This is a genomic window from Pseudomonas sp. KSR10, from assembly GCF_022355455.1.
GTDB lineage: Bacteria > Pseudomonadota > Gammaproteobacteria > Pseudomonadales > Pseudomonadaceae > Stutzerimonas > Stutzerimonas stutzeri_E.
This window is the reverse complement of the sequence record NZ_JAKOEN010000007.1, coordinates 1-111,778: the sequence shown is the minus strand read 5'-3', so window position 1 is coordinate 111,778 and position 111,778 is coordinate 1. Positions and strand designations below refer to the sequence as shown.

The following is a 111,778-nucleotide window of genomic DNA, read 5'->3' as shown; positions in this document are numbered from 1 at the left end:
TAGAAGTTGCGCGCATTGACGGTGATCTTGGTGTCGTCGACGAAGCCTTCGGCGCTGGCGGCCAGCGGGGCGAGGGCGGCAATGGATGCCGCGAGCAACGTCGGGACCAGGATGCGGTCTGCTCGGGTGTTGTGGTTCAGGTGCTTCATTGTTGTTATCCCTTTTTCAAGGTTGAGGGCCCCCCGCCGCAGTCGCGGATGCTTCAAAGCGAGGGGGAGTGATACGCCGCCGCTGGCGGCAATCCGGTTAGTCGGGTGGCGTCATGACAGCCACCGCACAAGGCAGAGTGTGATGGAGGGGAACAGCACCAGGACCACCACACGCAGGACATCGGAGATCAGGAAGGGCACCACGCCGCGGAAGGCATCGCGCAGGCTCACGTCGCGGGCCATGCTGCTGATGACGTAGACATTCATTCCCACCGGCGGCGTTATCATGCCGATCTCCACCACCATCAGCGCCAGTACGCCGAACCAGATGGCCTTCTCGGTCTGGTCCAGTCCATAGAAATCGAGGCCCATGATCAGCGGGAAGAAAATCGGAATGGTTAACAGGATCATCGACATGGTGTCCATCACGCAGCCGAGGATCAGGTACAGAATGAGGATCCCGGCGAGCACCACGAACGGCCCGACGCCGCTGTTGGTGATGGCCTCGGCTAGCGCTACCGGGAGCTGCGAAATAGCGAGAAAGGAATTCATGATGTCGGCGCCGAGCAGGATCATGAAGATCATTGCGGTGGTTACCGCTGTGCCGTAGAGCACTTCCTTGAAGCCCGCCCAGCGCATCCCGCCGAGCACGACGGCGAAGATACCGGTGCCGACGGTGCCGATCGCTGCGGCCTCGGTGGGGGTGAACCAGCCGCCATAGATGCCACCCAGTACCAGCACAAAGATCAAGAATACCGGCCATACGCCTTTCTGCGCGGCCAGGCGTTGGCGCCAGTTCATGCGGGGCTGTGCCGGACCGGCGTCTGGATTCATCCTCACGTAAATGGCGATCGCGACCATATAGCCGATCGCCGCCAGCACACCCGGAATGAACGCCGCCATGAACAGCGACGAGATGTTTTCCTGGGCGAGGATGGCGTAGATCACCAAGACGACCGACGGCGGGATGAGGATTCCCAGGGTGCCGCCGGCGGCCAGGCAGCCCACCGACAGCGAGCCGGAGTAGTTGTACTTCTTGAGTTCGGGCAGGGCGACCTGGCCCATGGTCGCGGCGGTGGCAATGGAGGAACCACAGACTGCGCCGAAGGCCGCGCAGGAGCCGACTGCCGACATCGCCAAGCCGCCGCGCCAGTGGCCGATCATCGCCGCAGCGGCGCGAAACAGCCCTGTCGCCAAGCCGCCGCGTGAGGCGAACTGGCCCATCAACAGGAAGAGAGGAATGACCGAAAGGTCATAAACGGTGAATCGCGCATAGGCGACCGTTTTCAGGTAGCTCAGCAATGGTGGCCAGCCGCTGATGGCAACGTAGCCGCCGACACCGGTCAGCAGCATGGCGATGGCAATCGGGATGCGTGCCACCAACAACACCAGAAGGATAGCGAGAAACAGTCCACCGATTTCAACACTGCTCATATGGACTGGCCCTTACCGCGAAAATCCTGCCACGCGGTGTACAGCGCCACCAGCGCCAGCAGGGCGAAACCAGGGGCGAAGGCGGTCATCGACCACCAGATCGGCAAGCCCATGATGATCGATTCCTCGCCGGTGCCGTAGGCATCGACGGTACCGACTACCGAGCGCCAGGCCAGCACCGCCGCGGTCAGCGCCATCAACAAGCCGCCCAGGGCGTCGAGACCGTTGCGCACCTGTGCCGAAGCATGCAGGGTGAAGACGTCGACAATGACATTGCCGCGTCGTAGCTGGCACAGCGGCAAAAAGAAGACGATAGCGATGCCGCAGCTCATCTGCACAAGCTCGACGTCGCCGAGCAGCGGCTCGTCGAAAAGCGCGCGCATGGCGATGCTGTAGGTCGCCATCAATGTCATCGCTACTAGCAACAGGCCGCCTACGATGGCTAGCAAGCGCGACAGCACGTCGAGCAGGCGGCCAAGGGGATCCGCAGGCGCCGGGGCAACCTGGGCAATGGGTTCGCTCATGTAACTCTCCAGGGCAGCACCGTCGGTACTGCCTGTATCGATCAGTGGGATAGCTGGGCGTTGTATTGCTCGATCAGTTGGCGAGCTTCTTCCAGCAGCGCTTTGCCGTTCTCGTAGCCTTTGCTTTCAACTTCATTGATCCAGTCTTCACTGACCTTGCTGGTAACCTGAACCCACTTGGCCTGCTCCTCCGGGGGCAGTACGTAGATTTCGTTATTGCGCGACTGAGCCAGCTTGTGGCCCGTTTCCACCACCTGGTTGTCCCAGATGCGTCCAGCTTCGCGGGAGAGTTCGCGACCGCTGTTGGCATCGATAATCTGCTTCAGATCAGCGGGCAGATTGTTGTAGGTGTCCTGGTTCATCCCGACGATCAGCGCGGTGTGCATCAGCGCCGGGGTGCCAACAGCGGTTTCGGTGTGGTACCTGACCAGTTCGTGCAGTTTGAGCGCAGGGACTACGTCCCATGGCAGCACCGCACCGTCCACAACGCCTTTGGACAGGGCTTCGGGAACCTGCGGGACGGGCATCGCCACAGGCGTAGCGCCGAGCAGCCCGATGGTCTTGGCGGCGGTGCGGTTGGCTGCGCGCAGCTTCTGGCCGCGGAAATCCTTCAAAGTATGAATAGGCTTTTTAGTCGTATGCACGAGGGCACCATCAGTCAGATGCGTGGCCAACAGGTGCATGTCGGCAAATTCGTCCTGTCCATGTCTTTGAATGAAGTCCCACATGGCCTGGCTACTGGCTTCCGAGGAACTGCTCATGAAGGGCAGTTCGAACGCCGCGGTGAGCGGAAAGCGGCCGCTGCTGTAGCCATGCAAGGTCCAGACGATGTCGGCTACGCCATCGCGAACCTGATCGACCAGCTGCGGTGGTGTGCCGCCGAGCTGCATAGAAGGATAGAACTGGAACTGAATACGTCCGTTGGACTGCTGGGTGATGCGTTCCGCCCAAGGTTTGAGAAATTGCGCCTGGGTCACCGAATGTGCGGGCAGGAAGTGGGCCAGTTTCAGGGTGACTACTGGTTCATCGGCATGGGCCGCGCCGTTCAGCATGAGGGACCCGAGCGCAAACATGGACAGCAGCGTTTTGGGGAGCTTGAGCATCACGTCATCCTTTTTTATTCATTGTTATGTTCGAACGGCGTGTCTGGAAGGGAGCAAGGCTCGCCTTGGCGGACAGCGGCTCGTATCGCCGATGAATCGTGCAAGCTCCGGTCTGCGCAATCAATCGGGCATGCTGCTTACTGTGCGATTATCGAACGGCATCCTTGCCGTTCGGCTTAACGGCCAGCTTCTAATAGAAGGCGTCAGCCTTGTGCGAGCGATGGGACGCTGTGTTTGCCGGCCCATTGCCGGGCTGCATAACTGTGGCTACTACTATCAGCGCATGGAAATTCCGTGGAGCGGCTAGGCTCATTGGGGCAGATCGACATCGATGAGAGTGACTGCAACGTCTGCCAGTTAACTGCCCGCGAGGGGCCGCCCACTCCTAGCGATGGGTTTGTTGTCCTTCGGATCAAAAGGAGGATCTGTCATCGACACTGGAAGACAGATCGATCGGAGCCTCGAGGTATATAGGTGTGGACGGGATGCGGATGGATTCTCTGAGGAAAGCCGCGGCGCAGGCACTTGCATCTGGCGATCCACTTGGCGCTCTCAAAAGGGTCGCGTTGTGCGACGATCCGGCAGCGCTTGCGCTTCGGGGTATCGCAATGGCACAACTCGGGGATTTCGTGCGAGCGAAGGCCCTATTGCGTGACGCCGCCTTCGGCTTCGAAGAGGCGGTGCCCCGCGCCCGGTGCGTTGTCGCCGAAGCCGAGATCGCGCTTGCTTCACGCGATCTGGGCTGGCCGTCGCAAAGGCTCGACGACGCGAGAGCGACACTCGAAGCGCATGGAGATTGGCCGAACGCCGCGCACGCGCGTTTGATCGAGCTTCGGCGGTTGGTTCTGATCGGCCGCATGGACGACGCTGAATGCGCTCTGGCCGCACTGGATTCGGCAGTACTTGGACCCGCATCCAAGGCGATCCATGAGCTGGTCGTTGCAGCCATAGCGCTCCGGCGTCTTCAGGTCGATAGCGCGCGCAGGGCGCTGGCACGAGCCGAGGATGCGGCGAGCCGAGCATGCATTCCCGCTCTGAGTGCGGAGCTGCAACGTGCCTCCGCTGCATTGAGCAAGCCGGTCGCACGGCTGACTACGCAGCGCGACGACCGACTGGTGCAGCTGGACGAAGTGCAACAGGTACTGACGTCGGGCATGGTCGTTGTGGACGCATGCCGTCATATCGTGTGTAAAGGCAATGCGAGCATTTCTTTGATCAAACGCCCTGTGCTGTTCGAGCTGATCCGCGTGCTGGGAGAAGCCTGGCCGGCAGACGTATCGCGACGCACCTTGATTGAACGAGCATTCCGGGCCCGGGCCGTCGATGAGTCGCACAGGGCTCGGTTGCGTGTGGAGATCGGGCGTCTTCGAGCATTGCTGTTGGGGCTGGTTGGCGTGACTGCAACGAAGCGGGGATTCGTGCTCGCGCCGCTTGCGACGGACGAGGTCGCTGTGCTGACACGCCCCGCCGAAGAGAAACACACGGCCGTGCTCGCCTGCTTGGCTGACGGTGAGTCCTGGTCGAGTTCCGCGCTTGCCCTTGCGCTCGGAACCAGCCAGCGCAGCGTGCAACGAGCATTGGACTCGTTGGCGACGGTCGGTAGCGTGCAATCATTCGGTAGCGGTAGGTCGCGGCGCTGGATGACGTCGCACACGCCTGGTTTCGCGCCGATCTTGTTACTCCCCGTTTCCGTGATGATGTGACTAGGATCTTCCCACCTGTTAAGGAGGAATGGACACATGAACCGATCAGCAGCACACATCGCACGAGAATACGGACCCTTCGATGGCATCGAGAGCGTGCATGGCGTCAGCTATGATGGCCAACACGTCTGGTTTGCAAGCGGAGACAAACTGCATGCGCTCGATCCATCAACCGGCGAAACCCTGCGTTCGATCGATGTCTGCTCGGATGCCGGAACGGCATTCGACGGCCAGTACCTGTACCAGATATCGGGCGACCTCATTCATAAAGTCGATCCCACGGACGGCACAGTGCTTGCCACCATTACGGCACCTGGAGATGCATCGGGTCTGACATGGGCAGAAGGGACGCTCTGGGTTGGCCAGTATCGCGGGCGAAAGATCTATCAACTCGATCCTCAAACAGGCGCCATTCTTCGAACCATCGAGTCCAACCGTTTCGTCACAGGCGTCACCTGGGCCGACGGGGAACTCTGGCATGGAGTTTGGGAGGAAGGCCAGAGCGAGCTGAGGCGCATCGACCCGGCCACAGGCGACGTGCTGGACGCCGTCGAAATGCCTGAGGGTGTCGGCGTATCCGGGCTCGAATACGATGGCACGGGCCGCTTCTTCTGCGGCGGTGGCCCAAGCGGCAAATTAAGAGCCGTTGACCGCCCCATCTGACGTCTCGCTGGTTGCAATGGCCTATGCGTTGGCCCATGCCTTGCCTGGATGAGCGTTATCGACAAAGGGCAGGTTACAGCCGGAAAGCCAGACGGCCTTCCGGCGTCCTGCCACTGCTGCAGGACACTCGTAATCGAGTTGGTTTCGGCGCGCTCCTGATGGCGTTCTCGGTGGAGGCGAATAGGGCATCGGGTGCTGGTTCAGGATGTCCTCGTGTGCCCGTGTGTTTCAGCTTGCGCCTACCGCAAGGCCGAGCTGATGTCATACGGAAGGCGGTTGCGGCTGATTACGCGCTTCGCTGTTCCGACTGAAGGTTCAGCACCAATCGCGGCTTCACCGTTCGAAATTTGCAGAGGCTCATCGAGAGCCTCACTGCGAGGTGAAGCATGCAAGTCGAATCCATGATGTTTACTGAAGTACAGGCGGCGAACGATCCTGACGCGCAGGCGCCCCTGCCCGGGGATCCGGACGGCGCTAGCATCAATGATGCCCCGATGTCCGACCCCGAGGAGCCGGAGCTCACCGATGAAGACATCGACATGTTTGAAGATGACCCAACTATCCCGACCGAATAGGCAGTTGATGTCGTTCACTCAATGCTGATGGCACAAGCTCACTGGCTCGGGCATCACACGGGATGTGGACGGAAATAAAAAACCGCAGCCGCCCAAGGGGCTGGCTGCGGTTCTTTTTCTCAGGCCGCGCTGGACCTGATGCCTTTCACGTCATTAGCGGTTGAACGCCGCACCGGTACCGACCACGGTGGCCGACGGCAACAGCTGGCTGATGAAGCGGTTCCAGCGAGTGATTCCGGCCGGCCCTACGAACACCACATCCTGCGGCTGGAGCGGGAAGCTTTTGGCCAGGGCGAAGGCGGTGGGGGAGGCCGCGTTCAGTTGGAATACCTTGGCTTTCTCGGTGGCGATGTTCTCTGCGCCACGGATGACATAGACCGCTTCGCCGTCAGCCGTATCCTGTCGAATGCCGCCTGCAGTACCGATGGCATCCATCAGATTGAAGCTCGAGGCCTTGAAGCTGAGCGCCTGTGGCTGGGTGACTTCACCGAGCACATAGATCTTCTTCTGGTCGTTGTAGGGCAGGTGGAGCTGGTCACCGTCTTTCAGGTAGACCTGGTTCAGCCAGGAATCTGGACGGTTGAGGTCGTCGAGGTTAAGCATGTACTCGCGACCGTCACGCTTGAGGATCAGGCTGGACAGGTCAGCGGTCTCGGTGTCTACACCGGCCTGGCCGATGGCCTGGACCAGCGTAATCGGGGCGGTGGTGACTGGTACTTCGCCAGCCGTATTGAACGCGCCGGACAGGACTACGCGCTGGCTACCGTAACGCAGCAATGCAACGTCCACCTGTGGGCTGTCAATGTAATTGGCGAGGCGGCGTGCGATGTCGGTTCGCAGTTCTTCAATAGTACGGCCCGCAGCGTTGACGGTGCCGATGTAGGGGTAGAACAGGGTGCCATCAGGGCGAACCAGGCGCCCGTTGGCATCGAGTTGCTGCTGCGGACCGGACGGTGCTGTCAGCTCCGGATGATCCCATACGGTTATATAGAGAAGATCGTTGGCGCCGATACGGTACGCCTCCGGTTTGTAGTCGATCAGTTCCTGCTTGCTGGAGGTGCCCCTGTCCGAGGACAGCTCGCCCTTGAGCATATCGGGAGTGATGCGAATCAGCTGTACAGTACCGTCTTCTGATACCGCACCGTCCTTGAATTCATCCGGATCAAGGTGTTGGCCAGGCGAAAACACGCATCCCTGGAGCACCAGCACGGAAGAGAAAGCGAGAGCAAATAATGGTTTCATGGTTCTTCATCCTTGACGGAATAGTTGTTTTACGAAGTGAAACAGCAGATTCACTTGGAACTGAAGGAACGAGCGAAATTGATTCGTCTATCAACAATCGGTTTTTCGAAAGTGCAAAAACGATTCAATATCTGCTTCTCCTGATGCCGCTACCGCAAAGCGCTGGAAGTCGTACGTCATGACTCGATGTGAGACCTGTTTCGGAAGAGTTACTGACAGGCTTCAGTCAACCTGCTTAGCGCTTTCACGAGACTGCAACAGGCGCTTGCCGCTCACCGTAGCCATAGACCGCTCCGTTTCTCGGGGGTTCAAGACAATGCGCACAAATCAGGCATTGATGTAGCAAGCATTTGTGGTGCTAAGCGATGAGAGCGTCTAGAACGGCAATTCGTTTCTTTTCACCCTGGGGCGCGGTTGCGGCACGCATGCAAATAAGCGGAGAAGTAAGGCTTATGAATAACCGTACGCCATTCGATGCTCGTATCAGTCGAGCTTAAAAAGGATCGAAGATACCCGCTCTGTTATAACCAATCGCAATGCCCTTAGGCCCTCGGCAACGCCGCTGTTATTGAAAAAAGTATTAATTCTCCAATGGCTGTTCGATCATCCAGCGCAAGGTATCCTTCAGTTCTATCTGGGGAAGGTCGCCGATAAGCGAGTCCAGCTTGGTTCTGCAGCCGAACAGATTTTTTACATCAGCGCTGCGCACGAAGGTTGGATTAACCCTGACCTCCATTCGGTGGTCGGATATGGCGGCCGCCTGCTCAAGAACATATTCGAGCGTATACGCAGAACCCGAGCAGATATTGACCGTTTCGCCGATTGCGGCGGGGGTTTCCAACAGTCGTCGATAGGCCTGTACAACCTGACGGACATCGCAGAAGTCGCGGGCGATATCCAGATTCCCCAGTTCGATAACATCGGCGCGACGACGTGTGTGCGCGACGATTTTCGGGATGAGGAATTGCTCAGCCTGACCAACCCCCGTGTAATTGAACGGCCTGCTGATAATCAACGGCAACCGCCCAACGTATAGTCGCGCCAGGTACTCCATTGCTGCTTTGCTCACAGCGTAATCGTTGGCCGGAGCAAAAGGTGAAGATTCGTCCAGTACGCCTTCGGTAGCGTTTCCATAGACATTCGCACTGCTGGCCAGGAGCACGCCTTCCAGGCCGGTAGCTGTTGTGCGTAGCGCTTCGAGCAGGTGACGAGTGCCGAGCAGGTTGGCGTTGTAGATCGCGTCCGCGTCGGTATGTGCGACAAAAGACACGGCGGCCAGATGGACAACATAGGTGGGCCGTACTTCCGTCAACAGTGCTCGCAGCGTCTCGGTGTCGTTCAGCGAACAGCAATGAATGGCTGAGACCGCCATCGGCAGTTCACCCATGGGTTGGCGATAGCTGAGGCCATGAACCTCGTAGCCGTAGGCTGCGAATTCTTCTGCCATATAGCGGCCGGTAAAACCGGTGACGCCGGTAATCAGCACTTTACGCATGTTCTTCCCGATAGCATGAAATTCCAATTTCAGCGGAGCGATCTATCCCTGGTATAGGCATGGGATGTTGCGTCCCGGTTACGGTCGGCTGGCTGATTACAAAGCGCCGTTGGAACGGCGCCTTTCATCTTTCTGATCAGTTCAAGCCAGCGCCGACCGTGAATCGCTGGCATAAACAAGCTGGCCATCGTTCAGGGGAAGTGAGCTCAGAGAACAGGTCCGGTGTCCTTCGCGGTTCTCTGGCGGAGTGTGCCGGTGCCCAACTAAAGCATCCAGTACAGCTCCGCTCAGTGGGCGATCAACCTTCCTAGAACGAAAAACCCTGCTGGTTGCGGCGCAGGTCGGCGTCCACCATCATGCGGCACAGCTGTTCCAGCGAAGTTTTGGGTTCCCAGCCCAGCACGTCTTTGGCCTTTTGCGGGTCGCCGATCAACAGATCGACTTCTGCTGGGCGATAGAACTTTGGATTGACCCGCATAACGACCTTGCCAGTCGCCGTGTCGATAGCCTGCTCCTGCTCACCGCTGCCTTCCCATCGCAGTTCGGTATCGACTGCCTTGAATGCCAGGGTCACGAAATCACGCACGGTTTCGGTACGGTTCGTCGCCAGTACGAAAACGTCAGGCTCGTCGGCCTGCAGCATGCGCCACATTCCTTCGACGTATTCTTTGGCGAAACCCCAATCACGCTTCGCGTCGATGTTGCCCAGTTCGAGCACATCCAGCTGACCCAGTTTGATCTTTGCCACTGAATCGGTGATTTTCCGGGTTACGAACTCGCGGCCGCGCAGAGGCGATTCGTGGTTGAACAGGATCCCGCTGCAACCAAAGATGTCGTATGACTCTCGGTAGTTGATGGTCATCCAATGCGCGTAGAGCTTGGCGACGCCATAGGGACTGCGAGGGTAGAAGGGGGTGGTTTCCACTTGCGGAATGGCTTGAACCTTACCGAACATTTCCGAGGTGGAGGCCTGGTAATAGCGAATCTTCGGATTGACGATACGAATGGCTTCCAACAGGTTCACAGCGCCTGCGCCTGTGATGTCCAGGGTGGTCAGCGGTTGTTCGAATGAAACCCCGACGAAACTTTGTGCCGCGAGGTTGTACACCTCGGTTGCACCGCTGTTCTCAAGTAAGCGGATGCTGGAGGACAGGTCGGTAAGGTCATACTCAACGAGATGCAGATTGGGGTGTTTGTCGATACCCAGCTCTTCGATTCGCCAGAAATTTACCGAGCTGGTACGCCGAAAAGTGCCATATACGGTGTAGCCTTTTTCCAGCAGAAGCTCCGCCAGATAAGCGCCGTCTTGCCCTGTGATGCCCGTGATGATTGCTTTCATGTTCTTCCCTGTTTGAGGTTAGATTTTAGAATTGCTCTTGCTTCGCTATTGTCTGGAAAGCAGCAGCGAAGCAGTATTCGCGAGTTTGTTTCGTTAGTTGCCGACCAACATAACGAAACGACGGTGGCATGCCCTTTGGCAGCCCTTCGATATCCGATCAAGACTCCTGCTTTGCGGGGCTGGCTTTTTGCCTCGAGCTTTTTTCCCGTAGAAAGGCGGGCACGATATACAACGCATCAATCCAATAACGTTTGGCCAGCCTGCGGGGTTCCATGCACATGCGATGAAGCCACTCGAGCTTGTATTCGCGCATCCACTTCGGCGCACGCTTGATGGTGCCCGTCGCAAAAGAGATGGACGCACCAATACAAAAGCCCATGCCAGAACGCTCATGAGACTGAGTCGCCGCGGCCAGAACTTCTCCGCGCGGCGTCCCTACGGCATACAGAACCAGTTCCGACGGGTTTTCCCGAACGAATTGCAAGCAACGCTGCACTTCTTCGGGGTTCTTGATGAAGCCCATCGGCGGGTTGTAGTGATACAGATCGATGCCGGGGTAGAGCGCTCTGAGCTTGTCGGCTTCCGACTGCAACGAACCAATCAGAACCACGCGCAAGCGATCCTCGTCGGCCCATTTGAGAATATCCAGGGTCAGGTCGCTGCCCGGAATGGCCTCGTCCAGATGCACACCCAGGCGTCCCAACAACGATAGAAGAATACGGCTGTCACAGAGCCTCCAGCGGGCTTTGGCGTACGCATCTCGGAGCTCTTCGTCATGCTCCAGTTGAACGAGGTGATCCACGTTCGGCGTTACTACAAATGAATAGGGTTGCTTAACACCCTCTCGGATGTAGCTCAATAACGTTTTCTTATTGCCGGAATAGAAGTCTATTCCGAACGCATTAGTATCACTTGACACTCATTGCTACTCCCTTGAAAGCGCCCTTGATACCCGACCAGGCGAGGGTGGGATTTCTGAATTCCTTTATCGTTGTAACGGCTGAAAGCAAGAATGCGGAAGTAAGTGCGAAGAGCGGTCCATAGAATCGCTTATTGAAGCGAGTGGCCGCTCGGTTGCGATAGTAATGATAGAAAGCCGAGCGATTTCCCAGGCTGAGAGAGCCATAGTGGAACAGGCGGCTTTCTGGAATGACCTTGATCGAGATACCGAAGCGCCTGGCGCGGTATTGCCAATCCACTTCTTCGAAGTACATGAAGTAGCTTTCGTCCATCAGGCCGATCTCCTTCGTCAGCGCCGCTGAAAACGCGAGACTGCAACCCATTATGTAATCGGGGTCATGCTGGAGGTTCTGCTGCTGCAGTGCTTCGAGGCTCTGGTTTTTTCCAAGCAGGCGTGCCTTGCCCAGGATGGGGTACAGCTTTCCGCCGCCGTAACATTCCAAACGCCCGGTGTCGGCGCTCAGCACGAGTGAACCGACGAACTGGCGGTCGTCCCGCTGCAACGCTTCGAGTAACGGCGAGAAAGCATCGCTGTCGACATACGTATCGTTGTTGACAACCCAGAAGTAGGTGGGCTGGAGATTTTCCATCGCCCAGCGCAAGCCATAATTGTTGCCGCCGGCATAACCGTTATTTTCCGGATTGCAGAGCAACGTTACCTTTGCATATGCCTTTTCATCCAGCCATTGCTGGAAGGCAAGGGCTGACCCATCCTGGGAGTCGTTGTCGACGATGACGATATGATCGATTGTCGAGCAATGAGTGAGCAGGCTTTCTGCGCAGCTGATAGTTTCAGTAGCAGCTTTGTAGTTGAGAATAAGTGCGACGTTCATGTACTCGTTCCTTGCTGCGAAGATGGCGTGCGCGTAAAGCATGTACAACGAAAAGCATGACAACGATCGGTTGTGCGTATTCGAACAGGCCGCTGAGTGGCCATATCACGAAGAGCGCCAGCATGACCGCGTAATTGAAGCCCATGTCCGGGTTTATGTTGCGGGCGATGCGCTGATAAATGAACAGCGACATTGGCACCACCAGGAAGGTCAGAAACCCGAAGCGGAACATGGTTCCGATGATCCCGACGTCCGACAGGAAAAAATGTTCACCGAAATAAGGAATGAAGCCGTCCTGCCACATCAGCGAAAGTGAACCGCTGGGAAGCCAGTTGACCAGATCCAGATGATTGAATATGGCGGCGATCGTGTAACGACGCACGCCATCGTCTACATCGCCTTCAAGACTGTTTTGATAGAACTCGATGTTCAGCCCCAAGGTTTGGAGAAGTTCTGGATAGAAATAGAAGGGCGATAAGATAATACAGAGTGAAGCGGCCCATATGATGGCCTTGGCCCTAAGAGAAAAAAGCGTAAAAGCAAGGCAAAGTACAATAAGCTGGCGAGTTTGCGTTGCGAAAACCAGCGTCATGAGAAGTATCGCGGCCATGATGAGATAGAGGTTACGCGCCCGCTTGTCGCCATTGATCGGAGACTTCCCTCTCGCCCAGGTCTGAATGCAATAGAAGTAGGTAAAGCAAATTAGAAAGGGGCCTATGGAGGAGCGATCTGGACGGTCCCATGCTGTTTGCTCTGTGCGCAGATCAGGCAACAGGCCGAACTTGAAGCACCATGAAAGAAATACTGCCAGCAGCGCCGCGCCCAAGAGCGAATGCTCGAACTGGCGGGTCGTCAGTTTTTTCGCGAGCAATAAAAGAGGTGCGAAACCAAAAGCGAACAAAATTCTTCGTTCTTCGATAAGCCCGTAAGCAATGGGTTGGCCGAACGTATAGAACGAGAATATCGCCGGCAGCAGAGTAAATACCAAAACGCTATATAAGGCGTAGTACATCAGAACGCGCAATTCTCGGGACGCATCCTCTGCAGCTGCGAGCACGAGAAGCAACGATGCACCAAGGCAAACCGCCAGATAGGCTTCGTTGAGAAATTTGAATCCGATCGGGTTGTGCGTGCTATCGCCGAATACAGAGAAATGTAGAACGAGCGCCAACACCGTCAAAGGTAAATAAAAGAATCTTGAGCTGATGTTTGTCATCACCTGGGTCCTTAGGTGCTTTTCCATTGTCCAGACCAACTACGCCGCAACAAACTCAAGCCATTGAACGTTGTCGTACCGATGCTTCGATGCGTCGTCCTGGTATCGCTGTTACCGGCCTGCCTTTCATCGCGCAGCAACCGTCGGTAACCAGACTCCTTCGATAGGCGGGTCATTCGAGTTTCGCTCGCATTAATCCGCTGATGCTCGGTCGAAACGTTGGACAACCGGTTAGTGGTTGGGTTGCGTGTGATTGCCAGTTTTGCCAAAAATTTCTGACTGCCGTCACACCGCCGAGGTGCTACGCGTTTCTCCACGGCGGATACGCGGATAGGGTAGCTGGGCATCGATCAAGGCCGCGGCGTCGGTCCGTATTCCGTACAGCTATTGGCGATGTTCTTTTGCAGCACCTCCATTTGCGGCCGGTCGTTACCGTCGATGGGCTCAACGGCCAGGACGTACTTGCCCCAACCCGGGCCGCCGGCCCAATAGGCACTGGGAATGCAGTGTTCGTTGAGATAGCCGAGCAATTTATCCATGGCGACCAGCATCGACTCGGAATGGCCAGGTACGCCGTACTCACCCAAGAAACCTCTAAGGTTGTGTTCCTGCAGCCACTCGACGAAAGGTCGGACTCGCTCCACCCCCAACATGGGGCTGACGGTTTCGTCCGCTGCATAGCGTCCGGAAAAGTCTTTGTCGAAGTACAGGTGACCTTCGTAAATGAGCTTGTCTGCGGGGTCTTCGATCAGAAAGTCTTCGTTCACCTTGCGCCAGTGGAAAGTGCTGGCCCAGCGGTCGCCCTCCACGAAGATCAGGGTGTTCATGTCCACCTGACGGATCGCATCGACCGCCGCCTGTGCCGCAGCTGGCCACAATCCCTTGGTGGAGTGGGGCTCGTTCATGATGTCGTAGCCCAGGAGGGCGGGGTGATCCTTGAACTCTTCGGCGAGTTTTCTCCAGACGCTGGCGTAGGCTTCGTATGGCACTTCGGGAGAGCCGATCAGGTTGCCCTTGTATCGGCCATAGTTGTGCATATCCAGAATGACTTTCTGGCCATGCTTGGCCGCGTAATCCAAAGTGCGCCTAATCAGGCGGATCTGATCGAAGTTCACGCCTTTGTATAGGTCATGTTGCACGCGCTCCCAGATGAACGGAAAGCGGATCAAACGGATATTTTTGTCCGCGTAATACTTGAAGTATTTTTCCTCCGGGTAGAAATAGTTAGTGCCGACCTTACCGGGCGTTATATGAGGTGCGAAATTGGCACCGGACATATTGATGCCGATCAGGTCGATACCGGCGCTATTCTCGCTGGATTGAGCCTGCGCAAGCGATACACAGCTGACCAGTGCCAAGCCTGCAGCCAGCCGTATCGCGCCAAGCACGGGCGAAAGAAAGCAACGTGTCATATTTACCTTGATCTCCAATTGAACTATCTGCAACTGGGCTGGCATTGACTGCGCAACCTGCGCGCACCGTTCGCTAACGAATGCGAGCGAACGGGAACGAGTAGTCGATGCGGAGCAACGAGTGGCAAAAGCTGTTGTTCGTGAGGCCGGCATGCGGTACATGCCGGGTACACTCACTTGCTCTGATAGTCGTACTGGTAGTAGCCGTACTCGCTGTAATTCGACGCCTTGCGAATCACGGCATTGAAGATCACACCTTTGACCAGAAGCCCGTTCTGCTCGAGACGGCGCTTGGCGACCTCGATCTCCTTGACGCCGTTCAGGCCGTAGCGGGTAACCATCAGCGTGGTGCCAGCCTGGCTGCCGACCAGGGCGGCATCGGTGACTGCGAGGATCGGCGGCGTGTCGAAGATCACCATGTCGTACATCGTGCTGATTTCTTTGACGAAGCGAGAGAAGTTCTCGTGCATCAGCAGCTCTGACGGATTGGGTGGCAACTGGCCGTGAGCAATCACGTGCAAGTTGTTGAGCTGGGTCTTCTGGATGGCGTCGAACAGCGTGATGCGCCCGGACAGGATGTCCGAAAGCCCTTTCTCACCCTGGCAACGCATGACTTTGTGCAGATACCCCTTGCGCATGTCGGCGTCGACCAGCAGCACTTTTTTGCCGGATTGCGCGATTACCGCCGCCAGGTTGCTGGTGACGAACGACTTACCGACGGCTGGACTGGGGCCGGTGATCATCAGGATATTGTTCTTGGCCTCGATCATGGCGAAGTGCAAGCTGGTGCGCAGGCTACGCATGGCTTCGGTCGCCAGATCCGCCGGATCGTTGATGGTCAGCAGATAAGAAGCACTGCTTTTGTCCCGCTTGAAGTTGGCCAAACGTTTTTCCAGCGCGCCCTGCTTCTCGCTGAACGGGATTGCGGCGTACACCGGAATGCCGACTCGCTCGATCTCTTCTGGATTCTCCACGCCGCGCTTGAGCGCCTCGCGAACATAAACGAAGGCGACTGCGAGAAGGCCTCCGAGGAGGATGGCTGCAATGACGATCAGTGGCTTGTTCGGCTTGACGGGCTGATCGATGTCGGCTGCCGCGTGGTCAATGATGTGCACGTTGCCCACGGTACCGGCACGGATAATGTCCAGCTCCTGAGTCTTGTTCAGCAGCATCGAATAGGTTTCGGACGACACTTCCACATCACGGGTCAGGCGTAGCAGTTCCTGCTGGGTCGAGGGGAGGGTGCCGATCTGTTTCTCCAGCTCGGCCTTCTGCATCTGTAGCTGATTGATCTGATTCATCAGCGCCTGGAAGTTCGGATGCTGACGGGTAAAGCGGCGTTCCATCTCGGTACGCTTGAGGTTCTGCTCGGAAATCTGCTTTTCCAGATCGACGATGCGATCCAGTACCGATTGGGTTTCGGCCGAGATGTCTACCGAACGGTTGCCGGTCTGGTACTTGTTCAGCGCTGTTTGGGCGGCATCGAGCTTCTTGCGAACTTCCGGTACCTGTTCGCTGAGGAATTCCAAGCTCTGGGTCGCTTCGGCGGCGTTGCGTGCGACGTTCTGGTCCACATAGCGCTGCGCCACTTCCTCCAACACCTGAATGGCCTTGTCCGGATCGGTGCCTTCCAGGGTCACATTGACGATGCCGGACTGCTTGCCGAGCTCGCCAGCGGAGAGGCGATTCTGGTAGTCCTCGGTGGTGGCGTAGGTGCGGTTCTTTATCACCGTGAAGGTGGTACCTGGCCGCGCGTTGAGCTCGGCGACGGTAATTCCGTAATCCGGCGTTTCGACCGGTTCGCCAACCACACCCTGAGCGACCACTTCGTCGTCGGGGTCGCGCAGAATGAAGCCATTATTCTCAGCGGCTTCCAGTGTCAACTCTTCGCCATGCATCTTGTCCGGCACGATCAGCTGAGTGACACGCAGCGATTCACCGCCCCAGGCGTAGGACTCGAAACCGTCCGGGTACCAACCCAGCTCGCCTTCTTCAGTCGGCTCGAAGCGGCGATACACGAACCCGCCGATCAGGGGGAAGTAATGCGGCTCGATGTTGATGTCGAGGTTGAGCGCCTCCACCGCGCCGCCCACAACGGAGCGCGACTTGAGCAGTGCGATTTCGGTCTGTGCCGGGGAGACTGCCGGTGCGTTGCCCACCACATCGGTGAGGCTGGGCAAGCCATTCTTCGGCTCGATCTGAATCATCGCGCTGGCCAGATACACCGGCGTGGCGAGCAATGCGTAGGCGACACCTAGTGCCGCGAAGAAGCCTGTGATGGTGAGGATCAAGGCCCGATTATTGATGAGCGTGTCAAAGAGGTGGGCCAGGTCAATGTCCTTGTCCTCTTTGGTTTCGTAGATGGGGCGGGGCATGGTGGTCATTGAAGTTCCTTCTTCTTATTTCAGGTAAGGAAGCCAGCTCTCGACGGACTGCGTCAGAAGGCTGTGGACATGTTCGAATGCGGGCTTGGATTGACGAAAGGGATCGGGGATTTCCATGTTGTCTAGCCATTTACCCATCAGAAAGGTCTTGCCATGTACTTCGGGGGCTATCTGGCGGATGTGCTGGACGTGACTGTGCTCCATGGTGAGGATCAGGTCGGCCTGGTGCAGCATCTCGCTATCGACCTGCCGAGCACGGTGGGACCTGTGTTCCAGGCCGTGGTCGGCAAGCACCTCATGTGCGGTCTTGTCCATTGGATTGCCTACTAGTGCACCTATGCCTGCCGAGCTAATTGTCAGGCCTTTACCCTGGAGCCTGTGCGCCAGCAACGCTTCGGCCGCCGGGCTTCTGCAGATGTTGCCGACACAGACGATCAATATGTTCTGGAACATCTCGCTTAGCCTCTCAGCCCCGAATTCCTGGACGGATGGGCATGCGTGTAGCAGAACGCAAATCTGATATTTGCTCGCTTCATTAGTTCAATCTTCCTGCTGCGCTCGCGCATGAAGTGGCGTATCGCCTTGATGGGGCCGGTCAATGCGTGCTGCAGTCAGTAGACGTCCCTATTGAATAGCAAGGCGGGAATGGTCCGGGCGAGGATGTAGATGTCGAACCAGACCGACCAGCGCTCGATGTAGTCCAGATCGAACTCGACGCGCTTTTCGATCTTTTCGAGGGTGTCGGTTTCGCCACGATAGCCATTGATCTGTGCCCAGCCGGTGATGCCGGGCTTGACGCGATGGCGCGCGGAGTATTCCGAGACGGCGTCTTCGAACAGCACGCCCGCGGCTTTGGTCGCGGTTGCATGAGGGCGCGGGCCAACCATGGACATGCTGCCGAGGAAGACGTTGAGCAGCTGGGGCAGCTCGTCAAGGCTGGTTTTGCGAATGAAGCGACCTACACGGGTGATGCGGTCGTCGTCACGGGTGGTCTGGCGCTCGGCATTGGCATCCGACTTGGCGTGGTACATCGAGCGGAACTTGAACACCTCGATCAGCCGGTTGTTGTAGCCGTAGCGTTTCTGCTTGAACAGTACCGGGCCGGGCGAGTCCAGTTTGATCGCCAGGGCCAGCAACAGCATTACGGGCGCGGCGGCCAGCAGAGCCAGGCTGGAGAGGATGATGTCCTCGATGCGCTTGAACATTGGCGACCAGCCGCGCAGCGGCAGATCGGAAGCGATCAGCGTCGGCAGCCCGCCGACTTCGGTGATGCGCTTGTTGGCGTGACGGAAGGCGACCATGTCCGGGACCAGCAGCACGTTGACCGGCAGCTTGCGCAGTTCATTGATCACTTGGCCGATGCGGCTGTCGGCGAACCAGGGCAGGGCGACTAGAACCTGGGTGACTTTTTCTTCGCGGATCATTTGTTCCAGATCGCGCGTATTGCCCAGCAGTGGGAGGTCGGCCAGCGTTTTGGGCAGGCGCTCCAGGCGGTCATCAATAAAACCGAGTACGCCGGTGCGGATGTCGCGGTGATGGGCTAGATACTCGGCAACGCGCAGGCCGTTATCGGTGCCGCCGAGGATCACCGCATTTTGCAGGTATACACCTTTGGCCATCAGGCGACGGAACAGTGCAAGCATCATCAATCGCTCGGCGCCGAACAGGACGCCGCTGGCAATGAACCAGAAAGTCAGGTGCTTGGCTTCCAGGTAGCTGAACATGCCCAGCCCCTGGTGCATGAAGATCAACAGGCTGAACGCAGCAGCCCAGGCCACCAACATGGTGCGGAAGCGCAGCAGTGTGCTGAACACTTCTTCGCTATAGATACCGACCGACTGGAAAATGACTACGCTGATGACGCCGAAAAACATCAGAAAGGTACTGAAAGTACCACCACCCGCCGGCAGTTCGAGCGGCAGAAAAAGCAACAGCAGGACGCCCGGCAAAACAGCGGTCAGTCCGTGAATCAAGCGAACGCTGGCAAGGAAATAATCAACAAAACTGGGGTGGGCGTACTCAAGGGTTCCAACGGACTGTAAGCGCATACAAGGCTCCTTCCTACGGCTATTGCTAGCTCAATACTCGTTTTGATCGCCGCGATCCGCGGTTCTGATGGCAGGCCGCTATCGCAACCTTCACCTGGACACCTGCTCCGACCGCCTTCCAGGAAATGAGTTCACCGTCAGGGTGCAAAGTGCTTAGTCAGTCGTGAGGATTAAATTCGCTGCTAAAGGGCTGATATTTAAAGGTTATGAGCAAGGGCTGGTTCCGCACCGAGCGTTTTCGGGGGCGGTCTCCTGACCGATGGTCAACGCGATGTGTCGCTGGGCTTAAGTCGCGGTTGGTCCCGGACTCACAACTTTCTGGTGCCGCAGCAGGTCCTATTTGCCGATTACCGAATGGAAGTTATTGGAAATGAATGAACCCAAGGCGTTACTTGTTCTTCACGGGAAACAGGCGCTCAACGACGAGCTGCGTGCCGCAGTCAACGAATGGCGTCAATTGGGAAACGAACTGGCCGTACGGGTGACCTGGGAAGCCGGTGATACCGCACGCCTGGTGCAGGAAGCGCTCGCCGCGGGATACCGAACACTGATCGCTGGAGGTGGAGACGGGACCGCGCGGGAAATGACCCAGGCTTTGCTCGAAAGTGGTTCGGATGCCAGCCTGGCGATAGTGCCGTTGGGTACTGCCAATGATTTCGCCCAAGCCGCCGAGATTCCGCTGACGCCCTTCGAGGCGCTGACCTTGCTCAATCGCGAGCCGGTGAGGGTCGATGTCGGAGAAATGAACGGTGAAACCTTCCTCAACATGGCCACCGGTGGCTTCGGTTCCAAGGTCACTGCTACGACTTCCGAAGAGCTGAAGCGGGTGCTGGGGGGCAGCGCATATCTGTTGACCGGCTTGTCGCGCTTCAGTGAACTGCGCGCTGCCTGGGGGCGCTTTGTTGGACCTGACTTCGCCTGGGAAGGCGACTTTCTAGCACTGGGTATCGGCAACGGTCGTCAGTCTGGGGGTGGGCAACAGCTGTGTCCGCAGGCTTCGATCGATGATGGCCTGTTCGATATCTGCATCGTCCCGGCGCCTGCCGATACGGTAGGCACCTTGGGTACGCTGTTGAGCGGTGGGCTGCTGGGAATCGATACCGTTTCAGTAACCGCGCGCGTGCCATGGATCGAGGTTGAAGCGCCGGATGAGATCGACATCAACCTTGATGGTGAACCCTTTGCAGCGAAGCGTATGCGCTTCTCGGTGAAGCGTAGGGCGTTGCGACTGCATCTTCCCGACGGCAGCCCGTTACTGCGGGATGAGCCACTGCCTCGAGCTGATGGCGAGCCCGCCTGACCGCGGCGTACCCACTACCGGCTGATCAATCAGGTGGCTCGCTGCGGGCCGATAAAATACTTGTTCCGATAATAAAGCGCGAAGCTTTGCGGCCGATAGCTTGTTACATCCCTTATTCGCAAGGAGCCCGCATAATGGCCGGCATTCTAGAGTCAGTCGATCAACGCACCCGGTTGGTGGGGCAAAATCGTCTGGAAATCCTCATGTTCCGGCTCTCGGGTCGCCAGCAATTCGCGATCAACGTGTTCAAGGTCCAGGAGGTGGTGCAACTGCCGAAGATGACGCTGATGCCACACCGGCACGGCTCGGTCTGCGGCGTCGTCAATCTGCGTGGCCAGACGCTCCCGGTGATCGATCTATCGCGTGCCATCGGGCTGCGCCCACTGGTGCCGGATGAGCGCAGCACCATCATCGTGACCGAGTACAACCGCTCGATTCAGGCGTTTCTAGTCGGTGGCGTGGACCGCATCCTCAACCTCAACTGGGAGGAAGTGTTGCCGCCACCGACCACGGCGGGACGCCAGCATTACCTCACGGCGATCACCAAGGTCGACGATAAGCTCGTCGAGGTCATCGACGTGGAGAAGGTGCTGGCCGAAATCGTCCCGTACAACACCAGCATCGCGCCCGAACGTCTAACCGATCCGTTGCTCGAGCGCGCCAGGGGGCGTGAAGTGCTTTGTGTCGATGACTCAACCGTCGCACTGGCGCAGCTGCGCGAGACCCTCAGCCAGCTCGGCATCACCGTACATGCCGCCAGCGACGGCATGAAAGGGCTGAACCGGCTCAAGGCGTGGGCCGATGCGGGAGAAGTGCTCACCGATCGCCTGCTGATGGTGTTCACCGATGCTGAAATGCCGGAGATGGACGGCTACCGGCTCACTACTGAAATCCGTAACGATCCGCGTCTGCGTGATCTGTATGTGGTGCTGCATACGTCCCTTTCCGGAAATTTCAACCTGGCGATGGTGCAGAAAGTCGGCTGTGACAACTTCCTTTCCAAGTTCCAGCCGGAGAAACTGGTGGATGTCGTCCGAGAACGCCTGTTGCTGGACGAAACTCGCTGACCCGTCCATCTGATCGAGGCACCCGCATGCACCTTTCCTCGTTGTACCGTTTTCCGCTCAAGTCCGGTTCCGCTGAGTTGCTTGAGGAGGGGCGATGCGACGAACTCGGTCTGAGCGGCGACCGCCGCTGGATGGTGGTGGATGCGGCGACTGGAAAATTCCTGACACAGCGAATACTGCCGCAGATGGCATTGCTGACCGCGCGCTGGCAGGGCGAAACGGCGCTACTGATGTGCGCCCCCGGCATGGAGACGCTGCGGGTACCAGTGCCTGGCCCGGACAGCATGATGCGCGGCGTGCTGATCTGGCGCGAGACCCTGCGGGTACCTGATGCCGGTGATGCCGCGGCGGCCTGGCTGACGCGCTTGCTCGAACGCCCGTGCCGGCTGGTGCATCTGCCAAACGCGCTGGGCATCCAGATCGACCAGTACTATGCCCGACCTGGCGAGCTGACCGGATTCAGCGATGGCTTTCCCTTTCTACTGATCGGCCAGCGATCACTTGACGATCTTTCTGCACGGGTGGGACAACTGCTCGACGTGCGACGGTTTCGGCCGAATTTGCTGATCGCCGACTCGGCCCCCTACGCCGAGGACGGCTGGCGGCGCATTCGTATTGGCGATATGGAGTTTCGCGTAGTCAAGCCGTGTTCGCGCTGCATCATCCCGACCATCGATCCGGTCAACGGTGAGAAGAGCCCGACCCGTGAGCCACTGGCTACGCTGATGAACTACCGAAAGGGGGATGGCGGGGTGTTTTTCGGACAGAACCTCATCGCCGAGGGCACTGGCGTGCTGAAGGTGGGCATGCCTGTGCAAGTGCTCGAATAGGTTCGGATAGCAAAACCGCAGCGCCGCAGAATGGGGTGCGTCCCCATCGTGCGGCCGGCATTTTTAAGGCCTGCCATCGCCATCACTGCCCTTCGAAATAGCGCTCGTGCCACTCGACCAGGGGCTGTGGTGCGTTGAGCTTCTGTCCGTAGATCACCGAGTAGGTCAGCACGTTCTGCACGTACTGGCGGGTTTCATCGAACGGGATATTTTCGACCCAGACGTCGAACGGCAAATGTTCGGCGTTCTTCAACCATTGACGAACCCGCCCGGGACCAGCGTTGTAAGCGGCTGAGGCGAGCACCCGGTTGCCTTTGAATTGACCGTAGATCTGACTGAGATAGGCGGCGCCCAGCTGGATGTTGACATCGGGATTGAGCACCTGTTGCGGTGATGAAAGCGGGATGCCGAAGCGTCTGGCGGTTTCCTTCGCGGTGGCCGGCATCAACTGCATCAGTCCCGTGGCTCCGACGTGCGAACGGGCGTCGGCCATGAAGGCGCTTTCCTGGCGTGTGATGGCGAACACCCAGCTTGGATGAATCTCCCGCGCTTTAGCTGCCTTCACCAAGCTGTTGCGATGGGCCATGGGGAAGCGAATGTCCAGATCGTCCCAGTACTTCGCCTGGCTGATGGTGCGAATGGCCGGGAAGTACCATTCCATCTCGTAGGCTAGCCGTGCTTGCGCGACCAGCTCTTCACGGCTGAACAGCCGACTGACGTGGTACCACTCCCGGCGCCCATCGACGATCTGCCCACGCGCATGGAATTCCATAGCACGGCGGATACCCGCGGTGTTACGGACCTTTTGAATCAACTTTGGATCCAGCGCAAGTGGCTGATGGTTGAGCTTGTAAGGCGCTTGGATGCGGTCGGCCGAGAGGAATCCATAGAAGTCGCGCTCGCTGGCGACCGGCCGGTAGAGCTGAATGGTTTGTTCGTCATTGGGCTTGGCCAGCTCCCGACTGCGTGCTTTCCAATAACGCCAACGGTTGCTGTTGGCGAGCTCCTCGGGGAACCGTTGGGTCAGCGCGTAGGCGTCGTCCCAGCGTCCCAGGCGCAAAAACGGGCGCGCCCGCCATTCGCTGACGGTATCGTCACGCAGCTCGGGATCGTACTCGGCCATAACCTTCAGTGCGCGTGCATCGAAGCGCTTGGCCAGGGTGAGACCAATCTGGCGAGCGATCGCGACCTTTTCGTCCGTTGAGAACGACAGGCGCCTGGCGTATGTCTCAAGCAGCCGGAGGGCCTTTTCCGGATCCTTGCGTGCAAGCCGGCGCAGGCCGATCGAGACGATATCGCCCATCGTCTGCGTTGGCGTCATGAAGCGGCCCGTCTGATCAAGCATCTGCGGCTTCTGCGCGACATCGATCAGCAGCTCGCCCTGCGCTTTCAGCGTCGGCAGGCTTTTGGTGAGGAAACTGGCGAGGCCGTAGTTACCGTTCTCGACCGCCAGTTTGGTGCGCTTCCAACGTAACTCTTCGGTGAGTTGTCCGGCGGCTTCCCAGCGGTCGAATAGCGCATCGCATGCGTTGTGCTGTGATTTACCAACCAGCCAGAGCCGCTCGGCGGTCTCGTAACCTTGTTTCGTCTGTCCACTGGCGAGCTGGTATTGGCCGAACAGGCAGTCCAGTTCGGTGAAGTTCATCTTCGGATCGTAGTGCGCGACGAAGGGCCGCCAGTCGCCGCGCGCGGCGAGCAATCGCAGCCAACGCAGTTTCATCCAGCTGGCCTGGGGCAAGTCGCCATGCTCAGCCAGAAACTTCTCGACTTCGTCATTGCTGGCGGACTTCAGCCGTGCCGTCAGCTCGTCATAAGCCAGGTAAGGTTCCAGCGGGTAGTCCCGCAGCGCGCTGGCGTAGCGCCGATACGGGCCGCTGTCGCCCTTGGCCAAGGCTCGCTTGGCTTCGTCGTAATACTGCCGTTGCTGCTGAAGGCTGGCGGCTTGAGCGGTTTCGAGGGTGACGGCAGTGAACAACAGACAAAAACAGATACTGGAGAGTCGACCGCGCATGAGACTTCCGAAGACGGGGGCATGAGGGATTGCTGCGCTAGCTTAGCTTGGCCGCGCTGGCAGTTAAACGAGGATTAAGCTGTTGAAACCAACAAACTAGTACGTTCCGACGAACGTACGATAAGCCAGACGTGGCGCGCCTGGGACGCTGGCGGAATCATGATGGCAGGTTGTGGATGAAGCCCTCGGACGCATGCCCGCAAACGCGGTGACGTCCGTCTGACAGGCGCATTCTGCTAGACTGCGCGCCCTGTTTTCCGGAGGTAGTCATGACCCTGCTCAAGTTGACCAATGTGTCCCTCGCCTATGGCACCAATCCATTGCTCGATGGAGTGTCCTGGCAGATTGCGCGGGGTGAGCGGGTGTGCATCATCGGCCGCAACGGCACCGGAAAGTCCAGCATGTTGAGTCTGGTCAAGGGCAGCCAGTTGCCCGATGACGGCGAAATCTGGCGCGCGCCGGGGCTGAAGATCGGCGAGCTGCCGCAGGAGCTTCCGCTCGCTGACGAGCGCACCGTGTTCGACGTGGTAGCCGAAGGCTTGTCCGGCGTCGGTCAGTTGCTTGCCGACTACCATCACCTCAGCCAGAACATCCAGAACGAAGCCGACTTGGACAAGCTGATGCATGTCCAGCAAGAACTCGAAGCCAAGGACGGTTGGCGTCTGCAGCAGCTGGTCGATAGCACCTTGAGTCGTTTGCAGCTGCCAGCCGACAAAACCCTCGCCGAGCTTTCCGGCGGCTGGAGGCGGCGCGTTCTGCTGGCTCAGGCGCTGGTATCGGAACCCGATCTGCTGCTGCTGGACGAGCCGACCAACCACCTGGATATCGGCGCGATTGCCTGGCTGGAAGAAGCGCTGACCGGTTTTAACGGTGCGGTGCTGTTCATCACACATGACCGTGCGTTCCTGCAGAACCTGGCGACTCGCATCCTCGAGCTCGATCGAGGCCACATGATCGACTGGAACGGCGATTACGCCAGCTTCCTGGTGCACAAGGAACAACAGTTGGCGGCTGAAGAAACGGCCAATGCGCTGTTCGACAAGAAGCTTGCGCAGGAAGAGGTGTGGATTCGCCAAGGCATCAAGGCCCGCCGTACTCGTAACGAAGGCCGTGTTCGTGCACTCAAGGCATTGCGAGCCGAGCGCAGCGAACGCCGTGAGCATCAAGGCAAGGCCAACATCCAGGTCGACGCAGCGGAGAAATCCGGCAAGCAGGTCATCGTCGTCGAGCATGCAAGCTTCGCTCATCCAGGCGGCGAGCCGTTGATTCGCGATTTCTCGATGGTGCTGCAGCGTGGCGATCGGATTGGTTTGCTCGGGGCCAACGGAACCGGCAAGACCACACTGCTCAAGCTGCTGTTGGGCGATCTGCAACCCACCAGTGGCACGGTTGAGGCGGGGACCAAACTGGAAGTGGCGTATTTCGACCAATTGCGTCACCAGCTGGAACTGGAAAAGACTGTCATCGACAATGTCGCCGAGGGGCGCGACTTCATCACTATCGACGGCCAGAATCGCCATGTTCTCAGCTACCTCGGTGACTTCCTGTTCAGCCCGCAGCGGGCCCGCACGCCAGTAAAGGCACTGTCTGGCGGAGAACGGGCACGCCTCTTGCTCGCTAAACTGTTCAGTAAGCCGGCCAACTTGCTCGTACTGGACGAGCCGACCAACGATCTCGACGTGGAAACCCTCGAGCTTCTCGAGGAGGTTCTACTCGGGTTCCAGGGCACGGTATTGATGGTCAGCCATGACCGGGCGTTTCTCGATAACGTGGTCACCAGTACGTTGGTTTTCGAGGGTGACGGGGTCGTTCGCGAATACGTCGGCGGCTACCAGGACTGGCTGCGGCAAGGCGGCTCGGTAAAACTGCTCGGCGTAGCGGAGACGAAGGAAGCCAAGGAAGCGAAAGTCGAAACACCACAGAGCAAGCCCGCGACACCCAACGCCGAACCTGCCCCGGCGAAGAAGAAACTCAGCTACAAGGTCCAGCGCGAACTGGAGGCGCTACCGGGAAAAATAGACGCAGTCGAAAAAAACATCGCCGCGTTGCAAGCCGAAATTGCGCAGCCGACGTTCTATCAGCAGACTGCGGAGCATACTGGCGAAACGATATCGCGTCTTGAGGCGCTGCAGGCAGAACTCGACGAATTGCTGGAGCGCTGGGCCGAGCTGGAAGACTGAAGCGCACGCGTGGTGGAAATCCCCCCGTTCTGTCCAGCACATCTCTCGATGCCATAGATCAGCCCTTGATGTTCCGCATGGCGTGACCCGGACACCAAGACTAAACGACACCTGTCAGCATTCCAGACGGAGCTTAGATGGCAATTGATTACCGCATCGTCCTGGACGACGAGCATGAGTTCAGCTACCGGATCGAGCTGGACCGCGTCTACGATCACGAGGCTGCCAGTCAGGCACCCAAATGGACGCGCCTGGATCATCAGCAGTGCAACAATTGCCCACTGAGTCGGGACAGCTTCAGCCATTGCCCCGCCGCTGTGGACCTGCACCGGGTCATCGAGGACTTCCAGGGCCTGCCTGCGGTGAAGAAAGCGCAAGTGCGAGTGCGTACGCCGGAACGGGAATACAACAAGCTGGTAGGGCTGGAGGAGGGGTTGCGTGCGCTGCTCGGCGTTATCATGGCCACCAGCGCCTGCCCGGTGCTGGGCAGGCTCAAGCCGATGGCGCATCAGCATCTGCCGTTCGCCAGCAATCAGGAGTTCGTGCTGCGCGCGGTCTCGCTGTATCTGGCCCGGCAGTACTTCAATTTACGTGAAGGACGCCATGCCGACTGGGAGTTGCGTGGCCTGGTGCGATCTTTCCAGCAACTGCAGTTGGTCAATCAGGCGTTCTGGCAGCGAATCCACGACACCTGTCACGGCGACTCCAATCTAAAGGCTTTCCTGACGTTTTTCTCCATGGCAACCAGCCTGACCTATTCACTGGAGACCCAGTTGAAGAAAATCAGACCGCTGGTGATGAGCGCCGGAGAGGGGCCGGAGATGGCCTGAGCCGCCAGGGCTCAGGCGCAGAATCGGTGAAGTTACTCGGCCTTGGTCAGCCGAACAGCAAGCACGTCGCAGGGGGCTCCGTGAAGAATGTCATTGGCGGTAGAGCCGAGCAGCAGCGCCAGACCATGACGGCCGTGACTGCCGACAACGACAAGATCGCAACCTTGTTCCTTGGCCAGCCTGTGTATCTCCTGACGGGGCTGTCCGTAGGCTAGATGACGCTGCTCGACAGTCAGGCTGGGGTAACGCTCAGCGAACCCGGTCAAGCGCTCACGGGCCTGGTCGAACTGCTGCTGCTGCAGCATCGATAGATCCATCGGCACGTCACCGCCGAAGGCCATGGCCATTGGTTCGATGACGTGGACCAAGGCTAGTTTTGCGCCGCTGGCGATGGCCAATGCCTCGGCGCGTGCTACGACCGGGTGGCATTCGTCGTTCAGGTCGGTAGCGACCAGAATATGCTGGTAGGTCATGATGGCTCTCCTGATGTGTCCGTGTGACAAGTATGGCTTCTCGGCACGCTACTGGCGCTTTCCGGCCCTTTTTTGTTTTCAGCGTTTATACGGCGTTACATGGATGATGACCAGCTTGTCATTGCATTGCGAACTGGCAGCCGGCAGGCTCGCCACTGTTATCATGCGCGGCATTACACGCCGGTGAGCACACTGCCTTACACACGAGATCGTCATGTTCCTATTCGCCAATGATTACCTACTCGCCTGGACAGCTTATGGAGTGGCTGCACTGGGAGCTCTGCTGGTGTGGTTCCGTGTCACGCGACCCCTGTGGCGCTGGCTGCGCGAGCCGCTGCGGCTGATCGCAGCCGTACTGCTACTGACACCCACCATCGTCGATCCCACTCGGGAACTGTTCGCGCCGGCTGTGGCGATCACCGCGCTGGATCTACTGTTCAAGGTCGGCAACAACGCCTGGCGTGCAGTTGCGGATTTGGCACTCTACGGGCTGATCGCATTCGCGCTATACGCAGTATTGGTGGCGCTGCGCTGGCCGATCGAGCGCCGGCTCGGGCGGCGGCGCACAGCATCTGCAGCAGAGGAGGACGCTCGTACCTTGCGGGAGCGGCTCGAGGATGACGAGCAGGTGGACTACCGCCCCTCCAATCGTTACCAGTCACGGACCGAGCCCAGGTTATGAGCGAGTCGACCGGCTAATACCGGGCACTCGGAACACAAGAGATAGCGGGAGATCATGCATGTGTGAACTGCTCGGCATGAGCGCCAACGTACCGACCGACATTCATTTCAGCTTCACGGGGCTGATGCAGCGCGGGGGGCGCACCGGGCCACACAAAGATGGTTGGGGCATCGCTTTCTACGAAGGCCGTGGTCTGCGTCTGTTTCAGGATCCAGTGGCCAGCTGCGAGTCCGAAGTGGCGAAGATGGTTCAGCATTACCTGATCAAGAGCGAAGTGGTGATCGGTCATATCCGTCACGCCAACGTCGGCAGGGTCGCGCTGGTCAATACCCATCCCTTCGTGCGAGAACTGTGGGGGCAGCATTGGTGCTTCGCCCATAACGGTCAGCTCGCTGATTTCAGTCCTGCGCGTGGTTTCTACCAGCCAGTCGGCGATACCGATAGCGAGGCGGCGTTCTGCGATCTGCTTAGCCGGGTGCGCAGCGTGTTCCCCGACCGCGTGGCTGCCGAGGACCTGCTCCCTGCACTGCTCGACGCCTGCGCGGGCTACCGTGCCAAAGGCGTATTCAATTGCTTGCTGAGCAACGGTGAATGGTTGTTCAGTTTCTGCAGCACCAAGCTCGTGCAAATTACTCGGCGCGCTCCCTTTGGCCCGGCACAACTGAAAGATGCCGACCTGACGGTCGATTTCACCGTCGAAACAACGCCGAATGATGTCGTTACCGTATTGGCAACCGAGCCATTGACTGATAACGAGCAGTGGCAAGTTCACCAGCCGGGCGAATGGACGCTCTGGCGTTTGGGCGAGTGCGTTGCGCGCGGGCAGGTGCAGTGATGCTACGAAGCTATTTGCGACTGACGGTGTTCGCCCTTGGCTTGCTGATTGGCGTCCAGGTGCCGGGCTTTATTCAAGCATATGAACGTCACGTCGAGGCGCGCCGGATCGAAGCGCAGCAGGGGCTGCTGGGCTTTCAGGAAACGGCCGGACGGTTCTTCGAGGGCAATTTGAATGCGCTGGTGGAGCACTATCGTGCCAGCGATGATCCAGTTATCCAGAGTGATGCACGCAGTGTCGCGGCGCTCGTGGAACGCGCACGCCTGCTCGATCGTGAGTGGCGAATCATGCAGGGTCCCTGGTATGCACAAGCCTGGCATGTGTTCTTCGGGGCCGACCAGGCCATTCGCCATCAGGTCTGGAGCAGTTACCGCTTTCAGGTCCTGCTGGCGCCCGAGGCGATCGCTTGGGGGGTCGGCTGTGCATTGCTGTTGGCCTGGATTGCCGAGAGCATTTTTCTGCTGATCCGCCGATTGCTGTTTCCGCAGCGTCGACCACGTAATGTGCGTCGCGTCGCTCGCTCGGGTCGTCCAGGTGATAATGCATAGCGAGCCCAGGCGGGTTCGCTATGGCACCGTGACGGTGATCGGTTGGCTGCTATTTCGCCAGAAATTTCATCCCTTCTTCCAGACCGCTCAATGTCAGCGGGTACATCCGATCCTCCACCAGCTCGCGGATGATCCCTGTGGATGAGGTGTAGCCCCAGGTGTCCTTGGGGTAGGGATTGATCCAGATGAGTTTCTTGTACTTGGCCATGAAGCGCTGCATCCAGACGTAGCCCGCTTCCTCATTCCAGTGTTCGACACTGCCACCGGGTTGGGTCACTTCATAAGGCGCCATGGCGGCATCGCCGACAAATACCACTTTGTAATCAGGGCCGTATTTGTGCAGCAGGTCGAGTGTCGAGGTGCGCTCGGAGGTGCGGCGAAAGTTGTTCTTCCAGACCGACTCGTAGATGAAGTTGTGGAAGTAGAAATACTCCAGGTGTTTGAACTCGGTTTTGCAGGCGGAGAACAGCTCTTCGCAGACCTTCACGTGAGCGTCCATCGAGCCGCCGATGTCGAACAGGATCAGCAGCTTCACCGCATTACGTCGTTCCGGGCGCATCTGGATGTTGAGTAGCCCGCCGTCTCGAGCGGTGTGGTCGATGGTGCCATCGAGGTCCAGCTCGTCCTGCGCACCTTGACGGGCGAATTTGCGCAAGCGGCGCAGGGCGACTTTGATGTTGCGAGTGCCCAGTTCGACCTGATCGTCGAGATTCTTGTATTCGCGCTGGTCCCAGACCTTCACCGCCTTGCCTTGACGCTTGCCAGCATCACCGATGCGAATGCCTTCGGGGTTGTAGCCACCGGAACCGAACGGGCTGGTGCCGCCGGTGCCGATCCATTTGTTACCCCCGGCGTGCCGTTCCTTTTGCTCTTCCAGGCGCTTCTTGAATTCCTCGATCAGCTTGTCCAGCCCACCGAGGGACTCGATCTTGGCGCGGTCTTCATCGCTCAGGGAGCGTTCGAATTCCTTGCGTAGCCATTCTTCTGGAATCAACGCCTCAATGTGTTGATCGAGGTTTTCCAAGCCCTTGAAGTAGGTGCCGAAGGCGCGGTCGAACTTGTCGAAGTGGCGCTCATCCTTGACCAGAATGGCCCGTGACAGGAAATAGAATTCGTCCATATCGGCGAAAATCACGTTGTGTTTCAACGCGTTGATCAGGTCGAGCAGCTCGCGTACCGACACCGGCACCTTGGCGGCGCGCATTTCATTGAACAGGCCAAGCAACATGGCAGAACCTCGGGCGTACCGTCATCACGGCACCTTGCGTTTGGTGGTCAGAGGTCTTCGTCGTGTTCCGCGAGCCCGTCGCTGATCTCGTACCAGTCCGCCTTGGAACCGACGAAAATGTGCTCCTGGGGCGGGACGGGCAGCGAAGAGTCGAGCGTGCCGGCAGCGACGCCGACCTCATGCTCTCGGTTATCGACGAATTGCAGATTGGATCCGCAGCGAATGCAGAACGTCCGCGTCACATGTTCGGAGGAGTGGAAGACGCCCAGCTGATCCTTGCCGGAGAGGAAGTGAAACGCTTCCAGCGGCACGCTCGCGTAGGTCGCGAATGCAGCCCCGTGCGCCTTGCGGCACATCTTGCAATGGCAATGGGTGAGCTGGTTGATCGGTGCGTCGATGCGATACCGCACGACACCGCAGAGGCAACTACCGGTATGCGTTTGCATGGTTCTTCCTCCAGTGTGTGGGGCGGTCGGCTCCGCTTGGAGCCGCCGCCGTTCAGCGGCTGGCGCGACGACTCATGAATGCCAGACGCTCAAGTAATTGCACGTCTTGTTCGTTTTTTACCAGGGCTCCAGCCAGGGGCGGAATCGCTCGGGTCGGATCACGTTCGCGCAGCACGGCTTCACCAATGTTGTCGGCCATCAGCAACTTGAGCCAGTCGACCAGTTCGCTGGTGGATGGCTTCTTCTTCAACCCGGGTACCTTGCGAACATCGAAGAACACGTCGAGGGCTTCGGCCACCAAGTCCTTCTTGATGTTCGGATAATGCACGTCGACGATCTTCTGCAGCGTTTCCCGGTCAGGGAAGGCGATGTAGTGAAAGAAGCATCGGCGCAGGAAGGCATCCGGCAGCTCCTTTTCGTTATTTGACGTAATGATGATGATCGGGCGCTGCTTGGCCTTGATGGTTTCATTGGTCTCGTAGACGTAGAACTCCATCTTGTCGAGTTCCTGCAGCAGGTCGTTGGGGAACTCAATGTCCGCCTTGTCGATTTCATCGATCAACAGAATAACGCGCTGTTCGGACTCGAACGCCTCCCACAATTTGCCCTTCTTGATGTAGTTGCGTACATCGTGCACCCGGTCTGAGTCTAGCTGCGAGTCACGCAGGCGGCTCACCGCGTCATATTCGTACAGGCCCTGATGGGCCTTGGTAGTGGACTTGATGTGCCAGGTGATGAATTTCGCACCGAATGACTCTGCCAGTTGCTCGGCGAGCATGGTTTTGCCGGTGCCCGGCTCGCCTTTCACCAGCAACGGGCGCTCCAGTATGATGGCTGCGTTGACCGCCAGTTTGAGGTCGTCGGTGGCGATATAGGATTGGGTGCCTTCGAACTTCATCAGGATTTCCTTGATCGGGCCTGGCACGCAGGCGCTTCGTGTTTGAGTCAGAGATCGACTATAAGGGATGGGCCCTTTAGTGTGAACGCGAGAGAATCATTCAGTCACTGAATGGGCGCAGGCCGCTCAACCGTGCTCCGCTATTTGTCGTCTTCACTCAGTGAACGCTCGAAACGGGCCGAAAATGCTTCGACGAAAGCGTTCTGCAAGATGGCGATGAAGGCCTGAAACGGGCTGACCTCGGTGTTCTTGGTGCTGCCGGATAGCTCAACACGCGTAGCGAACTGATCTTTGCTCTGGTTCTGCAGGACTTCTTCGCCGCCACCGACCACGGCTTCCCAGATCCCACGGAAGAAGCCCTTGTCTTCGTTCTCGACGTCCTGCTCGAAGTTGAACACTTCGACTTGGTGCAGCAAGGGCTTGATGTAGCCAGACAGTTGACTGTCGTTGGCCTCTACTTCCATGATCAAGTCACCGGTGCCGCCGGCGAAATCGAATTTGCCGTAGGCATTGCTGAAGTCGTTCAGCTTGGTCAGCTCCACCCCGGTCAAGCGCAGGTTCACTTCAAAATCTTCCCAGTTGGTGTAGGGGTCGAAGCTCGCGGTGGCTTCCATAGGGGCATGGTTCAGAAACTTGGCGTTGCCTTCGAACGTCGCCACGCGGCCTTGCCCATCCGCCGTGTTGGTCAGGTTGTAGAGACTGGCGTTAATCGCGTTGGCGTAGATATGCACTGGCGGATCGGATTCGAAGTTGCGGAACGATAGCTGACCGTCGATGACACGCAGCTCGTTCAAGGTAAACGGCACCAGCTCCTCAAGCCTTTCGCGCCAGTCGACCCCTTCGCCGGTCTGCGAGTCGCCGGCGTCCTTGCCGTCGACGAAATTCAGTTCTGGCTGTTCCAGCCGGACCTCACCTACCAGGGCGCGGTGCTTCCAGAGTGCTCGCCAGCTCACCCCGATATCGATTGTCGGAGCGGTGAACAGAGGGGCTTGAACCTGCTCGTTCTTCTTCTCTATCAGCACCCCGTCAATCTGATATGCACCACGCCACCAGGCCAGATCGACGTCGTCGACATGGCCGCGATACTCGCCCATGTCCGCCAGCTTGTCGTTCAGGTAGTTGCGCACCAAGTGGGGCAGGGCAAGGTGGATGATCAGCAGTAGCAATGCCAATGACAGAAGTATCCACAGCGGGAGTCGGTAACGTCTTTTCATGGAGTGGTCTGGCCGAAGGTGTGGTCATCGAACTGCCTTTACTTGAAGGTGGACCGTTGCTCGTATCGGTGAGTTCGGCTGGACGAGTCATGAGACTGGGCTTAGGCTGATCAGTCTGATTTTCCACTCGCAGGGACACTGTCATGAGCCGCATCTTCGCTGACAATGCGCAGGCCATCGGGAATACCCCGTTGGTGATGATCAATCGGTTGGGCCCGAAGGGCGTCAGCATCATGGCCAAAATCGAGGGCCGCAATCCGGCCCATTCGGTAAAGTGCCGGATCGGCGCGGCGATGATCTGGGATGCCGAGAAAAGCGGACTGCTCAAACCAGGCATGACGATCATCGAGCCGACTTCCGGCAATACCGGCATCGGTCTGGCGTTCGTCGCCGCGGCACGTGGCTACAAGTTGGTATTGACCATGCCGGCTTCGATGAGCCTGGAGCGGCGCAAAGTACTCAAGGCGCTTGGCGCGGAGCTGGTGCTCACCGATCCGGCGAAAGGCATGAAGGGCGCCATCGAGAAGGCGACGGAAATCGCCGCATCGGACCGTGACCAGTATTACTTGCCGCAGCAGTTCGAGAACCCATCCAACCCGGGGATCCATGAGAAAACCACCGGGCCGGAAATCTGGAACGACACCGAAGGCAACATCGACGTACTGGTTTCGGGGGTTGGGACTGGCGGCACCATCACCGGGGTTTCGCGTTACATCAAGGGCACCAAGGGCAAGAAGATTCTCAGTGTGGCGGTCGAGCCCGCCAGCTCTCCGGTAATCAGCCAGACGCTCGCGGGAGATGAGGTCAAACCGAGCCCGCATAAGATCCAGGGCATCGGTGCCGGCTTCGTGCCGAAGAATCTCGATCTGTCCATTGTCGATCAAGTCGAGCTGGTCAGTGATGAAGAATCCAAGGCCATGGCGCTGCGCTTGATGCGCGAAGAAGGCATCCTCTGTGGCATCTCTTGCGGCGCCGCCATGGCTGCGGCGGTGCGCATGGCCCAGCGGCCTGAAATGCAGGGCAAGAACATTGTGGTGATTCTTCCCGATTCCGGCGAGCGCTACCTGTCCACCATGTTGTTTGCCGACCTGTTCGGTGAGCTGGAACTGCAGCAGTAACACCCGTTGCGCCGATCTGGCTTGGCAGAACCGGCGCAGCACCGCTATAGTCTGAAACCTGCTTCTCCAATGCTTCGAGATCGGTATGAACCGCACATGCTTCTGCAACGTCGCTGACCACGAACGCCCATACGCGGGTGGTTTCGCAGCTCTTGCACGCATGCCGATCACATCTCCCCGCCATCCTGCGAGCCCACCACCGGGCTTGTTCCTGGCTCCGCCACCGCCACCCGCGCTGGCTTGAGTCACGCCGGTTCGCCGGCACTTCCGTCACTGCATTTGCCATTCGTTGGCGCAGTTTCGTATGCCTGATCAAAGGTGGCAGGATGATTTCTTTCTCACGCAACAACCTGGTCGCGTATGCGACTACGGGCCTTTTCGTGCTGCTCTGGAGCAGTGGGGCAATCGTGTCGAAATGGGGATTGGCGTACGCGTCGCCGTTCGCCTTCCTGTTGGTTCGTTTCGTTATCGCGCTGGTGGCGTTGGTGGGGGTGGTGAGGCTGGCCTCGCTATCGCTGCCTGACGGATGGAAGGCGCGTCGGTATGCCTTGACCACCGGTCTGGTGCTGCTGGGCAGTTATCAGATCTTCTATCTGCTGGCACTGGATCTGCAGATGACGCCGGGGGTCATGGCGACTCTGCTAGGCGTGCAGCCGATCCTGACGGCCGTGTTGCTGGAGCGCAAACGGCTAAGACCGCTGCGGCTGTTCGGATTGCTGCTTGGTCTGAGTGGACTGGTGCTGGTGGTGTATCAGAGCCTTGGCGTGGGAGGGCTGTCCGTGGCGGGCGTGGCCTGTGCTTTGCTGGCACTGTCGAGCATCACGCTGGGCTCGATGATGCAGAAACGAGCCAAAGGTGATCCGCTACGTGCCATGCCCTTGCAGTATCTCGCCGGGCTTTTGCTTTGTTCGCTGTTCGTGCCATTCCAGCCCATGAACATAACCTTCGAACCGGGCTTCTGGCTGTCGGTGTCATGGATGGCGTTGGTAATCTCGGTGGCCGCGACCTTATTGTTGTATCGACTGATCGCCAAGGGAGATCTGGTCAACGTGACCAGCCTGTTCTATCTGGTGCCGGCGGTGACGGCGGTAATGGACTACCTGGTGTTCGGCAACCGGTTGGCGATGCTCAGTCTGGTCGGCATGTTGCTGATCGTGCTTGGTCTCGTTCTGGTATTTCGGCCAGCGCCGGACCGTCGTTAACTTCGTTGGAGGCAGGTGTCGCCGCGGTCGTGGCCGGCGCCTGCTTGAGTACGAGCCAGAGCGCCACGGCAATCAGCGCACCGCCATAGGCATAGGCCCAGTCCAGCGGTTCATCAAGAAACAGGGCGCCCCAGAGCACACCGAAGGGTGGAATGATGAAGGTGACCGTCAGGGTACGAACCGGGCCGATGTCTGCAAGCAGGCGAAAATACAGAATATAGGCGAAGGCGGTACAGACGATGCCGAGCCCGGCAAGGCTGAGCCAGACGGTGCTGTCACCCCAGGAAACCGGGGGCGCTGTCAGCAGTGACAGGACGAACAGTGGCAGCAGACAGAGTGCCGCTCCCGCTTGGCTGCCGAAGGCAACCAATTCGCTACTCAACCCGCCGTGCTGGTTGATCCAGCGACGAGTCAGGAAACCACCGAATCCATAACAGGCGGTCGCGCCCAGGCATGCGAGCGCGCCGATCAACAGCTGTGCGTCGAATGCCACGGGGCCGGTACGTGTCAGCAGCGCCACGCCGCTCAGGCCGAATAGCACTCCGACCAGTTTCGCTGCCGTCAGCGCTTCGGCGAAAAATAGAGCACCAATGATTACGCCCATCATTGGTGTGGTTGCGTTGAAAATCGCGGAATAGCCGGTTGGCAGAAATTGCGCTGCCAGGGCATAGAGCGCGAACGGGACGCCGGAATTGATCATTCCGAGAATCAGACACAGTTTCAGCTTGCCGCGAAAATCCCAGCGGATCCGCATCATCATCAGAATCGCCAACAGGCCTAGGCAGGCAAATAGTACCCGGAAGAACGCAGTGGGAAATGTCCCGAGTTCCGGCGCGATGATTCGCATGAACAGGAAGCTGGCGCCCCAGATGGCAGCGAGACCGAGCAGGCGCAGTAGGTCTGAAGGACGCATGGGAAACTCCGACGACGGGACACCGAAGTGTTGGCGAGGTCTGCCTGTCTGGCAACCCGAATCACGCTTTCAAACCGGCTTGCGACCCGCTGCGGTCCTTTCATTGCGATCGGTGGCTGGATAAGCTCGGGCTTCCATCGCTGGAGACGATCGCCATGCTGTCAAAATCGCCGGACGCTGAAATCGCGCGGCAGATCCTGCTGGGCTTCGATAACTACCGTGAACATTTCCGGCTGATCACTGAAGGTGCTCGGTCCCGGTTCGAACAAGCACAGTGGCAAGATGCTCAGCATGCCTCGGCGGCACGCATCAACTTGTACGAACAGAAGGTCGGCGAAACGGCAGCGGACCTGCGAGCGTTATTCGAGCCAGAGGTACTGCTGGATGTACAGCAGTGGCCGCAGATCAAGAGCGCCTATATCGATCAGATCAATCCCCGCTTTGACGATGAATTGTCCGAGACTTGGTACAACTCGATCTTCTGTACGTTGTTCAGCCATGACTGCATCAGCGACGGCACCATGTTCATCCATACCACTCGGCCCTCCAATCGTGCCCACGAGCGAAAGGCCCAGACGCGTCGGTATCAGCCCGGCGGTGACCTTTACGGCATGCTCGCGCAGATCCTTAGGGACTTTGCCTTCTCCGTACCCTACGCGGATCTGAACGGTGACCTGCGGCGGCTCGAGGCGCAGCTGCAGGTGTCCTTGCCAGACTGGGTATGCAAGGACCCTGAGCTGTCGGTTGAGCTTTTCTGTTCGGTGCTCTACCGCAACAAGGGCGCCTATCTGGTTGGACGGCTCTTCACACGCGACGAACAATGGCCGCTGGCGATACCGCTACTTCACCACGAAGGCGCGGGAATCGTCGCCGATGCGTTGATCACCGACGAAGCGGAAGTCTCGATCATCTTTTCGTTCACGCGCTCGTATTTCATGGTCGAGGTGCCGATACCCGCGGAGTTCATCGGATTTCTCAAGCGCATCATGCCGGGCAAGCACATCGCCGAGCTGTACACCTCCATTGGGTTCTACAAGCACGGCAAGTCGGAGTTCTATCGCGCGTTGATCAATCACCTGGCAACCACTGATGACTGCTTCATCATGGCGCCGGGTGTGCGCGGTATGGTCATGAGCGTGTTTACGCTGCCGGGCTTCAACACGGTCTTCAAGATCATCAAGGACCGCTTCTCTCCGACCAAGAACGTCAACCGGGCGACCGTCATCGAGAAGTACCGGCTGGTTAAAAGTGTCGACCGGGTAGGGCGCATGGCCGATACGCAGGAATTCGCCGATTTCCGCTTCCCTAAGTCCAAGTTCGATCCCGACTGCCTGGCAGAACTGCTTGAGGTTGCGCCGTCAACGGTCGAGGTACAGGGCGATACGGTGCTGGTGCGCCACTGCTGGACCGAGCGGCGGATGACGCCATTGAACATCTACGTGGAGAGCGCCAGCGAACAGCAGGTACAGGAAGCGCTGGAGGACTACGGACTGGCGATCAAGCAACTCGCCGCCGCCAATATCTTTCCCGGCGACATGCTATTGAAGAACTTCGGTGTGACCCGTCATGGCCGGGTAGTGTTCTATGACTACGACGAGATCTGCTTCCTCACCGAGGTGAACTTCCGCTACATCCCCGAGGCTCGTTATCCGGAAGACGAAATGTCGTCCGAACCCTGGTATTCGGTCGGTCCGAACGATGTGTTTCCAGAGGAGTTCCCGCGCTTTCTGTTTGCCGATATCAAGCAGCGTCGCCTCTTTGCCAAGCTCCACGGCGAGCTGTACGACGCCAACTATTGGAAGGGCCTGCAGCAAGCGATAAGCGATGGCAAAGTGATCGATGTCTTTCCGTACAGGCGCAGGCTGGAGGCTGCCCAGTGAGTGGTATGTGGCGAACGCTCGCGGTCAAGGCGGGTCGCAATTTATAGAGCCAAACCACATAGGCTCGGAGGCTGACAATCAGCAACATTTGTTGCAGGCAACGGCGCTTTTCTTGGGTTATGCTGATTACGAAGCCCATGGCTCCACCAAGACCCGTTACCAAGCAGGAGGGTTCATCATGAAAGCATGGCTCAGTAGTGTGTGCTGGAATCTGGCAGTGGCGCTTGGCTTCATCGAACCGCCACGGCTGCAACCGATACCGGTCCGCGCGCAACGAGGCGAGTCAGCAGCCAAGAGGCGCTGACCCGTACAACCGGGGGTTGAATTTCAGCGCCCGGGCATCACCGGACCACCCCGTTCTATGGCTCGTTGATAAGCGGGGCGGTCACGTATCCTTTGCAAGAACGCACTCAGCCTCGGGCGACTGGCATCCAGGCCCGCTCTCGCTTGGGCGGCTTCTAACGGGAAGCTCATCTGAATGTCGGCAGCGCTGAATTCGTCCCCGGCGAACCATTGGCTTTTCTCTAGTTCCTTCTCCATGTAATCCAGATGGAGCTTTAGCTGTGGGCCGATAAATGCCTTGTTCGCGCCTTTGGCGATTGCCCGCGCCACCGGCCGAATGAAAAAGGGCATTGGCCCGTTGCCAATGCGATCGAATACCAGTTTGAGCAGCAACGGCGGCATCGCTGAACCTTCGGCGTAGTGCATCCAATAGCGAAAGCGAAGGTATTCGGATGAGCCTATGGGCGGGGTCAGTCGGCCGTCGCCGTAGCGGTCGACAAGATACTCAATGATGGCGGCGGATTCGGCCAGAGTCAGGTCGCCATCGGTAATGACGGGCGACTTGCCGAGCGGATGCACCTTCTTCAGTTCAGGTGGAGCAAGCATTGTCTGCGGGTCTCGAGCGTAGCGCTTGATCTCATAAGGGAGTTGCAGTTCTTCCAGCAGCCAGAGCACGCGTTGCGAGCGGGAATTGTCCAGGTGGTGCAGGGTGAGCATCGGTGCAGCCTCTTTACAATCGGTGACCGCGACTAGCTTAGTCCACCGTTACGTTTCTGCCGGTTGTGGCAGACTTCGCCTCCATTCAGGAGAAGCCATGTCCCGTCCACAATGCACGCGTTGCCAGCGCCCGTTGAGTCATTGCCTCTGTGCTTTGATCCCCTCTGTTGCCAGCACCACTGCTGTGCTGATCCTTCAGCACCCTAGCGAAACGAGACACGCCCTGAACACGGCGCGCTTGGCAGCGCTGGGTCTGACCAATGCCGAGCTCCGAACGGGCGAAGTATTCGAGGATCTCCCAGACGATGGCCTCGAAAGCTACCTGTTGTTTCCCGGCGAGCAGGCCGTGTCGCTTGTGGATTTGGCACAGAAGGGTGGGCCGCTGCGATTGATCGTGCCGGACGGCACCTGGCGCAAGGCCCGCAAGCTGCTGCACCTCAATCCGCGTCTTGCCGACCTGCCGCGTGTTGCACTACCAGAGGGCCTGATGTCCCGCTATCGACTGCGCAAGGCCCCGATGCCCGGTGCGTTGTCTACCCTCGAAGCGATTGTGGCTGTGTTGAATACGCTTGAGGACACCGATAGGTTCGATGTGTTGCTGGGACCGTTCGAAACGATGATCGAGCGGCAGATCGCGGCGATGGGCACAGAGGTGTTCCAGCGCAATCACGCAAGCCGCCAGCACCGGTGAGCACGCATCCGTGGCTTAGCGCGGCGGACGGGTTTTCAGGCGGAGGATGTACAGCGTCACCAGTGTCGCGCTGGTCAGCATTCCGATTCGTGCCCAGAACATCGGCACTAACCAGCAGGACACGCTGATGCTCAGCCACATCGTTACGATCGAATAGATTTTTGCCTTCAGCGGGATGCCTTTGCCTTCCAGATAATCCCGGAACCAGGGACCCAGCCTCGGGTGCATCACCAGCCAGTTGTAGAAGCGCTGTGAACTGCGGACGAAGCAGGCGGCGGCAAGAAGAAGAAAGGGCGTAGTCGGCAGGACCGGCAGAAAGATGCCGATGACGCCGAGCGCAACGCTCAACCAGCCGATACCCAGTAGCGTATAACGCACTACCGGGTTGCGATACGTCGGGATATCGCGGTGCGCCAAGAGGTTACCCGGGTTTAATGTTTGCGCGGTTTAAGAAGCGCCGGTTTCTCTTCGGGGGCATGGCAGATCAGGTACAGCGCGGTGAGGATTTCAGGGATCTGCGCGACCATTTCCCCGACCAGATCCTGATCCTCGGCGATGTCGCTGAACTCGGGTTGCTCATCGAACAGCCCGGAGCCGACCATGATCGGCAGGAGCAGCTCGCTGACTTCCTCCTCGGAATCTTCGAACCACACCGACTCGCGCATGAACACGCCTTCCATGAAGCCGATGCACCAACCGCGCAGATCGGATTCGTCCGGTTCGTCGCCCATGTCGAGCTCGCAAGGCAGTTCCATATCTTCGTCACTGGCCAGCTGCCGGGCGATATGCGCCTTAAGCTGAGTCAGTGTCGCCTCGATGGCTTCGCGCTCGGTGTCGTCGGCGTACTTCGGCGGCTCGGCGAACAGCGCATCGATCCACTCGCGTTCGGGCACCTGCTCCGAGCAAATGCACAGCGCGGTCAGGTAGCCGTGCGCGGCGATGTAATCCAGTGCTTCTTCATGCAGGTCATCTGCATCCAGAAACACTTGCAAGCGGGCGAGTTGCTCGGCGAATGACATCGAAGACTACCTTGGGATGAGAACAGCGGTGATTCTAGACGAGCTGCGGGTCTCCCGCTACCGGGCGCTATCAGGCGGTAGTGGCTGGGCCAGCTTTCGCGCGCCGTCGTCCTTCGACAGATAGAAAAATACCGATGGAGTTCCGCTGCAATAGAACTCACCGTCCGGCTATCGCGTCATCGTGGTGTTCAGCCTGAACCCCGCGCCCGTGTCGCGTATACTCGCGCGTCTTGTTTCGGAGACCGGCATGCTCGATCAGGCACAGCGCATTCTAAAAGATGTTTTCGGCTACGACGCCTTTCGTGGCAACCAGGGTGCGATCATCGAGCGCGTGGCCGGCGGCGATGACGCACTGGTGTTGATGCCGACCGGTGGCGGCAAATCGCTTTGTTATCAGGTGCCGGCATTGCTCCGTGACGGCCTGGCAGTAGTGGTATCGCCGCTGATTGCGCTGATGGACGATCAGGTGGCCACGCTCGAGGAGCTGGGTGTTGCTGCGGCAGCGCTCAATTCGACCCTGACGGCTGAGCAACAGCGAGACATCGCCGATCGCCTGCGCCGCAACGAAATCAAAATGCTCTATCTCGCACCCGAGCGGTTGGTTCAACCGCGCATGCTGGCGTTCTTGCAACGTTTGGAAATCGGTCTGTTTGCCATCGACGAGGCCCATTGCGTCTCGCAGTGGGGCCATGATTTCCGTCCCGAGTATCTTCAGTTGGGGCAGCTTGCAGAGTTTTTCCCCAGCGTCCCGCGAATCGCGTTGACTGCCACGGCGGACAAGCGCACCCGAGAGGAAATCGTCCAGCGATTGCATCTGGAGAATGCCGAGCGTTTTCTTTCCAGCTTCGATCGTCCGAACATCTTTTATCGCATCGTGCCCAAGGAACAGCCTCGCAAGCAGTTGATGGCCTTCCTGGCGGAGCGTCGCGGCGATGCTGGCATCATCTACTGCATGTCGCGCAAGAAGGTCGATGACATTGCCGCCTTCCTCACCGAGCAGGGTTTTCCTGCGCTGCCTTACCACGCCGGGTTACCGAACGATCTGCGGGCTTTCCATCAGAAGCGCTTCCTCAACGAGGAAGGCCTGATCATGGTGGCAACCATCGCCTTCGGAATGGGGATCGACAAGCCCAACGTGCGTTTCGTCGCTCATCTTGATCTGCCCAAATCGCTGGAGGCGTATTACCAGGAAACCGGCCGTGCGGGTCGCGATGGCCTGCCTGCTGATGCCTGGATGGCGTATGGCCTGCAGGATGTGATTTTCCTCAAGCAGATGCTCAACAATTCAGAGGGCGATGATCGGCACAAGCGCATCGAGCAGCACAAGCTCGACGCCATGCTCTCGCTGTGCGAGGAAACCCGCTGCCGTCGCCAGGTTCTGCTGGCTTATTTCGACGAGCAGATGCCCGAACCTTGCGGTCATTGCGACAACTGTGTCGATGGCGTACAGACCTGGGATGCCACCGAACCGGCGCGGCAAGCGCTGTCGGCGATCTACCGCAGCGGACAACGCTACGGCGTCGGGCATCTGGTCGATATCCTGCTCGGCCGCGACAACGAGAAGATTCGTAGCTTCGGCCATCAACAACTGTCGGTGTTCGGCGTTGGCAAGGCGCTATCGGAAGGGGAGTGGCGTTCGCTGTTCCGTCAGTTGGTCGCGCGGGGGCTGGCGGATGTCGACCTGGAAGGTTTTGGTGGGTTGCGACTCAGCGACAGCTGCCGTCCGTTATTGCGTGGCGAAGTCACCCTCGAACTGCGCCGCGAGCTGGCTGCCAAGGCGCCGAAGACCTCCGTCAGCGCGGCGAGTCAATTGGTTCGCAGCGAGGAACGCGAGACCTGGGAGGCGTTGCGCACGCTGCGCCGCAAGCTCGCCGAAGAACATGGCGTACCGCCTTACGTAATTTTCCCGGATGCGACCTTGCTGGAAATGCTCCGCAGCCAGCCGAGCTCGCTTAGCGACATGGCGCGCATCAGTGGCGTGGGTGCGCGCAAGCTTGAGCGCTATGGCCAAGCGTTTCTGGAAGTCCTGCAGGGTACGGCGAAGGCGGTCAGGTCCCCTGCGGATGTGCGTCATGAGCTCATCACCCTGTCGCGTGCCGGTATGACGCCAGCGCAGATAGCCCGACAGCTCGATTGCAGCGAGAAGAACGTGTACGCCATGCTCGCCGAAGCGATCGGCCAGCAACAGCTCAGCTTGGAGCAGGCGCTGGATCTACCCGAGGAATTGCTGGGCGAGATCCAGGAGGCGTTCCTCGATGGCGAAGGCGAGCTTCCTCCCGTTGCGTCAATTGCCGAGCACTTCGTCGGACGTGTTCCAGAAGCGGTACTGTTTTGCGTTCGGGCGTCATTGCAGGCCGAATTCGAACTCTGATCGCCATACCTGGCATATAGTCCGGCGTGGCTAGCCGGCGCCTCGCTTGTTGCCTATTGCGCTCGGGCTGAGGCTTGTCCTGCAACTCACGGTTACGTTCCAGAGTAGAGGGCCGCTTGCCAGCATTTTAGAGCTGTGGTTAGCTCACTAATAATTAGTTTTGCAGGAACGCCGCTCCATGTACCCAGACCAACACCGCTTCGCCATGCAATTGGCGCAACTTTCGCGTGGCTGGCGCGCCGAGCTGGATCGCCGGCTGGCCGATCTAGGCTTGTCGCAGGCCCGGTGGCTGGTTCTCCTGCATCTGGCCCGGTTCGATCACGATCCAACCCAGCGCGAGCTCGCGCAAAGCGTGGCGGTCGAAGGTCCGACGCTGGCCAGATTGCTGGACAGCCTTGAAGCTCAGGGGTTGGTGCATCGCCAGCCGGCGCCCGGGGATCGCCGTGCCAAGCTCATTACTCTTGGCGTGCCGGCGCGCCCGTTGATTCAGAAGATCGAAGCGATCTCCACCCAGGTTCGGCAGGAGCTCTTCGAAGGCATCGACGAGGAAGACCTGCGCAACTGCCAACAGGTGCATGAGCGCATTCTGGCCAACCTGGTCAAGGCCAAACGTTAAAGGCCGGCGTGGGCTAATCACTACCGAGATCGCCGCCCTTGTCGTCGTCGATTGGCGCGTCGTTCTTCCTCATCCGACTGTTCGCAAACCAGGCGGCGACCGCCGTTCATCCTTTGCTCCTAGGCTGGTTTGCATGGTAGTGGCACAATGCCATAGCGCGTTCGCCGACGAAATGCATCCATCTTTTTCTGTATCTGTCGATAACCGCGTCACAGTTCAGTAATCGAACAGTGGGTCGGCGTCCATGCACGCCGCTGGTCGGCTGTGGAGGTTGTTATGGCACTAAGTCGTCGAGTCTTGTTAATGGTAGCCTCGGGCTCGCTGATCTATTCCGGCCTGGTGTCTGCCTTGGGCATGGGCGATATCACACTCCACTCCGCGTTGAATCAGCCGCTGAGCGCTGAAATCGAGTTGCTGGATGTGGCCGATCTGTCGGCCGATGACATCCGTGTTGCCCTGGCTTCTAGTAATGACTTCGCCCGTGTCGGTGTCGAGCGCCTGGCATTCCTGCAGGATCTGAGCTTCACCCCCGTGATTGACGGTACCCGCAGCCGGATCCGCGTGGCTTCCAACAAGTCGGTTAATGAGCCTTACCTGAACTTCCTGGTCGAGATCACCCGGGCGAAGAGCCGGATGTTGCGCGAGTACACGGTTCTGCTTGATCCGCTGCCGACCACGCCGGCTCCCGATAACGAGGTGGTCAGCGTCCCGCAAGCGGTGGCTTCGCCAGTGCGCGCCGAACCAGCTAACTTTTCAGAGCTCGCCGAATTGCCGCAAGCGTCGCTGGGCAAACGCCATCGGGTTGCGAGTGGCGAAAGTCTCTGGATGATTGCAAACGCTTATGTCGCTGACGGCGCGCAGGGTTCCCAGTCGCAGTTCATGCGCGATATCCAGGCACTTAATCCGAATGCCTTTCCCGATGGCGATCCGGGGCGCCTAAAAGCCGGTGCGAACCTGCTGTTGCCAGATTCGGCGGAGAGAGCTGCCACTACGCTTGCCGAACCTGTCAGTGCACAGCCGATGGCTGAATCCATCGCCCAGAATCATCCGATAGCCAGTTCTGAGCCTGCCGATGCCTCGGCACTGGACGATCAAATCACGGCTCTGCGCCGTCAGCTGTTCGAAGAGCTGGCGGCCAGTCGAGAGGAGAACCAGCAGCTCAGGCAGACGTTGGCCGACTTGCAGATGGAGCTCGAGGCTGTCACCGGGCAATTAGTCGAGCAGCAGCGACCACAGGCGACCGCTTCGCCTCAGCTTGAACAATCGATTGCGCCAGTGGATACGCCTGAGCAACCTGTCGCTGAGCCGTCAGCTGCACAAATGGCCATTGCCGAGCCGGCATTCGGGTGGCAGGACTGGACATTGGCTGGCGGAGGCGTGCTGGTAGCGCTGCTGCTGGGTGGGCTGTGGTTCGTGCGCCGCCACAAACGAAACGTCGAATTCCCGGTAGCGGTTCCCGTATCGGTTGTACCGCCGACACCTACGGCGCCTGTCGCGCCGACGGTGGCGCTGGAGATGCCTCGCCAGCCCGCGCACGCCTCCGTCAGCGAAACGGACGTGCTCGAGGCGGCGGAGATCTACCTGTCCTACGGTCGCCGCGACGAGGCGCTCGAAGTGCTGCAGCGCGGTATCGAGCGAGCACCCGAGCAGCTCGATATTCGCTTGCGCCACCTCGGGCTTCTCGTGGAGTCTGGTGATATCGACCGTTGCCGCGCCGCTGCCAATGCTTACCTGCAAGCGGGAGGTAGCCAGGCGCAGCTGGACCCGCTGCTGACCGTGTGTCCCGCCTTGGCTGCGACGTTTGCATCCGCTAATCATGAGTCATCGCTGGATCCAGACGTCACGTTCGTACTGAACGAGTTTTCTCCGTCGCCGTTGGTAGGCCTGGCGCCCATGGTCGCCGAGCCACGCCTGGCTGAGAGTCGCGAGCAGATTGCCTCTGAAGATTCACAGCCCTGGCTGGATGGCATTGACGAAAGTGCATTGACGCTCGGCGACCTGCCCAGTCTGTTCGATAATTCCTGTAGCTTCGCGTCGATTTCGGCGACCGAAGAACTGCGCCAGCTGGAGGCAAACCCGGAGCATCTGGTTCGCCTCAATCAGGCTGCCGCCTACATCAAACAGGGCGACATGGAGAGCGCCTGCGTCATTCTGGAAAGCCTCGCGATCGAAGGCGACGAGAAGCAGCGGCAGCAAGTCAACGAGTTGCTTGCACAGATCGCCTGATCGAGGTTCCGGTATGAGCGCTGGGCGAGGCCATCAAAAGCTGCGCCCAAGATTCATGTACAGCGCGCGCTCGGATTCATCGTTCAGGCCGTAGCTGAAGTTCAGCGGTCCCAGGGGCGTTTCGTAGCCGATAAAGATGCTGCCGGCGTTGATATAGCCACTATCGAACGCGTTGTCGTTGTTCCAGGCGCGACCGCGTTCAAGCGATGCCCCCAAGTACAGCGGGAAATCCAGTGGCAAGAACGAGCGCGGCGTCATCCTGCGGAAATAGATCATGCGGGCCAGGCTGATGTTCTGACCGGAGAGGGCATCCTGGCGAAAGCCCGACAGCTGCCGTGCGCCACCGAGCAAGAAGCTCGATGTGACGATCTCGGCGTCGTCCAGGGTGCGTCCATAGCGGCCACCGAAGACCAGCGTATGCAGGCCGAAACTGACGGCCTTATCCAGGCGAAACTCCCATTGGCGATAGCGCTGATCCGAGCCGAGACTTGGATCGTACTGGCGCAGGGTCAGCCCGATATCTTCGCCCTCGCGCGGAAAATCGACGTTGTCCACCGTGTCGAACGAATACTGCAGCTGGTAATAACCTTCCTCGAAGTTGAAATCCGGTAGCTGCTGGTCGCCGACGCGAATGTCTGCCTCGCCCCAAGCCTGACCTACACCGAAGCGGATTTCGCCATTGTTGGCAATCTGTCGCCCCAGGTTCAGCCCATAGCCGTATCGCTGCAGGCGGTATTCGGCAATGGGGTCGTTATCGATGATCGCCTCGATGTTCTGTGTCTCGGCGAACAGGTTGGGTGCAACGAACCAGCGCGAACCGGCATCCAACGGCTGATAAAACTCGCTGAACAGCTCCTGGCGATCGCCCAGCTGCAGGCGTGTCAGCCACTCGGCGCCCAACTCGTTGATGCCGTTCTTGCGATAGCTGGCGCCGATGTTGAATGCGCTGTCGCCGCGAAAATCATCCGAGAGGTTGATGCCCAGGCGCAGGTAGTCGGTGCCGGAGCGCTTTTCACGGGTGGTGATGACCAGCGTATTGCCCGAATTGCCATGCACCACGCGGTATTCGACCTGTTCGAAATAGTCCAGTCCGTACAGCGTGCCCATGTCATTCTGCAGATCCTGGAGATCCAGGGGCTTGCCCACTTGCTGGCGGATGTGCCGGCGGATGACCGCGTTGCCCACTTTCGAATCGTTCTCGATGCGCACCGCGGTGATCAGTGGTGTACGAGGCTCGGCTGAGCGGGCGAGGCTCAGCGCAGGGTTGCCACCGGTTTCGCTGCGCATGGCGGTCAGACGGGCGTCCAGCGCGGTGGCCGCACGATACCCTGCGTCGATAAGCGCTTCCGTGCGGCCGAAATCGGTCGAACCGACCCCCGCCAGCATCGGTTGTACCAGCAGGTCTTCCTGACGCAAGGTCGCCAGCTGAGCCTCGGAGTTACGTCGGGTCATCATGGTGATCGATTGATTGAGTACATCGACGACCGTAAGCAGCTGCTCGCGGGGCTGCAGTGGCGTGCCGATGTCCACCACGATCAGCCGATCCACGCCCATGTCGCGGGCGACATCCATGGGAATGTTGTCGACCATGCCGCCGTCGACGAGCAGACGGCCTTCGATTTCGACCGGGGCGAACACCGCAGGGATCGACATGCTGGCGCGAATGGCTTGGGGCAGATGGCCACTACGGAAGATGACTTTCTTGTCGTTGGCGATATCGGTTGCCACAGCGCGAAAGGGTATTGGTAAGCGATCGAAATCACGGGTGTCGCTGGTGTGCACGAGCAGGCGTTCGAGCAGTAGGGCAAGGTTCTGCCCTTGGATGACACCCAAAGGCAACCCTAGGCTGCCATCGTCGCGGAAGCTGAGTTTGCGCTTGACCAGGAAATCGCGGTCGTCCTGTTTGCGTCGAAAAGGTACATCCTGCCGCGGCGGATCATCCGACAGTACCTCTTGCCAGTCGAGATCGAGTGCCAGCGTTTCCAACTCCTCGACGCTATAGCCTGCGGCGTAGAGCCCACCGATCACCGCACCCATGCTGGTACCGGCAATCGCATCGATTCGCACGCCGTGTTCCTCCAATGCCTTCAGGACGCCGATATGTGCCAGTCCTCTTGCAGCACCTCCGGACAGCACCAAACCAGTGCGGGGCTGGGAATCGGCGAATCCTGTCAGCGGCATCAGGAGGATCAGCAGAACGAGTAGGCGGGACATGGCAACACCGGCGGGAGGATTGCGAAATGGCGGCTATTATAGGCGTCCGTCAGCCCACGAGCGTCCCTGTCATGGCCGATAGCAAACCGGAAATCGTCATTACCTACTGCACCCAGTGTCAGTGGCTGCTGCGTGCGGCCTGGCTGGCTCAGGAACTGTTGTCCACTTTCGTCGAGGACTTGGGCAAGGTCTCGTTGGTGCCGGCCAGTGGCGGTACATTCCATATTGCCTGTGACGGCGTGCAGATATGGGAGCGCAAGCGCGACGGCGGCTTCCCGGAAGCCAAGGAGCTGAAACAGCGCGTGCGCGACCAGATCGATCCGCAACGGGATCTCGGGCATAACGACAGATAGATCAGACAGTAGGGGTGTTCCGACCGGCAGCTGGCGGTGCTGTGCTTTCACGGGCAAGAATCTGGTAGTCGACGATCGAAACTTCCCGCGGCTTCGGCATGCCCGCACGCTGCGCGGCCGCGCTGGCCAGCAGCATTTCTCCGGCGCGCCAGCCGATTCGGTACGGGTCGACGGACACGGTGGTGATCGTCGGCGTGCAATGGCGTGATACCTCGAAGTCGCCAAAACCGGCGATGGCGATATCGTCCGGTACGCTCAGGCCTTGACGATGGCAATGCATGATCGCGCCAAAGGCCGAGAGATCGCTGACGCACATCACCGCGTCCGTGTCGGGCCATTGCTCCAGCAGGCGGCTTATGGCTTCGCCGCCGTGGCTCATGGTGATCGGCGACTGGCCATGGTCGACCACCCGGGAATCGAGATTCAGCTCACTGAGCGCCCGCAGATAGCCTTCACGACGCTGCAGGCCGCGATGATCCAGGGCTGACGCTCCGCCGATGAAGCCGATGCGTTGATAGCCGCAACCGTGCAGGTAGCGAACCAGAGCCGATGCGGCTTCAGCATTGGAAAAGCCCACGGACTGTTCTATCGGCTCGTCAGGCACGTCCCAGGTTTCCACCACTGGCACTTTTGACTGCAACAGCAGTTTGCGCGTGACGTCCAGGTGGGCACTGCCGGTCAGCATCACGCCCAGCGGCCGGTGCCGCAGCAATGTCCGCACCAGTAACGCTTCCTGCTCGGGGTGATAATCGGTGTCGCCCAGCAGCAGACGCAGGCCCTGCCCCTGAATGCAATCATTCAGGCCGCGCACCGTGTCGGCGAAGTTCGAACTGTTCAGCGAGGGCACCAGCGCGACGATGAATTCGGAGCGCCCGCTCGAGAGGGTGCCGGCCGAAGCGTCGGGCAAGTAGCCAAGGCGCTCGATGGCTTCCTGAACGCGCTTTCGCGTCTTCTCGCTGACGCTCCGCCCAGCCAGCACTCGCGAAACCGTCATCTTGGAGACGCCGGCGAGCCTGGCGACATCCGCCATGCGCGGGGGCGATACGTCTGGCGCGAGGATGTTGTCCGTCATCGGTACGGGTTCCGGCAGTCACTGGTGGCATCGGAGTATACCTGCGGCCCGTTGTCGGCCTGGTCGTTCACCGCGCTTTACAAGGCGAATGTTATCGGTAACATTTTGCGCTGTGACGAGCGAGTTGCTGCTCCTTGGATGTGTTGTGGATGATTTATTCGATATCCGCTTCTGTGTTCGGCGGCTGGCGTCCCCCTAACTGATCGGCCGAGGAGCGTCCTGGCCGGCAAAAACAAGAAGGGCTCCCATGACCCAAGCTGACAAACGACCGCTGCGCAGCCAGCAGTGGTTCGACGACCCCAGCCACTCCGACATGACCGCCATCTACGTCGAGCGCTACATGAACTACGGGCTCACCCGGGGCGAGCTGCAGTCCGGCCGCCCGATCATCGGCATTGCTCAGACTGGCAGCGACCTGGCACCCTGCAACCGGCACCATCTGGAGCTGGCCCAGCGAGTCAAGGCGGGCATACGCGATGCGGGTGGCATACCCATGGAGTTTCCCGTGCATCCGCTGGCCGAGCAGACCCGCCGCCCGACGGCAGGCCTGGATCGCAACCTCGCCTATCTGGGCCTGGTGGAGATTCTTCACGGCTATCCGCTCGACGGTGTCGTGCTCACCACCGGCTGCGACAAGACCACCCCGGCGTGCCTGATGGCGGCCGCCACCACCGACCTGCCGGCAATCGTCCTGTCCGGCGGGCCCATGCTCGACGGCCACCACAAAGGCGAGCTGATTGGTTCGGGGACCGTGCTGTGGCATGCGCGCAAACTGTTGTCCTCCGGCGAGATCGATTACGAAGGGTTCATGGAAATGACCACGGCGGCGTCGCCCTCCATCGGTCATTGCAACACCATGGGCACCGCACTCTCGATGAATGCACTGGCCGAGGCGCTGGGCATGTCGTTGCCGGGTTGCGCGAGCATTCCCGCGGCTTATCGCGAGCGCGGCCAGATGGCTTACCTCACCGGCAAGCGGATCGTTGACCTGGTGTTCGAGGACGTTCGCCCGTCGCAGATTCTGACCCGGGAGGCGTTCGAGAACGCCATCGCCGTGGCCTCGGCCCTTGGCGCGTCGAGCAATTGCCCGCCGCACTTGATTGCCATCGCTCGCCACGCCGGCGTTGAGCTGTCGCTCGAGGACTGGCAGCGTGTCGGTGAAGAGGTGCCGCTGCTGGTCAACTGCATGCCGGCTGGCAAGTATCTGGGTGAAGGGTTTCACCGTGCCGGTGGCGTGCCGGCGGTGATGCACGAACTGCTCAAGGCGGGGCGCTTGCACCCCGGCTGCGCGACTGTGTCCGGCAAAAGCATTGGCGAGATCGTCGCCGCGACCCAGGCCCACGACAGCGATGTGATTCGCCCCTACGCGGAGCCGCTCAAGCACCGCGCCGGCTTCATCGTGCTTAGCGGCAATTTCTTCGACAGCGCCATCATGAAGATGTCGGTGGTGGGCGAAGCCTTCCGCAGAACCTATCTGGCCACCCCAGGTGACGAAAACCGTTTCGAGGCGAGGGCGATTGTGTTCGACGGGCCGGAGGACTATCACGCACGGATCAACGACCCAGCACTGGAAATCGACGAGCACTGCATTCTGGTCATCCGTGGCTGCGGCACCGTCGGTTATCCGGGCAGCGCCGAGGTGGTCAACATGGCGCCGCCGTCCGATCTGATCCGCCGCGGCATCGATTCGCTGCCGTGCCTGGGCGATGGTCGCCAGAGCGGTACCTCGGCCAGCCCCTCGATTCTCAACATGTCCCCAGAGGCCGCGGTGGGCGGTGGGCTGGCGCTGCTTCGCACCGGCGACCGGCTACGGGTGGATCTCAACAACCGTAGCGTCGATTTACTGGTCGACGAAGTAGAGCTGGAGCGACGGCGCCAGGATGCCATCCCGCCGATTCCAGAATCGCAAACTCCCTGGCAGGAGCTGTATCGGCAACTGGTCGGCCAGCTCTCGACAGGTGGTTGTTTGGAGCCTGCCACACTCTATTTGCGCGTGATCGCCAACCGCGGGGAGCCGCGCCACTCGCATTGATCGAATACCGAGTCCGACTGCAGGCCAGCCGGGCAGGGCGTGCTAGTCGGCCGCGGTCCGCGCGCGCGGCAGAACGATGCGGCCGGCGTTCATCAGGTCCATGGGATCGAACAGGGCCTTCAGGCCGTTGAGCAGCTGCACGTCCTCCGGTGCCATTCGAGACAGATAGGCCTGTTGCTTGATCCGCCCGATACCGTGCTCGGCACTGATGCTGCCATTGAAGCGATCCAGGACGGCGAATATCACGTCCTCGATGTGCAGCAGCAGGGCGCTGACCGCTTCGTTGTCCAGACCGAGGGGCGGCAGGATGTTGAAGTGCAGGTTACCGTCGCCGATGTGCCCGTAGACCAGGGTCGTCGCTTGCGGCGAGATCTCGGCGACCGCCTGACTCGCTTGCTCGACGAACGCCGCGATGGACGAGATGGGCACCGAGACGTCCGTTCGCAGGTGCTCGCCGCGCAAACGCTGGCCTTCGACCATGCCCTCACGGATCAGCCATAGCCTGCGCGCCTGTTCACCACTGCTGGCAAGCGCGCCATCGTGCACCAAACCGTCGCTCATGGCTCGTTCGAGGAAACCGTCGAACAAGCCTCGTAAGTCCAGCGGCCCGGAGACGCTCAGCTCCAGCAGCACATAGAAGGGGTGGGGCTCGGACAGCGGATCGGACAACAGTGGAATCGCTTCGAACGCCAGCTCCATGCCGATCCGAGGGACCAGCTCGAAGGCCGACAGCAGCTCGCAGCACTCTCGTCGCGCACGGGTGTACAGCAGCACCGCATCGGCCGCCGACGCGACGGCCAGCCAGGCCGTGAGCGTGCGCTGTGGGCGCGGCGAGAGCTTGAGTACGGCTCCGGTGACAATGCCTAGCGTGCCTTCGCTGCCGATGAACAACTGCTGCAGGTTGTAGCCGCGGTTGTCCTTGCGCAGAGCGTTCATGCTTTCCCAGACTCGGCCGTCAGGCAGCACCACCTCCAGCCCCAGTACCAGCTCACGCATCATGCCGTAGCGCAGCACATTCACCCCGCCGGCGTTGGTGGCGATGTTGCCGCCGATCTGGCAACTGCCTTGAGCACCCAGTGCCAGCGGAAAGTAACAATCCGCCGCCTCGGCCGCCTGCTTGACCTGTTCGAGCACGCAACCCGCATCGACGGTCATGGTGAAACCGATGGGGTCGAGCTGGCGGACGCGGTTCAGTCGTTCGAGGCTGATTACCAGCTCCGGTCGAGTGCGGTCGGGCAAGGCGCCGCCGACCAGGCCGGTATGCCCACCTTGCGGCGACATGGGAATGCCGTGCTGTGCGCAGAACCGGACGACGGCAGCCACCTGCGCTGTATCGGCCGGCCGGACCACTCCCAGCGGTGTGCCCAGGTGGCTGCCACTCCAATCGCTGACGTAGCGTTGAAAATCCTGCGCGTCACGCATTACACCGGCTTCGCCGAGGATCGAAACCAGCCCTTCGAGCATCTGCTGACGGGAAATCTTCATGCGTAATTCCTTCGTTGGGAGCAAGCCCCGCGCTAGCGATACCAGAGCACCAGCCCGGGAAAGGCGAGGAACAGCACCAGCAGCGCCAGCAGCGTGAAGTAGAACGGTAGCAACCGGTGCACCAGCTGCTCCATGCCGACCTTGCCGACCCCGCAGCCCACGTAGAGCACCGTGCCGACGGGTGGCGTGATCAGGCCGATGCCAAGGACGAAGGACATCAGCACGCCGAAGTACACCGGGTCGACGCCGAGCTTCACCACGATGGGCGTCATCAGCGGCGCGAGAATCACCATTGCCGGCGTCAAGTCCATGAAGAAGCCGACCAGCAGCAAGAACAGCGTGAGGATGCCGAGGATGACGAACTTGCTTTGCGAGAGCGCGCCGAGGGCCTCGACCAGCTGCTGCGGAATCATGTTGGCGGTCAGCAGCCAGGCCAGCACGTTGGCGAATGCCAGCAGCAACATGACGATCCCGGTGAGTTTGCCGGTGGCGATACACAGCTGGAAGAAGCGTTTCACCGTCAGGCTGCGGTAGACGAACATCGAGATGACGAGCGCATAGACCAGCGCGAAGGCAGCGCTCTCGGTAGGGGTGAAGACTCCGGTGAGAATGCCGCCGACGATGATCACCGGCAGCAGCATCGCCAACAGCGCACCGCGCAGCGCCTTGCCTAGCTCGCCGACGCTGAAGGGCTGCGCCTTGCCGATCTTTTTTGACTGGAAGTAGGTGGTGATGGCCAGACCCAGGGTGATCAGGACTCCGGGCACGATCCCGGCGAGAAACAGCTGCGAGATCGAGGTGTTGGTCACCACGCCATAGAGAATCATCGGGATCGACGGCGGGATGATGATGCCGACGACCGAGGAGGCCACGATGATCGCCGCGGCCAAAGGTGCCGGGTAGTGATGACGCTTCATGGGTTCGATCATCATGCTGCCGACCGCCGAAGCATCGGCGACCGCCGAGCCGCTGATGCCGCCGAAGAACATCGAGGTAAGCACGGCAATCTGTCCCAGGCCGCCGGAGACGAAGCCGACCATGGCGCTGGCCAGGCGCACCAGGCGCTTGGCGATGCCACCTTCGCTCATCACCTCGCCAACCAGGATGAACAGAGGGATTGCCAGCAAGGGAAATGAATCCAGGCCGTTGATCGCCTCGGACACGATGGGCGTCATCGCGTAGTCGGCGTAAAAGAAGATGAACAGGCTTATCGCCGCCAGGGCGAACGAGATCGGCACGCCCACCACGATGGCCACCAGCAGGCCGATCAGAATGCTCCAGAGGATCATGTCGAGCTCCGGCTGAATATCGAGAACAGGGCGATGGTGTTGGCGATCAACGTCAGCACCGCCATGACCGGCATGGCGCTGTAAATGAAGGTCTTGGAGATTTGCAGCAGGGGCGTGACGCTGACGAAGCCGGACAGGATGTCCTTGAAGCCGATCAGGATGCAGATGCAGACCGCATAGATGACGGCCACGGTGATCAGGCTGAACGCCTTCTGCAGCGGGGCGGCAACAAGGTTTTTGAAGTAGGTCACCGAGACGTGCTCGTCGTTCAGGCTGGCGAGCCCGGCGCCGAGCAGGACCACCCAGATGAACATGATTCGGGAAAACTCCTCGGCCCAGACGAAGGAGTAATTGAGGACGAAACGACCAAAGACATTGGCGGCGACACAGAACACCACGCCCAATACCAGCAGGCCGATGGTGATTTCCAGCGCTGAACGCAGAACGCCCAGCATGGCCTGGAGAGCAGATGAGTGACGGGTCATGGGAACCATACCTGAAGGCTTACGGGAGGCGGGCAGGCACTGGATGCCTGCCCGTGACGGGGCGAGGCGTCAATTCTTGCTCAGGATCGCATCCACCAGGTCTTCACCGATCTGTGACTTCCACTTCTCGTAGACGGGCTCGAGGTGCTCCTGGAAGACGGCTACCTGCTCGGGGGTAAGCTCGGTGACGTTCATGTTCGAGGCTTTCATTTCCGCCTTCAGCTGGTCATTCATGGTGCGGCTGACATGGCGTTCATAGATGCCCATCTCCTTGCTCGCATCCACCAGCAGTGCCTGGTATTCAGCCGGCAGGCGATTCCAGAATCGCTCGGAAACCAAGGTCATGAACGGCGTGTAGACGTGGTTGGTTTCGGTTGCGTAGGGCTGCACTTCGTTGAAACGCGACGATGAGATGGTGATCCAGGGATTTTCCTGGCCATCGACCACACCCTGTTCCAGTGCGGTGAACAGCTCGGCGAAGGACATCGGCGTCGGGTTCGCACCGAGGGTGCGCCAGATGTCGATATGAATCGGATTCTGCATGGTGCGGACTTTCAACCCGGCCAGGTCGTCAGGCGTCTGCACGGCCGTTTTGCTGTTGGTCAGCTGACGGTAGCCGTTCTCGGCCCAGCCGATGGCGACGAATCCTTGCCCGGACGCATCCTTGAGCATTCTCTGGCCGATCTCACCATCGAGCACGCGGTCGGCGTCTGCCGGGGTGGGAAACAGAAACGGGAGATCGAACACCGCGAGTTGCGGCAGCATGCCAACGAGTGGAGAGGTCGACGGTGCCGTCATTTCCAGTGTGCCGGCCTGTAGCGAACTGACCGCCTGTAGGTCATCGCCCAGCTGCGCGCTGTGGAACAGCTTGACGTTGACGCGCCCTTCGCTGCGTTGCTCGACGATCTTCTTGAAGTACTCCAGCCCCCGGTATTGAGCGCCGGACTGGGTAGTACCGATGCTGAACTTGATGTTGAAGGTGCCTTTGTCCGGGACGGTATCGCCCTTCACCTCGGGAAGCGGTGGAAATTCCGGCGCGGCGGCCGCCTGCAAACACGCAAGGCCAATGCCCAGCGCGCCGAGTATGGAAATCACCTGTTTTCTTGTCTTTGTTTTCATCGTGGCATTCCGTTTTGGGGTGAAGGTCTGCGGGACGGGTGGTTCAGGGTCGCCTGCTTTGAAGGCATCTGCGATGGGTAACCTCCTGGCTCATCGGTCGCTTGGGCTCGCATCCAGCTGCCAGGCTGCACCCGTGGGGAACAGATGCTCGGCGAGCGACGCGGCATGCATGGTGATGCTGCTACCCGCTGCGGTCGGCACCCGGTAGCGACCGCGTTCCACACGCACCGGATCGACGAAGTGTTCGTGCAGGTGGTCGACGTACTCGAGCACGCGCCCCTCGAGCGAGCCGGACACTGCGATGTAATCGAACATCGATAGATGCTGGATGTATTCGCACAGGCCCACGCCGCCGCCGTGCGGGCAGACCGGCACGCCAAAACGGGCCGCCAGCAGGAGGACCAGGATGGCTTCGTTGAATCCACCCAGACGGGCGACATCCACCTGGCAGTAATCGATCGCACCCGCTTGCAGCAGCTGCTTGAACATCACGCGGTTCTGGCAATGCTCACCCGTGGCGACGCCGATGCCATCGAGGCGCCGACGGATTTCGGCGTGGCCGAGGATGTCGTCGGGGCTGGTCGGCTCCTCGATCCACATCGGGTTGAACTGCGCCAGCTGGCGCATGTTGTGGATCGCCTCGTCGACGTCCCAGACCTGGTTGGCATCCATCATCAAGGTGCCGGCTTCGCCGATTTCTTCACGCAGGATGCATGCACGCCGAATGTCTTCCTGCAGGTCGCCGCCGACCTTCTGTTTGAAATGCGTCCAGCCCTCGGCCAGCCCTTCACGGGCCAGCCGGCGAATCTTCTCTTCGGAGTAACCGAGCCAGCCGGCCGAGGTGGTGTAGGCGGGGTAGCCGCGCTCGATCAACGCCTGTTCGCGTGACGCCTTGCCACTGGCTTGGCGCTGCAGCATGGCGAGTGCTTCTTCCGGCGTCAGCACATCGCTGACGAAGCGGAAATCGAGACAGCGCACCAGCTCGTCGGGCGACATATCGGCCAGCAACTTCCATAACGGCTTGCCTTCGATCTTGGCCCAGAGATCCCAGACCGCATTGACGATGGCAGCGGTGGCGAGATGGATCACACCCTTCTCGGGCCCCAACCAACGCAACTGGCTGTCGCCGGAGATGATCTGGCGCCAGAACCGGCCCATGTTCTCGGTGATCGAGGCGAGGCTGCGCCCCTCGACCATACCTGACAGCGACCGGGCTGCGGCAACACAGATGTCGTTGCCCCGGCCGATGGTGAAGGTCAGACCTTGGCCGGTGAGGCCGCTGGGCGCATCGGTGTACAGGGTGACGTAGGTCGCGGAATAGTCGGGTGCGGCATTCATGGCGTCCGAGCCGTCCAGGGAGCGGGACGTCGGGAACCGGACATCCTGAACTTCGACCCGAGTGATCGTCGGCATTGCGGGTTTCCTTCCGGTGCGTCTTGTTCTTGTTGTTGCTGTCGCGACTGATGAGACGCGGCGCACGATGGTGCTCAGCGGCGGGATGTCCCCTCGCCAGCACTGAGGAAGGTATAGACGGCTTCGACCGCGGGACTAATGAGGCTTCTTCATTGAACGATAACGGGGAGTTATTCGACGTCTGAGATCTGGTTTGGTCGTCAACCACAGCCGCGTCGTTATGGCACGACGCGTAACACTCAAAGCTCGCTGCGCCCTCGCAACAGAATCTCCATCAATTCCTGCGCATTGCTCGAGGGCGTCTGATGCTTGCGGGTGAGGATGCCGTACCGCAGCGATTGGGTGGCCAGGCTGGTGGACAGTTCGCACAGCAAGCCCTGCTCGACTTGCTGCCGAGCGATGGCTTCGGGCAGTAGTGCCAATGTTTCGCTGTTGCGCAGCAGGTAGAGGGTGGTCTGCACCGAGGTGGTTTCCACGACGTTACTCGGCGGCGCGACGTCGAGCTGGCTCAGCAGTTGCTCGAGCATCTGTCGCATCGGCGTGTCGAAGGGGTAGAGCACCCAAGGCCAGCGCGTTAGTTCGGCTGGATGAATGTCGCGCTGTGCGCTCAATGGATGATCGCGTTTGCAGACCAACCAGAACGGCTCTTCGGCCAGCGGCTGGAAGTCGAAGCGCTGCTGCTGGCGGGTGTTGGTAAAACGGGCTACCACCAGATCGAGCTGCTTGTTTTCGAGCATGTCCAGCAGGTGATCGCTGGTCTGCTCAACCAGCTCGATCATCAACAGCGGTCGCCGTCGCTTGAGTTCGACCAGCGCCACCGGGATGGTGGCGGCGGTGGCGGCGATGATCGCGCCGATCTTGATGTTGCCGTGGCCGCCCTTGCGCAAGGTATCGAGCTGATGGGCGAAGCGCTGGGTGTCGTTGAGGGTACTCTCAGCATGCTGAATGACCACCTGCCCGAGCTCGCTGGGTACCAGCTTGCGTGACAGACGTACGAACAGCGCGAAGCCGAACAGCTCTTCGATATCGCGCAGCATCTTGCTGACGGCCGGCTGGCTGAGGCCCATCTGCTCAGCTGTGGTGTGCATGTTCGCGGTACGCGCCAGGGTGGATATCAGCACTAGATGGCGGTATTTGAGCCAGTTTTTCAACGCGGGCAAATTGCCCTGTTCAACGCTCATGATCGGTCTGTTCGACGGCGGAGTGATAACGAAGTCATATCGAACCCTGAAAATTTGTCATTAGAAGCCAGGCGGTTTGGCTGCCTAAAGTGATGATCGCCGCGCCCGCAGTCCGGGTAGCACCCTCTGGATAGTACTGCAGGCTGCAACGCCATGGGCTCGTTGCCCTGCTAAAGGCGCGGCGTTCCTTATCTTCGCCAAGGTAACCGACCTATGCCGCGCCGGATTCAGCTCACTCTCGAAAACACCCTTCCCGTCGATGGCCTGCAGGGCACCCTGGTCGGACGCGTCTGGTTGCCCGGCGACGTGGCCGGCCCGACCCCTGTGCTGTTGCGCGAGGGCGGCGTCTATGACCTGTCCCGCGTGTCAGCCACCCTGAGCGGTCTGTTCGAGGAGCCCGAACTGTTGCAGCGTTTACAACAACTGGACGCGCCGCGGATCGCCAGCATCGAGGCGCTACTGGCCAACAGCGGTGAAGATCGCGACCCGGCCCGGCCTTACCTGTTGGCGCCGGCGGATTTGCAAGTGATCAAGGCCGCTGGTGTGACATTCGCCGCCAGCATGATCGAACGTGTGATCGAAGAACAGGCGGCGGGCGATCCGGCCAAGGCCGAAGCGGTGCGCGGCCAGGTTCACCAGGTTCTGGGGACGGACCTGTCGCGCATCCAGCCGGGCTCCGAGGCGGCGATGGGCCTCAAAAGCTTGCTGATCGAGCAGGGCCTGTGGTCGCAATATCTGGAGGTCGGTATCGGTCCGGATGCGGAAATATTCACCAAAGCGCCGTTGCTAGCGACGGTTGGCACCGGGGCTGAAATAGGCGTTCATCCGGGCTCGGCATGGAACAACCCCGAGCCAGAGGTTGTGCTGGCGGTCAACAGCCGTGGTGCGGCGGTGGGTGCAACCCTGGGCAATGACGTCAACTTGCGCGACTTCGAGGGTCGCAGTGCGTTGTTGCTGAGCAAGGCGAAAGACAACAACGCTTCCTGTGCCATCGGGCCCTTCATTCGATTGTTTGACGACAGCTTCGCCATCGACGATGTGCGCCGCAGCGTGGTGGAGCTGCGGGTCGAGGGGGAGGACGGCTACGTACTCAACGGCAGCAGTTCGATGGACCAGATCAGTCGGGACCCGCTGGATCTGGTGGAGCAGGCAATCAACCGCAACCACCAGTATCCCGATGGTTTCCTGCTCTTTCTCGGCACCTTGTTCGCGCCCACCGAGGACCGCGATACGGCGGGTTCGGGCTTCACCCACAAGCTGGGCGACAAGGTCAGCATACGCAGCGATCAACTGGGGGCGCTGCACAACCGGGTCAACCACAGCGATGCGGTGGCGCCTTGGGAGTTCGGGGTGTTGGCGCTGCTGAAGAACCTCGGGGCACGCGGCCTGCTTTAGCCCACGCAAGGCTCGGCCGCTGCCGAGCCGCTTTCGTCCTGCAGCTCTTCGAGCAATAGCCGCGCCGCTGGCGACAGGCTGCTCCCGTGCCGGGCGATGACACCATAGGGTTCGCTGCGCGAGTGCAGTGTCAGCGGCAGCTGACGGATCATGGCGAAGCGTTCGCCGAAACGGGCCACCGACAGCGGCATGACGGCGACCAGCTCCGGATCCTCCTGCAGCAGGCTGAGGGTGGTGAAGGTGGAGGCGGTTTCGACCGGGTACCGCGGGAACTCAAGGCTGGCTTCGCTGAATTCGCGCTCGAGCAACTGGCGCATCGGCATGTTCGCCGGGTAGATGACCCAGCGATAGCCGCTCAGATCGGCCAGGGTCAGCGGCGCCGCGGCGTCGGCGAGCGGATGGTCAGGATGGGCGACCACGGCCAGCTGCTCCTCATGCAGGGTCAGGCAGTCATAAGCGTCCGGACGCCGGCTGACACTGCTCCGGCAGATCGCCAAGTCCAGCCGGCCTTCGTCGAGCAGGCCGAGCAGGCGCGCACTGGTGTCCTCGACGATCTCCACTGACAGCTCCGGCTGCTTGCGCCGCAACCGGCCCAGCACGCGCATCAACAGCGGCACGGCGCCCATTATCACGCCTATCGAGAGACGCCCACCATGTCCTTGCAGAATGCCGACCATTTCTTCGCGCAGGTGCGCCAGGTCGCTGTGGATCAGCCGTGCATAGCGGATCACGCAACGACCCAGATCGTTGGGTTGCAGCCCTTGGCTGCTACGGGTGAACAGTTCGGCGGCGAAGGTCGTTTCAATCTCGTGCAGCGCCTTCGTGGCGCCGGGCTGGCTGATCGAGACCTGTTCGGCGGCACGGTGCAGCGAGCCCTGTTCATCCAGTGCGATGAGAAGGCGCAGCTGCTTGAGGCGCAAGCGAGAAACGATGGAGGGCAGGGCGGCGATCATGGGGATGACTGGAAGTTATCACTCAATCAGAAGCTTTCATTAGGCACCACCTACGGTGCTTTTTAAAGTGGCCGCAGCAGATGCCTGCGATTGCAGGCCCTTCAATAAGAAGAGGAAGCCTCATGCGGTTGATTCAATTCGAGAACGAACAGGGCCAGCGTCAGGTAGGCGTGGTGATTGGCGAACGCATCGACATGTTGCGCGGCGTGAGCAGTACCCGCGAGCTGGCACTGGCGGCGATTCGCAACGGTAACAGCCTGGCGGCTCAGATCGACGTGCAGGGCTGCGATGCCGGACCGTCGTATAGGCAACTGCTGGATGCCGGGCGAGTGCTGCCGCCGCTGGACCATGAAGACCCTGCGCATTGCCTGGTCAGCGGTACCGGCCTGACTCACTTGGGTAGCGCTTCGACCCGAGACAAGATGCACCAGCAGGTCGAGCAGACCGCGGAAAAACTGACCGATACCATGCAGATGTTCCGTTGGGGCATGCAGGGCGGAAAGCCGCAGCCGGGAACCGTCGGCGCGCAGCCCGAGTGGTTCTACAAGGGCGATGGCAGCATCCTGGTGCGTCCCGGTGCAGATTTTCCTGCGCCCGATTTCGCCGAGGACTTCGGCGAAGAGCCTGAGCTGACTGGCCTTTATGTCATTGGCGACGACGGCCAGCCATACCGGCTCGGTTTCGCGCTGGGCAATGAATTCTCCGATCATGTGACCGAACGCAAGAACTACCTGTATCTGGCTCACTCCAAACTCAGGTTCTGTTCCTTCGGACCGGAGCTGCGGATCGGTGAGCTGCCCGCGAACCTGGCTGGTATCAGTCGCATCCGCCGCAACGGCGAGGTGCTCTGGGAGAAGGAGTTTCTCTCCGGCGAGGACAACATGTGCCACAGCCTAGAGAATCTCGAATACCATCACTTCAAGTACGCTCAGTTCCTGCGACCCGGTGATGTACATGTGCATTTCTTCGGAACGGCTACCCTGTCGTTCGCGGATGGGATCAAGGCGCAGCCGGGTGACCAGTTCGAGGTCAGCCTCGATGCCTTCGGTGAGCCGCTGCGCAACGGTATTTCCATCCGCAAGCCCGGCATCGGCGCGGGCGGGGTGAAGGCGCTCTGATCGAATCTGCGCAGTTGTAATCGTCATACCAGGCGAGTCACCGACCCAGCTTTGGAGGTCGGCGGCATTCGCCCACGGGCCGTCGGCCATGCTCCGCACGCCATGCGGAGCCCCCTGAACCAACAGGTAGAGGAGATATTCCATGTCCGCCATTCTCGGCCACAATTACATCGCCGGTGCGCGTAGCGCCGCTGGCACCCATAAGCTGCAGAGCCATGACGCCACCAGCGGCGCGGCGCTGCCGTTCGAATTCATTCAGGCGACGGAAGACGAAGTGAACGCGGCGGCAGAGGCCGCTGCCGTCGCCTACCCAACCTACCGTGCCCTTCCAGCCGAACGGCGCGCCGAATTTCTCGATGCCATCGCAGATGAGCTCGACGCGCTGGGCGACGACTTCGTCGCGCTGGTCTGTCAGGAAACCGCACTACCGGCCGGGCGCATCCAGGGTGAGCGCGGACGTACCAGCGGTCAGATGCGGCTGTTCGCCAAAGTGCTGCGCCGCGGCGATTTCTACGGCGCGCGTATCGATCGCGCCTTGCCGGAGCGCAAGCCGCTGCCGCGGCCCGATCTGCGCCAATGCCGGATGGGCCTGGGCCCGGTCGCGGTGTTCGGTGCCAGTAACTTTCCGCTGGCATTCTCCACTGCCGGCGGCGATACCGCCTCGGCGCTGGCCGCCGGCTGCCCAGTGGTGTTCAAAGCGCACAGCGGGCATATGGCAACGGCCGAGCAGGTCGCCGATGCGATCCTGCGTGCCGCTGAGAAAACCGGCATGCCCAAGGGCGTGTTCAACATGATCTACGGCGGCGGTGTCGGCGAGTGGCTGGTCAAGCATCCGGCGATCCAGGCGGTCGGCTTCACCGGCTCGCTACGCGGTGGACGTGCGCTATGCGATATGGCGGCGGCGCGCCCGCAGCCCATTCCGGTCTTCGCCGAGATGTCCAGCATCAATCCGGTATTGGTACTGCCCGAAGCACTTAAAGCGCGCGGTGACGCCATCGCCAATGAGCTGACGGCTTCTGTGGTGCTGGGCTGTGGCCAGTTCTGCACCAATCCGGGCATGGTCATCGGTATTCGTTCGCCAGAGTTTTCAGACTTCCTCGAGCGACTCACAGGTTTCATGTCCGAGCAGCCGGCGCAAACCATGCTCAACGCCGGAACACTGACGAGCTATGCCAAAGGCCTGGAGCATCTGCAGGCGCATCCGGGTATCACCCATCTGGCCGGCGCCGCGCAGGACGGCAATCAGGCGCGACCACAGCTGTTCAAGGCCGATGCGCAATTGCTCATCGACGGTGACGAGTTATTGCAGGAGGAGGTCTTCGGGCCCACCACGATCGTTGTCGAGGTCGCCGACAAAGCGGAATTGCTGCGCGCGCTGCATGGCTTGCGTGGGCAGCTCACTGCTACCTTGATTGCCGATGAGGCGGACCTCAGCGCTTTCACCGATCTCACTCCGGTGCTGGAGCAGAAGGCCGGACGCTTGCTGCTCAATGGCTATCCGACCGGCGTCGAGGTGTGTGACTCCATGGTGCATGGCGGGCCGTATCCGGCAACTTCCGATTCCCGAGGCACCTCGGTGGGCACCTTGGCGATCGACCGTTTCCTACGGCCGGTGTGCTATCAGAACTTCCCCGAGGCACTGCTGCCGGAGGCGCTGAAAAACGCCAACCCGCTGGGCATCAACCGCCTCGTCGATGGTGAAATGACCCGGAGCGCGATCTAGCTCAATCCGACGGCTGATGTGATGCATCAGCCGAACGTCATCTGGGTGCCATTCAATGGCACCCTTTACCGATGGCGATCGCGCGTTGGCAGATGGACTGTCATTGCTCGTGGTTGCTGTGGCAGTGCCATCTCGGTCGGCGTTATGCCAGCGCGGTCTGCTGGGCGACGTCGCGTAGCAGTTCCAGCACGTTGCGTGCGGCTGGGGAAAGCAGCCGCTGGTCCTTGGTGATGATGCCAAACTCCATCAAGCCCTGATTCAGGTCGGTGTCGATGCTGGCGTCGACGTCGATTTCAGCGAGCATCCCATAACGTGCGTAGTGCGCCAGTACATCGCGCGGCAGCACTGTCAGCATGTCGTTCTTCTCGACCAGCGTGGTGACCATCAGCAGGTTTTCAGCGTTGACCACCTTGGTCGGCGGCCGCATGCCAACACGCTGGAACAAACCATCGAATTCCTGACGCAACACGCTGCCCGCCGGCGGCAGCACCCAGTCGGCGGCGTTCAGTTCGGCGCGCGACATCGGCCGCTGGATGAGTCCCGCGCGCGCACAGATTCGCAGGGGTTCCTTGGCCAGTGGTTCGAAGCGCAGGTCGTGCTGCTGGCTACCGGCAAAGAAGCGCGCCACCAGAAAATCCAGCTCGCCGTCGTCAAGGATCGCCATCAGATCGCGGCTCGAGCCGGTCCGGATGCTCAGTTCCAGGTTCGGGAAACGCTGCTTGGCACGACCGACCACTTCTGGCAACAGCTCAGCGCAGGGTGTGAGGATGGTGCCGATCCGAACGTGGCCTTGCTGCCCTTGGCGCAACGCGTCGACTTCGCTGTAGACGTTGTCCAGTGTGTTCTGCAAGCGCCTGGCGTGGCGAATCATGGTCTCGCCGTAAAGCGTCGGGACTACCCCGCGCGCATGTCGCTCGAACAGGGCGACGCCAAGCCCGTCTTCCAACTCCTTCAGCAGCTTCGAAATGGCCGGTTGGGAAATCCCCAGGCCTTCGGCGGCGCGATTGAGGTTCGAGGTGTCGCCTAGCGCTACCAACAAAGGGATGTGACGGTTCTTCAAGCGAGCTCGTACGAACCAGTTGCTGTTGATCGGTTTCATGTCGGATATATCCGTTTGCGTATAGGTGCGGCGAGATTTTGTATTTGTTGATGATGGCTGCGCTCTTTAGTCTTTTCAACAGCGGGACAGGCCACGCCAAGAAGCGCTGTCACCGTGGCCGAAGATGCCGAATAACAATAAGTGGAGAGGCAACTATGCAACCGACTATTCCCCGTGCCGGCCTTGTCCTTGCGGCGAGCCTGATCCTTGCTTCCGGCAGTGTCGCCGCTGCTCAGGAATGGAAATTTCAGATTAACGTCAATGCCGGTGACGACGAGTACCGCATCGCCCAGCAATGGGCCAAGAGCGTCGGCGAGAAAACCAACGGCGAGATCACCGTCGAGGTCCTGCCGACCGGCACCATCGTGGGTAACAACGAGACGCTGGACGCGGTCGGTGCCGGCATCATCCAGGGGCACATCACCGACCCCGGATACTTCTCAGGCAAGAACCCGGCTTTCGCGGTGTACGGCAATATGGTCGGCGCCTGGAGCGGTCCGACGCCGTTTCTCGATTACATGCGCAACGCTGGCGGCGAGGCGGGCTACAACCGCCTGGTCGAGCCATACAACGTTCACCTCATTCGTGCTGGCGCCGTGGGGGCCGAATCCCTGATCAGCAAGCGCAAGATCGAAACGCTCGGCGATCTGAAGGGCCTGAAGGTGCGTGCGCCGGAAGGCATGGTCTCGAACATCTTCAAATTGGTCGGCGCGGCGCCGGTGAATCTGCCCACCTCCGAGGTATACACCGGGCTGGAAAAGGGCGTGATCGACGCAGCCGACTACACGGTGTTCTCCACCAATTACCAGCAGGGCTATCACAAGTACGCGCCATTCGCCGTCTATCCCGGCTTTCACTCGATGCCGATGAAGGACATCTCGGTCAACAAGGCGCTGTGGGATGAGCTAACGCCCGAGCAACAGAAGACTCTCGAAGACTCTGTCGATGCGTTCACCGAACAGCTGGTCAGCGATCTGCAGAAAAAGGACGAGGAACAAGTTGCGCTGGCCAAGCAGAAGGGCGACGTGACCCTGACCTCGCTTTCCGACGATCAGTTGAAGAGCTTCCGCCAATCCGCCCGGGAAGAGTGGGCGCGCTGGCGTGAGCGTAGCCCCCAGGCCAAGGAGGCGGTGGATTCGATCCAGGCCTACTTGCAGGACAAAGGCATGCTCTAAGCCGCACCTTGCGGTTCCTCTCTTCGATGACCAACGGCTCCCTGGCTTCGGCCGGGTAGTCCGAGGAGTTTCGCTGTGAAAAATGCTCAACCTTCATCTGACGATCATCTCGACGCCTGCGCCCCCGAACCGGGCCGCGGATTGCTCGATCGCGGCGTTCGTCGCGCCGGCCAAGCCATCGCCTGGCTGGTGTTCATCGCCATGCTGGTCAGTGTGTTCGAGGTCATCATGCGCTACGGCTTCAACTCGCCGACCGAGTGGGCGCACGAGACCACGACCTTTCTGGTCGCTGCGATCTTCGCGCTGGGTGGGCCCTATGCGTTGGCGACCAACCGGCATATCCAGATTCGCATCCTGCTCGACCGGCTTTCGCCGCGTAAGCGGAGCTGGCTGGAATTGCTGAATCTGCTTTTGGGCATCCTGTTCTGTTTGGCGATCGGTTATGCCGCCTGGGTGCTGGCCTATAACGCGACTCACGCGCCCGATGGCAGCTGGCGCCTGGAAACCTCCGGGTCGTCCTGGAACCAGCCGCTGCCGGCCTTCACCAAGATCGTCATTCTCGCCTCGATTGCCCTGATGTGTGTGCAGCAGGTGGTGCGGATCGCGACTCACCGTCGTGCACGTCATGATTCGGATGCCGCGCAATGACCATCGAGATCGCAACCTACCTGATGATCTTCGCGATCTTCGCTTTGCTGGTGTTGGGCCTGCCGCTGGCCTTCGTCACCGGCCTGGTGGCCGCCGGTTTCACCCTCGGCTGGTTTGGACCTGTGGCGGTGCCGTTGGTGGCGAGCCGGATGTTCGGCTTTATCACCGAATACTCGTTGGTGGCCGTACCGATGTTCGTCTTCATGGCGGGCTTGCTGGACCGATCGGGTCTGGCGCGGGATCTGTTCAATTCCATGCGCTTTTTCGCCGGTCGGCTGCCGGGCGGGGTCGCGGTACAGACCATCGTCGTGGCGTTCTTTCTCGCTGCGATTTCGGGAATCATCGGTGGCGAAATCGTCCTGCTCGGCGTGCTGGCCCTGCCGCAGATGCTTCGCCTGGGCTACGACAAGCGCATCGCCATCGGCGTGGTCTGCGCGGGTGGCTCGCTGGGCACCATGGTGCCGCCGTCGATCGTGCTGATCATCTACGGGCTGATCGCCAGCGTCTCCATTGCCGACCTGTTCAAGGCGGCGATTATGCCCGCGGCGCTGTTGATGGGCAGCTACATGCTCTACGTGGTGGTGATGTGCATGCGGTATCCGCATATGGGTGGTGCGCATCTGGAGAAGGACATCAATCAGCCACGACTTACGTTGGCCGAAGCCTTCAAGGGCATGTTCTTTCCGATCGCCATCGCCGGGTTGGTGCTCGGCAGCATCTACGGCGGTATCGCCTCGGTCACCGAGGCCGCGGCCATGGGCGCGCTGGGTGTGTTGCTGGCCGTGCTGGTGCGCGGCGAATTCAGCGTCAAGCTGCTTCAGGAAAGCCTGACCCAGACGCTGGAAACCTGCGGAATGATTGTCTGGATCGGTATCGGTGCGGCCTGTCTGGTCGGGGTCTACAACCTGATGGGCGGCAACCGCTTCGTCTCATCCGCGATTACCGGGCTGGAGGTGGCGCCCTTCGTCATCGTGCTGGTGATGATGCTGATCTTCCTGCTGCTGGGCATGTTTCTCGACTGGATCGGCATCGCCATGCTTTGCCTGCCGATCTTCGTGCCCATAGTCGTCGAGCTCGGCTACGACCCGGTGTGGTTCGGCATTTTGTTCGCGGTGAGCATGCAGGTGTCCTACATCTCGCCACCCTTCGGCCCTGCTGCCTTCTATCTCAAAAGCGTGGCGCCGCCGGATATCACGCTGACCGACATCTTCCGTTCGATGGTGCCCTTCATCGTCATTCAGATCGCGGTACTCGGCCTGCTGCTGTATTTCCCGGCCATCTCGACCTGGCTGCTGTAATCAACCCGAACGTTCAATCTGGCGGGCCCGGCGGGTCAGCCGCTGAAACAGGTGCATCGCAAATGACCGACAAACGCCCCCTACGCTCCGCTCAATGGTTCGGCACCACCGACAAGAACGGTTTCATGTACCGCAGCTGGATGAAGAATCAGGGCATTCCGGATCACGAATTCCAGGGCAAGCCGATCATCGGCATCTGCAACACATGGTCCGAACTGACCCCTTGCAACGCGCATTTCCGCAAGATCGCCGAGCACGTGAAAAAGGGCGTGTTGGAAGCAGGCGGGTTTCCGGTGGAGTTTCCGGTGTTCTCCAACGGCGAATCGAACCTCAGGCCGACCGCCATGCTCACCCGTAACCTGGCCAGCATGGATGTGGAAGAGTCGATTCGTGGCAACCCCATCGATGCGGTGGTGCTGCTCACCGGCTGCGACAAGACCACCCCGGCGTTGCTCATGGGGGCAGCAAGTTGCGACGTTCCCGCCATCGTCGTTACCGGCGGTCCGATGCTCAACGGCAAGCATAACGGCCGCGACATCGGCGCCGGGACCATCGTTTGGCAGATGCACGAGGCGTACAAGGGCGGCCTGATCAGTCTCGACGAATTTCTTTCGGCCGAGGCTGGCATGTCGCGCTCGGCCGGCACCTGCAACACCATGGGCACGGCCTCGACCATGGCCTGCATGGCCGAAGCGCTGGGTACTTCGTTGCCGCACAACGCGGCGATTCCCGCAGTGGATTCGCGCCGCTACGTGCTGGCGCATCTGTCCGGCATGCGCATCGTCGAGATGGTTCAGGAAGACCTGCGGCTGTCCAAGGTGCTGACCAAGCAGGCGTTCGAGAATGCCATCCGCGTCAATGCCGCCATTGGCGGTTCGACCAATGCGGTGATCCATCTCAAGGCGATCGCCGGGCGGATAGGCGTCGAGCTCGATCTGGATGACTGGACGCGCATCGGCCGGGGCATGCCCACCATCGTCGACTTGCAGCCGTCGGGGCGCTTCCTGATGGAGGAGTTCTACTACGCCGGTGGCCTGCCCGCTGTGATCCGTCGGTTGGGTGAAAACCAGTTGTTACCCAACCCGGATGCCTTGACCGTCAATGGCAAGTCGCTGTGGGACAACTGCGCCCAAGCACCGATCTACGGGCAGGACGAGGTTATCCGTGCGTTGGACAATCCGCTGCGCGAGGACGGCGGCATCTGCGTGCTGCGCGGTAATCTGGCACCCAGCGGGGCGGTGTTGAAACCCTCTGCGGCGACACCTGAGCTGATGAAGCACCGAGGGCGTGCGGTGGTCTTCGAGGACTTCGACGACTACAAGGCGCGCATCGCCGATCCGGAGCTGGACGTCGATGAAACCTGCGTGTTGGTGATGAAGAACTGCGGACCCAAGGGTTATCCCGGCATGGCCGAGGTCGGCAACATGGGGTTGCCGCCAAAGGTACTGGCGAAGGGGATTACCGACATGGTGCGAATCTCCGATGCGCGGATGAGCGGGACTGCCTACGGCACCGTGGTGTTGCACGTCGCCCCCGAAGCCGCCGCTGGTGGACCGCTGGCAGTGGTGCGTAACGGCGACTTCATCGAACTGGATTGCCTGGCGGGCCGCCTGCATCTGGACATTCCCGATGCAGAGTTGAAAGAGCGATTGGCTGCCTGGCAAGCGCCGCAGGGCTTGTTGTGGGACGGCGGCTATCGGCGCCTGTTCGTCGATCATGTACTACAGGCGGATGAAGGCTGCGACTTCGACTTCCTCGTGGGCTGTCGAGGGGCGGACGTACCGCGTCATTCCCACTGACGGCAGTGCTGTCCGCTGCATGCCCGGCGTAGCTAACGCTGCGCCTTCGGCATCTCTGTCAGCGATGCTGCGGCACTGGTCCCAGCCGGAGCCTTGAGACGGCTGGTGATCACCGTGGCGAGAATGATCAAGGTACCGCCGATCAGCATGCGCAGGGTGGGTTGTTCGTTGAACAGCCACCACGCGAAAGCAATCCCGTAGACCGGTTCGAGGGCGAAAACCACCGCCGTGGTCCGCGCCTTCAGCACCTTGAGGCTCGCCACGAACAGGCTGTGCGCCAGTCCCGTACAGAACACGCCGAGTAATCCCAGCCATAGCCAGTCCAGCACTGGTACCGCGGGAAGTGAGGTCCAGGTGACAGGCAGCAGACACAGCAGGATGGTGCCGTTTTGCCAAAGTGCGGCCTGTACCGGGTCGACGCCGCGGGTGACGGCACGGTTGAGCAGCGAGAGCAGGGCGAACGTCAGCCCCGAGAGGATGCCGTAGAGCAGCCCTACAGTGCTTTCACTGGCGAGATCGAAGTGTGGCGTCACCAGCAGCAGGCCTGCGCATACCAGTCCCACCATGGCGAACTCGACCGGACGGGTACGCTCGCGAAACAGCAGTCCTTCAAGCAGCACCGTGAAGGCCGGGAAGCTGGCGAAGCCCAGCGTGGCGATGCCGACCCCTCCGATCTTTACGGCCATGAAGAAGGTGAGCCAGTGCCCGCCCAACAGCACGCCGCCGAGCAACAGGCCAACACGCTGCCGCCCGCTTGGACGGTTGCCGCCGACACGCAAGAACTGCGCTGCCAGCAACAAGGCGATGACGGCAAACAGTGCGCGGCCAAAGGTGATGAGCAGGGGCGGACTTTCGGCCAGCTTGCCGAATACCCCCGAGAGGCCAAACATCAGCGCGCCGAAGTGGATCGCCAATAAGGCGTTGCGGTGGGTCACGGTAGATCCGCCTGCTTGGATCGGCCTTGAAAAGGGGAAGCAGAGGTGTCGAATAAGTTCATCATGGAGCCTCGCGATATGCGTTGGAGCATCGCCCGCAGCGTTGAGCCACCAGGGTAGGTCGTGCGGTGCGGCTCGTCTGTCGCGTCAGTCTCGTGATTTGTCGTGCGTCTCGCGGCGGATGGCGCGAGGCGTAGTGCCGTATTGGCGGTTGAGAGCGGCCGTGAAGGCGCTTTGCGACGCATAGCCGACGCGTGCGGCGATCTCGCCGACTGCCAATTGGGTACTGCTCAGTAGCTCTCGGCCTTGTTGCAGGCGGCGCAATCGGATGAACTCTTGTGGCGTCAGGCCCGTTTCGCTGACGAAACGTACATGGAAGCGTTGTACGGAGAGGCCGGCCAGTCGGGCGAGATCCCTGACTTCAAGCGGATGCGCCAGATGCCGGTCGACGTGGGCATGGAGCGCGGCCAGCGGAAGCGACTGCGGTCGGCTGATTTGCTCGCAGCCTGCCCCCAGGCTGGCCAGCAGCAAGGCTGCGCCTTGTGCGCCAATGATTGAATCGTTGATCGGGCTGGCGGCAAGCCAGCTGACGAGCTGGCTTTGGGATGGCGTCAGCTGTAGTGCTGCGGACTGCTCCAGCAAGCGCTGAGTGGAGCTGGCGTGATGACCAAGGTGCTGTTGTAACCAGCCGCCATCGGGTATGTCCACGACCAGGCAGAGGCTGCCATCGGTGCTACCGCATGCGTGGCGCGCATCACTGGGTACTACAGCAAGGCGTTGTTGTTGAATGCGGCTACCGTGCCCATCAATCTCGAAATCCAGCTGTCCCCGCAGGCCGAACACCAATTGCGTATGTTGATGGCTGTGAATGACCTGGTCCTGGTTGTAATGACGCAGGGACAGGATGGGCGACATGTTTACCTCGACTGCAAGCGGATGGCGTGGCCGGCTGCGGCGGAATTCGACGCGTGCCGTTGGCACTACATGATGACTTTGTCGCGCAGTTTGTCAGCCGCCTGGTTGAGCGCCTGGATGACACGTTCCTTGTCGAAGTTCTGGACACCGTTGGTATCCAGGTACATGGAGAAGCCCGGTAGTTCGTGTTCGACGAAACTATTGGTTGCGCCGAGATCGCGCCGAAAATCCACGACCTGATAGATCTGAACCGGTCGGCTGAACCCCTTGACCGTGATCTGGCCATTGTCGCGGCACATGATGACGTCTTTGACCAGGGAGTAGGTCTCGTGGGAAATGAGAATTTCCCCGGCTTCGGCGGAGCTTTCCAGACGGCTGGCCAGGTTAACTTCGCGGCCGATGATGGTGTAGTCCATGCGGGTGTCGGCACCGAAGTTGCCGACCGTGCAGTAGCCGGTGTTGATCCCCATGCGGATTTCCATCGGCTTCGTAATGCCTTGCGCCCGCCATTGCTGGCGCAGCACCTTCATGTGTTTGCGCATGGCGATGGCCATCGATACCGCCGCCACCGCATCCTTTTTTGCGCCTTGGCTGGTGGGGTCGCCGAAAAACACCATCACGCAGTCACCAACGAACTTGTCGATGGTTCCGCCGTACTTGAGGGTGATCTTCGACATCTCGTTGAGGTAGTTGTTGAGCAGATCGGTCAGGGCTTCTGCTTCCAGCTCTTCGGCGAGCTCGGTGAAGCCCTTGATATCCGAAAAGAACACCGTAAGTTTCTTGCGCTGGGTTTCCAGCCGTACGCTGCGCTTGCCGGAAAAGATCGACTCCCACACCTGCGGGGATAGGTATTTGGCCAGATTACGAGCCAACCGTGCGGCTTTTGCCTGCTCGGCTTCCACTTCGCGGCGCGCCTGTGCCAGTCGCTCGCCCTGCTGGTGCACGTAGTAGGCCGTGATACAGACATACAGGGTGGTGAACAAAATGCTGACCGCCGACACCAGAGTAGGGGTTGCGCCGTCGAAGCGCAAAGGCACCAGCAGGCTGGTCAGCCCGGCACCGATGATCACCATCAGTATGGTCATCAACAAGTGGCGCAGGCTGCCAATAACCAGTGCGCTGAAACCGAGGGTCAGCAGAAACATCATGCTCGGTACGAGGATGCAGCCGAGCAGCACGATTCCCGCGCCGGCATTCAAGGCGTCGAGGCACAGCAGGGTCTGCGAAGTTTGCTCCGGGTATTCGCGCTTGAAGCGATAACTCAGGTGATAGGCGAAATGCGGATAGAGAAGGGTATAGGGGACCATCCACAGCAAGTCGAGGGCGAATTGCTGGGTATAGACACCGGCGGCGAGCGTGGCGGCGCAGGTCAGGTAGGCGAACACCCGGGCGTAGTACTCGCGCAAGGGGCGAGTCGCGAGGCCGTTACGCCGTTCACCGGTCACGGTTGGCATGATGGATAACTATCCCTGAAAGGTTCCAGCGCTCTAGGATGCGCCGTTGGAGGCAACAGCGCATCGAACGACGCTGACCGGCGATCATAACCAAGTCATCGTCATTGCGCCAAATCGCCCGTCCAATCCGTGACGGGCCGCGAGTATCGAGCGGGCCGTGCCTGGCTCAGCCTCAGAAGCGAATCTTTCCAGTGAGCATATCCTTGAGCATGACCCAGTCGCCCAAAAAGCTGTACAGCGGATACTGGAAGGTCGCAGGCCGGTTCTTCTCGAAAACGAAATGGCCGACCCAAGCAAATCCGTATCCAGCCACCGGCATCGCCAGTAGCCACAGCCATTGCTGGCTGATGAGCGCATAGGCAAGGATGGCCAGCACCAGCAGGCTGCCCACGTAGTGCAGGCGGCGGCAGATGCGATTGCTATGCTCAGCCAGGTAGAACGGATAAAAATCAGCAAAGCGGGTAAAGCGTTCGGCGGTTTGCGTGCTCATGCGGCACCTCCTGTTATTGTCGTCATCGCAGTCTAGATTCGCTGACGCTTGCTCGCCATAGGGTTTCGGCTCGCGTATTGCGGACCGGCATCAGAAACCCCGACAGCGCCCCGATGGCATAGGGCTGGCGTGGCGAAGCCAGCGCTGACGGCAGTTGCGCCGGAACTTGTGCTGCGGCGCGACGGCCTTAGTTCCAGAGTCCATACAGCGGCATGTTCTCGCCGCTCTGTCCAACCCTTCCAGAGGATGCTCAGCATTGGCCAGTAGCCTGCTTGCCCTGATCGACGATATCGCGACGGTTCTCGATGACGTTTCCGTCATGACCAAGGTCGCCGCGAAGAAAACCGCGGGTGTACTCGGCGATGATCTTGCCCTCAACGCCCAGCAGGTAACAGGCGTCAAGGCGGATCGGGAATTGCCCGTCGTCTGGGCGGTGGCCAAGGGATCATTTCGAAACAAGTTGATTCTGGTACCGGCCGCCCTGTTGATCAGTGCGTTCATTCCGTGGGCGATTACGCCGTTGCTGATGCTCGGCGGTGCGTTTCTGTGTTTCGAGGGCTTCGAGAAGCTGGCGCACCGTTTTCTGCATCGAGACGACAACCACCATGCACAGCAATTGCAGGCTCTGGCGGACCCGCAGGTCGATATGGTCGCCTTTGAGCGGGACAAGATCAGCGGCGCGGTACGCACCGACTTCATCCTCTCGGCCGAAATCATTGCCATCACGCTGGGTACCGTGGCGGCCGCGAGCTTCACCGAACAAGTGGCGGTGCTGGCGGGCATCGCGGTCATCATGACCGTCGGCGTGTACGGGCTGGTCGCCGGTATCGTCAAGCTGGACGATGCCGGTCTGGCCTTGAGTAAAAGCGCCAGTGGCGCGGCGCAGGCGATCGGGCGGGGCATACTGACGGTGGCGCCCTGGTTGATGAAATCGTTGTCGGTGATCGGTACGGCGGCCATGTTCATGGTCGGCGGTGGCATCCTCACCCATGGCATCCAGGCGATTCACCATTTCATCGAGGACAGCGCCCAGAACACCGTGGCGTTGCCCTATGTCGGCTCGGTGTTGGCTGGGTTGCTGCCGACGGTGCTCGATGCGGCATTCGGCATCCTCGTCGGGGGGCTGGTTTTCGCAGCGCTTACGCTGGGCCGTCGGCTGTTCAAGGGCAAGACCGACGCGGTCTGAGTGCTCACGTTTGAGTGGCGCGCGATTCAGCCGTATCGGCCTGTTCATTGGCTTGGATATTCAGGGGAGAGAAGGGGATGGATGCATTCATGCAGGCGGCAATCGACGAGGCAAGGAAGGGGCTGGCCGAAGGCGGCATTCCGATCGGCTCGGTGATCGTCCACCGAGGACAGATCATCGGGCGTGGACATAACCGACGTGTTCAGCAGGGCAGCGCTGTACTGCACGGCGAGATGGACGCCTTTGAGAATGCCGGACGGCAACCGGCCTCTGTTTATACCGAATCGGTGCTCTATACGACGCTGTCGCCTTGCTCGATGTGTAGCGGGGCGATCCTGCTATATGGGATTCCCAAAGTCGTGGTTGGCGAGAATCAGACGTTCATGGGCGAAGAGCTGTTGCTACGTGGCCGCGGTGTCGAGGTCGAAGTGTTGCAGGACCCAGGCTGCGTCGAGATGATGCGCAGCTTTATCGCCAATAGCCCTGAACTGTGGAACGAGGATATCGGCGAAACCTAATTGGATCAGTGACGCCAGAACGAGGGTGTCAGCATGACCAGTACGGTAATGATTTCCAGACGGCCGAGCAGCATGCCGACTGAGAGTAGCCACTTTGCAGCGTCTGGCAGAGTCGAGAAGTTGCCGGCTGGACCGATGATCGGCCCCAGGCCGGGACCAACGTTGCAGACCGCTGAAGCCGCGCCTGTGAGTGCGGTGATCGGGTCCAAGCCAAGTAGCGCCAGACACAGGGCCAGCACGCCGATGGTCATGGTGATAAAGAATGAGAATGTCAGAATCGAACGGACGATTTCTTCGTCGAGGTTGTGACCGTTGTACTGCTGGCGTATCACTGCTCGCGGGTGAACCAGTTGCTTGAGGTTCGAACGCAACAGGGCATAGGCGACCTGGAAGCGGAACATCTTCAATCCGCCTGAGGTGGAGCCGGAACATCCGCCAAGGAACGTGAGGTAGAAGAATGCCATGACGGCGAATCCACCCCATTGGGTGTAATCGGTAACGGCGAAGCCGGTGGTGGTGATCACCGATACCACGCTGAACGTTACGATTCGCAGCGAGTCGAGCAAGTTGTCATCATGGTTGAGCCAGTACCAACCGCTGAATAGAAGGCTGGTGAGCGCAAGCATCAGGAGAAATCCCCTGACCTGCTGATCGCGGAATAAAGCGCCGCGATTTCCTCGTGCGGTAGCGACGTACAGCGTAAACGGCAGACTGCCCAGCACCATGAAGAAGATCGCAACCCAATGCGATGCAGGGCTGAATTTGCCGAGGGACGCGTCGGACGTCGAATATCCCCCTGTCGACACGGTCGACATCGCGTGGTTGATGGCATCGAAGCCGCTCATCCCGGCTAGCCAGAATGCAACGAAGGCGGCCAGCGTAAACGCCACATAGATTGCGATCAGGTATTTGCCGGCCATGTGAGAGCGGGGCATGACCTTTTCCGACCAGTCTGATGACTCGGTCTGGAATAAGCGCATGCCACCGACTCGCAGAAACGGCAGGATCCCCACCGCCATACCAATAAAGCCGATGCCTCCAAGCCAGTGCAGCAACGAGCGCCACATCAACAGACCCGGCGATGCACTATCCAACCCTGAAAGTACAGTTGCGCCAGTGGTGGTAACACCTGACATGGTTTCGAAAAAGGCATCGGTATAGCTGATGTGCTGAATGAGCATCAGTGGCAGGGCGGCGAAGCAGCAAACGATCACCCAGCTAATGGTCGTCAGGAAATACATGTCGCGAGGACGCAGGTGGGTGTTCGCCGGGCGGCCTGGCGCTACCAGAGCGAAACCGCAGCTGAAGGTGATGAGGCTCGCCCAGATGAACGCTTGGAGATCATCGGTACGATCGAAAGCGAACAGCGTGATCATTGGAATGACCATGCTGACTGCAAGGGTGATCAGGAAAATGCCGAGGATGAAACCGATAATGCGCAGCGTCGGCAAGGCCATTTTTGATTGATGCTCGGCTCGAAAAATGAGGCCGCCATTCTACGCCTGTCGCAGCGGCAGTAAACCGGCTATCGGCCCGCTGGAAAATCTTTTGTGGAGCACCCCGGGAGGCTCTTCCCAAGTCCGTTGCGATGATTAGAATAGCCGCCCGGGCGCCGGCCCTTTCCCGGTTTCTGGGTGTTCACCTTCCATGTCGATCGACAATCCCTGCCTCACGTGCGGCGCCTGCTGCGCGTATTTTCGTGTGTCCTTCTTCTGGGGCGAGTGCGCCTCATCCGGTGGTACCGTACCCGACAACGTGACCGTGCAGGTCAGCCCATTTCATGTTGCGATGCTCGGGACCGAATCCAAGCCAGCGCGGTGCGTCGGCCTGATGGGCGATGTGGGGTGTGGCGTGCGTTGCACGATGTATGAGCAGCGCTCGAGTACCTGCCGCGAGTTCGAAGCGTCCTGGGCCGATGGCCAGCACAATGCCCATTGCGACGCGGCCCGGGCCGCCCATGGCCTGCCACCATTGACTCCGCCTTTGGAGCCACATCTGTCGCCTGATCGGGTCGCCTGACCATCGCCTGTCAAGCTGTTAGCCGCTAGGTTGCCAAACAGGCCGTTGTCGAAATGGTGCCGCGCGGTCGCGATGAAACGCCAACACCCCCTAGAATGTCCGATTCGTTTTGGAGGTGTTGGATGGATGCTCTTGACCTGTTGTTCAACCGCGTTTCAGTTACGCGACTCGCTGATCCGGCGCCGACGGCCGCTCAACTGGATGTCTTGTTCCGCGCGGCACTGCGCGCACCGGATCACGGTCAGCTTCGGCCGTGGCGCTTTCTAACCGTTCAGGATGGCGCGCGCGAACGGCTGGGCGAGGTGTTCGTCGAGGCGCTTCGTTTGCGTCAGCCGGATGCGCCAGAGGACGCCCTGACCAAGGCGCGCAAGATGCCGCTGCGCGCACCGCTGCTAGTCGTTGTCATCGCCCAGGTGTTGCCGCACCCAAAAATCCCCCGATCCGAGCAGGTGCTCGCGGTTGCTTGTGCGGCGCATGGTGTGTTGCTGGCGGCGCATGCCCAGGGATTAGGCGCGGTCTGGCGCACCGGTGAGTTCGCCTATGACCGGCATGTGGCACAGCGATTAGGCCTGGCGGAGAACGAACAGGTACTCGGCTTCATTTATCTAGGCACGCCGGAAGGCAATCTGCGGACGCCGCCGGAGTTGGATCCCCAGTCTTTCGTCAGCCGGTGGAACGGCGCGCAGTAGAGCTCAGGTCGGGGATGGAAGGACCGGGCAGTTTTAGCGGCAGCCTCAGGCTGGCGACGAAACCGCCCTCGGGATGATTGCCCAGCAACAGCTCTCCGCCATGCCGTTCGGCGGCGCGGCGGGCGATCGCCAGTCCCAGCCCATGACCGGCAGTGGTCTGCCCCGGCGCGCGGAAGAACGGTTCGCTCAGTCGCGCGAGGTGGGCTTCATCGACACCTGGACCGCGATCACGAATGCTCAGGAGCAGCCAGTCGTTGTCGGCAGTGGCGTACAGCTCGATCGGCGCGCCTTCTGGATTGAAGCGCAGCGCGTTGCGCAGCAGATTGTCCAGCGCTCGCTCCAGCATGTCCGGCCAACCGTGAAATTCAACCGTGGCATCCATCCGGGTTTCGATGCGCTGGGCAGGCGACACGATGCGTGCATTTTCTTCCAGTTGCTGGAACATGGCCGGCAAATCGACCGGGATCGTCGCGCCGGGCTCGGCATCCAGTCTCGCCAGCGCGAGGATCTCACTGATGAGTGCCTCCAGGCGGTCACATTCCTTCGCCAGTCGCGGCCAGATGGCTTCACGCTCCGTCGGGGTCGCTCGTTCGGCGAGCGCCAGGGCAATGCGCAGCCGCGCAAGTGGCGAGCGCAGCTCATGGGAAACGTCACGCAACAGCTGTCGCTGGCTGCCGATCAGGCTCTGCAGGCGCGCGCCCATGCGATTGAAGTCCTTGGCCAACACGCCGAGCTCGTCGCGTCTGGTAGCCAGACGGGCAAGCGAATTCTGCTGATAGGTAGTCTGCCCGAGGTCATGTACGGCGCCGCGAAGGCGGTCGAGGGGGCGCGTGATGGACAGGGTGAGTAGCAGACTGAAGCCGGTCAGCACGACCAGCGTGATGGCGATCGCGCTCAATGGCCAGAACAGGCTGCCACGGTGCCAGGCCTGCAATTCGGAATTGGGAATACGGTAGATGAACAGGTAGGTTTCGCCGCTGAGCGGGCTGGTGTAGTCGGTGGTCAGGCGCCGCCAAGGCAGGCGTCCCGAGAGGTTTTCCTGTCTTGCTTCGAATGCGGCGGCGCGTGCCGGAAAGGTTCCGCGGATGATCGGTTGGCCGTTTTCGGCCAGTACCTGAACGTCGATATGGAAGCGTTGTCGGTGTTGTTCGAGCAAAAACTGCGCAGGCAAGGGGCCCTGGCGCTCGTAGACTCTCGTCCAGATTTCGGCCAGATCCTTGACGCCAGGATGCCGATTGATGATCCAGGAGTCCTGGTTTAGCGCGCGGCCCAGCAGCATGGCGAGGCCGGCCACCAGCGCGATGGCCAGCCAGAATGTTGCAAGGATACGCCAGAACAAAGATCGCAACGGTCATCTCTCTACGACAATGCCCAGTTCGCGCCTCCTCGGTGAGGCGCGACCGGCGGGTTGGTTTCGGACGCACAAGCCTGGAATTAGCTCTTCTGATCGCGCTCGGCTTTCCATTGCTGGAACTCGGCGCGCTCTGCTCGCTTGGCTTCCATCTTCTCGTGCATTTCGTCGAACTGCTTCTGTTGCTCGGGCTTGAGCAGGTTGCGCATCTGTTTGTGGGTGTTTTCTTTGCTCGACTTAAGTTCGTCCAGCATGGCCTTTCGCTCGGCTTCGGGCAGTTTGTCCAGGTAGCGCTGGGTGATTTCGCGACGTTGCTTCATCTGGGCCCCCATCAGGTCGCGCATTTTCGCTTTCTGTTCCTGAGTGAGGTTCAGCTGTTCGAACGGGGCATGTTTGCCGCCATGATGGCGATGGCCCTCGTCGGGCATCGCCATGGCAAGGGTGGGCAGGGCGGAAGCGAAAAGCACGGCTATAACAGTCTTGCGCATCATGAGGTCTCTCCTGTGTATGGGAACCGATCGCCAGAACGCCTGCGCGCTTTGCGCTTCGATCGGATGAGCTCAGTCTAGGGAGCGCAAGGTCAACGGCGGTCAGTACAGGGTAAAGGCTCGGTAAAGCCGATCAGGAGGCGTAAAGGTAACCGCGACTGCGAAGGGCGACGATCCTCGGACGACCATCGGGATGAGGGCCAAGCTTGCGCCGCAGGTTGCTGACGTGCATGTCGAGGCTCCGATCATACAGGGTCAGTTTGCGACCGAGGGCGAGCTGCGCCAGTGCCTGCTTGTCCAAAGGCTCGCCCGGCTGGCTGAGCAGCGCTTCCAGAATGCGGCCTTCAGAAAGCGTCAGGGTGACCTCGTGATCGCCGACGCTAGCGACGCCGCGCGCCGGGCTATAGCAAAGATCGCCCAGCTCCAGTTGAGTTGGCGTGCTTGCCGGCTGGCTGCGCCGCAGCACGGCACGTAGCCGGGCGGTGAGCTCGCGGGGATCGCAGGGTTTGGCCAGATAATCGTCTGCGCCCAGTTCCAGGCCGAGGATGCGATCCAGCGGTTCGCCGCGCCCTGAAAGCATCAATACCGGCAGGTCCGGATGTTCACTGCGCAATTGTTTGAGTAGTTCGAGGCCGCTCCCGTCGGGCAGCATCACATCGAGCACCACCGCAGCCGGCTGGTGTTCGGCCAGTGCCGCGCGGGCGCTTTGACCGTCGTGGCAGGCGTGAGCGACAAAACCCTCTTGGGCGAGCCAGCTCACCAGCAGTTCGCAGAGTTCCTCATCATCGTCTATCAGTAACAGTTCGCTCATGCCTTTGCTCGTATCCGCTTCAGTTCAACCATTGCCGGCGCCGACGTCCCCGCGTGGTGAGAACGCCCAGCAGGAAACCCAGCACGCCGACGCCGCCGCCCACAGCAAACCACTGCTGCTGATCGTTCAGCAGTTGTGGTTGCGGTTGCGCCTTCGGTTGGACTTGCTGCAACTGCATGCGCAGCCGGTGGTTCTCTTGGCGCAGATGCGCCAGCTGCGCCCGCTCGGCATCGGTAATGGCCATGCTGAGGCTGTCGTTGGGCGCTTCGGGCTGTAGTTCATTGTCGGACAGGCGTTCTTCGAGCTCCACCTGTGGTCGTTCGGCAGACGGATCGATTGGACCTTCCTCGGCGTTCACGAGCGGCATGGCAACACTCAGGAAAAACAGCAGGGTTAGCGAACCTTGGCGCATCGGAACTCCTTTTTCCTTAAACGGCCGTAGAAACCCCACGACCAGAGCAATATCTGACGGCGTCAGCCGATCGACTCAGGGAAAGACTTGCTTGAAAGGTTTGACGACCACTTCTCCGTAGACGCCGGCAGCCTTGTACGGATCAGCCGCCGCCCATGCTTCCGCGGCTTGCAGGGATTCGAACTCGGCGACCACCAGGCTTCCGGTGAACCCGGCAGCGCCTGGGTCGTTGCTATCGATGGCTGGATGCGGCCCGGCGAGAATCATGCGGCCTTCGCTTTTCAGCTGCTCGAGACGCGCCAGGTGGGCCGGGCGGGCCGCCAGACGATTCTCTAGCGAGTTCGCTACGTCGGTGGCGATGATGGCGTAGAGCATGTTTACTCCTATGATTCTTCAGGTTCGGGTTGCATGTGGCGGGCCAGGTATACGGCCTGACCTGCCATGAAAAGCAGTGTCAGCCCCAGGCTGCCGAAGATCTTGAAGTCGACCCAGATAGAGGGGTAGACGAAGGCGACGAACAGATTGGCGAAGCCGCAGATGAGGAAGAACAGGATCCAGGCGACATTAAGTTTTGTCCATTGTGCCGGCTGCAACTGTACCGCATGGCCCATTACGCGTTGGATAAGCGGCTTTTCGCCGATGAAATGGCTGCCGGTGAACGCTAGCGCGAACAACCAGTTCAGCACCGGCGCCTTCCACTTGAGAATGGCCTCGCTGTGCAAGGCCAGGGTCAGTCCACCAAACAGCAGGCATGCGGCAAGCGTCAGCCATTGGCTCTTGGTCAGCCGGCGCTGATGAATGAACAGCGCGGCATACACGACGACCGAGCTGATGATGAGCGCCGCGGTCGCGTTGAAAATGCCGCCGACGGTGACGTTCAGATCCGCCAGTTCGAAAGTTCTGGGCTCGAGTTTGTACACCACGAAGAACAGCAGCAGCGGAATGAAGTCGACGATTTGTTTCACGAAGAGAGCCAGAAGCGGTATGTGGGCGGCATAATAGCAAACCGCGCTTTCGGCGGAACGCTGCCTGCGGACCATTTCCTGGACGCGGCGCAAGCTTTGGCGAAGTGGATGACGGCACGAGCGCTGGCGGCGACGGTCAGTAACAGTATGCCGCCAAGTCCCTGGAGAATAGGTCCCGAATGATTGTTGATCTGCATTGCCACAGCACCGCGTCCGATGGCGTGCTCTCGCCCGACGCACTGGTTGAGCGGGCATATGCACGTGGTGTCGAATTGCTCGCGCTGACCGATCACGACACGTTGGAAGGTCTCGATGCCGCCCGTGCCATGGCAGAATCGTTGGGGATCCGGCTGGTCAACGGTATCGAGCTATCGTGCGTCTGGGGCGGCGCGACTATTCATATCCTCGGCTATGCGTTCCGCCGGGACGCCGCGGTGCTGCAGAAGGCCATCGCGGAGTTGCACGACGGCCGCTGGCGTCGGGCGGAACTGATTGCCCAGCGCTTGGAAGTGAAAGGCATGCCGGGCGCGCTGGAAGGCGCACGAGCCGTGCAACAGGAGCTGGGTGACAGCGGCAACGCCCCGGCACGCCCGCACTTTGCCGAATTTCTGGTGCGCGCCGGCCATGTTCGCGACCGCGCCGAAGCATTTCGTAAATGGCTCGGCTCGGGCAAGCTCGGTGATGTCAAACAGCACTGGCCGAGTCTCGAACAAACCGTAACTACGCTGCGCGAAGCGGGGGCTTGGATCAGTCTGGCGCATCCTTGGCAATACGACTTCACCCGTAGCAAGCGGCGGCGTCTGGTGGTCGAGTTCGCCCAGGCCGGTGGCCACGCGCTGGAAGTCGTCAACGGCATGCAGCCGCTGGAGCAGGTCGGCGGTCTGTCGATTCTCGCGCGTGAGTTCGGCCTGATGGCCAGTATCGGCAGCGATTTTCATGCGCCTGGCGACTGGTCGGAGTTGGGAATGTATCGAACCTTGCCGGATGATCTGCCGCCGCTGTGGAGACATTTCGACCATGAACCATGCGAGTCTGCTGCCCGCTGAACAGGGAGTTCCCGTGAGCCAGTTTTTTCAAGTACACCCGGAAAACCCGCAGGCCAGGCTGATCAAGCAGGCGGTGGAAATCATTCGCAACGGCGGAGTGGTGGTTTATCCCACTGACTCGTCGTATGCCATTGGCTGCTCGATGGGCAACAAGGCGGGTATCGAACGTATTCGCCGCTTGCGCCAACTGGATGACAAACACAACTTCACGCTGGTCTGCCGTGATCTGTCCCAGCTCGGCCTGTTTGCCAAGGTCGACACTGCGGCCTTTCGTCTGCTCAAGACGCACTTGCCGGGGCCGTACACCATCATCCTCAGCGCCACCCGAGAAGTGCCACGGATGCTCTTGCACCCCAAGCGCCGCACCATTGGCCTGCGGGTCCCGGCGCAGCCGATCGCCCAGGCGCTGCTTGCCGAGCTCGGTGAGCCATTGATGAGTGTCAGTCTGATACTGCCCGGCGAGACTGAGCCGATGAGCGATCCCTATGAAATGCGCGATGCGCTGGAGCATCAGGTGGACCTGATCATCGACGGAGGTTACGGTGGCGTCGAGGCCTCCACGGTCATCAGCCTGGTGGACGGCGATCCGGAAGTTGTGCGGGTGGGGTGTGGTGATCCCGCGCCTTTCGCTGCCTGACCCGATCCGCTTTTTCGAAAACTACGAAGGAAACCCTTTTGAGCTCCATGGATTCGCAGCGACGTGTGGTCTCTGGAATGCGGCCCAACGGCCGCCTTCACCTTGGTCATTACCACGGCGTATTGAAGAACTGGGTCAGGATGCAGCATGAATATCAGTGCTTTTTCTGCATCGTCGACTGGCACGCTCTGACCACCGATCACGCTGCCGGTAGCGATATCGCCCGGCATGTACAGGACATGGCGATCGATTGGTTGGCGGCAGGGGTTAGCCCGAGCTCCGCAACCCTGTTCATTCAATCCCAGGTTCCTGAGCATGCCGAGCTGCATCTGTTACTGTCGATGATCTGTCCCTTGGCCTGGCTGGAGCGCGTGCCGTCCTATAAAGAGCTACAGCTCGATTCGCAGCATAAGGATCTCGGCACGTACGGCTTCCTCGGTTATCCGCTGCTACAAGCCGCCGATATTCTGGCCTACCGAGCCGGGGTCGTGCCGGTGGGTGCCGACCAGTTGCCGCATATCGAGTTCGCGCGTGACGTGGCGCGACGCTTTAATCATCTCTATGGCTGCGAGGAAGACTTCGAGGCGAAGGCTGAGGCCGCCATACGCAAACTCGGCAAGAAGAGCTCCAAGCTCTATACCAGCCTGCGCAAGAGCTATCAGGAACAGGGCGATCTCGAGGCGTTGAACACCGCCCGCGCCCTTCTCAAGGATCAGCAGACCATCACCATCGGGGATCAGGAGCGTCTGTTCGGGTATCTGGAAGGAAGCGGCAGATTGTTGCTGCCCGAGCCGCAGGCTCTGCTGAGCGATTCGTCCAAGCTGTCGGGACTCGACGGCGGCAAAATGGCCAAGTCGGCCAGCAATTCCATTTTCCTGCGCGACACGCCTGACGAAATCGAAGAGAAGATCAAGCGAATGCCCACCGATCCGGCACGGGTGCACCGTCACGATCCCGGTGAGCCGACGCGCTGCCCCGTCTGGCAGATGCACCTTTCCCATTCGGGAGAGGAGGTCTGCCAATGGGCCGAACAGGGCTGCCGCAGCGCGGGTATCGGTTGTCTGGAATGCAAAGCGCCGCTGATCGAGGCGATCCAGCTCGAGTTGGCACCGCTCCAAGAGCGGGCTCAGGATTACGAGCAGAATCCGGATCTGGTGCGCAGCATTCTGGCTGAAGGGGCCGAACAGGCCCGTGACGAGGTCCGGGAAACGCTGATGGTCGTGCGTCAGGCCATGGGCCTGAACTACCGCTAGAGGTCGCGGGGCCACAGGACTAAGCTGTTGCCGCTTTCAATATCCTTCGACCGTGGAGAGAGCATGCAGGAACCCCAGGCCGCCGCGCCGATCGATCCGCCCGGCGAGCAGTTACGGCTGGCGTTGGTCTACGGTGAGGCATTCAACAATCTGCCGCAGGATCTCTATATCCCGCCAGATGCGCTGGAGGTGTTTCTCGAGGCGTTCGAGGGGCCGCTGGATCTGCTGCTCTATCTGATTCGCAAGCAGAACATTGACATCCTGGATATTCCGGTTGCGGAGATCACCCGCCAGTACATGGGCTACGTCGAGCTGATGAAGGCGGTGCGTCTGGAGCTGGCTGCCGAATACCTGGTGATGGCCGCGATGCTGGCGGAAATCAAGTCGCGTATGCTGCTGCCGCGTTCGGCTGAGGTGGAAGAAGACGAGCTCGACCCGCGTGCCGAACTGATACGCCGGTTGCAGGAATACGAGCGCTTCAAGGCGGCCTCCGAAGATCTCGATCAATTACCACGTGTCGGTCGCGAGCTACATGTGCCGCGACTGGATGCGCCGGATGCACGGGCGCGCAAGCTGTTGCCCGAGGTCAGTTTGGAGGAGCTGCTGATCTCCATGGCCGAGGTGTTGCGCCGTGCCGACATGTTCGAAAGCCATCAGGTCACGCGCGAAACGCTGTCGACTCGTGAGCGCATGAGCGATGTGCTGGAAAGGCTCAAAGGCGGCGCTTTCGTTCCCTTTGCCGCTCTGTTCACGATCGAGGAAGGTCGGCTTGGCGTAGTGGTCACGTTCATGGCGGTGCTCGAACTGATCAAGGAATCCTTGGTCGAGTTGGTGCAGAACGAACCCTTCGCGCCGATTCATGTTCGAGCTCGGGTCGAATAGTTGTTTGTGCGATTTATGGATGAGCCGAGGTAGTCAAGGTTGAATCTTTCCGATCCCAAGGATCTCGCTTCGCTGCTCGAAGCTTTTCTGCTGGCGGCGGGCAAGCCGATGTCGATCGACCGAATGGCCGAGCTGTTCGAAGAAGCTGAGCGGCCCGCGCCGGCACTGTTGCGCAAAGCACTGGAGGTGCTCGACAAGTCCTGCAAGGGGCGTGCGTTCGAACTGAAGGAGGTTGCCAGTGGCTATCGCCTGCAGGTTCGCGAGCGCTTTTCGCCCTGGGTGGGGCGGCTCTGGGAGGAGCGGCCGCAGCGCTATTCGCGCGCCTTGCTGGAGACCCTGGTGCTGATCGCCTACCGGCAACCGATTACCCGGGGCGAGATCGAGGACATTCGTGGCGTCGCGGTTAACAGTCAGATCGTCAAGACACTGCTGGAGCGCGAATGGGTGAGAGTGGTTGGCCATCGCGACGTTCCGGGGCGACCGGCCATGTTCGCCACCACCAAGCAGTTTCTCGATCACTTCAACCTGAAGAACCTCGACGAGCTGCCACCGCTGGCGGTGCTGCGTGAAATGGAGCCCGAGCCGCTGCCAGTGGATGTGGAAGAAGCGCCCGTGCCGGTGGCGTTGCAGGCTCGTGCAGATCTCGAACAGGAACCGGAGGAGGCCTCTCGCGGGCAAACCAGCTTTCGCAGCCTGCTGGCCGAGCTGGACAGCATGGAAACAGGTCTCAAAACCGACTTCGACGACCTGCGTGACGAAGCGGACGACGAAAGCCAACGTCTTCCAGACGAGGATCGCCGCGATTATTGATCCGCGGACTGCCGGCCTGCCAGATAGCTGCTGTAGTCGGGGATGCTCAGGGAGTGGGCTTCATCGAGCAGAGGGCTCGACAATAGATAGTCGGCGCTGCTCTCGTTGGCCGCCAGCGGGATGTTCCACACGGCGGCAACCCGCAGCAGCGCTTTCACATCTGGATCATGGGGCTGCGGTTCGAAGGGATCCCAGAAGAACACCAGCATGTCGATCCGTCGCTCGGCGATGCGTGCGCCGATTTGCTGGTCCCCGCCCAGCGGGCCGCTGATCATGCATTCCACCGGCAGCGCCAGGCGCCGTTCAATCAGTAGGCCCGTGGTTCCGGTCGCGAGCAGTTCATGCCTTGCCAGCCGCTCTTTCTGCCGGTCGGCCCATTCCAGCAGACGCTCCTTGCAGTGATCGTGCGCTACTAGCGCAATGCGCTTGCGGGCGGGCAGTGTCGCGGTAACGAAATCGATACGGTTCATGTTCTTCCCTGGCTGATTGGGCGGTAGGGCCGAAGCGCTGACTACGGCGCCTCGTGCAGGGCGCGGCAGGTATCCAGCATCCGATTGGAAAATCCCCACTCGTTGTCATACCAGGCCATCACTTTCAGCAGTCGTCCGCTAACCTTGGTGTGGTTGGTGTCGAAAATCGACGACATCGGATTGTGGTTGAAATCACAGGAAACCAGCGGCAGCGAGTTACAGGCCAGTATGGGCGAGCGTCGGCTGGCGTCCAGCATCAGTGCATTGACTTCCTCTGCAGTGGTTTCCTGGCTGAGCTCCAGGGTCAGGTCCACCAGCGATACGTTGATCACCGGCACCCGGACGGCCATGCCGGTCAGCTTGCCGGCCAGCTCCGGCAACACCAGGCCAACGGCTTCGGCGGCACCGGTCTTGGTCGGGATCATCGACTGAGTGGCCGAGCGAGCGCGGTAGGGGTCACTGTGATAAACGTCGGACAGGTTCTGGTCGTTGGTATAGGCGTGGATAGTGGTCATCAGCCCGTGCTCGATACCGTATTCGCGTGACAGCGCCTGTGCGACCGGAGCCAGGCAGTTGGTGGTGCAGGATGCATTGGAGATGATCTGATGCGACTGGCGCAGAATGTCGTGATTGACGCCGTAGACGATGGTGGCATCGGCGCCGGAAGCCGGAGCGGAGATGATGACCTTGCCGGCGCCGGCCTGCAGGTGAGCGCTGGCTTTCTCGCGGGAGGTAAATAGACCGGTACACTCGAAGACCACATCGACTTCGTGCTGGCGCCAAGGCAGTTCTGCCGGGTTGCGGATCGCCGTCACGGCGATCGAATCTCCATTGACTATCAGCCGATCATCGCCGACCTCGATTTTTGCGTCGAAATGACCATGGACGCTGTCGTACTGCAAGAGGTGGGCATTCATCGCCGAGCTGCCGAGGTCGTTGATCGCCACGACCTGCAGATGTTCGCGGTAATCGTGGCTGTACAGGGCACGGAGGACGTTGCGTCCGATACGGCCGAAGCCGTTGATGGCGATACGAATGGTCATAATGAGTCCCTGGCGGAATTTGTTGTAGGAATTACAAGATTATTCCTGTCAAAATAGAAATCAAGCCCAAATACATGTTGTTTTGTTGGTAAAACTACAGATTCATGAGCAGGAGTGATGGCATGCACCCGCGGATTCAAGAAGTTACCGAACGTTTGATCGAGCGCAGCCGTCCGTCGCGGCAGCGCTACCTTGCCCAGATGGCCGGCGCGGCGAGCGATGGGCCTCAGCGCGGCAAGCTGCAATGTGCCAACTTCGCGCACGGTGTGGCGGGTTGCGCATCGACCAGCGACAAACAGCAGCTGCGGCTGATGAACGAGGCCAACGTGGCGATCGTCTCGGCGTACAACGACATGCTGTCGGCGCACCAGCCGTACGAGCATTTTCCGGAGATCATCAAGCAGGCGTTGCGAGACGTCGGCTCGATTGGCCAGTTCGCCGGCGGCGTACCGGCCATGTGCGATGGCGTGACCCAGGGCGAGGCGGGAATGGAAATGAGCCTGGCCAGTCGCGAGGTGATTGCTATGTCGACCGCTATCGCACTGTCACACAACATGTTTGATGCGGCGCTGTATCTGGGCATCTGCGACAAGATCATCCCGGGCTTGATGATCGGTGCCTTGCGCTTCGGCCATCTGCCGGCCGTGTTCGTACCGGGCGGGCCGATGCCATCGGGCATTCCCAACAAGCAGAAGGCCGAGGTTCGCCAGCGCTACGCCGAAGGCAAGGCCAGTCGTGAAGAGCTGCTGGAGTCGGAAATGCTGTCCTATCACAGCCCGGGCACCTGCACCTTCTATGGCACGGCGAACACCAATCAGGTGGTGATGGAAATCATGGGGCTGCACCTGCCGGGCTCGTCCTTCGTCAATCCCTATACCCCGTTGCGCGACGAGCTGACCCGCGAGGCGGCGCGCCAGGTCGCTCGCCTGACCCCGCAGTCCGGCAACTACTTGCCACTGTGCAAGATCGTCGACGAGAAGGCGATCATCAACTCGGTGGTGGCCCTGAACGCCACGGGCGGCTCGACCAACCACACCTTGCATATTCCGGCTTTCGCCCAGGCGGCGGGAATCCAATTGACCTGGCAGGATATGGCCGATATTTCCGCGGTGACGCCGACACTGGCCAAGGTCTATCCCAATGGCCAGGCCGACGTGAATCATTTCCATGCCTGTGGCGGGGTGCCTTTCATGGTGCGTACGCTGCTCGATGCCGGCCTGTTGCACGAAGACGTTTATACCGTGGTGGGTCAGGGGCTCAAGCAATACACCCAGGAACCTTTCCTCGAAGACGGACGGCTGGTCTGGCGAGAGGGCCCGCAAGATAGCCTCGATGAAGCCATCCTGCGTCCCACCGGTCGTCCGTTCTCGCCCGAGGGCGGCTTGCGCGTACTGGAAGGCAACCTCGGGCGTGGCGTGACCAAAATTTCCGCGGTCGCTCCGGAGCACCGTGTGGTCGAGGCACCAGCGCGAGTGTTCAGTGACCAGGCGGAGTTGGCGCAGGCATTCAAGAACGGCGAGCTGGAAAAGGACTTCATCGCCGTGGTGCGCTTCCAGGGGCCGAAGGCCAACGGCATGCCGGAGCTGCACAAGCTGACGCCGTTCCTCGGCGTGCTACAGGATCGTGGCCATAAGGTGGCGCTGGTTACCGACGGACGCATGTCTGGTGCATCGGGCAAGGTACCGGCGGCGATTCACGTCAGTCCCGAGGCGCTCGATGGCGGTCCGTTGTGCCGAGTGCGCGACGGTGATGTCATTCGTGTCGACGGTGACACGGGCGAACTCCGTGTGCTGGTTGATCAGGCCGAGTTCGATGCCCGCGAGCGGGTGATGGCACCGAACGATTTGGGCATCGGTTGCGGCCGCGAGCTGTTCGGCTTTCTCCGTGCCGCGTTCAGCCCGGCGGAGAAGGGCGCGAGCGTGTTTACCGAGGAGCTGGAGGCGCTCAAGTGACGGCACTGGTAGGCGATATCGGTGGCACCAATGCCCGCTTCGCGCTGTGGCGTGATCAGCAGATCGAGTCGGTGAGGGTGTTGCCGACCATTGATTATCCGCGTCCTGAAGATGCCATCCGCGCTTATCTGCGCGGCGTCGGGCAGAGTGTCGAAGCGCTGCAGGCGGTCTGTCTGGCCTGTGCCGGCCCGGTTTCCGGCGACGAGTTCGTCTTCACCAACAATCACTGGCGCCTGAGTCGCAAGGCCTTCTGCCAGGACCTTGGCTTGAGCGATCTGTTGCTGATCAACGACTTCACCGCGATGGCGCTGGGCATGACCCGGCTGGGTGACGACGAACTGATTACCGTCTGTGAAGGCCATTCCGAGCCGGGGCGTGCGCGTCTGGTGATCGGGCCGGGGACCGGCCTCGGGGTTGCCACGCTGCTGCCGATGCCAGACGGTAGCTGGCATGCTTTACCTGGCGAAGGGGGGCATGTTTGCCTGCCGGTCGGCAGTGTTCGTGAAGCCGCGCTCTGGCAGCACCTGCACGAAAAGCTCGGTCATGTGAACGCCGAAGCTGTGCTCAGCGGTGGTGGCTTGCTGGAGCTGTACCGAGCCAGCTGCGCGCTGGATGGCGAGCCTGCAACCCTGACGACTCCGGCAGAAGTGACAGCGGCTGCGTTGAGCGGTGATGCAACCGCTGCAGCGGTGTTGGAACAATTCTGCGTATCGTTGGGTCGGATTGCCGGCGATAACGTGTTGACCACCGGTGCGCGCGGTGGTGTCTATGTGGCTGGCGGTATAGTGCCGCGTTTCGTCGAGTTCTTCATGCGCAGCGGTTTTCGTCAGAGCTTTCGCGACAAAGGTTGCATGAGCCGCTATTTTGACGACGTCCCAGTCTGGGTGGTGACGGCCGATTATCCTGGTCTGGAGGGCGCTGGCGTCGCGCTGCAGCAGTTGCTGGAGGTCGTGCCGACTGGGCCTTGAACGGCCTTGAAACGATATATAACAAGAGAAGGGATGCCGGGTGAGCCAGGCTGGAAGATCGATTCTGCTGGTCGATGACGACCAGGAAATTCGCGAATTGCTGGAAACCTATCTGAGCCGTTCGGGCTTTAGAGTGCGCACCGTTGCCGACGGCGCGCAGTTTCGCGAAGCCATGGGCGGGGATACGCCGGATCTGGTGATTCTCGACGTCATGCTGCCGGACGAAGACGGCTTCAGTCTCTGCCGTTGGGTGCGTGGACACCAGCGGCTGGCACAGATGCCGATCATCATGCTGACCGCCAGTTCCGACGAGACCGACCGCGTCATCGGCTTGGAGCTGGGCGCGGACGACTACCTGGGCAAGCCCTTCAGCCCGCGGGAATTGCTGGCGCGAATCAAGGCCCTGTTGCGCCGGGTCAGCTTCGCTCATGAGCGCGGTAGCGATGTGCTGGCCTTCGACGAATGGCGGCTGGATATGGTCAGCCACCGGCTATTTCATCAGGACGGCGAGGAGGTGCTGTTGTCCGGTGCCGACTTCGCCTTGCTCAAGCTTTTTCTCGATCATCCGCAGCAGATACTCGACCGCGACACCATCGCCAACGCGACTCGTGGCCGCGAGGTGATGCCGCTCGACCGAATCGTCGACATGGCGGTCAGTCGTCTGCGCCAACGCCTTCGGGATACCGGCAAGTGCCCACGATTGATTCGTACCGTTCGCGGCAGTGGCTACCTGCTCGCCGCCCAGGTGTTGCCGCATCATGACTCGCTCGGCTAGGCGTCGCTGGTTGCTGGTGCCGCGTTCGCTGCTTGGACGGATGCTTTTTCTGACCCTGCTGGTGGTGTTGCTGGCACAGGCGTTGTCGAGCTTCATCTGGGTGTCGCAACTGCGCGCCAGTCAAATGGAGGGATTGCTGACCAGTGCACGCAGTCTGGCGCATTCAATGGCCGCCAGCGTCAGCTATTTCCGTTCGCTGCCGCTGGGCTATCGGCCGCTGGTGCTTGATCAATTGCGCAGCATGGGCGGTACGCGCTTTTTCGTATCGCTGAACGACAAGCCGCTGGAAATGCAAATCTTGCCACCCACCGAACGCAAGCAGGCGGTGCTGGCGCAGGTCGACGAGGTGCTGCGTGAACGCTTGGGCAAAAGTGTCGATATGTCGGTTAACTTTGTCAGTCCGGACGACCTGCGTATTTTCAATGGCGGACTGAAGCTCGACGAACTGCCGCGATCCTGGGCACATTACGCATTGAGCCTGGAACCGCTGAATCCGCCCGTGCTGGTCACGCAGATCCAGATCGCCCCTGACGAGTGGCTCTATCTTGCTTCGCTGATGCCGGCGCCGTACGTCAGCCTCGAAGACCAAGGAATCCCTAACCAGCAACTCTGGTTCATCTTTCTCACTACCAGCTTTCTGCTGTTGTTCATCGGCATCCTCGTTCACTGGCAGAGCCGTCCACTCAAACACTTGGCGCGCGCGGCGCGAGAAATGTCGCTGGGTAGCGAGGTTGAGTTGCTGCCGGAAGCGGGCGGCAGCGAGGTGGTCGAGGTCAGTCGGGCGTTCAACAGCATGCGCGAACGCATCGGTCGCTACCTGACCGAGCGTAGCCAGTTGTTCAGCGCGATCTCCCATGATTTGCGCACCCCAATCACGCGGCTGCGGCTGCGTGTTGAACTACTGGATGACGAGACGCTCCAGGGCAAATTCAGCCGGGACCTCGACGAGCTGGAGTTGCTGGTCAAAGGCGCTTTGCAATGCGTCAAGGACACGGATATTCACGAAAACATCGAACCGCTCGATCTCAATTTGCTGCTTGATTGCGTCACCGAGCCCTACTTGGCACCCGCCGGGAATGGACGCGTGACAGTTCAGGGCCGGGCGCTCGCGCCTTATGCCGGCAAGCCGTTGGCGCTAAAGCGTTGCATCGGCAACCTGCTGGACAACGCGTTGAAGTATGGCGAGCGGGCGCATCTGTTTATCGAGGACGACAAGAACATCTTCGTTTTGCACGTTGACGATGAAGGCCCTGGCGTGCCGGAAACCTGGCTGAAGCAGGTATTCGAACCGAACTTTCGCTTGGCGGCCAAGCAACCCGGCTATGGTCTCGGACTCGGTATCGCACGCAATATCGCCCACAGCCATGGTGGCGAGGTCAGCCTTTGCAACCTGCAAGAAGGCGGGCTTCGCGTGACCTTGCGTCTGCCCCGCAAGCTCGAGTGAATGTCACCAGGTGGTGACGATGGTCGGCATGTTCGTTACCCGACCGGTTCCGAGTGCCCGCTAGACTCCGGCAACGGGTCGATGAGTTGGCCGATGCACCGTGAAGGGCAAAACGCTTCTGCCCTTGAGCGGCCCGAACTCATATAAATGCTCACAGTTCTCCACGCTGACCGCTCACGGTCATTGGCAACGACATACTCGCTCGCACGGAAAAATAATAATGAAAACCGCTGAATTATCCTCAAGCAGCTGGCTGCAGAAGCCTGCCCATTTGGCGTGGTTGGCTGACGAAGGCATGCGTCTGCTGCCGTTCGCCAGGGCTTCGCGAGTCGACCAAGGATTCGCCGCACTCGATGCGAGCGGGCACCTCCCGGAACACGCCTGCGCCGAGTTGATCCACACCACGCGCATGACCCATTGTTTCGCCCTGGCGCATATCCAGGGTATTCCCGGATACGCCGAGCTGGTCGACCACGGGCTCGCCGCGCTGCGAGGCGCCTTGCACGATGCCGATTTCGGCGGTTGGTTCGCCGATGCAACGCGCACGGGCGACAAGTCGGCATACCTGCATGCCTTCGTTGCCCTGGCTGCCAGTTCCGCGTTGGCTGCTGACCGTTCTGCAGCGTTGACCTTGCTGGACGAGGCGATCGCGGTCCTCGAGACGCACTTCTGGAGCGACGAGGAGGGCGCCTTACGTGAAAGCCTGAGCCGTGATTGGCAGCAGGAAGAGCCTTATCGCGGCGCCAACAGCAATATGCATGCTACCGAGGCCTTTCTTGCCCTGGCCGACGCCACTGGCAACACGGTGTGGCTGCTACGCGCCCTACGCATCGCGGAGCGGCTGATCCACGGCCATGCGGCGGCAAGTGGGTATGCAGTGGTCGAGCATTTCGATCATGAATGGCGTCCGCTGCCGGACTATAACGACGGTAACCGTGCCGACCCGTTTCGCCCCTACGGCAGCACACCGGGCCATAGTTTCGAGTGGGCGCGCCTGCTGCTGAACCTGGAGGCTGCCTTGGAGCATGCCGGACTCGTTGCGCCCGGATGGTTACTGGATGACGCCTGCGAGTTGTTCGCCAAGGCCTGCCGTGATGCCTGGAACGCGGACGGTGCTCCCGGGTTGGTGTACTCGCTCGATTGGGAGAGCCAGCCCGTGGTGCGCGCGCGCTTGCATTGGGCGCACGCCGAAGCCAGCGCAGCGGCCGCGGCGCTGCTCAAACGCACGGGCTCTGCGGTTTATGAGGACTGGTACCGCTGCTTCTGGGAGTTCTCTGCGAGCCACCTCATCGATCTGAAAAACGGCAGCTGGCACCATGAGCTCGATAGCGGAAACCGACCGGGGAGTAGCATCTGGCCGGGCAAACCCGATCTCTATCACGCCTATCAGGCCGTATTGTTGCCTCGCCTACCTCTGACGCCGAGCCTGGCAACGGCCCTCGCTGCTGTGTAACGGAGCGGTGACACACGCGCATCCCTTCGTTACGTCTTAAGGTATTTACCCGACTTAGAATCCAATGCAGCGCAAGCCTTGAGCTTGCATGCATAACAACAAGAAAAGGTATCCAAATGAACGCGATAACTCGCCTCGCCACAGTTGTTTCTCTCGCCTCCCTGTTTCCCCTCTCGGCACTGGCTGCCGATTCCAAGGGCACTGTTGAAGTTGTCCACTGGTGGACGTCCGGAGGGGAGGCCGCCGCTGTGAATGTCCTGCGCGACTTGGTCAACAAAGAAGGCTTTACCTGGAAAGACGGCGCAGTCGCTGGCGGCGCAGGCTCCGCGGCCATGACCGTACTGAAGACACGTGTGGTATCCGGCAATCCACCCGGCGCAGCGCAGATCAAGGGCCCTGATCTGCAGGAGTGGGGCGCTCTCGACCTCCTGAGCCCGCTCGATGAAGTGGCCGAGGCCAATAACTGGGATGGCCTGCTGTCGAAGACCGTGTCCAACACCATGAAATATGACGGCCACTACGTCGCGGTGCCGGTGAATATTCACCGCGTCAACTGGCTGTGGATCAATCCGAAGGTGTTCGAGAAGGCCGGGATCGACAAGGCGCCCACCACCCTCGAAGAACTCTATGCCGCGGGTGACAAGCTCAAGGCTGCCGGCTTCGTGCCATTGGCTCACGGTGGCCAGCCGTGGCAGGACAGCACGGTTTTCGAAGGCCTGGTGTTGGGCATCATGGGCGCCGATGGCTATCACAAAGCCTTCGTCGAGCATGACGAGGCGACCCTTACCAGTCCGCAGATGACCGAAGTGTTTACCGCGCTGAAAAAACTCTCCACGTACATGGACGACAATCGTGCCGGCCGTGACTGGAACCTCGCCACTGCACAAGTAATCGACGGCAAGGCCGGGATGCAAATCATGGGCGACTGGGCGAAGAGCGAATGGACTGCTGCCGACAAAGTGGCAGGCAAGGACTATCAGTGCGTACCGATGCCCGGCACCGCTGGCAGCTACACCTACAACATCGACTCCATCGCTATGTTCAAGCTCAAGGACGAAGGCGACGTCGCGGCGCAGCATGCCTTGGCACGGATCGCCCTGGAGCCCGAATTCCAGTATGTGTTCAACCAGAACAAGGGTTCGATTCCGGTACGTTCCGACTTGGACATGAGCAAGTTCGACAGCTGCGCACAAGCCTCGATGAAGGACTTCAAGGAAGCCGACCAAAATGGCCAATTGGAGCCGAGCATGGCGCATAGCATGGCCACCAACTTGGCGGTGCAGGGCGCGATCTTCGATGTCGTGACCAACTTCATGAGCGAGAAGAACGCCGATCCGAGCAAAGCCGGGGCGCAGCTCTACGCGGCGATCAAGTCCGCCCAATAGGCTGACTAGGGCCGATGTTCCGCGGCCCTTTCTCCTTCGTCAAAGCTTCCCGCGACAGGACTGCGGACCTGTCGTAGGGAGCGCTTGGCCCGGATTTCACTTCTGACTGGTAATGCCCGATGAGTGTCGCGACGGTAATGACCAAGCCCTCACCCCTGGATGCGCTTCAGCGCTGGCTTCCTAAATTGGTGGTGGCACCGACCATGTTGGTGGTCTTGGTCGGCTTCTATGGCTACATCCTCTGGACGCTGGTGCTGTCCTTCACCAACTCCAGCTTCATGCCGAGCTACAAGTGGGTCGGCTTGCAACAGTACGCCCGCTTGATGGAAAACGAGCGCTGGTGGGTGGCGAGCCAGAACCTGCTGGTATTCGGCGGTCTGTTTATTGGCATCAGCCTGGTGATCGGTGTGTTTTTGGCGGTGTTGCTGGATCAACGCATCCGCCGTGAAGGCTTCATCCGGACCGTCTATCTGTACCCGATGGCTTTGTCGATGATCGTCACCGGGACCGCCTGGCAATGGTTGCTCAACCCAGGTCTTGGCATCGACAAAATGCTTCGTGACTGGGGTTGGGAAGGTTTTCGCTTCGACTGGCTGGTCGACCCAGACCGTGTCGTTTATTGCCTCGTGATTGCGGCGGTATGGCAGGCCTCCGGCTTCGTCATGGCGCTTTTTCTAGCCGGGCTACGCGGCGTCGACCAATCCATCGTGCGTGCGGCGCAGATCGACGGTGCCAGCCTGCCGAGCATCTACATGCGCATCGTCCTGCCGAGCCTTCGGCCGGTGTTCTTCAGCGCCGTGATGATCCTCGCTCACATCGCTATCAAGAGTTTCGATCTGGTGGCGGCGATGACAGGGGGAGGGCCCGGGTATGCGTCCGACCTGCCCGCGATGTTCATGTACAACTTCACGTTCAGCCGCGGCCAGATGGGCATCGGCTCCGCCAGCGCGATGATGATGCTGGGCGCGATCCTGGCGATCCTGGTGCCGTATCTCTACTCGGAACTGCGGAGCAAGCGTCATGACTAGGACATTCAGCCCGAGCCGTCTGGCCATCCACGCCACGCTGCTGCTGGCGGTTGTGTTGTATCTGGTGCCGCTTGTGGTGATGTTGCTGACCAGCTTCAAGACGCCCGACGACATCCGCACCGGCAACTTGTTGTCCTGGCCTGAGGTGTTCACGGTGATCGGCTGGGTCAAGGCCTGGGGCGTGGTCGACGGGTTCTTCTGGAACTCGGTGAAAATCGCCGTACCCGCCGTTCTGATCTCCACAGCGATTGGAGCCTTGAACGGCTATGTCTTGTCGATGTGGCGCTTCCGCGGTTCCCAGCTGTTTTTCGGGTTATTGCTGTTCGGCTGCTTTTTGCCGTTCCAGACCGTGTTGCTGCCTGCCTCGTTCACGCTCGGAAAGTTCGGTCTGGCCAACACCACGGCCGGCCTAGTGCTGGTGCATGTGGTCTACGGGATCGCCTTCACCACGCTGTTCTTCCGCAACTACTACGTGAGCGTACCTGACGCCTTGGTCCGTGCGGCACGCCTGGACGGTGCTGGATTCTTCACTATCTTCGGGCGAATTCTGCTGCCCATGTCGACGCCGATCATCATGGTCTGCCTGATTTGGCAGTTCACCCAGATCTGGAACGATTTCCTTTTCGGCGTGGTGTTTGCCAGCGGCGACTCGCAGCCGATCACCGTGGCGTTGAACAACCTGGTCAACACCAGTACCGGTGCCAAGGAATACAACGTCGATATGGCTGCGGCAATGATCGCCGGGCTGCCAACGCTGGTGGTGTACATCCTCGCCGGCAAGTATTTCCTGCGTGGGCTCACGGCCGGCGCGGTCAAGGGTTAGGAGAACGACATGGCTGCACTTGAACTTTGCAACGTCCGCAAGAGCTATCCGGGTAGCTCCAACGACACCTTGAAAGATATCGACCTGAAGATCGAGGACGGCGAATTCCTAATCCTGGTTGGCCCTTCAGGTTGCGGAAAATCAACCTTGATGAACTGCATTGCCGGGCTCGAGGACATTACCGGCGGAGAGATCCGTGTGGACGGGGCCGACATTAGCGGCGCAAGCCCCAAGGATCGCGATATCGCCATGGTGTTCCAGTCCTACGCGCTGTACCCGACCATGACCGTTCAGGAAAACATTGCCTTCGGCCTGAAGATGCGAAAGGTGCCGGCGGCGAAGATCGACGAGGAAGTGTCGCGAGTCGCCCAGCTGCTGCAGATCGAGCACCTGCTGGGGCGCAAGCCGTCGCAGCTATCCGGTGGTCAGCAACAGCGCGTGGCGATGGGCCGTGCACTGGCGCGGCGGCCAAAGATCTACCTGTTCGATGAGCCCTTATCGAACCTCGACGCCAAGCTTCGGGTCGAGATGCGCACCGAGATCAAACTGATGCATCAGCGGCTGAAGACCACCACGGTGTATGTCACCCATGACCAGATCGAAGCGATGACTCTCGGTGACAAGGTCGCAGTGATGAAGGATGGCGTCGTCCAGCAGTTCGGTACGCCTAAAGAGATCTACAACAATCCAACCAACCTCTTCGTTGCCATTTTCATCGTTTCACCGCCGATGAACTTCATTCCGCTGCGACTGATCAAGCAGGGCGGCGCCTGGCAGGCGCTGCTGGACAGCGGTCAGGACCGTTGCGAGTTGCCACTGCGCCTGGCTGATGGCGAGTCGTTGGAAGGCCGCGAGGTGATCCTGGGTATCCGTCCGGAGCAGATCACGCTCGGCGCTGGCGGCGGTCTGCCGTCCCTGTGGGCCGAAGTGCAGGTAATTGAGCCCACCGGGCCCGACACCATGGTCTTCGTCGAGCTCAACCAGACCAAGGTCTGTGTTCGTCTCGCTCCGGACGCGGCGCCCGCGCCTGGCTCCAGCCTGGATCTGCTGTTCGAGCCAGACAAGGTGTTGTTGTTCGACGCACAGACAGGCGAGCGGCTGGGTATCACCCAAGGAAACGGCTCCGCTGGGCATAACGGCATCGTCACCCGGTTGGTAGCTCGTTGATCGGAAGTGTGAGGAAAAGGACCGGTCGCGGTATATCTGCGTACCGGCGCAGGTTTCGTCTGAATGTTATTGATGTGCCTGGTTTTTCGGCGACGCGGGCGAGCCCGGATCGCTAAAGTTCGAACCGCAGCACGCAGGTAGCTGGCATGCGGATCGTAAGGAGAGCCTTCACCGGCTCGATCCAACGGCAGTAACAACAATAAGAGCTAATTGGAGCGGATATGAAAAAAACCACACGCCTGGGCCTCGCGGTATCGCTGGCGAGCCTCGCCATGCCATTCACCGTTCAGGCATTGGATTTCAACGGTTACGTGCGCAGCGGCGTAGGCGAATCGAGCGGTAGCGCTTCGCAAGCCTGTTTCCAGCTGCCGGGAGCCCCGTCCAAGTTCCGTCTCGGTAACGAGTGCGAGCAGTACGCGGAGCTGGGACTGCGTCAGGACCTGTTCACGCTGAGCGATGGTTCGGTGCTGAGCGTCGAGGGTATGGCGGCGCTCTACAACGAATATGACCACACACCGAAGTTCACCGGCGACCATGGCTGGGCGCGGATGGTGCAAGCCTACGCCGAATGGAGCAAGGTGCCGGCACTCAATGGTGGTTCGTTGTGGGCGGGGCGGCGTTTCTACAAGCGGAACGACATCCATATCTCCGACTTCTACTACTGGAACCAGAGTGCCACTGGTGCCGGTATCGAAGACATGGAGATCGGCGGGCTGAAGTACAGCTACGCATTTTCCCGCAAGGACAACGTGTTCCAGGAAAACTACATCAACCGTCACGATTTCAACGTCGGGGGCTTCGACAGCAACCCCGGCGGCGAACTGGAGTTCGGTGTCAGCTACATTGACGAGCCGGATCGTGAGGATGCCAACAGCGGCTGGGCCGTTACTGTGCAACACAAGCAGGTTGGTTTCCTGGGCGGCAGCAACACCTTCGCTCTCCAGTACGGCGAAGGGCCGGGTACCGGTCTCGGCTATACCGGCGACGTGACGCTGGGCAGCAGTGACAAGAGCTGGCGGGCGGTCGAATACTTCGACTGGCAGGTCACGCCGCGTTTCGGTGGGCAGTTCCAGGCCGTGTACCAGAAGGACAAGCGCCAAGGCGGCGGCGATCAGGACTGGATCTCGGTTGGCGTGCGCCCGGTTTATGCCTTGAGCGACCAATTCAAGCTGGTCGCCGAGCTCGGGCATGATCAGATCGATGCACCGGAAGGCACCCGAAAGCTGACCAAATTCACCGTGGCGCCCACGTGGTCACCGGCTGGCCCCGACTTCTGGGCTCGTCCTGAGGTGCGCCTGTATTACACCTATGCCCAGTGGAACGAAGCGGCACAGGACGCGGCCAATCTGATGGCAGCCGGTAGTGCGCTGTCCGACACCGGCGCCTTTGGTGGCGACCAACACGGTTCGAATTTCGGCGTGCAGGTCGAGTACTGGTGGGACTGATCGAGCCGATAGTCCGATTCGGTTAGAACCTCCAGGCGAAGAGGGCCTCTACTTAGCCAAGGCGGTAGGGTCCTCAGGCTGATCGGAGGTGGTTTTGGGCGACAAGGCGAAGAATCCGTGCGTCAGCATTTGCAAGCTCAAGGACGACGTCTGCATCGGCTGCGGTCGCAGCCGGGACGAGATGAAAGCCTGGAAGAGCATGAAGAACAAGGAGCGCAAGGTGGTCAACGCGCTAGCCGTCGGGCGGCTGAAGGCGTTGAACAAAGCGCGGAAGAAAAAGCAGTGATCAGCTTTCTTCGGCCGGATAGCGGGTGGCCATCAGGCTCTCCTTGATTTTGCGCAGATGTGGTTGGAAATCGACCCCACGCCGCAGGGTGACACCGGCTGCCAGCGCGTCGAGCACGGTCAACTGGATGATCCGCGAGGTCATCGGCATATAAATGTCCGTGTCTTCCGGCAAGGGTATGTCTAGGCTCAGCGTGCAAACTTTGGCCAATGGCGAGTCGGCAGCGGTCAGTCCCAGAACGGAAGCTCCGTTGTCACGCGCAATCGACGCGGCCTCCACCAGCTCGCGCGTGCGACCGGTGTAGGAGATGATTACGAACAGATCGCCGGTATGCGCTACGGACGCCAGCATCCTTTGCATGAGCACGTCGCTATGAGCCGTCACCGGTAGGTTGAATCGAAAGAACTTGTGCTGGGCATCCAGTGCTACCGATGCGGACGCACCAAGGCCGAAGAAATGGATCTGCCGCGCCTGGATCATCAGGTCCACGGCATGGCTGATGACTTGTGGATCGATCGCCTGACAAGCGCTGTCTAGTGATGCGATGGCGCTGCCGAAGATCTTTCGTGTGTAGGCCTCGGGGCCATCATCCGCCTCTACCGCACGGCTGACATAGGCTGCGCCGCTCGCCAGGCTCTGGGCCAGCTGGATCTTGAGCACCGGATAACCGGCGGCGCCGAACGACCGGCAGAAACGATTGACCGTCGGCTCACTGACCTTCGCCGCTTGTGCCAGCGCCGCAATACTATAGCGAGTGGCCTGTTGCGGGTCGCTCAGTATCACCTCGGCGACCTTCCTTTCCGCTTTGTTCAGCTCGTCGAGCCGATTTTTTATCTGTTCCAAGAGATTTTTCATGCGATCCATGTCTCTTCTTTCAAGGGGCCGTGCTCGCGGCGGCTGTGAGATGCCATCCAGAGCGCGAAAAAAACAGGTTATGTTGTTTTAATAACAACATTATGCGCTTAAACTGCGCTAACGAATCTGTCATGCAGCTTAATTTGGTTAGTATAAAAAACATGCCTGCTATTACTGTTGACGCGACCACCTTTGCTTTGTTCGGCGCTCTGGGCGATTTGGCACTGCGCAAGCTGTTTCCCGCACTTTACCAGCTAGACCGAGCGGGGCTCCTTCATAGCGATACGCGCATATTGGCGCTTTCGCGGGATAAAGGAGAGCCTGCCGTCCATCTGGAGCGGATCGATCAGGCATTGCGACGGTACATCCCTGCCGCGCAACTGGACGAAACGGCGCTCGCGCGCTTTCAGACGCGGCTGGAATACTTCACGATGGATTTCCGCGACGCACATGATTATGCGGCGCTGGCTGAGGCGGTGTCGTCTGACATGCCCTTGATTGCGTATTTCGCCACGCCTGCCTCGGTTTACGGTTCGATCTGCGAACACCTCGCTGCGGTCGGATTGGCCGAGCAGACCCGCGTCGTGCTGGAAAAACCCATCGGACACGATCTTGAATCCTCGCGCGTGGTCAATGACGCGGTCGCAAAGTACTTTCCCGAAACCCGGATTTACCGGATCGACCACTACCTTGGCAAGGAGACGGTACAGAACCTGATCGCACTGCGCTTCGCCAACAGCCTGTTCGAGACCCAGTGGAATCAGCACCACATTTCTCACGTCGAGATTACCGTCGCCGAGACGGTCGGCATCGAAGGGCGATGGGGGTATTTCGATCAGGCCGGACAGCTGCGCGACATGATCCAGAACCATCTGCTGCAGCTGTTGTGCCTGATCGCGATGGATCCGCCGAGCGACCTCACCGCCGACAGCATTCGCGACGAGAAGGTCAAGGTACTCAAGGCGCTGGCACCGATCACGCCGGAACGCCTCGGTCAGCAGGTAGTGCGCGGCCAGTATGTGGCTGGTTCGGTCGGCGGCAAGGCGGTTCCAGGGTATTTGGAGGAGGAAAACTCCAACGCCGAAAGTAGCACCGAGACCTTCGTCGCGCTGCGTGCCGATATCTGTAACTGGCGCTGGTCGGGCGTGCCGTTCTATCTGCGTACCGGGAAACGCATGGCCGAAAAGGTCTCGCAGATCGTCATCCATTTCAAAGAGCCACCATTTTATATTTTCGCGCCTGAGCAGCGTTCGCTGATCAGCAACCGGCTGATCATCCGCTTGCAGCCGGACGAGGGCATCTCGCTGCAGGTGATGACCAAGGAGCAGGGGCTCGACAAGGGCATGCACCTTCGCAGTGGGCCGCTGCAGCTCAACTTCTCCGAGACCTACAAGAGCTCGCGCATTCCCGATGCCTATGAGCGCCTGCTGTTGGAGGTGATGCAGGGCAATCAGAATCTGTTCGTGCGCAAAGACGAAATCGAATACGCCTGGAAATGGTGTGACCAGCTCATCGATGGCTGGTCGCGCCTCGGTGACGCACCGAAGCCCTATCCCGCCGGGTCATGGGGGCCGGTCGCGTCCATCGCCCTGATCACTCGTGATGGGAGGTCTTGGTATGGCGATCTCTGAACTTGAACTGCCTTCGGGCGTAGTTGCACATAGCCTCGCTGATCCCGATCAGATGGCCCGGGCGTTGGCTGATCGGGTCGCCGAGGCGCTGAGCTACGCTGTAGCGACTCATGGCTGTGCCAGCCTGGTGGTGTCTGGCGGCCGCAGCCCCATCGCCTTTCTAGAGGCATTGTCGACTTGCCCACTGGACTGGGCGAAGGTGCAGGTGAGTCTCGCTGACGAGCGGTGGGTCGATGTCAACGATGCCGACAGCAACGAAGGGCTGGTTCGCCGCCATTTGTTGCAGAATGCCGCAGCCGATGCGCAACTGCTCGGTCTGTATCAGCCGGCCGAAACACTTGAGCAGGCCGCTCGGCTGGCTAGCCACCGATTGGATGATCTGCACCAGCCCATTGATGTACTGGTGCTCGGTATGGGCAACGACGGTCATACCGCTTCGTTGTTTCCGAACAGTCCATTGCTGGCCCAAGGGCTCGATCCAGATGGGGCAGCCCATTGCCTGCCGATGCAAGCACCTGTCAGCCCGGAACAGCGCATCAGCATGACCTATTCATTGCTGGCCACCGCGCGGGTTCAGTGCCTGGCCATCCAAGGGCCGGCCAAGCTGGAAACCCTGCGTCAGGCAATGCAGCTCGAAACCTTGCAGATGCCCATCCGCGCATTTCTGCATTCCCCGTTAGAGATCTACTGGTGCCCGTGAGGCCCGAGGACTTTCCATGACCATGGACCAGAAAAACGCACTGATCGAAAAGATCTGTACCGAAGCCCGAATCCTTCCAGTCATCACCATAGGCAGCGAGGAGCAGATCTTGCCGTTGGCCGATGCACTCGCCGCGGGCGGCCTGAAGGCGTTGGAGATCACGCTGCGCTCGGCACACGGCCTCACTGCCATCCGTCGCCTGCGTGAAGAGCGGCCTGAACTCTGTGTGGGCGCAGGCACGGTGCTAGACAAGCGGATGATGGACGAAGTCGAGGCAGCAGGCGCGCAATTCATCGTCTCGCCGGGTTGCACGGATGAGTTGTTGCAAGCGGGCGTGAACAGCTCGGTGCCGTTGTTGGCTGGCATTAGCAATGCGTCGGACATCATGCGCGGCTACGCACTCGGCTACCGCCGTTTTAAGCTTTTCCCAGCCGAGGTATGCGGTGGTGTTGCGGCAATCAAGGCACTCGGTGGACCCTTCGGTGATGTTCGCTTCTGCCCGACTGGGGGCGTCAATGCGAGCAACGCGGCGCAATACCTGGCATTGCCCAACGTGATGTGCGTTGGCGGAACCTGGATGATTGACGGCGCGGCACTGAAGAACGGTGACTGGGCAGCGATTCAGCAAGCGACGGCTGACGCACTGGCGGCGCTGGATAAACGCTGAGCCTGTAATCACCTGGCGCGCCGCTCTGCGCGCACCTTGGTTCGGGCTGCTAACCTTCCTAGTGCTTTGGTGAGCCGGGCCGCGTATAGTGCGCGGCCTTTCTATCGGAACTGCCACACCGGGAGGTGCCCAGATGACCGAACACGACGATGAAACCCCTCATATTGCCCACGGCGAAAAGCTGCAGAAGGTCCTGGCCAGAATTGGCCTGGCTTCGCGCCGCGACGTGGAGAACTGGATTGCCGCTGGCCGGGTCAAGGTCAACGGCGCCGTAGCGACGCTGGGTCAGCGCGTCGATCTGCATGATGCGATCGCGGTCGATGGTCGCTTGCTCAAGCGCGAAGAAGCCGCTGAAGTGGTTCGCCGTGTCCTGATCTACAACAAGCCGGATGGCGAGATTTGCACTCGTGATGACCCAGAGGGTCGCCCGACGGTTTTTGATCGCCTGCCCCGTCCGAAAGAAGGGCGCTGGATCAATATCGGTCGTCTCGATATCAATACGACCGGCCTGCTGCTATTCACCACTGACGGCGAGCTGGCCAATCGCCTGATGCATCCGTCCTATGAGATGGACCGTGAGTACGCAGTGCGCGTGCGTGGTGAAGTCGACGACGAGATGATCGAGCGCCTGAAAACGGGCGTCATGCTTGAAGACGGGCCGGCGCGATTCACCGATATTCAGCAAGCGCCCGGTGGGGAAGGCTTCAATCATTGGTACCACTGCGTGGTGATGGAGGGGCGCAACCGCGAGGTGCGCCGTCTTTGGGAGTCTCAAGGTCTCGTCGTCAGCCGGTTGAAGCGTGTGCGCTTCGGGCCGGTGTTCATGACTTCGGACCTGCCTATGGGGCGCTGGCGCGAGATGTCTCAGAGCGAAGTCGACATCCTCAGCGAGGAGGTGGGGCTCAAGCCGGTGGCGCTACCGGGGATGAAAGCGAAGACCAAGGAGAAGCTCGACCGTATGCAGCGCAAGGTGGCCAAGCCTATCGGACGCGGCGAGCGCCGCCCCAGGGTTCTGCGCTCGGCTCATGAAGCGGATGCATCGAGTGGTGGCAATAACGGTCGTCGTACGCGCAACGATCAGCCGGCGCGCAAACCGCGTGACGCCGATGAACGCAGCAAACCGAGTCGCGGCACACCCGTGGCGGAGCGGCCGAGTACTGTCGGGCGCAATCGCGGCAAACCGTCGCCCGCCAAGCGCAATGGGCCGCCGGCCTCTGAAGGGCAGCGTCCTGGCTTCGGACGCGGTGATCGCTCCAAACGTCCTTGAGCTGTGGATGCAAGCTAAATGAGAAGGGCGGGGCCATAATGGCCCCGCCCTTTTTTTTTCGCCAGCCATTCGAGCGAATGCTATACCGAGGCCGCGCACATTCGATTGCGTCCGTCGCGTTTGGCTTGATACAGCGCCTGATCGGCCCGACGCAGAAGCGCTTCCTGCGACTCGGATGATTGATAAGTGGCGCAGCCAAGGCTAGCCGACAACCGGACCTGCTTTTCCCCAACGAGAAAACACAGGTTCTGGATGGCGGCTCTGATTCGCTCGGCTACAACAGCGGCCGCCTCAAGCCCGGTGTTGGATAACACCAGAACAAACTCTTCGCCGCCAAAACGAAAAACCATGTCCACGTTGCGCAGCTGCTCTTTAAGCAAGAGGGCGGTCGCTTTCAGTGCGGCGTCTCCCGCCTGGTGTCCGTGGGTGTCGTTAAGGGTCTTGAAATGATCCATGTCCAACATGATGACTGACATGGCCTGATCATGGCGTCGGGACAGCTCAATTTCCCGAGCCAGGTTTTGCTCCAGGGCCATGCGGTTCCCCGCGCCCGTCAGCGAATCTTTGAGCGAGGCCTGAAGGGCATGCCGGTAGAGCAGAGCATTGCGCAATGGAAAGAGCATGCAGTTAACAGCGCTTTCGAGCTGCTCCAGCGCCAACATGGATAACTGATATTGGCTGAACAGGCGGAGCTCGCCGAGAGAGTCGGCTTGGTTGGACAGCGAATAGTTCACGACGAATCCCTCGGCTTCGCCAAACTGAAGGTTGGAGTCAGTGCCGACATGGCGATAGGACAGGCCGCGCAACGGGACCAGGTTGCAGACTTCGTCAAAAAAGAACCCCAATAACCTGTCAATCTCCAGGCTGGTCTGCAGGCGTGATGCCAGATTACGTAACAGCTCGGAAAGGTCGAGCTGACGTATCGATAGCGGCTTGTTGAAATTGACCTCCAGACGCCGGACGCGAGCGGTCTCGATATCGGTGGTATTGTCCTGCTTCTCTGGCAGCATAAAGTGAACCTCGAACGCAATTGGCGCTGGTAGAGGTTCTAAAGCGAATTTAATGCCAGTTCAAGAATGTCTTTTTGTATCAAAGACTTAGCGTAATTTTTCTGGCGTTACGGCAAAGAGTTGCCAGCGGAACGGCGGAGTGATGCCAATATGACATGCCCACCGTTACGAAGTGCCGGAAAACAGGCGCTTTGGATGGTGTAAGTTACTGAGCGTTCAACGCCTGGCCGTTGATGCCCGTGCTGTCTGGCCCCATCAGATAGAGATAGACCGGCATGATATCTGCCGGTAGCGGGTTGACCGCCGGATTTTCCCCTGGGTAAGCCTTTGCGCGCATGTCCGTACGAGTCGCGCCCGGATTGACGCTATTGCTGCGCACGGATGCGGTGCCATCAAGTTCATCAGCCAACACCTGCATCAACCCTTCGGTCGCGAACTTCGATACGGCATAACCGCCCCAATAGGCGCGGCCTTTCCGCCCAACGCTGCTCGAGGTGAAAACAACCGAGGCGTCGTTCGACAATTTGAGCAGGGGGAGCAGACTACTGGTGAGCATGAAGGCAGCGTTAACGTTCACCTGCATGACTCGCATGAAGTTGTCGCCGGACAACTGTTCGATCGGTGTGCGCGGGCCGACGATGCCTGCATTGTGCAGCAAGCCATCGAGTCGCCCGAACTCTCGCTCGACGGTCGCTGCTAGTTCGTCGTACTGGTGTGGTAGGGCGGTTTCCAGGTTGAGTGGTATGACCGCCGGCTGCGGCCCGCCGGCGGCTTCGATCTCGTCGTATACCCTGTTGAGGTTGTCCTCGTTCTTGCCCAGCAGCAGGACGGTCGCACCGTGCGCGGCGTAGGCTTTGGCGGCGGCTTCGCCAATCCCGCGGCCTGCGCCGGTGACCATGATGATCCTATTCCTGAGCAGGTCGGGGCGGGCCGAGTATTTGAACATCTGAAGCCTCATGTAATCGTGGGTGACACCCACCGGGTGTTATCAATAAAGTGGCCGGGCGACGAGTCAGCTATTCCCGGTCGTACGATGCAGCAAGGCAAGCAATTCAAGGGGATGATCAACGACCATGTCCGCTCCCCAGGTATCCGGGTCGTCATCGGGGTGGACATACCCATAACGCACCGCTGCCGTACGGCTCCCTGCTGCGCGTCCGGACTCGATGTCGCGTAAATCGTCACCCACGAACAGCACGGTCGAGGGGTCGAGATCTAGTTGGCTGCATGCCAGCAACATTGGTTCCGGGTCGGGTTTGCTCTTGCTGACGTGGTCGGGGCAGACCAGCACGGCAGAGCGCGAAGCGAGGCCCAGCTGATGCATGATCGGCTCGGCGAAGCGCAACGGCTTATTGGTAACCACCCCCCAGATAAGATTTGTCTTTTCGATCTCGACCAGTAACTCCTCCATACCCTCATACAGGCGGCTTTCGACGGCACAGTGCTCCTGATAGCGGTCCAGGAATTCGAGCCGCAGCACTTCGAACTCATCAGACAGGGGATCGACATCAAAGGCGCTGAGCACCATAGCCCGAGCTCCGCCCGAAACGACGTCGCGGACCTGCTGGTCCGGAACGCGATCAAGGCCGCGTGCCAGACGCATGGCCTGTGCGACAGCGATGAAATCCGGCGCGGTGTCCAGCAGCGTGCCGTCCATATCGAATAACACTGCACGCAGACGCATCAGGCCTCCCGAAGCGTCTGGATCATGTAGTTCACATCCACATCCGGCGACAGCTTGTAATGTTTCGTCAATGGATTATATGTCAGGCCGATAATGTCCTGGACTGCAAGCCCGACCTCGCGGCTCCATGCGCCGAGCTCCGATGGGCGAATGAACTTACGAAAGTCGTGGGTGCCCCGCGGCAGTAGTTGCAGAAGATACTCGGCACCTACAATGGCGAATGCATAGGCTTTCGGGTTGCGGTTGATGGTTGAAAAGAACACTTGCCCGCCAGGTTTCACCATCTTGTGACAAGCGCGAATAACGGAGGCTGGATCGGGAACATGCTCAAGCATCTCCAGGCAGGTCACGACATCGAATTGCTCTGGTGACTCTTCGGCCAGCGCCTCGGCAGTAATTTGTCGATAGTCGATTTCCAGGCCGGACTCGAGCAAATGCAGTCGTGCAACGGACAGAGGGGCTTCGCCCATGTCGATCCCAGTCACTGTAGCGCCGCGCTGGGCCATGGCTTCACTGAGAATCCCACCGCCGCAGCCCACGTCCAAAACCTTCTTGCCGGCTAGCGAGACATGCTCGTCGATCCAGTTGACCCGAAGCGGATTGATCTCGTGCAGCGGCTTGAACTCACTTTCCCGGTCCCACCAGCGGTGAGCCAGGGCTTCGAATTTGGCGATTTCGGCGTGGTCGACGTTGCTCATGATCCGTTCCGTTTGAAAGCTTGAGGGAGAAGCTTGAGCTGCAAATGCTCATGTTGCCACCTTCTGTCAGACGAAGAGGCTTTGGTGAAGCGCTTCGTGTACGTCAGTTTGTCGCAGCACCGCATGAGCGGTGCTCGTTTAATGCTTAGCGCCGATCTTCTTCCCCCAAGCCTTGGCTGTGGCAATTAGGTGCTCTTCATCCATACGGATCAGTCGACGATCATCGACCAACTGCTTGCCGCCCACCCATACATGGCGTACGCAATCTCGACCGCTGGAATAGATCAGTTGGGAGACAGGGTCGTAGACGGGCTGTTGCGCAAGGCCTGATAGATCGAATGCCACCATGTCTGCGAATTTTCCTATCTCCAGTGATCCGGTGTGATCGTCCAGTCCGAGAGCGCGAGCGCCATTGAGCGTTGCCATGCGTAACGCGCGATGGGCATCGAGAGCCGTCGCCGATCCTGCGACGGCTTTGGCAAGCAGCGCGGCGGTACGGGTTTCGCCCAGCAAGTCGAGGTCGTTATTGCTGGCTGCGCCGTCGGTCCCTATGCCGACATTGATTCCGGCCTCCCAGAGGCGTTCGACTGGGCAAAAGCCGCTGGCTAGTTTCAAATTGGACTCAGGGCAGTGAATGACGCTGCAATTGTGTTCAACCAGCAAGGCGATATCTTCGTCATCGATCTGGGTCATGTGGACGGCTTGAAAACGTGGGCCTAAAAGCTGCATGCGGGCCAGCCGAGCCAGTGGGCGTTCGCCATGCTTGCTCAGTGACTCTTCTACCTCGTGCGCTGTTTCATGGACGTGCATATGAATGCCGATGTCCATTTCCGCGACAAGGGTTCGAATGTTTTCCAGCGTGCCGTTTGCCACCGAGTAGGGCGCATGTGGACCGAATGCGATACTCAGGCGAGGATGATGCTTGAGGTCGTCGTACAGCGCGACGCCTTTGCGAAGCGCTTCGTTGGCGTCGCGCGCGCCTGGGATAGGGAAGTCCAGCACTGGGATCGCTATCTGTGCACGAATGCCGTGCTTGTGCACGAGCTGACTGACTACGTCTGGGAAGAAATACATGTCAGAAAAACAGGTGACACCGCTTTGAAGCAGCTCCGCGATCGCCAGCTCGCTTCCGGCTTGTACGAATGCCTCGTCTACCCACCTGCTTTCCGCTGGCCAAATGTGCTCGCGCAGCCACGTCATCAGTGGCAGGTCGTCGGCCAGTCCGCGAAACAAGGTCATGGCGGCGTGCCCATGAGCATTGACAAGCCCTGGGGCCAGGAGCATTCCGGTGAGGTCCCGTGTTTCGCGGGCAATGTATTGGACTGCCTCCTCGCGAGGCGCTATCAGCACGATGCGGCCGTCACGGATGCCTAATGCATGGTTCTTCAGGACAACACCGGCTGGCTCGACCGGGACGAGCCAAGTTGGAAGCAGCAATAGGTCGAGCGGATCGGCAGGTGTATGCGGCATTTGGGTCATCGATTGATCTAAAGAAGGGCCCAGTGTAAAGCCTGTCGAAGGTACTTTGAAGGAAGCCGGAGGAAACTCTACCGTCGGCAAACTGGGCAGGCCTATCTATATGCACGTACGTAGCCATTTGCCCCGTAGAGAAAACTGAAAACAACCGTTGACGTGGTTTTGTGAGTGCCTATAATGCG

Annotated in this window: 104 protein-coding genes; 52 read left to right on the top strand and 52 right to left on the bottom strand. The window is 60.0% G+C overall.

Going from position 1 to position 111,778, the window contains the following annotated elements; all coding sequences use genetic code 11:
• Positions 1–260: 260 nt before the first annotated feature.
• From MCB86_RS03040 to MCB86_RS03030, 3 genes are read right to left on the bottom strand one after another with little or no spacing between them, the layout of a single operon-like run.
• Positions 261–1,583 (bottom strand): TRAP transporter large permease, encoded by a 1,323-nt coding sequence (locus tag MCB86_RS03040; RefSeq protein WP_045162670.1) that lies wholly within the window; start codon positions 1,581–1,583, stop codon positions 261–263.
• Positions 1,580–2,107 (bottom strand): TRAP transporter small permease, encoded by a 528-nt coding sequence (locus MCB86_RS03035; protein WP_239609697.1) that lies wholly within the window; start codon positions 2,105–2,107, stop codon positions 1,580–1,582. Before MCB86_RS03035 ends, MCB86_RS03040 begins: the two co-directional genes overlap by 4 nt.
• A gap of 41 nt (positions 2,108–2,148) precedes the next feature.
• On the bottom strand, positions 2,149–3,210 hold the full coding sequence (locus MCB86_RS03030; RefSeq protein WP_239609694.1) for a TRAP transporter substrate-binding protein: 1,062 nt from the start codon (positions 3,208–3,210) through the stop codon (positions 2,149–2,151).
• Between the two features lie 491 nt (positions 3,211–3,701).
• Here MCB86_RS03030 and MCB86_RS03025 point away from each other — a divergent pair, with 491 nt between their 5' ends.
• From MCB86_RS03025 to MCB86_RS03015, 3 genes are all read left to right on the top strand, one after another.
• Complete coding sequence (locus MCB86_RS03025) at positions 3,702–4,913, top strand: hypothetical protein (protein WP_045162682.1); 1,212 nt, start codon at positions 3,702–3,704, stop codon at positions 4,911–4,913.
• Positions 4,914–4,949: 36 nt separating this feature from the next.
• Positions 4,950–5,576 carry a PQQ-binding-like beta-propeller repeat protein gene (locus MCB86_RS03020; RefSeq protein WP_239609692.1) on the top strand — a complete coding sequence of 209 codons (627 nt, stop codon included), beginning with the start codon at positions 4,950–4,952 and terminating at the stop codon, positions 5,574–5,576.
• 386 nt (positions 5,577–5,962) lie between these two features.
• The gene (locus tag MCB86_RS03015) at positions 5,963–6,151 is read left to right on the top strand and encodes a hypothetical protein (RefSeq protein WP_045162666.1); all 189 of its coding nucleotides are present in this window, start codon (positions 5,963–5,965) and stop codon (positions 6,149–6,151) included.
• Between the two features lie 153 nt (positions 6,152–6,304).
• Here MCB86_RS03015 and MCB86_RS03010 read toward each other — a convergent pair whose 3' ends face one another.
• The 10 genes from MCB86_RS03010 to MCB86_RS02965 all read right to left on the bottom strand — a co-directional run bounded on the left by MCB86_RS03010 (position 6,305) and on the right by MCB86_RS02965 (position 19,080).
• The gene (locus tag MCB86_RS03010) at positions 6,305–7,393 is read right to left on the bottom strand and encodes a polysaccharide biosynthesis/export family protein (RefSeq protein ID WP_045162665.1); all 1,089 of its coding nucleotides are present in this window, start codon (positions 7,391–7,393) and stop codon (positions 6,305–6,307) included.
• Positions 7,394–7,973: 580 nt separating this feature from the next.
• Positions 7,974–8,888, bottom strand: a complete 915-nt coding sequence (locus MCB86_RS03005; protein ID WP_239609690.1) for a GDP-mannose 4,6-dehydratase — start codon at positions 8,886–8,888, stop codon at positions 7,974–7,976.
• Between the two features lie 307 nt (positions 8,889–9,195).
• Positions 9,196–10,227 carry a GDP-mannose 4,6-dehydratase gene (gene gmd / locus MCB86_RS03000; protein ID WP_045162663.1) on the bottom strand — a complete coding sequence of 344 codons (1,032 nt, stop codon included), beginning with the start codon at positions 10,225–10,227 and terminating at the stop codon, positions 9,196–9,198.
• Between the two features lie 157 nt (positions 10,228–10,384).
• A complete protein-coding gene (locus tag MCB86_RS02995) occupies positions 10,385–11,146 on the bottom strand; it encodes a WecB/TagA/CpsF family glycosyltransferase (protein ID WP_239609689.1) in 762 nt (253 codons plus the stop codon).
• Complete coding sequence (locus tag MCB86_RS02990; protein WP_239609687.1) at positions 11,136–12,020, bottom strand: glycosyltransferase family 2 protein; 885 nt, start codon at positions 12,018–12,020, stop codon at positions 11,136–11,138. Before MCB86_RS02990 ends, MCB86_RS02995 begins: the two co-directional genes overlap by 11 nt.
• The gene (locus MCB86_RS02985) at positions 11,980–13,236 is read right to left on the bottom strand and encodes a hypothetical protein (protein ID WP_239609686.1); all 1,257 of its coding nucleotides are present in this window, start codon (positions 13,234–13,236) and stop codon (positions 11,980–11,982) included. The genes MCB86_RS02990 and MCB86_RS02985 overlap by 41 nt, the downstream gene beginning before the upstream one ends.
• Positions 13,237–13,586: 350 nt before the next feature.
• Positions 13,587–14,648, bottom strand: coding sequence for a glycoside hydrolase family 5 protein (locus MCB86_RS02980; RefSeq protein ID WP_045162681.1), 1,062 nt, complete (start codon positions 14,646–14,648; stop codon positions 13,587–13,589).
• Positions 14,649–14,821: 173 nt separating this feature from the next.
• Positions 14,822–17,032, bottom strand: coding sequence for a polysaccharide biosynthesis tyrosine autokinase (locus MCB86_RS02975; RefSeq protein WP_045162659.1), 2,211 nt, complete (start codon positions 17,030–17,032; stop codon positions 14,822–14,824).
• Between the two features lie 15 nt (positions 17,033–17,047).
• A complete protein-coding gene (locus tag MCB86_RS02970) occupies positions 17,048–17,485 on the bottom strand; it encodes a low molecular weight protein-tyrosine-phosphatase (protein WP_045162658.1) in 438 nt (145 codons plus the stop codon).
• A gap of 158 nt (positions 17,486–17,643) precedes the next feature.
• Positions 17,644–19,080, bottom strand: a complete 1,437-nt coding sequence (locus MCB86_RS02965) for an undecaprenyl-phosphate glucose phosphotransferase (RefSeq protein WP_045162657.1) — start codon at positions 19,078–19,080, stop codon at positions 17,644–17,646.
• A gap of 370 nt (positions 19,081–19,450) precedes the next feature.
• Here MCB86_RS02965 and yegS point away from each other — a divergent pair, with 370 nt between their 5' ends.
• The 3 genes from yegS (at position 19,451) to MCB86_RS02950 (ending at position 22,277) form a co-directional block, all read left to right on the top strand.
• Positions 19,451–20,380 carry a lipid kinase YegS gene (gene yegS, locus MCB86_RS02960; protein ID WP_045162656.1) on the top strand — a complete coding sequence of 310 codons (930 nt, stop codon included), beginning with the start codon at positions 19,451–19,453 and terminating at the stop codon, positions 20,378–20,380.
• A 134-nt stretch (positions 20,381–20,514) separates the two neighbouring features.
• Positions 20,515–21,447 (top strand): chemotaxis protein CheV, encoded by a 933-nt coding sequence (locus tag MCB86_RS02955; protein WP_045162655.1) that lies wholly within the window; start codon positions 20,515–20,517, stop codon positions 21,445–21,447.
• A gap of 26 nt (positions 21,448–21,473) precedes the next feature.
• A complete protein-coding gene (locus MCB86_RS02950) occupies positions 21,474–22,277 on the top strand; it encodes an MOSC N-terminal beta barrel domain-containing protein (protein WP_239609684.1) in 804 nt (267 codons plus the stop codon).
• Between the two features lie 82 nt (positions 22,278–22,359).
• Here the strand turns inward: MCB86_RS02950 and MCB86_RS02945 are convergent, their stop codons facing one another.
• Positions 22,360–24,288 carry a transglycosylase SLT domain-containing protein gene (locus MCB86_RS02945; RefSeq protein ID WP_239609682.1) on the bottom strand — a complete coding sequence of 643 codons (1,929 nt, stop codon included), beginning with the start codon at positions 24,286–24,288 and terminating at the stop codon, positions 22,360–22,362.
• A 269-nt stretch (positions 24,289–24,557) separates the two neighbouring features.
• Here MCB86_RS02945 and MCB86_RS02940 point away from each other — a divergent pair, with 269 nt between their 5' ends.
• The gene (locus MCB86_RS02940) at positions 24,558–26,468 is read left to right on the top strand and encodes an ATP-binding cassette domain-containing protein (RefSeq protein WP_045162652.1); all 1,911 of its coding nucleotides are present in this window, start codon (positions 24,558–24,560) and stop codon (positions 26,466–26,468) included.
• 137 nt (positions 26,469–26,605) lie between these two features.
• On the top strand, positions 26,606–27,298 hold the full coding sequence (locus MCB86_RS02935) for a hypothetical protein (RefSeq protein WP_045162651.1): 693 nt from the start codon (positions 26,606–26,608) through the stop codon (positions 27,296–27,298).
• 32 nt (positions 27,299–27,330) lie between these two features.
• Here the strand turns inward: MCB86_RS02935 and MCB86_RS02930 are convergent, their stop codons facing one another.
• Entirely contained in the window at positions 27,331–27,771 is a 441-nt protein-coding gene (locus MCB86_RS02930) for a universal stress protein (protein ID WP_045162650.1), read from the bottom strand.
• Between the two features lie 214 nt (positions 27,772–27,985).
• On the opposite strand from MCB86_RS02930, the gene MCB86_RS02925 reads away from it, so the two are divergent.
• Genes MCB86_RS02925 through MCB86_RS02915 form a run of 3 tightly spaced genes read left to right on the top strand, consistent with a single transcriptional unit; the run spans position 27,986 to position 29,836 of the window.
• Positions 27,986–28,453: a hypothetical protein gene (locus MCB86_RS02925; protein WP_045162649.1), complete on the top strand. Its 468-nt coding sequence runs from the start codon at positions 27,986–27,988 to the stop codon at positions 28,451–28,453.
• 58 nt (positions 28,454–28,511) lie between these two features.
• Positions 28,512–29,288 carry a class II glutamine amidotransferase gene (locus MCB86_RS02920; protein ID WP_045162648.1) on the top strand — a complete coding sequence of 259 codons (777 nt, stop codon included), beginning with the start codon at positions 28,512–28,514 and terminating at the stop codon, positions 29,286–29,288.
• Entirely contained in the window at positions 29,288–29,836 is a 549-nt protein-coding gene (locus MCB86_RS02915) for a DUF2937 family protein (RefSeq protein WP_045162647.1), read from the top strand. Before MCB86_RS02920 ends, MCB86_RS02915 begins: the two co-directional genes overlap by 1 nt.
• 49 nt (positions 29,837–29,885) lie before the next feature.
• On the opposite strand, the gene MCB86_RS02910 is transcribed toward MCB86_RS02915, so the two are convergent.
• The 4 genes from MCB86_RS02910 to MCB86_RS02895 form a co-directional block, all read right to left on the bottom strand.
• Entirely contained in the window at positions 29,886–31,064 is a 1,179-nt protein-coding gene (locus MCB86_RS02910) for a VWA domain-containing protein (RefSeq protein ID WP_045162646.1), read from the bottom strand.
• Between the two features lie 47 nt (positions 31,065–31,111).
• Complete coding sequence (locus MCB86_RS02905; RefSeq protein ID WP_045162645.1) at positions 31,112–31,510, bottom strand: GFA family protein; 399 nt, start codon at positions 31,508–31,510, stop codon at positions 31,112–31,114.
• A 52-nt stretch (positions 31,511–31,562) separates the two neighbouring features.
• Entirely contained in the window at positions 31,563–32,408 is an 846-nt protein-coding gene (locus MCB86_RS02900) for a MoxR family ATPase (RefSeq protein ID WP_239609679.1), read from the bottom strand.
• 140 nt (positions 32,409–32,548) lie between these two features.
• Positions 32,549–33,622, bottom strand: a complete 1,074-nt coding sequence (locus MCB86_RS02895) for a DUF748 domain-containing protein (protein WP_239609677.1) — start codon at positions 33,620–33,622, stop codon at positions 32,549–32,551.
• Between the two features lie 143 nt (positions 33,623–33,765).
• Here MCB86_RS02895 and cysK point away from each other — a divergent pair, with 143 nt between their 5' ends.
• Positions 33,766–34,740, top strand: a complete 975-nt coding sequence (gene cysK / locus MCB86_RS02890) for a cysteine synthase A (protein WP_239609675.1) — start codon at positions 33,766–33,768, stop codon at positions 34,738–34,740.
• 326 nt (positions 34,741–35,066) lie between these two features.
• The gene (locus MCB86_RS02885) at positions 35,067–35,942 is read left to right on the top strand and encodes a DMT family transporter (protein ID WP_045162641.1); all 876 of its coding nucleotides are present in this window, start codon (positions 35,067–35,069) and stop codon (positions 35,940–35,942) included.
• Here the strand turns inward: MCB86_RS02885 and MCB86_RS02880 are convergent.
• Positions 35,869–36,855: a DMT family transporter gene (locus tag MCB86_RS02880; protein ID WP_230623643.1), complete on the bottom strand. Its 987-nt coding sequence runs from the start codon at positions 36,853–36,855 to the stop codon at positions 35,869–35,871. The genes MCB86_RS02885 and MCB86_RS02880 overlap by 74 nt on opposite strands.
• 155 nt (positions 36,856–37,010) lie before the next feature.
• Here MCB86_RS02880 and aceK point away from each other — a divergent pair, with 155 nt between their 5' ends.
• Positions 37,011–38,735 carry a bifunctional isocitrate dehydrogenase kinase/phosphatase gene (aceK, locus tag MCB86_RS02875; RefSeq protein ID WP_239609673.1) on the top strand — a complete coding sequence of 575 codons (1,725 nt, stop codon included), beginning with the start codon at positions 37,011–37,013 and terminating at the stop codon, positions 38,733–38,735.
• Positions 38,736–38,913: 178 nt separating this feature from the next.
• Positions 38,914–39,039, top strand: coding sequence for a PA1414 family protein (locus tag MCB86_RS22930; protein ID WP_275589394.1), 126 nt, complete (start codon positions 38,914–38,916; stop codon positions 39,037–39,039).
• A 23-nt stretch (positions 39,040–39,062) separates the two neighbouring features.
• Here MCB86_RS22930 and MCB86_RS02870 read toward each other — a convergent pair whose 3' ends face one another.
• A complete protein-coding gene (locus MCB86_RS02870) occupies positions 39,063–39,734 on the bottom strand; it encodes a glutathione S-transferase (RefSeq protein ID WP_045162639.1) in 672 nt (223 codons plus the stop codon).
• Positions 39,735–39,831: 97 nt separating this feature from the next.
• On the opposite strand from MCB86_RS02870, the gene MCB86_RS02865 reads away from it, so the two are divergent.
• Positions 39,832–40,425, top strand: a complete 594-nt coding sequence (locus MCB86_RS02865) for a DTW domain-containing protein (RefSeq protein WP_239609671.1) — start codon at positions 39,832–39,834, stop codon at positions 40,423–40,425.
• Between the two features lie 15 nt (positions 40,426–40,440).
• Here MCB86_RS02865 and MCB86_RS02860 read toward each other — a convergent pair whose 3' ends face one another.
• Both MCB86_RS02860 and MCB86_RS02855 read right to left on the bottom strand, forming a co-directional pair.
• Positions 40,441–40,842: a YbaN family protein gene (locus MCB86_RS02860; protein WP_045162637.1), complete on the bottom strand. Its 402-nt coding sequence runs from the start codon at positions 40,840–40,842 to the stop codon at positions 40,441–40,443.
• Positions 40,843–40,856: 14 nt separating this feature from the next.
• Positions 40,857–41,444, bottom strand: a complete 588-nt coding sequence (locus MCB86_RS02855) for a YecA family protein (RefSeq protein WP_045162636.1) — start codon at positions 41,442–41,444, stop codon at positions 40,857–40,859.
• 247 nt (positions 41,445–41,691) lie between these two features.
• Between MCB86_RS02855 and recQ the strand changes: the two genes are divergently transcribed.
• From recQ to MCB86_RS02840, 3 genes are all read left to right on the top strand, one after another.
• On the top strand, positions 41,692–43,815 hold the full coding sequence (recQ, locus tag MCB86_RS02850) for a DNA helicase RecQ (protein WP_045162635.1): 2,124 nt from the start codon (positions 41,692–41,694) through the stop codon (positions 43,813–43,815).
• A 178-nt stretch (positions 43,816–43,993) separates the two neighbouring features.
• Entirely contained in the window at positions 43,994–44,431 is a 438-nt protein-coding gene (locus MCB86_RS02845; RefSeq protein WP_045162634.1) for a MarR family transcriptional regulator, read from the top strand.
• A 276-nt stretch (positions 44,432–44,707) separates the two neighbouring features.
• Entirely contained in the window at positions 44,708–46,657 is a 1,950-nt protein-coding gene (locus MCB86_RS02840; RefSeq protein WP_239609669.1) for a FimV/HubP family polar landmark protein, read from the top strand.
• Between the two features lie 33 nt (positions 46,658–46,690).
• Here MCB86_RS02840 and MCB86_RS02835 read toward each other — a convergent pair whose 3' ends face one another.
• Entirely contained in the window at positions 46,691–48,871 is a 2,181-nt protein-coding gene (locus MCB86_RS02835) for a patatin-like phospholipase family protein (RefSeq protein ID WP_239609667.1), read from the bottom strand.
• Between the two features lie 71 nt (positions 48,872–48,942).
• Between MCB86_RS02835 and MCB86_RS02830 the strand changes: the two genes are divergently transcribed.
• On the top strand, positions 48,943–49,224 hold the full coding sequence (locus tag MCB86_RS02830) for a SelT/SelW/SelH family protein (protein ID WP_239609665.1): 282 nt from the start codon (positions 48,943–48,945) through the stop codon (positions 49,222–49,224).
• Between the two features lies 1 nt (position 49,225).
• Here MCB86_RS02830 and MCB86_RS02825 read toward each other — a convergent pair whose 3' ends face one another.
• The gene (locus MCB86_RS02825) at positions 49,226–50,296 is read right to left on the bottom strand and encodes a LacI family DNA-binding transcriptional regulator (protein ID WP_239609663.1); all 1,071 of its coding nucleotides are present in this window, start codon (positions 50,294–50,296) and stop codon (positions 49,226–49,228) included.
• A 247-nt stretch (positions 50,297–50,543) separates the two neighbouring features.
• Here MCB86_RS02825 and MCB86_RS02820 point away from each other — a divergent pair, with 247 nt between their 5' ends.
• Positions 50,544–52,328 (top strand): IlvD/Edd family dehydratase, encoded by a 1,785-nt coding sequence (locus tag MCB86_RS02820; RefSeq protein WP_239609661.1) that lies wholly within the window; start codon positions 50,544–50,546, stop codon positions 52,326–52,328.
• Positions 52,329–52,370: 42 nt separating this feature from the next.
• On the opposite strand, the gene MCB86_RS02815 is transcribed toward MCB86_RS02820, so the two are convergent.
• The 6 genes from MCB86_RS02815 to MCB86_RS02790 all read right to left on the bottom strand — a co-directional run bounded on the left by MCB86_RS02815 (position 52,371) and on the right by MCB86_RS02790 (position 59,300).
• The gene (locus tag MCB86_RS02815; RefSeq protein WP_239609659.1) at positions 52,371–53,813 is read right to left on the bottom strand and encodes an FAD-binding oxidoreductase; all 1,443 of its coding nucleotides are present in this window, start codon (positions 53,811–53,813) and stop codon (positions 52,371–52,373) included.
• Between the two features lie 32 nt (positions 53,814–53,845).
• Entirely contained in the window at positions 53,846–55,102 is a 1,257-nt protein-coding gene (locus MCB86_RS02810) for a TRAP transporter large permease (RefSeq protein ID WP_196298664.1), read from the bottom strand.
• Positions 55,099–55,587, bottom strand: a complete 489-nt coding sequence (locus MCB86_RS02805) for a TRAP transporter small permease subunit (protein WP_230623639.1) — start codon at positions 55,585–55,587, stop codon at positions 55,099–55,101. Before MCB86_RS02805 ends, MCB86_RS02810 begins: the two co-directional genes overlap by 4 nt.
• Before the next feature lie 69 nt (positions 55,588–55,656).
• Positions 55,657–56,706 (bottom strand): TRAP transporter substrate-binding protein, encoded by a 1,050-nt coding sequence (locus MCB86_RS02800; RefSeq protein WP_045162627.1) that lies wholly within the window; start codon positions 56,704–56,706, stop codon positions 55,657–55,659.
• 90 nt (positions 56,707–56,796) lie between these two features.
• Positions 56,797–58,119 (bottom strand): L-fuconate dehydratase, encoded by a 1,323-nt coding sequence (locus tag MCB86_RS02795; RefSeq protein WP_239609657.1) that lies wholly within the window; start codon positions 58,117–58,119, stop codon positions 56,797–56,799.
• A 239-nt stretch (positions 58,120–58,358) separates the two neighbouring features.
• Positions 58,359–59,300, bottom strand: a complete 942-nt coding sequence (locus MCB86_RS02790) for a LysR family transcriptional regulator (protein ID WP_239609655.1) — start codon at positions 59,298–59,300, stop codon at positions 58,359–58,361.
• 213 nt (positions 59,301–59,513) lie between these two features.
• Here MCB86_RS02790 and MCB86_RS02785 point away from each other — a divergent pair, with 213 nt between their 5' ends.
• A complete protein-coding gene (locus MCB86_RS02785) occupies positions 59,514–60,695 on the top strand; it encodes a fumarylacetoacetate hydrolase family protein (RefSeq protein ID WP_239609654.1) in 1,182 nt (393 codons plus the stop codon).
• On the opposite strand, the gene MCB86_RS02780 is transcribed toward MCB86_RS02785, so the two are convergent.
• Complete coding sequence (locus tag MCB86_RS02780) at positions 60,692–61,648, bottom strand: LysR family transcriptional regulator (RefSeq protein ID WP_045162623.1); 957 nt, start codon at positions 61,646–61,648, stop codon at positions 60,692–60,694. The two genes, MCB86_RS02785 and MCB86_RS02780, sit on opposite strands and share 4 nt — an antisense overlap.
• A 122-nt stretch (positions 61,649–61,770) precedes the next feature.
• Between MCB86_RS02780 and araD1 the strand changes: the two genes are divergently transcribed.
• Together araD1 and MCB86_RS02770 are read left to right on the top strand one after the other, a co-directional pair.
• A complete protein-coding gene (gene araD1 / locus MCB86_RS02775; protein WP_045162622.1) occupies positions 61,771–62,766 on the top strand; it encodes an AraD1 family protein in 996 nt (331 codons plus the stop codon).
• Positions 62,767–62,908: 142 nt separating this feature from the next.
• The gene (locus tag MCB86_RS02770; protein ID WP_239609652.1) at positions 62,909–64,489 is read left to right on the top strand and encodes an aldehyde dehydrogenase (NADP(+)); all 1,581 of its coding nucleotides are present in this window, start codon (positions 62,909–62,911) and stop codon (positions 64,487–64,489) included.
• Positions 64,490–64,631: 142 nt separating this feature from the next.
• Here MCB86_RS02770 and MCB86_RS02765 read toward each other — a convergent pair whose 3' ends face one another.
• Positions 64,632–65,588, bottom strand: a complete 957-nt coding sequence (locus MCB86_RS02765; RefSeq protein ID WP_045162620.1) for a LysR substrate-binding domain-containing protein — start codon at positions 65,586–65,588, stop codon at positions 64,632–64,634.
• A 155-nt stretch (positions 65,589–65,743) separates the two neighbouring features.
• Between MCB86_RS02765 and dctP the strand changes: the two genes are divergently transcribed.
• The 4 genes from dctP to MCB86_RS02745 all read left to right on the top strand — a co-directional run bounded on the left by dctP (position 65,744) and on the right by MCB86_RS02745 (position 70,508).
• The gene (dctP, locus tag MCB86_RS02760; RefSeq protein WP_045162619.1) at positions 65,744–66,763 is read left to right on the top strand and encodes a TRAP transporter substrate-binding protein DctP; all 1,020 of its coding nucleotides are present in this window, start codon (positions 65,744–65,746) and stop codon (positions 66,761–66,763) included.
• A gap of 75 nt (positions 66,764–66,838) precedes the next feature.
• Positions 66,839–67,411: a TRAP transporter small permease subunit gene (locus MCB86_RS02755; protein ID WP_045162618.1), complete on the top strand. Its 573-nt coding sequence runs from the start codon at positions 66,839–66,841 to the stop codon at positions 67,409–67,411.
• Positions 67,408–68,709: a TRAP transporter large permease subunit gene (locus tag MCB86_RS02750; RefSeq protein WP_045162617.1), complete on the top strand. Its 1,302-nt coding sequence runs from the start codon at positions 67,408–67,410 to the stop codon at positions 68,707–68,709. The genes MCB86_RS02755 and MCB86_RS02750 overlap by 4 nt, the downstream gene beginning before the upstream one ends.
• 62 nt (positions 68,710–68,771) lie before the next feature.
• Positions 68,772–70,508: an IlvD/Edd family dehydratase gene (locus MCB86_RS02745; RefSeq protein ID WP_045162616.1), complete on the top strand. Its 1,737-nt coding sequence runs from the start codon at positions 68,772–68,774 to the stop codon at positions 70,506–70,508.
• 32 nt (positions 70,509–70,540) lie between these two features.
• Here MCB86_RS02745 and MCB86_RS02740 read toward each other — a convergent pair whose 3' ends face one another.
• The 4 genes from MCB86_RS02740 to MCB86_RS02725 all read right to left on the bottom strand — a co-directional run bounded on the left by MCB86_RS02740 (position 70,541) and on the right by MCB86_RS02725 (position 74,302).
• Complete coding sequence (locus tag MCB86_RS02740; RefSeq protein WP_239609650.1) at positions 70,541–71,443, bottom strand: DMT family transporter; 903 nt, start codon at positions 71,441–71,443, stop codon at positions 70,541–70,543.
• Between the two features lie 147 nt (positions 71,444–71,590).
• Positions 71,591–72,358: an AraC family transcriptional regulator gene (locus MCB86_RS02735; protein ID WP_155397643.1), complete on the bottom strand. Its 768-nt coding sequence runs from the start codon at positions 72,356–72,358 to the stop codon at positions 71,591–71,593.
• A gap of 65 nt (positions 72,359–72,423) precedes the next feature.
• Complete coding sequence (locus MCB86_RS02730) at positions 72,424–73,812, bottom strand: adenylate/guanylate cyclase domain-containing protein (RefSeq protein WP_045162614.1); 1,389 nt, start codon at positions 73,810–73,812, stop codon at positions 72,424–72,426.
• A 172-nt stretch (positions 73,813–73,984) separates the two neighbouring features.
• Positions 73,985–74,302 carry an Mpo1-like protein gene (locus tag MCB86_RS02725; protein ID WP_045162613.1) on the bottom strand — a complete coding sequence of 106 codons (318 nt, stop codon included), beginning with the start codon at positions 74,300–74,302 and terminating at the stop codon, positions 73,985–73,987.
• A gap of 256 nt (positions 74,303–74,558) precedes the next feature.
• Between MCB86_RS02725 and MCB86_RS02720 the strand changes: the two genes are divergently transcribed.
• Complete coding sequence (locus MCB86_RS02720) at positions 74,559–75,488, top strand: DUF808 domain-containing protein (protein WP_239609649.1); 930 nt, start codon at positions 74,559–74,561, stop codon at positions 75,486–75,488.
• A gap of 77 nt (positions 75,489–75,565) precedes the next feature.
• Complete coding sequence (locus MCB86_RS02715; protein WP_045162611.1) at positions 75,566–76,006, top strand: nucleoside deaminase; 441 nt, start codon at positions 75,566–75,568, stop codon at positions 76,004–76,006.
• A gap of 5 nt (positions 76,007–76,011) precedes the next feature.
• Here MCB86_RS02715 and MCB86_RS02710 read toward each other — a convergent pair whose 3' ends face one another.
• Positions 76,012–77,463 carry a TrkH family potassium uptake protein gene (locus MCB86_RS02710; RefSeq protein ID WP_239609647.1) on the bottom strand — a complete coding sequence of 484 codons (1,452 nt, stop codon included), beginning with the start codon at positions 77,461–77,463 and terminating at the stop codon, positions 76,012–76,014.
• A 190-nt stretch (positions 77,464–77,653) separates the two neighbouring features.
• On the opposite strand from MCB86_RS02710, the gene MCB86_RS02705 reads away from it, so the two are divergent.
• Both MCB86_RS02705 and MCB86_RS02700 read left to right on the top strand, forming a co-directional pair.
• Positions 77,654–78,025, top strand: a complete 372-nt coding sequence (locus MCB86_RS02705; RefSeq protein ID WP_080890617.1) for a YkgJ family cysteine cluster protein — start codon at positions 77,654–77,656, stop codon at positions 78,023–78,025.
• Positions 78,026–78,147: 122 nt separating this feature from the next.
• Positions 78,148–78,714 carry a nitroreductase gene (locus tag MCB86_RS02700; protein ID WP_239609645.1) on the top strand — a complete coding sequence of 189 codons (567 nt, stop codon included), beginning with the start codon at positions 78,148–78,150 and terminating at the stop codon, positions 78,712–78,714.
• Here MCB86_RS02700 and MCB86_RS02695 read toward each other — a convergent pair.
• The 6 genes from MCB86_RS02695 to ispZ all read right to left on the bottom strand — a co-directional run bounded on the left by MCB86_RS02695 (position 78,689) and on the right by ispZ (position 82,741).
• On the bottom strand, positions 78,689–80,062 hold the full coding sequence (locus MCB86_RS02695; protein ID WP_239609642.1) for a HAMP domain-containing sensor histidine kinase: 1,374 nt from the start codon (positions 80,060–80,062) through the stop codon (positions 78,689–78,691). The two genes, MCB86_RS02700 and MCB86_RS02695, sit on opposite strands and share 26 nt — an antisense overlap.
• An 86-nt stretch (positions 80,063–80,148) precedes the next feature.
• Positions 80,149–80,553 (bottom strand): Spy/CpxP family protein refolding chaperone, encoded by a 405-nt coding sequence (locus MCB86_RS02690; protein WP_239609704.1) that lies wholly within the window; start codon positions 80,551–80,553, stop codon positions 80,149–80,151.
• A 133-nt stretch (positions 80,554–80,686) separates the two neighbouring features.
• Positions 80,687–81,364, bottom strand: coding sequence for a response regulator transcription factor (locus MCB86_RS02685; protein WP_045162606.1), 678 nt, complete (start codon positions 81,362–81,364; stop codon positions 80,687–80,689).
• 19 nt (positions 81,365–81,383) lie between these two features.
• Positions 81,384–81,776: a hypothetical protein gene (locus MCB86_RS02680; protein WP_239609639.1), complete on the bottom strand. Its 393-nt coding sequence runs from the start codon at positions 81,774–81,776 to the stop codon at positions 81,384–81,386.
• A gap of 75 nt (positions 81,777–81,851) precedes the next feature.
• Complete coding sequence (locus MCB86_RS02675; protein ID WP_045162604.1) at positions 81,852–82,151, bottom strand: YciI family protein; 300 nt, start codon at positions 82,149–82,151, stop codon at positions 81,852–81,854.
• 8 nt (positions 82,152–82,159) lie between these two features.
• Positions 82,160–82,741: a septation protein IspZ gene (ispZ, locus tag MCB86_RS02670; protein ID WP_239609637.1), complete on the bottom strand. Its 582-nt coding sequence runs from the start codon at positions 82,739–82,741 to the stop codon at positions 82,160–82,162.
• A 179-nt stretch (positions 82,742–82,920) separates the two neighbouring features.
• Here ispZ and MCB86_RS02665 point away from each other — a divergent pair, with 179 nt between their 5' ends.
• From MCB86_RS02665 to scpB, 5 genes are all read left to right on the top strand, one after another.
• On the top strand, positions 82,921–83,787 hold the full coding sequence (locus tag MCB86_RS02665) for a PHP domain-containing protein (RefSeq protein WP_045162603.1): 867 nt from the start codon (positions 82,921–82,923) through the stop codon (positions 83,785–83,787).
• Between the two features lie 13 nt (positions 83,788–83,800).
• Positions 83,801–84,424, top strand: coding sequence for an L-threonylcarbamoyladenylate synthase (locus tag MCB86_RS02660; protein ID WP_045162674.1), 624 nt, complete (start codon positions 83,801–83,803; stop codon positions 84,422–84,424).
• 77 nt (positions 84,425–84,501) lie between these two features.
• Complete coding sequence (locus MCB86_RS02655) at positions 84,502–85,677, top strand: tryptophan--tRNA ligase (RefSeq protein WP_045162673.1); 1,176 nt, start codon at positions 84,502–84,504, stop codon at positions 85,675–85,677.
• Positions 85,678–85,860: 183 nt separating this feature from the next.
• Positions 85,861–86,559, top strand: coding sequence for a ScpA family protein (locus tag MCB86_RS02650; protein ID WP_239609702.1), 699 nt, complete (start codon positions 85,861–85,863; stop codon positions 86,557–86,559).
• 39 nt (positions 86,560–86,598) lie between these two features.
• Positions 86,599–87,369, top strand: coding sequence for an SMC-Scp complex subunit ScpB (gene scpB / locus MCB86_RS02645; protein WP_239609635.1), 771 nt, complete (start codon positions 86,599–86,601; stop codon positions 87,367–87,369).
• On the opposite strand, the gene MCB86_RS02640 is transcribed toward scpB, so the two are convergent.
• Positions 87,363–87,839: a methylglyoxal synthase gene (locus tag MCB86_RS02640; protein ID WP_045162600.1), complete on the bottom strand. Its 477-nt coding sequence runs from the start codon at positions 87,837–87,839 to the stop codon at positions 87,363–87,365. The genes scpB and MCB86_RS02640 overlap by 7 nt on opposite strands.
• Positions 87,840–87,880: 41 nt before the next feature.
• Entirely contained in the window at positions 87,881–88,882 is a 1,002-nt protein-coding gene (gap, locus tag MCB86_RS02635) for a type I glyceraldehyde-3-phosphate dehydrogenase (RefSeq protein ID WP_239609633.1), read from the bottom strand.
• 122 nt (positions 88,883–89,004) lie between these two features.
• Here gap and edd point away from each other — a divergent pair, with 122 nt between their 5' ends.
• The 11 genes from edd (at position 89,005) to MCB86_RS02580 (ending at position 101,608) form a co-directional block, all read left to right on the top strand.
• Complete coding sequence (gene edd, locus MCB86_RS02630) at positions 89,005–90,834, top strand: phosphogluconate dehydratase (protein WP_239609631.1); 1,830 nt, start codon at positions 89,005–89,007, stop codon at positions 90,832–90,834.
• On the top strand, positions 90,831–91,802 hold the full coding sequence (locus tag MCB86_RS02625) for a glucokinase (RefSeq protein ID WP_045162597.1): 972 nt from the start codon (positions 90,831–90,833) through the stop codon (positions 91,800–91,802). The genes edd and MCB86_RS02625 overlap by 4 nt, the downstream gene beginning before the upstream one ends.
• 40 nt (positions 91,803–91,842) lie before the next feature.
• Positions 91,843–92,577 carry a response regulator gene (locus MCB86_RS02620; RefSeq protein ID WP_045162596.1) on the top strand — a complete coding sequence of 245 codons (735 nt, stop codon included), beginning with the start codon at positions 91,843–91,845 and terminating at the stop codon, positions 92,575–92,577.
• Between the two features lie 16 nt (positions 92,578–92,593).
• On the top strand, positions 92,594–94,021 hold the full coding sequence (locus MCB86_RS02615) for an ATP-binding protein (protein ID WP_196298665.1): 1,428 nt from the start codon (positions 92,594–92,596) through the stop codon (positions 94,019–94,021).
• 220 nt (positions 94,022–94,241) lie between these two features.
• Complete coding sequence (locus MCB86_RS02610) at positions 94,242–95,474, top strand: AGE family epimerase/isomerase (protein WP_239609629.1); 1,233 nt, start codon at positions 94,242–94,244, stop codon at positions 95,472–95,474.
• A gap of 116 nt (positions 95,475–95,590) precedes the next feature.
• Positions 95,591–96,859, top strand: coding sequence for an ABC transporter substrate-binding protein (locus MCB86_RS02605; RefSeq protein ID WP_239609626.1), 1,269 nt, complete (start codon positions 95,591–95,593; stop codon positions 96,857–96,859).
• A gap of 119 nt (positions 96,860–96,978) precedes the next feature.
• Positions 96,979–97,887, top strand: a complete 909-nt coding sequence (locus MCB86_RS02600; RefSeq protein ID WP_239609624.1) for a sugar ABC transporter permease — start codon at positions 96,979–96,981, stop codon at positions 97,885–97,887.
• Complete coding sequence (locus MCB86_RS02595; RefSeq protein ID WP_045162592.1) at positions 97,880–98,710, top strand: carbohydrate ABC transporter permease; 831 nt, start codon at positions 97,880–97,882, stop codon at positions 98,708–98,710. Before MCB86_RS02600 ends, MCB86_RS02595 begins: the two co-directional genes overlap by 8 nt.
• Before the next feature lie 9 nt (positions 98,711–98,719).
• Entirely contained in the window at positions 98,720–99,877 is a 1,158-nt protein-coding gene (gene ugpC / locus MCB86_RS02590; protein ID WP_239609621.1) for a sn-glycerol-3-phosphate ABC transporter ATP-binding protein UgpC, read from the top strand.
• Between the two features lie 221 nt (positions 99,878–100,098).
• Positions 100,099–101,322 (top strand): carbohydrate porin, encoded by a 1,224-nt coding sequence (locus MCB86_RS02585; protein WP_045162590.1) that lies wholly within the window; start codon positions 100,099–100,101, stop codon positions 101,320–101,322.
• A 94-nt stretch (positions 101,323–101,416) separates the two neighbouring features.
• The gene (locus MCB86_RS02580) at positions 101,417–101,608 is read left to right on the top strand and encodes a DUF1289 domain-containing protein (protein ID WP_045162589.1); all 192 of its coding nucleotides are present in this window, start codon (positions 101,417–101,419) and stop codon (positions 101,606–101,608) included.
• Here MCB86_RS02580 and MCB86_RS02575 read toward each other — a convergent pair whose 3' ends face one another.
• Positions 101,609–102,463, bottom strand: a complete 855-nt coding sequence (locus MCB86_RS02575) for a MurR/RpiR family transcriptional regulator (RefSeq protein ID WP_196298663.1) — start codon at positions 102,461–102,463, stop codon at positions 101,609–101,611.
• 161 nt (positions 102,464–102,624) lie between these two features.
• Between MCB86_RS02575 and zwf the strand changes: the two genes are divergently transcribed.
• The 4 genes from zwf to rluB all read left to right on the top strand — a co-directional run bounded on the left by zwf (position 102,625) and on the right by rluB (position 106,728).
• Entirely contained in the window at positions 102,625–104,094 is a 1,470-nt protein-coding gene (gene zwf / locus MCB86_RS02570; protein ID WP_045162671.1) for a glucose-6-phosphate dehydrogenase, read from the top strand.
• Complete coding sequence (gene pgl / locus MCB86_RS02565; protein ID WP_239609618.1) at positions 104,081–104,794, top strand: 6-phosphogluconolactonase; 714 nt, start codon at positions 104,081–104,083, stop codon at positions 104,792–104,794. Before zwf ends, pgl begins: the two co-directional genes overlap by 14 nt.
• Before the next feature lie 16 nt (positions 104,795–104,810).
• Entirely contained in the window at positions 104,811–105,461 is a 651-nt protein-coding gene (locus MCB86_RS02560) for a bifunctional 4-hydroxy-2-oxoglutarate aldolase/2-dehydro-3-deoxy-phosphogluconate aldolase (protein WP_045162586.1), read from the top strand.
• Between the two features lie 133 nt (positions 105,462–105,594).
• Positions 105,595–106,728 (top strand): 23S rRNA pseudouridine(2605) synthase RluB, encoded by a 1,134-nt coding sequence (gene rluB / locus MCB86_RS02555; RefSeq protein WP_239609615.1) that lies wholly within the window; start codon positions 105,595–105,597, stop codon positions 106,726–106,728.
• An 80-nt stretch (positions 106,729–106,808) separates the two neighbouring features.
• On the opposite strand, the gene MCB86_RS02550 is transcribed toward rluB, so the two are convergent.
• From MCB86_RS02550 to MCB86_RS02530, 5 genes are all read right to left on the bottom strand, one after another.
• On the bottom strand, positions 106,809–107,738 hold the full coding sequence (locus MCB86_RS02550) for a GGDEF domain-containing protein (protein WP_239609613.1): 930 nt from the start codon (positions 107,736–107,738) through the stop codon (positions 106,809–106,811).
• 205 nt (positions 107,739–107,943) lie between these two features.
• On the bottom strand, positions 107,944–108,684 hold the full coding sequence (locus tag MCB86_RS02545) for a YciK family oxidoreductase (protein ID WP_239609610.1): 741 nt from the start codon (positions 108,682–108,684) through the stop codon (positions 107,944–107,946).
• A gap of 66 nt (positions 108,685–108,750) precedes the next feature.
• Entirely contained in the window at positions 108,751–109,422 is a 672-nt protein-coding gene (gene mupP, locus MCB86_RS02540) for an N-acetylmuramic acid 6-phosphate phosphatase MupP (protein WP_045162582.1), read from the bottom strand.
• Complete coding sequence (ubiG, locus tag MCB86_RS02535; RefSeq protein WP_239609608.1) at positions 109,422–110,120, bottom strand: bifunctional 2-polyprenyl-6-hydroxyphenol methylase/3-demethylubiquinol 3-O-methyltransferase UbiG; 699 nt, start codon at positions 110,118–110,120, stop codon at positions 109,422–109,424. Before ubiG ends, mupP begins: the two co-directional genes overlap by 1 nt.
• A gap of 138 nt (positions 110,121–110,258) precedes the next feature.
• Positions 110,259–111,590 carry a TRZ/ATZ family hydrolase gene (locus MCB86_RS02530; protein ID WP_239609700.1) on the bottom strand — a complete coding sequence of 444 codons (1,332 nt, stop codon included), beginning with the start codon at positions 111,588–111,590 and terminating at the stop codon, positions 110,259–110,261.
• Positions 111,591–111,778: the final 188 nt, after the last annotated feature.

Bases quoted from the DNA above. Each gene is read 5' to 3' on its own strand.
- MCB86_RS03040 (WP_045162670.1), bottom strand. From the start codon at position 1,583: ATGAGCAGTGTTGAAATCGGTGGACTGTTTCTCGCTATCCTTCTGGTG.
- MCB86_RS03035 (WP_239609697.1), bottom strand. From the start codon at position 2,107: ATGAGCGAACCCATTGCCCAGGTTGCCCCGGCGCCTGCGGATCCCCTT.
- MCB86_RS03030 (WP_239609694.1), bottom strand. From the start codon at position 3,210: ATGCTCAAGCTCCCCAAAACGCTGCTGTCCATGTTTGCGCTCGGGTCC.
- MCB86_RS03025 (WP_045162682.1), top strand. From the start codon at position 3,702: ATGGATTCTCTGAGGAAAGCCGCGGCGCAGGCACTTGCATCTGGCGAT.
- MCB86_RS03020 (WP_239609692.1), top strand. From the start codon at position 4,950: ATGAACCGATCAGCAGCACACATCGCACGAGAATACGGACCCTTCGAT.
- MCB86_RS03015 (WP_045162666.1), top strand. From the start codon at position 5,963: ATGCAAGTCGAATCCATGATGTTTACTGAAGTACAGGCGGCGAACGAT.
- MCB86_RS03010 (WP_045162665.1), bottom strand. From the start codon at position 7,393: ATGAAACCATTATTTGCTCTCGCTTTCTCTTCCGTGCTGGTGCTCCAG.
- MCB86_RS03005 (WP_239609690.1), bottom strand. From the start codon at position 8,888: ATGCGTAAAGTGCTGATTACCGGCGTCACCGGTTTTACCGGCCGCTAT.
- gmd (WP_045162663.1), bottom strand. From the start codon at position 10,227: ATGAAAGCAATCATCACGGGCATCACAGGGCAAGACGGCGCTTATCTG.
- MCB86_RS02990 (WP_239609687.1), bottom strand. From the start codon at position 12,020: ATGAACGTCGCACTTATTCTCAACTACAAAGCTGCTACTGAAACTATC.
- MCB86_RS02985 (WP_239609686.1), bottom strand. From the start codon at position 13,236: ATGACAAACATCAGCTCAAGATTCTTTTATTTACCTTTGACGGTGTTG.
- MCB86_RS02980 (WP_045162681.1), bottom strand. From the start codon at position 14,648: ATGACACGTTGCTTTCTTTCGCCCGTGCTTGGCGCGATACGGCTGGCT.
- MCB86_RS02975 (WP_045162659.1), bottom strand. From the start codon at position 17,032: ATGACCACCATGCCCCGCCCCATCTACGAAACCAAAGAGGACAAGGAC.
- MCB86_RS02970 (WP_045162658.1), bottom strand. From the start codon at position 17,485: ATGTTCCAGAACATATTGATCGTCTGTGTCGGCAACATCTGCAGAAGC.
- MCB86_RS02965 (WP_045162657.1), bottom strand. From the start codon at position 19,080: ATGCGCTTACAGTCCGTTGGAACCCTTGAGTACGCCCACCCCAGTTTT.
- yegS (WP_045162656.1), top strand. From the start codon at position 19,451: ATGAATGAACCCAAGGCGTTACTTGTTCTTCACGGGAAACAGGCGCTC.
- MCB86_RS02955 (WP_045162655.1), top strand. From the start codon at position 20,515: ATGGCCGGCATTCTAGAGTCAGTCGATCAACGCACCCGGTTGGTGGGG.
- MCB86_RS02950 (WP_239609684.1), top strand. From the start codon at position 21,474: ATGCACCTTTCCTCGTTGTACCGTTTTCCGCTCAAGTCCGGTTCCGCT.
- MCB86_RS02945 (WP_239609682.1), bottom strand. From the start codon at position 24,288: ATGCGCGGTCGACTCTCCAGTATCTGTTTTTGTCTGTTGTTCACTGCC.
- MCB86_RS02940 (WP_045162652.1), top strand. From the start codon at position 24,558: ATGACCCTGCTCAAGTTGACCAATGTGTCCCTCGCCTATGGCACCAAT.
- MCB86_RS02935 (WP_045162651.1), top strand. From the start codon at position 26,606: ATGGCAATTGATTACCGCATCGTCCTGGACGACGAGCATGAGTTCAGC.
- MCB86_RS02930 (WP_045162650.1), bottom strand. From the start codon at position 27,771: ATGACCTACCAGCATATTCTGGTCGCTACCGACCTGAACGACGAATGC.
- MCB86_RS02925 (WP_045162649.1), top strand. From the start codon at position 27,986: ATGTTCCTATTCGCCAATGATTACCTACTCGCCTGGACAGCTTATGGA.
- MCB86_RS02920 (WP_045162648.1), top strand. From the start codon at position 28,512: ATGTGTGAACTGCTCGGCATGAGCGCCAACGTACCGACCGACATTCAT.
- MCB86_RS02915 (WP_045162647.1), top strand. From the start codon at position 29,288: ATGCTACGAAGCTATTTGCGACTGACGGTGTTCGCCCTTGGCTTGCTG.
- MCB86_RS02910 (WP_045162646.1), bottom strand. From the start codon at position 31,064: ATGTTGCTTGGCCTGTTCAATGAAATGCGCGCCGCCAAGGTGCCGGTG.
- MCB86_RS02905 (WP_045162645.1), bottom strand. From the start codon at position 31,510: ATGCAAACGCATACCGGTAGTTGCCTCTGCGGTGTCGTGCGGTATCGC.
- MCB86_RS02900 (WP_239609679.1), bottom strand. From the start codon at position 32,408: ATGAAGTTCGAAGGCACCCAATCCTATATCGCCACCGACGACCTCAAA.
- MCB86_RS02895 (WP_239609677.1), bottom strand. From the start codon at position 33,622: ATGAAAAGACGTTACCGACTCCCGCTGTGGATACTTCTGTCATTGGCA.
- cysK (WP_239609675.1), top strand. From the start codon at position 33,766: ATGAGCCGCATCTTCGCTGACAATGCGCAGGCCATCGGGAATACCCCG.
- MCB86_RS02885 (WP_045162641.1), top strand. From the start codon at position 35,067: ATGATTTCTTTCTCACGCAACAACCTGGTCGCGTATGCGACTACGGGC.
- MCB86_RS02880 (WP_230623643.1), bottom strand. From the start codon at position 36,855: ATGCGTCCTTCAGACCTACTGCGCCTGCTCGGTCTCGCTGCCATCTGG.
- aceK (WP_239609673.1), top strand. From the start codon at position 37,011: ATGCTGTCAAAATCGCCGGACGCTGAAATCGCGCGGCAGATCCTGCTG.
- MCB86_RS22930 (WP_275589394.1), top strand. From the start codon at position 38,914: ATGAAAGCATGGCTCAGTAGTGTGTGCTGGAATCTGGCAGTGGCGCTT.
- MCB86_RS02870 (WP_045162639.1), bottom strand. From the start codon at position 39,734: ATGCTCACCCTGCACCACCTGGACAATTCCCGCTCGCAACGCGTGCTC.
- MCB86_RS02865 (WP_239609671.1), top strand. From the start codon at position 39,832: ATGTCCCGTCCACAATGCACGCGTTGCCAGCGCCCGTTGAGTCATTGC.
- MCB86_RS02855 (WP_045162636.1), bottom strand. From the start codon at position 41,444: ATGTCATTCGCCGAGCAACTCGCCCGCTTGCAAGTGTTTCTGGATGCA.
- recQ (WP_045162635.1), top strand. From the start codon at position 41,692: ATGCTCGATCAGGCACAGCGCATTCTAAAAGATGTTTTCGGCTACGAC.
- MCB86_RS02845 (WP_045162634.1), top strand. From the start codon at position 43,994: ATGTACCCAGACCAACACCGCTTCGCCATGCAATTGGCGCAACTTTCG.
- MCB86_RS02840 (WP_239609669.1), top strand. From the start codon at position 44,708: ATGGCACTAAGTCGTCGAGTCTTGTTAATGGTAGCCTCGGGCTCGCTG.
- MCB86_RS02835 (WP_239609667.1), bottom strand. From the start codon at position 48,871: ATGTCCCGCCTACTCGTTCTGCTGATCCTCCTGATGCCGCTGACAGGA.
- MCB86_RS02830 (WP_239609665.1), top strand. From the start codon at position 48,943: ATGGCCGATAGCAAACCGGAAATCGTCATTACCTACTGCACCCAGTGT.
- MCB86_RS02825 (WP_239609663.1), bottom strand. From the start codon at position 50,296: ATGACGGACAACATCCTCGCGCCAGACGTATCGCCCCCGCGCATGGCG.
- MCB86_RS02820 (WP_239609661.1), top strand. From the start codon at position 50,544: ATGACCCAAGCTGACAAACGACCGCTGCGCAGCCAGCAGTGGTTCGAC.
- MCB86_RS02815 (WP_239609659.1), bottom strand. From the start codon at position 53,813: ATGAAGATTTCCCGTCAGCAGATGCTCGAAGGGCTGGTTTCGATCCTC.
- MCB86_RS02810 (WP_196298664.1), bottom strand. From the start codon at position 55,102: ATGATCCTCTGGAGCATTCTGATCGGCCTGCTGGTGGCCATCGTGGTG.
- MCB86_RS02805 (WP_230623639.1), bottom strand. From the start codon at position 55,587: ATGACCCGTCACTCATCTGCTCTCCAGGCCATGCTGGGCGTTCTGCGT.
- MCB86_RS02800 (WP_045162627.1), bottom strand. From the start codon at position 56,706: ATGAAAACAAAGACAAGAAAACAGGTGATTTCCATACTCGGCGCGCTG.
- MCB86_RS02795 (WP_239609657.1), bottom strand. From the start codon at position 58,119: ATGCCGACGATCACTCGGGTCGAAGTTCAGGATGTCCGGTTCCCGACG.
- MCB86_RS02790 (WP_239609655.1), bottom strand. From the start codon at position 59,300: ATGAGCGTTGAACAGGGCAATTTGCCCGCGTTGAAAAACTGGCTCAAA.
- MCB86_RS02785 (WP_239609654.1), top strand. From the start codon at position 59,514: ATGCCGCGCCGGATTCAGCTCACTCTCGAAAACACCCTTCCCGTCGAT.
- MCB86_RS02780 (WP_045162623.1), bottom strand. From the start codon at position 61,648: ATGATCGCCGCCCTGCCCTCCATCGTTTCTCGCTTGCGCCTCAAGCAG.
- araD1 (WP_045162622.1), top strand. From the start codon at position 61,771: ATGCGGTTGATTCAATTCGAGAACGAACAGGGCCAGCGTCAGGTAGGC.
- MCB86_RS02770 (WP_239609652.1), top strand. From the start codon at position 62,909: ATGTCCGCCATTCTCGGCCACAATTACATCGCCGGTGCGCGTAGCGCC.
- MCB86_RS02765 (WP_045162620.1), bottom strand. From the start codon at position 65,588: ATGAAACCGATCAACAGCAACTGGTTCGTACGAGCTCGCTTGAAGAAC.
- dctP (WP_045162619.1), top strand. From the start codon at position 65,744: ATGCAACCGACTATTCCCCGTGCCGGCCTTGTCCTTGCGGCGAGCCTG.
- MCB86_RS02750 (WP_045162617.1), top strand. From the start codon at position 67,408: ATGACCATCGAGATCGCAACCTACCTGATGATCTTCGCGATCTTCGCT.
- MCB86_RS02745 (WP_045162616.1), top strand. From the start codon at position 68,772: ATGACCGACAAACGCCCCCTACGCTCCGCTCAATGGTTCGGCACCACC.
- MCB86_RS02735 (WP_155397643.1), bottom strand. From the start codon at position 72,358: ATGTCGCCCATCCTGTCCCTGCGTCATTACAACCAGGACCAGGTCATT.
- MCB86_RS02730 (WP_045162614.1), bottom strand. From the start codon at position 73,812: ATGCCAACCGTGACCGGTGAACGGCGTAACGGCCTCGCGACTCGCCCC.
- MCB86_RS02725 (WP_045162613.1), bottom strand. From the start codon at position 74,302: ATGAGCACGCAAACCGCCGAACGCTTTACCCGCTTTGCTGATTTTTAT.
- MCB86_RS02715 (WP_045162611.1), top strand. From the start codon at position 75,566: ATGGATGCATTCATGCAGGCGGCAATCGACGAGGCAAGGAAGGGGCTG.
- MCB86_RS02710 (WP_239609647.1), bottom strand. From the start codon at position 77,463: ATGGCCTTGCCGACGCTGCGCATTATCGGTTTCATCCTCGGCATTTTC.
- MCB86_RS02705 (WP_080890617.1), top strand. From the start codon at position 77,654: ATGTCGATCGACAATCCCTGCCTCACGTGCGGCGCCTGCTGCGCGTAT.
- MCB86_RS02700 (WP_239609645.1), top strand. From the start codon at position 78,148: ATGGATGCTCTTGACCTGTTGTTCAACCGCGTTTCAGTTACGCGACTC.
- MCB86_RS02690 (WP_239609704.1), bottom strand. From the start codon at position 80,553: ATGCGCAAGACTGTTATAGCCGTGCTTTTCGCTTCCGCCCTGCCCACC.
- MCB86_RS02685 (WP_045162606.1), bottom strand. From the start codon at position 81,364: ATGAGCGAACTGTTACTGATAGACGATGATGAGGAACTCTGCGAACTG.
- MCB86_RS02680 (WP_239609639.1), bottom strand. From the start codon at position 81,776: ATGCGCCAAGGTTCGCTAACCCTGCTGTTTTTCCTGAGTGTTGCCATG.
- MCB86_RS02675 (WP_045162604.1), bottom strand. From the start codon at position 82,151: ATGCTCTACGCCATCATCGCCACCGACGTAGCGAACTCGCTAGAGAAT.
- MCB86_RS02665 (WP_045162603.1), top strand. From the start codon at position 82,921: ATGATTGTTGATCTGCATTGCCACAGCACCGCGTCCGATGGCGTGCTC.
- MCB86_RS02655 (WP_045162673.1), top strand. From the start codon at position 84,502: ATGCGGCCCAACGGCCGCCTTCACCTTGGTCATTACCACGGCGTATTG.
- MCB86_RS02640 (WP_045162600.1), bottom strand. From the start codon at position 87,839: ATGAACCGTATCGATTTCGTTACCGCGACACTGCCCGCCCGCAAGCGC.
- gap (WP_239609633.1), bottom strand. From the start codon at position 88,882: ATGACCATTCGTATCGCCATCAACGGCTTCGGCCGTATCGGACGCAAC.
- edd (WP_239609631.1), top strand. From the start codon at position 89,005: ATGCACCCGCGGATTCAAGAAGTTACCGAACGTTTGATCGAGCGCAGC.
- MCB86_RS02610 (WP_239609629.1), top strand. From the start codon at position 94,242: ATGAAAACCGCTGAATTATCCTCAAGCAGCTGGCTGCAGAAGCCTGCC.
- MCB86_RS02605 (WP_239609626.1), top strand. From the start codon at position 95,591: ATGAACGCGATAACTCGCCTCGCCACAGTTGTTTCTCTCGCCTCCCTG.
- MCB86_RS02600 (WP_239609624.1), top strand. From the start codon at position 96,979: ATGAGTGTCGCGACGGTAATGACCAAGCCCTCACCCCTGGATGCGCTT.
- MCB86_RS02595 (WP_045162592.1), top strand. From the start codon at position 97,880: ATGACTAGGACATTCAGCCCGAGCCGTCTGGCCATCCACGCCACGCTG.
- ugpC (WP_239609621.1), top strand. From the start codon at position 98,720: ATGGCTGCACTTGAACTTTGCAACGTCCGCAAGAGCTATCCGGGTAGC.
- MCB86_RS02585 (WP_045162590.1), top strand. From the start codon at position 100,099: ATGAAAAAAACCACACGCCTGGGCCTCGCGGTATCGCTGGCGAGCCTC.
- MCB86_RS02575 (WP_196298663.1), bottom strand. From the start codon at position 102,463: ATGAAAAATCTCTTGGAACAGATAAAAAATCGGCTCGACGAGCTGAAC.
- zwf (WP_045162671.1), top strand. From the start codon at position 102,625: ATGCCTGCTATTACTGTTGACGCGACCACCTTTGCTTTGTTCGGCGCT.
- pgl (WP_239609618.1), top strand. From the start codon at position 104,081: ATGGCGATCTCTGAACTTGAACTGCCTTCGGGCGTAGTTGCACATAGC.
- MCB86_RS02560 (WP_045162586.1), top strand. From the start codon at position 104,811: ATGACCATGGACCAGAAAAACGCACTGATCGAAAAGATCTGTACCGAA.
- rluB (WP_239609615.1), top strand. From the start codon at position 105,595: ATGACCGAACACGACGATGAAACCCCTCATATTGCCCACGGCGAAAAG.
- MCB86_RS02550 (WP_239609613.1), bottom strand. From the start codon at position 107,738: ATGCTGCCAGAGAAGCAGGACAATACCACCGATATCGAGACCGCTCGC.
- MCB86_RS02545 (WP_239609610.1), bottom strand. From the start codon at position 108,684: ATGTTCAAATACTCGGCCCGCCCCGACCTGCTCAGGAATAGGATCATC.
- mupP (WP_045162582.1), bottom strand. From the start codon at position 109,422: ATGCGTCTGCGTGCAGTGTTATTCGATATGGACGGCACGCTGCTGGAC.
- ubiG (WP_239609608.1), bottom strand. From the start codon at position 110,120: ATGAGCAACGTCGACCACGCCGAAATCGCCAAATTCGAAGCCCTGGCT.
- MCB86_RS02530 (WP_239609700.1), bottom strand. From the start codon at position 111,590: ATGCCGCATACACCTGCCGATCCGCTCGACCTATTGCTGCTTCCAACT.